This window comes from Hydrogenophaga palleronii, assembly GCF_031457455.1.
Lineage (GTDB): Bacteria > Pseudomonadota > Gammaproteobacteria > Burkholderiales > Burkholderiaceae_C > Hydrogenophaga > Hydrogenophaga palleronii_A.
Genome location: NZ_JAVDWU010000010.1, coordinates 112,268 through 222,650, shown reverse-complemented (window position 1 = coordinate 222,650; position 110,383 = coordinate 112,268). Strand labels below are relative to the sequence as shown.

Below are 110,383 nucleotides of genomic sequence, written 5' to 3'. Positions count from 1 at the left end.
CAACGCGACCGATCTGGATGCCTACCGCAACTCGCTGGCCGAGCTTGACGAGGTGCAGCGCGGCGCCTTCCAGCTCATTGCCAGCGTGGACCCGCAGCGCATTGTTTCGGTGGAAGCCGTGCGCACCCGCATTGCCGACCGGGTCGCCGAAATGAACGAGTGGGTGGCCGCCGTCGGAGAAGGCCAGCGGGTGCGCGCACGTACGCTGGCCAGCAGCGATCGCGGGCGCGCCGACCTCGCCGAACTGCGGCAGGATTTTGATGCGGTGCTCGAACGCGCAGAAGCGGTGCAGAACACCGCCCGCGCCTCGCTCTTCGACGCCATTCTGCTCAACCGACTCGCCTTGCATCTGGCGGTGGTGGTCTCGTTGGTGGCACTGGGCCTGTTCCTGCGTCAGCTGCGCGAGATCGACGAGCAGAAGGCCCGCGAAAGCGAATACCTGGCCCACCAGATCGCACTGCGCACCGCCGAGCTGCGCGAACTGGCCGGCTACCTGGTCAACACACGTGAAGACGAAAGAAGTCGCTTGGCGCGTGAGCTGCACGACGAGATGGGCGGTCTGCTCACCGCCATGAAGCTTGAACTCGCGCGCCTGCGACGGGTGCCCGACGTGCCCGCCGTGGCCCTGGAACGGGCCAGCGGCATTGAACAGAGGCTCAATGAGAGCATTGCGGTGAAGCGGCGCATCGTCGAGAACCTGAGGCCGTCATCCCTGGACCAGCTGGGCCTGGTGGCGGCGCTGGAGGTGCTGTGCGAGGACGCAGCGACTTCACTGAACATTCCCGTGGACCACACCCTGTCGGCAGTGTCGCTGGACAAGGAGTCCGAGCTCACCGTGTACCGGCTGGTGCAGGAATCGCTGACCAACATCAGCAAGTACGCCCGCGCCCGCCATGTGTGGGTGACGCTGGAGCAACGCGACAACCGGGCGGTGGTGACGGTGCGCGACGACGGCAAGGGCTTCGAGGTGAACGACGTGGGTGCCGGCCACCACGGCCTCACCGGCATGCGGGTGCGCGTGGAGGCGCATGCAGGGCGGCTCACCATTGCCAGCAGCCCTGGGCAGGGCACGCGCATCAGCGCCGAACTGCCGCTGCGGACAAAACCGGCGGCGCCTCAGCACACGACCCCCGTCACCGCCTGAACCCCAGTGGTTCACCTCCGATCGCCACATGGCGGCGATCAACCCGTTGCGTGGCGGTCAACGGCTTTTGAAAGCGCCTGGTCGATGTCCCAGAGGATGTCGTCGATGTGCTCCAGCCCCACCGAGATGCGAACCATGTCGGGCAGCACACCGGCGGCGATCTGCTGCTCGGCATCGAGCTGGCGGTGGGTGGTGCTGGCGGGGTGGCTGATCAGGGTGCGCGTGTCGCCAATGTTGACCAGGTGGCTCATGAACTGGGCGCTTTCAATGAAGCGCACACCGGCCTCCATGCCACCCTGTCCACCCGCCTTCACCCCAAAGGCCAGCAGCCCGGAGGCACCGCGCATCTGGCGTTTCATCAGTTCGTGCTGCGGGTGGTCGGGCAGACCGGGATAGTTGACCCAGCTCACGCGCGGATCGTCCTGCAGGTAGCGGGCCACGGCCAGTGCGTTGCTGCAGTGGCGCTCCATGCGCAGCGGCAAGGTTTCCACGCCCTGCAGGATCTGCCAGGCGCTGGTGGGTGCCAGCGCCGCGCCGAACACGCGCAGGCCTTCCATGCGGCAGCGCATGGTGAAACCGAAGTTGCCAAAGGTCTCGTAGAACTTCACGCCGTGGTAGCCGGGCGAGGGCTCGGTCATGCCTGGAAACTTGCCGTTGTCCCATGGGAAGTTGCCGCCTTCGACCACCACGCCCCCCAGCGTGGTTCCGTGACCCGCCAGGTACTTGGTGGCGCTGTGGATGACGATGTCGGCGCCCAGGGCCACCGGGTTGCACAGGAAGGGGCTGGGCACGGTGTTGTCCACGATCAGCGGCAGGCCGTGGGCGTGGGCCACCTCGGCGATGGCGGCGATGTCGAGCACCACCATGCTGGGATTGCCCAGGGTTTCGGCGTAGATGGCGCGCGTGTTCGGTTCGATGGCGGCGGCGAAAGCGTCGGGACTCGTGGCGTCCACGAAGGTGGTGGTGATGCCGAACTTGCGCAGGTTCACCGCCAGCATGGTCACACTGCCGCCGTACAGCGCACCGGCCGCCACCACATGGTCTCCCGCCTGCAGCAAGGTGGTGAGGGCCAGCGTTTCGGCCGCCATGCCGCTGGCACAGGCCACGGCAGCACGCGCACCCTCCAGTGCAGCCACGCGCTCTTCCAGCGCGGCCACGGTGGGGTTGGAGAGGCGCGAATACACATTGCCAAAGGTTTGCAAATTGAACAGGCTGGCGGCGTGGTCAGCGCTGTCGAACACGAAGCTAGTGGTCTGGTAGATGGGCAGGGCGCGGGCGCCAGTGGCCGCGTCGGGAATCTGCCCGGCGTGAATGGCCAGGGTTTCTGGCTGGAAGTTGCGGTCGGCCATAGCGCTCACCCCTGCTTCGGCCGCTGAGCCGAGATGACCTTGGTGTTCACGCCCGCCCAGTTGAGGCCGCCGAACAGGCGCGCGTGTTCGATCTTCACGCAGCGGTCCCAGATGGAATCCATGCCCGCTTTGGTGGCGATGCGGTCGGCCTCTTCACTTCTCAGGCCCAACTGCTGCCACAGGCTTTTTGCGCCAATGGCCACCGCGCTCTTCGCAATGGGTGGAATCTCCCCCTCCTTGCGGAACACGTCGACCATGTCCACCGGGAACGGAATGTCCTCCAGCCGCGCATAGCTTTTTTCGCCCAGGATCTCGGGGTACTTCGGGTTCACCGGCACGATGCGGTAGCCGTGATCCTGCATGTATTTGGCGGCGAAGAAGCTCGGCCGGTGCCATTCGGCCGAAAGACCGACCACGGCGATGGTGCGGTCACGTTGAAGGATGCGGCGCAGGGTGGGAATATCGTCTTGCATGATGCCGACACAATAACGCCATGGCGAGCGAACGCAAGGCACTGCCTGTCATCGACAAGACCCGGTGCACCGGTTGCGGCTGGTGTGTGGCTGCGTGCCCGCCTCACGTGCTGTCGCTAGAGGTTGAGAAATGGAAGAAGTTTTCTCACCTGCACGACGAGGCCGGCTGCACGGGCTGCGCCAGGTGCGCGGTGAAGTGCCCGTTCGAAGCGATCACGATGGCGCGAGCAACCCTTCAAGTCTGATGCGGTGTCCAGGCCACCCGCCAGCGGTGTGCGCCTTCGCGCGTGACATCGGCCACCACCGGCAGAAAGCGCTGGATCACGTCGAGGTTGGTGCGCGTGTGCTCCGTGATCTCGCTGCAGCTGTAAGCCGCCGCCTGACCGCCCTGGTGGACTGCCAGCGCCCAGGGCAGCGCCAACTGGTCGGCCAGGTAAGGGCCGGCCGCTGCCGTGCTGTCCTGGTAGGCCTTGACCTGCCGCAGCAGCCGGCTGGCCACCTGCTCCGAACTCACCGACTTCTCACCGAAGCTGGTGAACACCTCGGTCACGTGTTCAAACGCCAGCGTCGCAATCAGCGCATTGCCTGGGCCTTCGTTCTGCCGCACGTTGGGCACACGCAACTGACCCTCGTCCCAGCCTAGGGCATCCTTGAGCAAAGACAACTCGCGCTCGGCCACGCGGCGCGGCACCGCCGCCACCAGCGACTCCGCAAACGCTTCACCCACCGCACCGCGATCCAGCAAATCGAAGGGGCGCAGACCTCCCACAGCAGGCTCGATCAGGGCCAGCATCTCACCGCCACCGGCAGGGTAGAACCCATGGCGGCGCAGCGTCACCTCCACCTTCACGCCCAGGCGCGCGAGCTGCGGCAGAAACGCCCGCTCGACGAAATGGAAGGTGGGCGCCAGCGGGTTGTGCGTGCCGCCCGAAAGCTTGAGCTGGCTCGGCGCGGGGGCCAGCATGAGCGCAGGCAGCACCGTCTGCAAAACCAGCAGGCAGCTGCCGGCCGAGCCGATGGCAAACGCGTGTTCGCCCGGGCGCAGCGCCCCCGGCTCGAACACCAGCGTCTGCGAGCCCAGTTCGGCCCCGCTCACCTGCGCTCCACTCATCGCCTGGGCCGCCAGCACGCAAGCCAGGTGCTGGCGCATCAGGCCTGGCTTGGGGCGCCTGGCGCGGATGTGCTCGATGCGCACCGGCTGGCCGGTGATCATCGAGAGCGACAGGCTGGTGCGCAGGATCTGGCCACCGCCTTCGCCGGTGGAACCGTCGATGGTCAACATGCCTGTGCCTCCTGCGCCTGTCGGTCATGCTGCAACACCGTATCGAACAGCATGGCATCCAGCGGCGCGTGACCGGCAGAGGGCACCGCCTGCACGGGCTCGGCCGCGTTGCGCGCCAGCTCGGCCTCAATGAAAGCGTGGATGCCCGGCCAGCGTGGGCTGGTCGCGGCCTCGCCGGCGCGCATCTTGACCTCCAGCAGCGCATTGATCTCGTCGATCAGCGCGGCATCGGCGGTGGCGTGCAAGGTGCGCTGCGCCAGTTCGGCGAAGCGCATGGGCGGCACGCCGGGCTGCTCGCGGATCCAGCGCGCAGCCAGCAGCGGGCGCAGCACGTACAGGTATTTCTTGTAGTGCACGGTGTCGGCCTGCAGGTGTTCGCGAAAGTTCTTCTTCGCCATCGAGGCGTAGTGGTGCCAGCCCTTGGCGTTCGAGAACACCTGCTCGGCCAGCGCACGAAAGCGGTCCATCGTCTCGGCCTCTTCGCGGTAGACGATGGGCGAACGCAGCCACTCCAGCAACGTGGGGTTGGACTCGCGCATCAGGCCCAGCGCCTTGCGCAGGTCCCAGCCGTTGATGTCCAGGGGTGTGGCCCCCACGCTCGGCACTGGCGTGTGCTCGCTGCCCCCCGAGGGGGCGCTCGCTTGCTCGGGGCGGCCCAGCGCGGCGCTCGATCCACTGATCGGCAGCTCGATCACGTCGCGCCCCGGCGCCACCGTGAGGTACCACGGCAGGCGGTTCACGTAGATGAAGCGCACGTCGTAGTCACTGTCGGGCGAGGCAAATCCCCAGCCCCGGCTGCCGGATTCGCAGGCGAACAGGATGGTGACCTCGTGCTGAGCCTCGATGGCATGCAGATGGGCCATGACCTGTTCGCGCATGGCGGGGTCTATGGGGTGGGCGGAGTGGAGGAACTCTGCTCGGCTATCTCGCAAAACTTGGATAGTCATTCCAGACTCTTTGTTTGTTCTTGGGCGGTAGGACTGTCGTTGGAACCTGATCGGCCTTGTCGCAATGACAGCCTTTCGTCGACTTCATTGAGCAGCGCTTCGTATGCAACAAGCAGCTTCCTTGCAACTTGCAACTGCTTTGCGTTTTCTGCGAGTGCCTCTGAAGAAGACAAGGGTGGGAGCTCACCGTAACCGTACGAAACTGACCGGTGTGATCGATCTTCAAGCGCGTCGTAGCGCCCATCTGGACGCTTGACCATTTTTGAAGCGAAACCAGGTCGTCGAGTGACCGTGGGAACGATCCCAAGATCAAAGTGAGGTGCAAAGGAGTGACTCGCCCTGTTCCGAAAGTCCATGGTCTTCGTTTGGTAGTCCGCGTCATTCAACGAATCTAGCTGTTCAAGCAAGACCAACGCCGAGCCCCACCCTTCGGAAAGATCCTGAATGCGCCTGCGTATTTCTCCTCGACTTTCAAAGAAGTCATATGGAGTCGGGTGACCTTTTTCGATTCGCTTGTAGACGTTCTTGTCGGTAGACAACTCGTCCCGATACCCAGGCTTATGTGTCAAGTTGGCGTGATGAAAAACCGTCGTCAGCGCCTCAAGGGATCGATCAACAAAGCCACTCGGTTGCATCATGCAAAAGAAGGCAACGTCCCCGAGAAATTCAATTCTCAGACTCCATTGATCCTGCTCGCAATAGTGAGGGAGGACTTGATTCCATGCTTGCCAAGCCCTCAGTCGGCCAAGCCACGCATTGAAGTTATTGATCAGGCAACGAAGGTCACTTTCGACTTGGTTCCAGATGAGAGGTAAACGGAATTCCGACTCCCGGGAAGCATCACATGCCGCGTATGAGTACAGCCGCAAGTCCGGCGACAGACCGTCTTCCAGTTTTTCTCTGATTTCTCCGAACTGCTTGTAAGCCAGTTTTAGGCGCGCTTGTTCCATCTCTCATCCCTTCACACACAACACCTGCTTGAGCACATACACCACCTCCACCAGGTCCTTCTGCGCTTCCATCACCGCGTCGATGTCCTTGTAGGCCATCGGGATCTCGTCGATCACGGCTTCGTCCTTGCGGCATTCCACGCCTTCGGTGGCCTTGATCTGGTCCGCGACCGTGAACATCTTCTTGGCCTTGGTGCGGCTCATCACGCGGCCCGCGCCGTGGCTGCAGCTCTCGAAGCTCTCGGGGTTTCCGAGGCCGCGCACGATGTAGCTGCGCGCGCCCATGCTCCCCGGGATGATCCCGAGCTCGCCCTTCTTCGCGCTCACCGCGCCCTTGCGCGTAACAAACACCTCTTCACCAAAGTGCGTTTCCTTCTGCACGTAGTTGTGGTGGCAGTTCACGGCTTCCACGTGCGCCTCGAAGGGTTTGGTGATGATCTGGCGCACGGTGGCGACCAGGTTTTTCATCATCACTTCGCGGTTCAGGCGCGCGAACTTCTGCGCCCAGCCCACACCGCGCACGTAGTCACCGAAGTACTGCGAACCTTCTTCGAAGTACGCCAGGTCCTGGTCGGGCAGGTGGCGGTTGTTGCGCTCTGCGTCTTTCTTCGCCAGCTCAATGAAGGTGGTGCCGATGGCATTGCCCACACCACGCGAACCCGAGTGCAGCATGAACCACACGGCGCCGCCTTCGTCGAGGCAGACCTCGATGAAGTGGTTACCGGTCCCCAGCGTTCCCAGGTGCTTGTGGTTGTTGGTGTTCTTCAGGCGCGGGTACTTCTCGCAGATGGCGTCGAACTCACCCACCAGCGTGGACCAGGCCTGGTCCACCAGGTTCGGCGGGTTTTCCCAGCTACCTTTGTCGCGGCCGCGTTGCTTGAATGGCGTCATGCCATGCGGCACCGCTTTCTCGATGGCCGAGCGCAGCGGCCCCAGGTTGTCGGGCAGGTCTTCGGCACGCAGTGTGGTCTTGCAGGCCATCATTCCGCAGCCAATATCCACCCCCACCGCGGCGGGGATGATGGCCTTGAAGGTCGAGACCACCGAACCCACGGTGGCGCCAATACCCAGGTGCACGTCGGGCATGGCCGCTATGTGTTTGAACACGATGGGCAGGCGCGCGGCGTTGGCAAGTTGCTTCTTCGCTTCGTCTTCGACGGGCACGCCCTTGGTCCACATCTTGATGGGCACGCCGCCTTCGGGTTGTTCGGTGTTGTAGTTGTTCACGTTGTTCCTCACTTCTTGATCAAAAGGCATGTCCCGTGGCGACAAGGGTTGGTGAAACGTTTTTCGTGCTCTACCAGACTGAGCTACGGCCCCCCAGATATGGAGCCGACGGGATTCGAACCCGCGACCACGAGGTTAATAGCCTGTAGTTCCACCGGCATTCGCCGCGAGACATCCAAAACAAAACAGCGCGACAAGGGGCGACAAGACATAGCCATGCCGGTTTCCCGGTTGAGGATTCGAACCCCCGGCGTACCGATGTAGTCCTGTCGGCATTCGCGCAAAAAATCATCCTTTCGACAGCCCCCGCGTGGCGACAAACAAGTGGTGAGACGAGACAGTTTGGATGTAGTCCCACCGGCATTCGCCACGCGACGACGCTTCAATTCTTTTGGTTGGTCGGTGCCGCAGGCGACCAGATTCACAAGCGCGGTCTGCGGGTTCTCCGCTGCGGGCTTGCGGGCCCGCGCGACCTGATGGTGCTGTACGCCTGTGGGCATTCGCCTGCGACACCTTCCACCTCTTCTATCAACTCACCGCTGGGCCAGCGAGACCTTCTCGATCTCGTCCACCCAGTGGTCTGCGCTGGCATTGCCATTGGCAAACTGCGCCAGCATCGTGAACACCGCGTCCGAGAAGCCACCGACATTCAGGATGTCGGTGCGCTCCACGGCCTGCGTGGTGCCACCCGGCTGGATGTCGATGCACACCAGCCGCGCCTGCGGGCAACGCTGCTTGAGCTTTTCCCACTCGACCAGCGTCTGCGTCGCGCCACCGCGCCGCGCATCGACCCACGACTCGTTGTCCGAGACGAGGACCACCAGTTCCACCTTCGCACGCTCCTTGTTCGGCAAGGCCAGCGGTGCGCTGCAGTTGGTCCCACCACCACCGATGGCGGCCAGCGCCTGGGCGTTGGTCATCACCGAGTCGCGGGGGTTCAGCGTGAGCTTCACCACATCGCGTTCGAACGGCAGCACACGGGCCTGCGGGTTCTTAGCGCAAACCGCCGCCGCCACGAGCGCTGCCACATCGATGCATCGCACCGACGAAGTGGCTCCCGCACGGTGGCCGGTCACGGGCGAACCCATGGAGCCCGACACGTCAGGACACACCACCACCTGGCCTTCGAACGCGGGCACGTTCACCAGCGCGGCTTCCATCGCGTCCTGCAGTGCCTCGCGCACCGCTGCCGGCACGTCCTCACCACAGGCCTTGAAGGCCGCCATGAGCTGGTACGGGAACACCCGCGCCTTGGCCACCGCCACCGGGTCGCGCAGCTTGGCCGCGACCGCTTCGGTCATGCCGGGCTGCTCGAACACGCCGTGCCGTGCAAAGGTGTTCAGGTTCTGACGCACCATCTGCCACGAACCGGCGCGGCCGATCTGCGCCCACTGTGCGGCCTGCAGCTCCAGCGCGGTCAGCATCTGGAACGGAACGTCCGGCACCTCGGTCGCCCGACCTTCGGCCAACTCGCGCTTGAATCGCTCGAAGGCTTGCGTGGTGGGCGGCAGCGCGGCTTCGTCGAACGGCTTTCCGATCAGCCAGGCGAACCAGGCGTCGCGCCAGGCCTCGGTGGGCTTGGGGTGCACCATCTTCACCACGTCGGCCAGCGAGGGCGTGTTGCCCACGGCGGCGTTCAGCAGCTGCTTTTCGCTCGCGTTGAGCAGCCATTGCTGCACCAGCTTCTTGGGCCGCGACCCCAGGGACTTGCGACCCAGGGCGCCGCTGCGCAGCATCTGCACGAAACCGCGCAGCGTCTTGCCGTTGTCCACCACGCGGCCGAACATCTGCGACAGCAGGGACACATCGCGCACCGCCAGCATGGAAGCCAGCAGCACGGGCATGTCCTTCATGAAGGCTGCCTGGCGGGCGTACACGGCGGTTTGCGCCACGAACGTGGGCTCCACTTGTGCAGCCAGTGCTTTCACGGCATCGAGCTGCGACTGGGCGTCGGCATAGAAGGTCTGGCTCAGGCAACCGGTGGCTGCGATCTGCGCCAGCTGGTGTTTGGGGCTCAGGGCGTAGGCGGGTGCGCCTGCCTGGTTCTGAGCCGTGGCCTGGGGCAGCAGCTGGACCTTGAGCGTTTGAAAGAGTTCGGTGTTGACCATGTGATTCTCCGTTTGCATTCAACTTGTGTGGCTTCTTCATTGCAACGGGTGTGCCAGGTCCTGGATCGACGGGAGAATTTCTTTCAGATCGTTGATTTGATTGGGTAAATTTTTCGATGTGACGTCTTGGCGTCGATGATGGTTGGTGGAAGATCCACATCAAACTAGAATCATGGCTAGCTATTTATCTCATCGGCCATGCCAAATAAAACCGTCGTCATCGGATTCCTGGGCACCCAGCTCGACAGCGGGCGCGGCGCAGGTCGCTGGGAAAAGTGGCGCCCCACGGTCTCTCTGGTGCAGCACGAAGACATGCAGGTGCACCGACTGGAGCTGCTCTACACGCGGCCGCACGAGGCGCTGGCCCAGTTGATCCGGCAAGACATCGAAACCGCCTCACCAGAAACGGCGGTGAACCTCGTGCTGCTGGCCATGGCCGACCCCTGGGACTTCGGTGAGGTCTACGGTGTGCTCTACGACTGGGTAAAACAGTACCCCTTCCAGCCAGAGAAGGAGCGCTACTGGACCCACATCACCACCGGCACGCACGTGGCGCAGATCTGCATGTTCCTGCTGACCGAGTCGAGGCTGATCCCCGGTGTGCTGCTGCAGACCTCGCCACCCAAAAAACAGACCCGCGCCAACCCGGGCAGCTATGCGCTGATCGACCTGGACCTCTCGCGCTACGACGGCCTGGCCCAGCGGTTTGACCAGGCGCAGCGGGACGCGCTTGAGTTCCTCAAGAGCGGCATTGCCACGCGCAACGCCCACTTCAACGCGCTGATCGAAGAGATCGAGCGCGTGGCCTTGCGCTCCAAGGCCCCCATCTTGCTCACCGGGCCCACGGGCGCGGGCAAGTCGCACCTGGCGCGGCGCATGTTCGAGCTGAAGAAATCGCGCCACCTGGTGAGCGGCGGTTTTGTGGAGGTGAACTGCGCCACGCTGCAGGGTGAGGGCGCGGCGTCCACCTTGTTTGGTCACAAGAAGGGCGCTTTCACTGGCGCCGCGAGCGACCGCGCCGGCCTGCTGCGCACGGCGCACGAGGGCGTGCTGTTTCTGGACGAGATTGGCGAGCTGGGCCTGGACGAACAGGCCATGCTGCTCAAGGCAGTGGAAGAAAAACGCTTCTACCCCGTGGGCAGCGACCGCGAGGTGAGCAGCGATTTCCAGCTGATCGCAGGCACCAACCGCGACCTGCGGGTGGACGTGCTGGAAGGGCGGTTTCGCGAGGACCTCTACGCGCGCATCAACCTCTGGTCGTACACGCTGCCTGGACTCGCGCAGCGACCGGAAGACATCGAGCCCAATGTGGACCATCTGGTGACGCGCTGCGCCACTGAGCTGGGCCGCGCGGTGCGCTTCAACGCAGAGGCCAAGTCGCTGTACCTGCGCTTTGCGCAGTCGCCCGAGGCCTTGTGGAGCGGCAACTTCCGCGACCTGGCCGCGAGCGTGACGCGGCTGTGCACACTGGCTGAGGGCGGGCGCATTGCAGCCCCCCTGGTGGAGGCCGAGCTGCAGCGCCTGCGCTGGTTGTGGCAGATGAACCAGGCGCCGGGCGACGTGGCCCGCCTGGCCGATGATGCGGTCGAACTCGCCGATCTGATGCCCGCGCAGACCCTGGACCAACTCGATCTGTTCGACCGGCTGCAACTCTGTGCGGTGGTGCGCGTGTGCCGTGCCTCGCGCACGCTGTCGGAGGCCGGCCGCACGCTCTTTGACCACTCGCGCACCCAGCGCACGGTCGTCAACGACGCCGACCGGCTGCGCAAGTATCTGCAGAAACATGGTCTGCGGTGGGACGACGTGTCTCGCTGATTTACCGCGCCGCGCATATACCCGATCCCGCCGAAGCGCGCTGAGCGCGCTACGCTTGGGGCCACGCCGTTCCGTTTTCTGAGCGGCAGCCGGCAGCCTTTGCTGCACTGCGGCAAGATCGCCCGTCCGCCCATGCTGTGTGGGCGCCATCCCATCGGAGAGAACACCCATGAGCGATCTGTCGCAACCCACCCACGCCCCCGTCCTGCTCGACAAGCTGCAATGGCGCTATGCCACCAAGAAAATGGACGCCACCAAGGCCGTGCCGCAAGACAAGGTGGACCGCATCATCGAGGCCGCGCGCCTGGCGCCCACCTCCAGCGGTCTGCAGCCCTTTGAGATCATCGTCGTCACCAGCAAGGCCGTGCGCGAGCAGATCCAGCCCATCGCCTGGAACCAGGCGCAGATCACCGACGGTTCGCACCTGCTGGTGTTCGCCGCCTGGGACAACTACACGCCCGAGCGCATCAACCACATGTTCGACCTGACGAACGAGAAGCGCGGTTTCATTAACGAAGGCTGGGAAAACTACCGCCAGATGCTGCTCAAGGCCTACCCGCAGCGCGACGCCGAGGTCAACTTCGAGCACGCCGCCCGCCAGGCCTACATCGGCCTGGGTGCAGCGTTGATTGCCGCCGCCTTTGAAGAAGTGGATGCCACGCCCATGGAAGGCTTCGAGCCAGCCAAACTCGACGAGATCCTGCAACTGCGAGAACGCGGCCTGCGCAGCGTGGCCATCGTGCCGTTGGGCTATCGCGCCGAAGAAGGCGACTGGCTGGTGAACCTGAAGAAGGTGCGTCGCCCGCTGGAGCAGTTCGCGACCGAGGTGAAGTGATCAGCCTGGTCTGATTTGCGTCAGGGCCGGCGTGGGGCGGTCCACTACCATCGGAGCCTTCGATCCCCTTTCCGGCTCCGACGCGCAACATGCCCCACACCACCCCCGCCTGCCCGCAATGCGGCCTTGAAAACACCTACCCCGACGGCGACAACTTCGTCTGCCCGGACTGCGCATTCGAGTGGTCGCAGGCGGCCGCGGGTGCTGAAGACGAGGCCCCTGGCGACGGCGCCGTGAAAGACGCCAACGGCAATCCGCTGGCCGACGGCGACTCGGTGATCCTGGTCAAGGACCTGAAGATCAAGGGGTCGTCCACCTTGCTCAAGAAGGGCAGCAAGATCAAGGGGATCCGGCTGGTGGATGGCAACGACGGTCACAACGTGGACTGCAAGACCGATCTGGGTCCCATGCTGCTGAAGTCGGCGTTCCTGAAAAAGGCGTGAACCCGGCCATGACCCGCATTGCCGTCATCGACTTCGAAACCACCGGCATCTCGCCCAGCATGGGCGATCGCGCCACGGAGGTGGCGATCGTGCTCACCGAGGGCGGGCGGGTGGTGGACCGTTTTCAGAGCCTGATGAACGCGGGCGTGCGCATCCCGGCCTTCATCACCCAACTCACCGGCATCACCAACGCCATGATCGCCGAGGCCCCGCCTGCCGAGGCGGTGATGGCAGACGCCGCGCGCTTCGTGGGCGACACGCCCCTGGTGGCGCACAACGCCGGCTTCGATCAGCGCTACTGGCGCGCCGAACTGGCGCGCGCCGGCGTGCCGGCGCCACACCCGTTTGCCTGCACCGTGCTGCTCTCACGCCGGCTGTACCCGGAGGTGCCCAGCCACAAGCTGGGCACGCTGGTGGACTGGTTCCAGCTGCCACGCACGGGCCGAGCACACCGGGCGCTGGCCGACGCAGAGATGGCGACGGAGTTGCTCGCACGCATCCAGCACGACCTTCGCGCAAGACACGGTGTGGCCGACCCAGATCACGGCTTCCTGATGAAGCTGCAGCGCTGCGCCAAGAAAGCCCTGTCCAAACTGCTCGGACCGGGCGCCCTGGTTCACAACGGTTCTCCATCAAGTCAGAGCGCAGTGCCCCATTCCAGAGATACCGTGGAACCGGCTTCGCCGGGCCACAGGTATCGCCCCCTTTGAGGGGGTGGCGCGTAGCGACGCGGGGGTGTTTTAGTTCGCCACGGTGAAGCGCTGCTTCACGTGTTGCGGGGTTTCCAGCTCGTCCACGATGGCCACGGCCAGATCGGCCACCGAAATCTGCCCCGGGGCGTCGCCATTCATCAGTGGTGCCTCCGTGCCCAGGCGGTACTGGCCGGTGCGCTCGCCGGGCTGCAGCATGATGGGCGGCGACAGGAAGGTCCAGTCCAGCGCGCTTTCTTCGCGAATGAAGTTCAGCGCGTCGCGGGCGGCCAGGGCACCCGCCTTCCATTCCTCGGGAAACTGCGGCGTGTCCACCAGTTGAACGCCAGGTGCCACGAACAAGCTGCCCGCCCCGCCCACCACCAGCAAGCGGCGCACGCCCGACTGGCTCACGCCGGCGTGGATGGCACGTGTGCCTTTGAGGAACTCGCTGTAGATCTCGGGGTTGCCCCAGCCCGGGTTGTAGGCGCTGACGACCGCATCCTGGCCTGCCACGGCGGCTTGCACCTGGGCGGCGTCCTGTGCATCGCCTTTCACGACGGTAAGGCCGGCCTGTGGCGCGATCTTGGCGGGGTCGCGCGCCAGCACGGTGACCTGGTGGTTGCGTTGCAGCAGTTCGGCGAGCACGGCCGATCCGACAAAGCCGGTGGCGCCGATAAGGGTGACTTTCATGGTGTTTCCTGTGTGGGTGTTGACGATAGGTTGAATGGTATGGGCTTGCAAATAGGCCCGGTAGATGGCCAAATTGGCGTTTTCTTTTAAGCTGTACTTCACAATGGACGATCTCAAACGCATGGCGGTGTTTGCCACCGTGGTGCAGCACCGCTCCATGAGCGGCGCCGCCCGTGCGCTGGGCATGAGCCCTTCGGCGGTGAGCCAGCAGGTGCGGCAGCTGGAGCGCGAAGGCGGCGTGACCCTGCTGCACCGCTCCACCCGCAAACTCGCGCTGACCGAGGCGGGCGAACGTGTGCACCTGCACTGTGCGGCCATGGTGCAAGCCGCCGCACAGGCCCGCGCCGAACTGGTGGCGACCCGGGATGCGCCCAGCGGCGTGTTGCGCATGTCCACCACGGTGGGTTTTGCGCGCCATGTGGAGCCCGCCCTGGGTGACTTGCTGGCGCGCCACCCCGCCTTGCGGCTGCGCGTGCTGGTGGACGACGCCAGCATCGACCTGATCAACGCCCGGGTGGACCTGGCGATCCGCTTCGGCTCGCTGGCCGACTCCAACTGGGCGGCGCGCCGGCTGGGTTCTTTGCAGTGGTGGTTGTGCGCCGCGCCCGGCTGGCTGGAACGGCACGGTGCGCCGGTGTTGATCGACACCCTGCCTTCGCTGCAATGGCTGGGCTTTGCCAACGACAGTGGTGCCCTTCGACTGGACATGCGCGGCCCCCATGGCGAACAGCGCGCCATGCGGCTGGAGCCGCGCATTTCCAGTAACAACCAGCTCTCGATCCAGCAGATGTGTGTGGGTGGACTGGGTGTGGCCATGCTGGGCAGCATCGACGCGCACGACGACGTGGCCGCCGGCCGGCTGGTGCGCCTGCTGCCCGAATGGCAATCACCCACACTCGACATCTGGGCCGTGACACCGCAGCGCGATGCCCAGCCTGCCAAGGTGCGCCTGGCGATTGACGCGCTGCACCGCTATCTGCGGGAGCAGCCTGGTGTGTTCGATTGAGCGGCCTGCCTGACCCGTGCAGCGTTCGTCGACCGGTGCTTCTGCAAGCGCCTGCCCTTCGCCCTAACCCTCGCCCCAGAGGGGCAAGGGAGTGAAGTCCTGAAACATTCGACTGCGACAATCGCGGCACCATGACCCAGCACGTCCATCCCACCACCGCCCTGTCCACACACGACACCACCCGCATCGATGACCTGCGCATCGGCGCGGTGCGCCCCCTGATCACGCCCGCGCTGCTGCAGGAGTGGCTGCCCGCGCCAGACGAGGCGCAGGCACTGGTGGAAAGCAGCCGCAAGGCCATCTCGCAGGTGCTGCACGGGCGCGACGACCGCCTGATCGTGGTGGTGGGGCCTTGCTCCATCCACGACCACGACCAGGCCATGGCCTACGCGCGCCTGCTCAAGACACAGGCCGACGCGCTCGCTGGCGAGCTGCTGATCGTCATGCGCGTGTACTTTGAAAAGCCACGCACCACGGTGGGCTGGAAGGGCTACATCAACGACCCGCACCTGGACGGCAGTTTCGCCATCAACGAGGGCCTGGAAATGGCTCGCCAGTTGCTGCTCGATGTGCTGGCGCTGGGCCTGCCCGTGGGCACCGAATTCCTGGATCTGTTGAGCCCGCAGTTCATCAGCGACCTGGTGAGCTGGGGCGCCATCGGCGCGCGCACCACCGAGAGCCAAAGCCACCGCCAGCTCGCCAGCGGCCTGAGCTGCCCGGTGGGCTTCAAGAACGGCACCGACGGCGGCGTCAAGGTGGCCAGCGATGCGATTCTGGCCGCGCAGGCCCCCCATGCCTTCATGGGCATGACCAAGATGGGGCAGGCCGCCATCTTTGAGACACGCGGCAACGCCGATTGCCACGTCATCCTGCGCGGCGGCAAAGCACCGAACTACAGTGCAGACGATGTGAACGCCACCTGCGCCGTGCTCAAGGCCGCCGGCCTGCGCGAGCAAGTGATGATCGACGTGTCGCACGCCAACAGCAGCAAGCAGCACCGCAGGCAGATCGAGGTAGCGACCGACGTGGCGCGGCAGATCGCCGCCGGCGACCACCGCATCACTGGGCTGATGATCGAGAGCCATCTGCACGAAGGGCGGCAGGACATCGTGCCCGGTCAGGCGCTCCTGGAGGGTGTGAGCGTGACCGACGCCTGCATCGGCTTTGATCAGACGGTGCCGGTGCTGATAGAGCTTGCCAAGGCGGTGCGCGCGCGCAGGAGAGAGTGATGCCGCTGGGAGCCTGCGCGTCGCCTTGGGCGCCTGGTGTACCGTTCCTCACATTGACCGCCGTCAAGCATGCGACCATGGCCAGTTCCATCGTTTTGAACAACCGACATGCGACTGCCCTGGCAAACGGACACCCCACCCACGCTGAACCTGGCCCTGCAAGGCGGCGGCGCCCATGGCGCGCTCACCTGGGGCGTGCTCGACGCCTTGCTGGAGGACGGGCGACTTCGATTTGATGGGGTGAGCGGCACCAGCGCCGGGGCGATGAACGCGGTGGTGATGGCCCAGGGATTGATGAGCGGCGGCAATGAAGGGGCGAGGGAGGCCCTGCGCAGCTTCTGGACCGCCGTGGCCAACAGCCTGCCCTTCGAAGGCGCCGTGCCCACGGCAGACGGCCTGGGCTTTCGGCTCGCGCCCGCCATGCGGCTAATGCTGCAGTGGACGCACTACCTGTCCCCGGAACAGCTCAACCCCTTCGACCACAACCCGCTGCGCGATGTGCTCAAGGCCCAGATCGATTTTGATCAGCTGCGCACCCGATCGCCGGTGAAGCTGTTCATCGCGGCCACCGAAGCCAACTCCGGCCAGCTGCGCCTGTTCCAGAACCCGGAAATCGGCCTGGACGCGCTGCTGGCCTCGGCCTGCCTGCCACGCCTGCACCGCAGCGTGCTGATCGACGGCCAGCCGCATTGGGACGGCGGCTACGCGGCCAACCCCGCCGTCTATCCGCTGCTGCTCGACTGCCAGGCGCGTGACACGCTGATGGTGTTGCTGACGCCGCTGACGTGGGGCGAAACACCAAAATCGGCAAAGGACATCGACCAGCGCACCATGGAACTGGCCTTCAACGCCACGTTTTTGCGCGAGATGCGCCTGATTGCCCAACTGCGATCGCGGGCCATGGATACCCCCCGGTGGCGCCGGGGAGCGCTGGAAAGCCGCCTGGCGCAAGCCAGGTTCCACGCCATCGAGCCTGGCGATGTGATGCGCGAACTGGGGTCTGAGACCAAGGCGGCGGCAGGGCAGCGCTTTTTCGAGATGCTGTTCACCCTTGGTCGGGAACACGGACAGCGCTGGCTGCTGGAACATTTTTCCGACGTGGGTGAACGCAGTTCGGCCGATCTGAAGCTTTTGTTTGGCTGAGCAACCCTTCGCCGCTGCGAGCAAGGGCGTCGTCCAGCCGACGCGCGGCGGTGTCAAATCCGACAGGCTCTGTACGCTAAAGGATTTCCCGATGGATAAAGTCGTGGATTTGAGGCGTACTTCAGGTGCGACACACACCACACCACACAGGAGCAACTCATGTCGGCATTCAACCTCAAGGGACGAACGGCATTGGTCACGGGCGGCGCTCGCGGCCTGGGCGCGGCCATGGCTCAGGGCCTGGTGCAGGCGGGGGCCTCGGTGATGATCGGCGATGTGCGGGTGGATGAAGGCCGGCAGATCGCGCGCGAACTCGGGGCGGTCGGGGGCAAAGTGGCGTTCATCGAGCTGGACGTGACCGATGAGGCCCAGTGGCTCGTGGCCGCTGACGCCATGCTGGGCGAGTTCGGGGGGTTTGACATCCTGATCAACAACGCCGGCATCGAAGAAACCGCCTTGCTGGTCGACCTGGACACCGACGCCTTGCACCGCATGCTGGACGTGAACATCGTGGGCACCGCCCTGGGCCTCAAGCATGCGTTTCGTGTGATGCGCCCGGGGGGCGAAGCCGGTAAAGGGGGCGTGGTGGTGAACATCGCCTCCGTAGCGGCCACCATCGCGTTTCCCGCGATTGCCGGTTACTCGGCCACCAAATCGGCGGTGGACCGCCTTACGCGCGTGGCGGCCATGGAGTCGGGCAAGCTGGGCTATGGGGTGCGGGTGAACGCCATCTATCCGGGCCTGGTGCCCACCGACATGGGCATGAAGCTCGCCAGCGACGTGGTGGCGGCCGGCCTGTTTGCCTCACCCGAGGCAGCGGTGGCAGCCATCGTCGATCAGACGCCGCTGGGGCGCCTGGGCACGGCGGAAGAAATGGCCGATGCCGTGGCCTTCCTGTGTTCGGACGCGGCCAGGTTCATCACCGGCGTGGGCTTGCCGGTGGATGGGGGCATGGGTATGTGAGGCCCCCGGGGAGCGTGGCCGGGCGAGCGCCCGGGCCTGCTCAACCGTCCAGGTTCAACGCGGCTTGCGCGGCACCATCGGGCCGCGGCCTTCGATGTGGCGGAAGTTGATGCGTCCCTTGGTGAGGTCGTAGGGCGAGAGTTCCAGAGAAACCCGGTCACCCGCCAGGATGCGGATGTGGTTCTTCTTCATCTTGCCAGCCGAATAGGCGATCAACTGGTGCCCATTGTCCAGCGTCACGCGAAACCGCGTGTCTGGCAGCACTTCGTTGACGATGCCCATCATGTCAATCAGTTCTTCTTTGGCCATGGTGATTTCCTTTTCCTGAAGTATCGGTCAGTTCGGTCGCACCGACTGTCGTGCGGTGTCGTGCACCCAGTCAATGCCTTGCGCAATGGCGTAGTCGGCCGCCGCGTCGTGTGTGGGAAATGCGCTGTCAAAGCGCATGAGGCGGGCAGTGGATGCGCTGCCGCTGCCGCTGGCGATGGACACCTGTGCGGCAAACAATCCGCCCGGCAGTAGACGGGGGCAGGCCGCGATGCGGTACTTGCCCAGGGTGAGTGGCGAGAGTCTCGTCGTTGTAATCGTTGTCGTATGAATCATCAAAAAGCACTGAAGGGCTGGGTTCGCAGCAACCGCCACAAAACCGCATACGCCCACAAAAAACACATTGGCAGCCCCTGGCGCCGGGGTGCCCTACTGAATCATCTGGATTTGACAGGGTGTTGACACACCCCGCCAGAACCAGCGCTCGAGCCTCGGCAGGGGCATCGGCAACAGGAGGGAGGTATTGCCACGGCGCCGGGCTTGCAAGGGCACGGGGCTGGCATGGCTCGCCATGGAGGGGCTTGACTGGCAAACCCTCTGCCGGGGTTCATGCATCAGGCCAGCAAGGCCCGACGCGGCCAGTCGCTCAAGGCGAACCAGCTAATGTAACACCGATGCGAAAAACGTGCCAGCATCCATGCGCCGTGCTCAGAGCGACCCATCAACGGACTGCAGGCAGCGGGCAGGCATGGTGCAAACTTTGCCGCCCGAATTTCCGACGGTTTGCCACTGACGAAGGCCCGTTCTCGAGCACAACCGCCGGTCGGCATTCGGTTTTCCCGGCTTTCGCCACCTCCTGGCATGCAGATTGCCCCTCTCGGGCCTGCGTCTGGTGACGCGCCAGGAGGTCCGCATGTTGAGTGAAGCACCCTGTCTGCGCCGTCTTGTCCCCTTGCCTCGCCCTGCCACCGGCCCTCGCGTATGAGCAGTCGTCCCTCTCGCTCCCCGGAGCCCGATGGCCCCCCTGTTTTCCGGCGCGCGGTGCGTGTGGGGTGGCTGGAAGCCATTGGTGTTCCGGTTCTGGCTTTGTTGCCCGTCCTGGCGCTCTTCGATCAGTTGGGGCCTTCCACGGCACGTGCCACGGCCACCAGCGAGACCGGTCCCGGCCGGGTTGAGCTGTCGGTCGAACACCCTCGGACGGTTCGACACCGGGGGCAGACCGAGCTGGTGGTGGGTGTGCACAACGCAGGCACACAGGTGCTTGAAGGCCTCAGGATCGGCATCGACGAGACCTACCTCGGCCGCTTCGCGCGGGTGGACATGCTGCCATCGGCGCAGTCCGACGCGTCCGGCCATGTCGAGGTGGCGCTGCCCCCACTGCGTGCAGGCGAACGAACCACGGTGCGGATGCGACTGGAGGCCGGGAGCTGGGGCGGGTTCGGCGGCACCGTGCAAGTGGCGGATGCTGAACGCATCGTGCTGGTGGGGCTGGACATCTCCACCTGGGTGCTGCCCTGAAGGCGAAGGCTGGCACATGGACACCGTGCTTCGCATCGCTGTCATCTATCTGTTTGTGCTGGTGGGGCTGCGGGTCCTCGGCAAGCGCGAGTTCGGTCAGCTGTCGCCGCTCGAACTGGTGTCCCTGCTGATGATTCCCGAGATCGTGGCACAGGCCGCCGTGGGCAGCGACTATTCCCTGACCACCGCGCTCACCGCAGCGGCCACCCTGTTTGTGCTGGTTTTTGTCACGTCGATGCTGGCGCAGCGGTTTGAGGTTTTTGAAACCCTGGTCTCGGGCAGGCCGACCGTGCTGGTGCACAACGGCCGGTTCATTGAAGCCGCTATGAACCACACCCGGGTGACGCCTGCGGAAGTCTTCAGCGAAATGCACAAGGCGGGCATGGAGGTGCTCTCGGAAGTGAAATGGGCCATCCTGGAACCCGACGGCAGCATCGCGGTGATTGCACATGACCCGCCTTCGGACAAACCGGGCCATCCACCGCCAGAGAAGAAGCTCGCTTTGTGAGCTGCTCCGCTGCCCTGCCTTGAAAACGCCGAAGCTCGTCTATGTCCATGCCGACCAGCGCGGCTGGCGCCGTGTGCGGCGTGGACGTGGTTTTTCGTATGTGACCCCCTCAGGAGCCCCGGTGCGCGACGCGAACGCGCTGCAGCGCATACGCCAACTGGCCATACCGCCGGCCTACACCGACGTCTGGATCTGCCCAAACGCGCACGGCCACCTGCAAGCCACCGGCCGGGACGCGCGCGGGCGCAAACAGTACCGCTACCACCCGGCGTGGCAGGCGCAACAGGACCAGCACAAGTTCGATCGCATGCACGACTTCGGCAAAGCCCTGTCGCGCATCCGGCGGGCGGTGGCGCGACACCTGCGCGGCGGCGAGCTGGGCATGGACACCGTGGTGGCCACCATCGTGCGCCTGCTGGACCGCACTGCCATGCGCGTGGGCAACGAGGCCTACATGGCCGACAACGGTTCGTTCGGCCTGACCACCTTGCGCAACCGGCACGTGCATGCGAGGGCGGGCGAGTTACTGATCGCGTTCCGGGGCAAGAGCGGCATTGAGCAGAAGGCGCGGCTAAAAGACCCGCAGGCCGCTCGCATCGTGCGGCGTTGCCAGGAACTGCCGGGGCAACACCTGTTCCAGTACATCGATGAAACCGGCCAGCGCCACGCCGTGCGTTCCACCCATGTGAACACCTACCTTCGTCGGGTCAGCGGGCACGACTTCACCGCCAAGGATTTCCGCACCTGGAACGCCAGCGTGCAGGCCCTGGAACTGCTGATGGACCTGTGTCCGCAGCCACCCGCCGACCCCCGTGGGGCCAAGGCTCACTGGAATGAGGTGGTGCGCCAGGTGGCGCGACAGATCGGCAACACGCAGACCGTGTGCCGCAAGTTCTATATCCATCCGGCGGTGCAGCAATGCCTGGAGAAGGGCGCGGCCGACTGGCCCGCGCCCGCTCGCACGCCTCCTTTGCATGGGCTGCGCAATGCCGAACGCGCCCTGCTCAGGCTGCTGGGACGGCCAGGGAGAGGCCAAGCTTCGTGAGGCCTGTGGCAGCGGCTGCCCGATGCGGCGGCCGCGCAGCGTCACCAGGGAAGGTTCGGCTCAGACGTCGCGCCCGCGGCTGCTGCGCCAGATGGCCCGAATCAGCCACAGTCCGCACACCACGGCACCGGCGAAGCCCAGAAAGCCGAACGCCGGCAGGCCAAACAAGGTGGGGCCGCCTTGCACCGTCATGACGATGGACGAGCCGATCACCAGCGAAGCGACGACCAGGGCCATGGCGAGCCGGTTGGCTGCGCGGTCGATCTGGTCGCCCACGCGCTTGAGGTGGGCGAGTTCGATGCCCACCTGCACCTTGCCCCGGCGGGCGTTGCGCAACAGCCGCGACACGTCATGCGGCAACTGTTCGGCCACCGCCAGGGTGCGCCGCAGGGTGTGCCAGGCGCGGGTGGCCATGGCTTTCGGTTCGTAGCGGGCCTTCACCACTTGCTTGAGCAGGGGCAGGGCTTCGGTGGTCATGTGAAAGCCCGGGTCCAGGTTGCGGCCCATGCCTTCGAGCGTGATGAAGGCCTTGATGAGCAGTGCCATGTCGCTCGGCAAACCCAGATGGTGTTCGCGCAGCAGGGCGGTCACGTCGGCCAGCATCTGGCCCAGGTTCAGCTGCGCCAGGGGAATGCCGTGGTATTGGTCCACAAAGGCTTCGATCTCGGTTTCCAGCAAGGCCAGTTGCACGACGTGGTCGTCGCCGGTCCAGTCCAGCAGCACGTCAGCCACGGTCTGGGCGTTGCGCTCGACCAGGCCCAGCAACAAGGCAAGCAGTTCCTCGCGGCGGCGATGCGACAGGCGCCCGATCATGCCGAAGTCGATGAAGGCGATGCGGTTGTCGGGCAGGTAGAACACGTTGCCCGGGTGGGGATCGGCATGGAAGAGGCCGTCTTCCACAATCATCTTGAGTACGGCCTGACTGCCCCTGCTCGCCAGCAGCTGGCGGTTCAGGCCCTCGGATTCCAGGCGATGGAGGTCGTGGCCCGGCACACCGTCGATGTAGTCCTGCACATTGACCCGCTCACTGGTGTGCGCCCAGTGCACGCGCGGCACCACGATCCACGGCTGATCAACGAAATTGGCGGCCACGCGTTCGGCGTTCCGGCATTCGCTGGCCAGATCAAGTTCTGCCTTGAGCGAGCGCGCCAGTTCGCGCACCAGTTGCCGGGGCCGGTAGGGCTTGAGGTAGGGCAGCTCGGTTTCGGCCACCGTGGCCATGCGCCCCAGCAGGCGCAGGTCGGCTTCAATGATGGTGGCGATGCCCGGGCGACGGATCTTCACGATCACTTCGGTGCCGTCGTGGAGCTGCGCGCGGTGGACCTGTGCGATGGACGCCGCGGCCAGCGGCTCCGGATCGAAGCGGACAAACACGGTTTCGGGATCGCCACCCAGGTCTTCGGCCAGCTGCGGGCGCAGCGTTTCCAGCGGCACGGCAGGCACATGGCTGTGCAACTTCTCGAACTCGGCGATCCATTCGGGCCCGAACAGATCGGCCCGGCCCGCCAGCACCTGACCGAGTTTCACGAAGGCCGGGCCCAGCTCTTCCAGCGCCAGGCGCACTTGCACCGGTGGTTCCAGCCGGGCGAGATCGGCGGCGTGTTCCCAATGCAGCACATGTCCGGCTTTTTCCAGGCTGTCGGCAAGACCCAGCCGGCGCACACTGTCGCCAAACCCGTGGCGAATGAGCACCCCCAGGATGGCGTTGAGACGCCCCATGTCGCGGGCAGCGCCCAGGGTTTCGATCAGCATGAGTGGATGATATGACCCCCCGCCGCGCTGCGCGCGTCCCCCCTTGAAAAGGGGGGCGACACCTTGGACCGGCGGAGCCGGATCTTCGGTGTCCCTGGAAGGGCTTCCCCTCTGGCGCAGGGAATGGACGCCTTCACCGCTTTGGTGGCAGCACCACAGTCGGGCATTGGCCTTTACCCAACCCTCGCGCTGAAGCGGCTACTTCCGATCGGGCAGCTCGATCTTCACTTCCAGCACGTCCAGGTTGTCCTGGCGGTCGAGCTGAACCTTGATGTCGTCCGGGTTGATCTTGATGTACTTGCCGATCACGGCGACCAGTTCGCGTTGCAGCGCGGGCAGGTAGTCGGGCTCGGAGGCGTTGCGGCCGCTGCGCTCGTGCGCCAGGATGATCTGAAGGCGCTCTTTGGCAACGCTGGCGGTCTTCTTTTTTTCACCCAGAAAGAAGGAGAGAAACGACATGTCTTACTTTCCTCCGAACAGGCGCTTGAAGAAGCCGGACTTTTCGGCCTCGATGAAGCGCAAGGGCTTCTCGGCGCCCAGAAAACGGTCGATCACATCGCTGTAGGCCTCGGCCACATCGGTGCCCTTGAGGTGGATGGCCGGCATGCCCTGGTTGGACGCGGTGAGCACGTTTTCGCTTTCGGGGATCACGCCGATCAGGGGAATGCGCAGGATGTCCTGGATGTCTTCGAGCGAGAGCATCTGCCCTTCGGCCACGCGGCCGGGGTTGTAGCGCGTGATCAGCAGGTGTTCCTTGATCGGGTCCTTGCCGTCGATGGCGCGCTGCGTCTTGCTGCCCAGCATGCCCAGGATACGGTCGGAGTCGCGCACGCTGGAGACCTCGGGGTTGGTCACGATGAGCGCTTCGTCGGCGTAGTGCATGGCCATGAGCGCGCCCGTCTCGATGCCGGCGGGCGAGTCGCAGACGATGTATTCAAAGCCCATTTCGGACAGGTCGGTCAGCACCTTGTGCACACCTTCCTGGCTCAGCGCGTCCTTGTCGCGGGTCTGGCTGGCGGCCAACACGAACAGGTTGTCGCACTGTTTGTCCTTGATGAGCGCCTGGTTCAGGTTGGCTTCGCCCTGGATCACGTTGATCAGGTCGTAGACCACGCGCCGCTCACAACCCATGATGAGATCGAGGTTGCGCAGGCCGACATCGAAGTCGATCACGGCGGTTTTGTGGCCACGCAGGGCAAGGCCGGAAGCGAAGCTGGCGCTGGTGGTGGTCTTGCCCACACCGCCTTTGCCGGAAGTGACGACAACGATTTTGGTCATGGTGAAAGGTCTTTCTGGATCAGGATGGGTAAGCGGCGGGGCAGGTGGCCTCACAGCGACATGGGGTCGATCACAAGCTTGTCGCCTTCGGGGCCTGGCACCAGGCGGACCTGGGCGGCCTTGCCCTGGATGCTCTGCGGCAGCGGGACCTCGCTGGTGCGGTAGATGCCGGCGATCGAGATGAGTTCGGGTGCCATGGACAGCGCAAAGATGCGCGCGTCGCCATTGCCGCGGGCACCGGCGATGGCCTTGCCGCGCAGCGGCGCGTACACGTGGATGTGGCCGTCGGCGATGACCTCGGCACCGGGGTTGACCATGGCCATGACGACCAGATCGCGCCCGCGGGCGTAAACCTGCTGGCCGGAGCGCAAGGGCTTGTCGATCACCAGCGCGCCGGGGGCAGGCTGCGGCTGGGCCGCGGGTTCTGCCACCGGCTGCGGAGCAATGGGTTCGGGTGACTGAGCCGGTGCGGCGCGCTGCAGGGTGGCGTCAGGGGCGGGTGTGAGACCGGCGTCCACCGCCTGGGCCATCTGGGTATCGTCGCCGCCGCGCACCGCGATCGGGTTGAGCCGGTAACTGCGCAACAAGGCCAGCAGGGCGGCGAAGTCGGTGCCGGCACCGGGTTCGGCCTGCTGGAGCGGGCCGAGGTCGATCACCATGGGGTCGTGATCGAAAAAATCAGGCATGTCGCCGAAGCGCTGGGCGAATTCGGCACTGAGCCGGGTCAGATCGGCGGATTTGAGCAGCAATGCCACCAGGGGCAGATTGGCGCTCTTGATCTCGAAGCTGGTGGGCGCGTTGGCAGCGAGGGCAACGGACATGAGGCAAGGGGTCTCGGGAAGCCGACAGGGCCGGGGCTGGGGCAGCCGGCGAATGCGGCTGAACAGCCGCCCATCTTAGCAGCCGGGCCAGGCGGCAGAACCTCGATGCCGTGACCGGTTGTGACAGCTTTCAGTGAGCGCTGGGTTCACCAGAAGAAACACCGTCGGGGTGTTCTTCTTGCCCCGGTTGTCGCTGGCCAGCAGCACCTGCCCGTGGCCCAGGTAGGCCATGCCTTCAAAGTTCTCGGCCCCGCCGGCCTGATCGAGGTGCAACAAGGTCTGCATGGGACACGGTGACGGGCCTGTGCAGGTTTCAAGCTTGACGCTTCTCAGCGTGTTGATCAATCGTTTACCGCTACCCGATCGCTCCAGCACCAGAAGCTGACCATCGTCCAGCACATCCATGGCTTTGAGGTGGGATTTCGCCGGGTCCAGTGCCTGGATGTGCCAGCGGCGATCGACCGTCTGAATGCGGTGACCTGCCGGGCGTTTTTCGCTGCGAAGCGGACGCTCGGGCGCCACCAGCACACCGTGAACCGGGTGGATCGCCACCGCTTCCAGCATGCTGTTGTCGTCTGCGTACCGTTTTGCGTCGGCCAGGTCGGTCATCAGCGGGAGTTCACCCAGCACCTCTCCTGAAGGATCCACACGCAGCACCCGGGGCGTGCCTTCGGTGGCCACAAGCAACTCCATTCGGTGGGACCCCTGGGCGGGATCTCCCATGATTCGCCGCAAGGCAAGACCTTCCGCGTCGAACCCCGACCGTTGCCCCAGGCTTCCTGCTGATGACTTGATCATCACCGCCGCCACCGGCACGACAGCGCGCAATTCGCCGTTTTCAATGCGCAGCCGCAAGCGAAACAGCTTGCCTCTGTCAGAAACCGCATAAAGCCATTGTTCCTCGGCATCCCAAGCCAGTCCGGAGATCTCCGAAAACGCGATGCCCTCCACGCGGGTGTCGGCTGCCAGCGACACCATGCTGTGGGAACGACCACCGCTGGGGACTTCCGCCCCCGAGGGTGTCACTGCCATGACGGCACCGGCCGCACCCAGGGCAGCGAACAGCATCCAGAGTTTCACCAGCATTCCCGGTTCTGGTGCTGGCCAGTTTTTAACAAAGCTGTGCATAAGTTTCTAATAATTCATATGTTATCCACAGACTGTGATCACTTTCCGAACTTGTCCCTGCTGCCGGTTTTCAGGACAAGGGCGGTTCACACATGGTTGTGCGCTCGCCAAGTGCTTGTCAGACATGCAAAAAATGCGCTTTTCCACAAAAAAGGCCGCCTTCTACTACTGCTACTAATTTGAATTAAAGCTATAGAAGAATAAGAAGGCACAAGCAAGCCAGTCATTTTGGTCCCTGCCGAGTCCGAATCTGCCCCCGGGGAAAACCGAGGCTAAGCAGGTCACAGTGGGTGGCTGACGATCATGAAATCGGGGTCTTCCCCGAAGCGCTTGACAGCAAAACCCAGGCTTTTCATGAGCTTGAGCATGCTGGGGTTATTGACCAGAACCAGTCCTTCGATCTCGGTCAGCCCCTTTTCACGCGCCGCTTCCATGATGCTGAGCATCAGCCGCGAGCCCAGACCCTTGCCGTTGAAGTCGTCGGCCACCACCAGCGAGAACTCGGCGCTGGCCTTGTCCGGGTTGGTGATGTAGCGCGACACGCCCACGATGCGCTCGATTTCCTGCGAGTCGCCGTTGGCGCCTGGCTTGGTTTCGCGGTGGATGGCCACCAGGGCCATTTCCCGGTCGTAGTCGATCAGGGTCAGGCGCGAAAGCATGCTGGGCGGCAGCTCACGCAGCGCCGACACGAAGCGGAAGTACCGGCTTTCCGGTGAAAGGCTTTGCACCAGGTCTTGAAGCATCTGGGCGTCGTCGGGGTGGATGGGGCGAATGGTGTATTCGCCGCCGCCGCGCATGGGCCACACCTGCTCGAAGCGGGCCGGGTAGGGCAGGATGGCCAGGTGGCTGTGGTGGCGGGCAGTCGCAGGCGTGTTGGTGACCACGATGCGGGCATCCACCGCCACCGCGCCACCAGAGTCGACGATGATGGGGTTGATGTCCATCTCGCGCAGTTGCGGCAGTTCGCACACCATTTCAGACACCCGCAGCAGCACGTGTTCCAGTGCGTTGCGATCGACCGCGCTGGCACCGCGCCATTCGTCCAGGGTTTGATTGACGCGTGAACGTTGGATGAGCCGGCGCGCCAGGAACTGGTTGAGGGGGGGCAGTTCCATGGCACGGTCGTTGATCAGTTCGATCATGGTGCCGCCGGCGCCGAAGGCGATCACCGGGCCGAATGGGTCGTCAGTGACCAGGCCGATGTAGAGTTCGCGCCCGCGGTGGTTGCGTGCCATTTTCTGGATCGTCACGCCATTGATGCGCGCACCGGGCTGCAGCTTGGCCACGGTCTGCATCATGGTGAGGAACACATCGCGCACGCCCACGGCGTTCATGACGTTGAGCGCCACGCCGCTCACGTCGGATTTGTGGGTCACGTCGGGCGAATCGATCTTCAGTGCCACCGGGTAGCCCAGCTGGGTGGCGATCATCATGGCTTCTACGGGCGTGCGCGCCAAGATGGTCTGGGTGACCGGGATGTGGAAGGCCGACAGCAAGGCCTTGGATTCCATCTCGGTGAGCACCTGGCGGCGCTCAGCCAGCACGTTTTCGATCAGCAGCCGGGCGCCTTCGATGTCGGGTTGGGCCAAGGTGGACAGGGGCGGCGGTGTCTGCTGCAGCAGTTGCTGGTTTTCGTAGAAGCTGGCGATGTTGCCGAAAGCGCCCACCGCGGCTTCCGGGGTGCGAAAGGAGGGAATCGAGGCACCCGCCAGTACCTCGCGCGCCTCGCCCACCGACGCGTCGCCCATCCAGCAGCACAGCAGGGGCTTGCCCAGGCGATCCTTCAGGTCGGACATGGCGCGGGCCACATCCGCGGCGTTCACGCCCGCCTTGGGCGAATGCACCACCAGCACGCCGTCCACTGCGCGGTCTTTGCCGGCAGCTTCTATGGCCGCGCGGTAGTGGGCAGGTGTGGCTTCCTCGGAAAGGTCGATCAGGTCGGTCAGCGAGGCCAGGGGCGCCAGCTGGGTTTGAAGTGCCTGGGCGCTTTCGCTTGAGAGCACGCCGAGTTCGAGTTCGATCTCGCTGACCCAGTCGGCCGCCAAAACGCCGGGGCCACCACCATTGGTGACGATAGCCAGGCGTTTGCCCACCGGGCGGTAGCGCGAGGCCAGGCATTTCGCTGCGGAAAACAACTCCACAAACGAGCGCACACGCACCGCGCCGGCCCGGCGCAAGGCGGCGTCGAACACGTCGTCGCTGCCCACGATGGCGCCGCTGTGGGTCTGGGCGGCCTGATTGCCGGCGGACTTGCGGCCCGCCTTGAGCACCACCACCGGTTTGGCGTTGGCCGCTGCGCGCAAGGCGCTCATGAAGCGTCGCGCACTGGAGATGCCTTCCAGGTACACCACGATGCTGTGGGTGTGTGGGTCGGACGCCAGATAGTCCAGCACCTGTGCCATGTCCACACAGGTGTTGGGGCCGAGCGAGACCACGGTGGAAAAGCCGACGCTGTTCTGGCTGGCCCAGTCGAGGATGGAGGCGGTGAGCGCACCCGACTGCGACACCAGGGCCAGCGAGCCCGCCGCCGCCAGTGGCCCGACCACGCTGGCGTTGAGCATGCGCGCTGGACGCTGGAAGCCCAGGCTGTTGGGTCCGAGCAGGTGCATGCCATGGCGCTGGGCGGTGCGGTGCATGGTGGTGGCCACATCGGCCGGTGTACCGCTGCCGATCACCAGCGCGGCACGGCACTTGATGCGCCCTGCCACTTCCAGCGCTTCGAGCGCTTCGGCGTGCGGCAGGCAGATGATCGCGAGATCGGCCCTGGTCTGAGCCAGGTCGGCCAGGGTACCGGTGGTGTGCACGTCCAGGAACACCAGGGTGCCGGCAAAGCGCTGGGCGCGCAGCGCGTCCATGAGCTGTCTGCCCTGTGGTACGGGCTGGCCGGTTTCGGAAGCGGCGCCGGTGAACACCGCAATGGTGTCCGGCTGGAACAAAGGGGTGAGGTAGTGTTTGTCCATGGTGGCTCGATGTTTGGGCACGGTCGGCTGAAGAAGCCGTGATCGGGAAGGTTCTCGACCTGGGGCAGACTGCGGGCGCAGTGTGGCGTTCTGCCAGGCCGTGTGGGACGCTTGTGAGGCACATGATGCCCGCACGCTGTGCAGATAGGCAACCCGGCTGGAACGAGCTTGTGCGAACCTGTGGGACGGCTCTCCGGCGTCTGAGAAGGCTCAGGCCAGGCCGGTCAGGCTGCCCGCCACGGCCTTCTTGAACGGCGTGACGTGTTCACCCAGGCGCACCAGGGCATGGCGCAGCAAACGCGCGGGAGGTTGCTCCTTGATGTAGAGCGTGGCCAGGGCGTGTGTGGCCAGGAAAAGGCCGCGGCTGGCCCGGCGGTGGGCCTGCTGGTAGGCCTGCAGCAAGGGAGAAGCGGCAATGTCCTTGCCCTGCTGGTGTGCCGCCGCGATGGCGTTTGACAGCACGTCCACACTACGCAGCCCCAGGTTGAAGCCGTGGGCCGTGACAGGGTGCATGCCGACCGCGGCATCGCCCACCAGCGCAAAGCGCTCTGCCACAAAGCGGCGGGCCCACACACCCACCAGCGGGTAGGCGTGGCGGGTGCTGGCGGCCTGCATGGTGCCCAGGTGGTGATCACAGCGCTGCGTCATGGCCTGACCCCAGGCCTCTTCGTCAAGCGCCATGAGCGGCTGCAGTTCGTGGTCGGCCAGGGTCAGCACCACCGAGGAGCGGTGCCTGTGGGTGGCCGGGCAGGGGTTCATCGGCAGCAAGGCGATCGTCTGGCCCTGGTCGAACCATTCCACGGCCGTGTCGTGGTGGGGTTTGTCGTGGGTCATGCAGCTCACGACCATGCTGCGCCCGTAGTCGTGCAGGTCGGCGTTGATGCCCATGTGGCGGCGCGTGGTCGAATGCCGGCTGTCTGCGGCCACCACCAGGCGGGCGGTGAGTTGTTGTCCGCTGTCCAGCGTGACACGGGCGCCCTGGCTGTCGGTGTACAGCTGGGCAACGCCTTCGCCGCAGCGCAGTTCCGGGGCTTCGCCCGGGTCCGAGGTGTTGAAGTTCGCTGCCCAGGCCGCACGGCGAATGTGGTGGTTGCCGACCAGGTGGCCCAACTCGGGTTTGGGGCTCAGGCTGTGGCTGATCGCCATGCGGGATTGACCGGGGCCCTGCGGGCCGTTCATCACCAGGGCCAGTTTGATGGCGGCAATGCACTCGTCACCCAGGTGCGACCAGATGCCGAGGTGCTGCAGCAGCATCGTGCTGTGGTGGGTCAGGGCGATTTCCCGGCCATCGAAGCCGGGTTGCTGCAGGGCGCTTCTGGGTTGCTTTTCAACAAGGCAGATGCGCAGGCCGGTGTCACGCAACGCACGGGCCAGGCACAGACCAGCCGGGCCTGCACCCACGATGATGAGGTCAAAATCCATGTCGGTGCAGCATAGGGGGCAGTACGGTGTGAGGGCTTGATTCACATCAAGCACCGGTCAAGCGCCTCAGAGCCAGACGAAAAAAAGCCCCGGCGGACCGGGGCTTGGGTGGGAAATGCCAGATCAGCTCTGGGGCGTGGCCGGCGTCTGCATGCCCATGCCACGATGGCCTTTGCCGCCATGGTGATGCTTGTGACCACCCTTGTGATGACCACCTTTCATCCCGGCGCGGTGGAAGGAGCCCATGCGCTGACTGTCAAAGACCTTCTGCTGTTCGGCGTTGAGATTGGCGTAGAAGCTCTTGATGGCCTCAAAACGCTGGTTCATGGCCGCTTCGCGCTCGGCCATGCGGGCCTGCATCTTGTCGAGGCGTTCGGGCGTGGTCAGTTCGGACCAGTTGGTGCGTTCGCGCTGGCCCCGTTGGCCATGCGAGCCCTTGGCTGCGTCCATGCGCGCCACAAAGGCGTTCCATGCGGGTTCTTGTTCTGCGCTGAGGTTCAGATCGGCCTTGAGCTTGGCCTGGCGTTCGGCCATGCGGGCCTGCATGCGTTCCATGCGTTCGGCGCGGTCCATGCGATTCGCATGCCGTTCCTGGCGCGGTTTGGCACTGTCGGTTGCGGCGGCCTCCGCGTTCTGGGTGGCCTGGGCGGCCTGCGCCAGCTGGATCACTTCGGGTGCCATGTGGGTGCGCTGGGCGAGGTGCTGGGCATGCAGATCGCTGTTCATGGCACCGGGGTTGCTGGCGATGGCGGTGGCCGACACGCCGACGAAGGCGGTGGCAAGGGCAGCGATGACAAGGGTGCGTTGGGGAAACAGTTTCATGGTCACTCCTGGTGGTTGAAGGTCTACCGCAACGTCGACAGGGGGTCGGGCTGTGGAATGGCTTCAGTGTGGCCGGGCCATGTTTCTGCTTTGTGCGGCAGGGTCGCAGAAATGTAAAGTTATGTGCCGGTTTTTGTCGGAGCGCCTGTCCGGGCATGCACACCAAACGGGGAGATGTGGCGCAACGAGCGCGTCATCTCCGAGACTTGCGGCGAGCGAGATGTTCCCAACAAGGGGCGACAAGGGTCCGGCTTCGCCGGCCCGAGCCGCCGTCCCCCCTCCAAGCCGAAGGCGCAAGAGAGGGGGGAAGCCGCGTCAGCGGCGCAGGGGGGTGCTCCCAATCTCGAGGTCATCCAGAATGGGGCAATCGGGTCGCTCATCGCCTGGACACTGGTGCAGGAGGTGGGAGAGTGTGCGCTGCATGGCCTGAAGCGCTTCGATGCGTTCTTCGAGTTCGCCCAGGTGTTTGCGGGCCACCTGTTTGACGCTGGCGCTGCTGCGCTGGCGGTCGTGCCAGAGACTGACCAGTTCGGCGATGGCGTCGAGGCCAAAGCCCATGTCGCGTGAGCGGCGGATGAAGCACAGCGTGTGCACGTCGTTTTCGCTGTACTGGCGGTAATTGCTGCCGGTGCGCGCCACCTCGCCCAGCAGACCCAGCGATTCGTAGTGGCGCAGCATCTTGGGTGAAATGCCGCTGAGCTGTGCGGCCTGACCGATGCTCACTGGCCAGCCCGGCCCGGCAGGGGTCTGGCTGGCCTGCCGCATCCGCAGCGATGGCCGGGACTGGGTGTGAGCGTCGGCTGCGGCTTTCATGCGGTGACGGTGTAGCCTTCTTCACGGATCACGTCGGCAATGGCTTGCGGGGGCTGCTCCGAGGAGACTTCGACCTTGTTGGCGGCGCGGTCGATGCGCACCTCTGCGGTGGGATCGAGGGTCTTGATGGCAGTGGTGACCGCTTTTTCACAATGGCCGCAGGTCATGCCCTGCACGTTGAAGGTCTGGTTCATGGTGTTCTCTGGAATGGCCGTCCGGCGACTTGCTCGGACACAGCGTAGTTTCAGCCTTGACATGATGTCAAGGTCAAGCCCTCCGTTTTGTCACAGATGGCAACAAGCCTTGGCTTGACCTTCCCATGGGGGTAAAGCTTATGCTCGCCGCATGGAATCTGTGATCGATCTGGGCATTGGTGGCATGACCTGCGCGTCCTGCGTGTCGCGCGTGGAGCGCGTGCTCAAGAAGCAACAAGGCGTGACGGGTGCCACCGTCAACTTGGCCACCGAGTCGGCCCGCGTCACGCTCGAAGGCGAAACCGACTGGAAGACCCTGGCGCTGATCAAGCGTGCGGTGCGCGATGCGGGCTACGAGGCGCGAAGCCCCGATGCTGCTGATGAAGCGCCCCCCACCGGCCCCCTGGGCATTGCGCGAGACGCCTGGCCGGTGATCCTGGCCGTGCTGCTCTCCGCGCCGCTGGCCTTGCCCATGGTGGGCGACCTGTTTGGCAAGCACTGGATGCTGCCGGCCTGGATCCAGTTCCTGCTGGCCACGCCGGTGCAGTTCGTGCTGGGCGCGCGTTTCTACCGGGCAGGCTGGCATGCCCTCAAGGCCTACACCGGCAACATGGAACTGCTGGTGGCCATTGGCACCACGGCGGGTTGGGCGCTGTCCACCTGGCTGTGGTGGCGCGCCGAGCCTGGCGAAATGGTGCATCTGTACTACGAGGGTGCGGCGGTGGTGATCACGCTGGTGTTGCTGGGCAAGTGGCTGGAAGCCCGCGCCAAGCGCCAGACCACCAGCGCCATTCGCGCGCTGCACGCGTTGCGCCCGGAAAAGGCCCATCTGCTGCCCGACGACATCAAGCGCACCGAAGCGGTGGACGTGCCGGTGGAAGAGCTGTTGCCTGGCGACCGGGTGCGTGTGTTGCCTGGTGAGCGCTTTGCCGCCGACGGCACGGTGATGCTGGGCCAGACCCAGGCCGATGAATCGATGCTGACCGGCGAGGCCATGCCGGTGCCCAAGCAGCCGGGCGACTTCGTGACCGGTGGCGCCATCAACGGCGAAGGTGCGGTGGAAGTGGAGGTGCGCGCCATCGGGGCGCAGAGCGTGTTGTCGCAGATCATCGCCATGGTGCAGGACGCGCAGGCCACCAAGGCACCTGTGCAGCGACTGGTGGACCAGGTGGCGGCGGTGTTCGTGCCGGTGGTGCTGGTGATTGCCCTGGTCACGCTGGTGGTGTGGCTGCAGCTCGATGTGCCGATGGAAGTGGCGGTGCGCAATGCGGTGTCGGTGCTGGTGATTGCCTGCCCTTGTGCGCTCGGGCTGGCCACGCCCACGGCCATCATGGCCGGCACCGGTGTGGCGGCCCGGCATGGCATTCTGATCAAGGACGTGCAGGCGCTGGAGATCGCGCACCGGGTGGACACGGTGGCCTTTGACAAGACGGGCACGCTCACCGAAGGTCACCCGCGCCTGCGCCTGATCGAGGCCGCGGCCGGCGTGGACGAGGTGGCCGTTCTGCAGGCGGCGGCGTCGCTGCAGGCGCAAAGCGCGCATCCACTGGCCCGCGCGGTGATGGAGGCGGCACAGGCGCGTGGATTGGTGATCGTTGAAAACGCCGCAGAAGACGTGCAGTCGGTGACCGGGCGCGGCACGCAGGGCAAGGTGCAGGGTGCGCTGCTGGCCTTGGGCAGCCTGCGCTGGATGGCCGAGCTGGGCGCGGCCATGGGCGGGCTGGCGGCGCGCGCGCAGGTGCTGCAGAGCGAGGGTGCCACGGTGTCGGTGCTGGCTGCCGCCAACGCGGAGGGCGCCTGGGCGCCACTGGCCTTGCTGGCTTTTGCCGATGAGCCCAAGCCCGGTGCATTGCCTGCGCTGGCGACGTTGCGCGAACATGGCTTGCGACTGGTGATGATCTCGGGCGACAACCGGGGCGCTGCACTGGCCGTGGCACGCAGATTGGGTCTCAGGGACGATGAAGTGATGGCCGAGGTGTTGCCCGGCGACAAGGCGGCGGCGGTACAGCGTCTCAAGCAGGGCACGTCGCTGGCGCCGCCCAGCGTGTCGATGGCCGAACAGGAAGGCCTGGCACCGGAGGCCTGGACCACCAAGGGCGAGTTCAACCCGGTGGCCGAGCGCGAGGCGAAGTCGGGCGCTGCCCGCGACCACATCGGCGCCCACACCGTGGCCATGGTGGGCGATGGCGTCAACGACGCGCCGGCCCTGGCCGCGGCCGACGTGGGCCTGGCCATGAGCCATGCGCAGGGCGGTGGCTCGGACGTGGCCATGCACGCGGCCGGCATCACGCTGATGCGGGGTGATGTGGCGCTGGTGGCGGCGGCGCTGGACATTTCACGCCGCACGGTGCGCAAGATCCGCCAGAACCTGTTCTGGGCCTTTGTCTACAACGCTGCAGGGATTCCGCTGGCGGCGCTGGGCTACCTGAGCCCGGTGATGGCGGGCGCGGCCATGGCGCTGAGTTCGGTGAGCGTGGTGGGCAACGCGCTGTTGCTCAAGCGCTGGAAACCGCCCGCCAAGCGCTGAAAGACCCTGCAGCGCGGTGACGCTGCCCGGGTTGCTTGATGTGCATCAAGGTGTGCGGCAGGCGTTTGCGGGATGCTAAGGGCATTCGCCTCAATGCCGTTGCACGGCCGAAGGCAGGCGCACTGACCCGCACGGAGACAAGCCCATGAAACACGAAGCCCTGCGCGTGATACGCGACGAACACGCCACGCTGGCGGCGATGCTGCAGTCCCTCATGCAGATGGTCAAACGCGGGCCCGACCCCGATGGTAAAGACCAGCACGAGCTGTATTTCGATGTGTTGCGTGCCATGCTGTTCTACATCGATGAATTTCCCGAGAAGCTGCACCACCCCAAGGAGTCGAACCTCCTGTTCCCGCGCGTGGCGCGCGCGGCACCCCAGGTGATGGCCACCATCGACCAGCTGGAACGCGACCACATGACCGGCGAGGCGCGGGTGCGCGAACTCATGCACCTGCTCATGGCCTGGGAATACCTGGGCGAGACGCGGCGCCAGGCCTTTGAAGACGAAGTGACCCGGTACGTGGACTTCTATCTGCGGCACATGCACCTCGAGGAAGCCGAGGTGCTGCCTGCCGCTGAAAAGCACCTCACCGATGCCGACTGGCATGCCCTCAACGCGGCGTTTGCCACCAACCTGGATCCGCTGAACACCCGCATCCCGCGCGATCCGCAGTTTGATCGCCTGTTCACCCGGATCGTGATGCGTGCGCCTGCGCCGGTCGGCCTGGGTGAGAGCTGACTGGTGTTTCCCGACACGTCCCTGCTTCGAGGGGCGTGCCGTTGCTCAGTTCACGGCGTTCGCCTGAACCCAGTTCTGGTTGTTGCCGTTGTTGCAGGTCCAGGTGATCAGCTCCAGGTCCTGGGCTGTTGAGCCACCCGGCACGTCGAGGCAGGCGCCTGAGGCGCGGTTGCGCAAGGTCGATCCTGACAAGGTCCACTGTGTGGTGGTGCCCGCGTTGCACGACAACTGCACCACCGGGCCGCCCGACGCCGTGGTGTTGGCCTGGGCGATGCACAGGCCGCTGTGCTTGGCGACGAACTGCAGGTGGCCGTCGATGTTGTTGACGGCGAACAGTTCGTTGGCCGCCGTGCCACAGGGCCACTGGATGACACTGGCGCCGCTGGCGGTCGATACGCCGCGGACATTGACACACAGGTTGCTCTGGCTGGAGCGCAGGCGCAGCATCGCACTGTTGGCGTCGAGCGAGCGCACGTAGTCGGTCAGCGCCGTCCGGTCCTGTGTGGACAGGCTCTGCGCGTTGCCGTGGTCGGCGTTGAACAGGTCTAGCAGCGAGGCCGTCTGGCCGTTGTGCAGGTAGGGCCCTGCGGACCAGCTGCCGAACAGCGTGGGCGTGTCGAAGCCCACGCCGGCCAGCGGCTGGCCGTTGCCCAGGCCCGATGAGGCCTGGATGGAGCCCACGTCATGCCGAAGCCCGTCGCGCAAGGTGACACCGGCATGGCAGCTCGCACACTGGGCGTTCTGAAACACCTGCCGCCCCACCAGGGCGCTGGCCGACAGGCTGCCGTCGGCATTGCGCGCCGGGCTGCGTGCGTAGCGGGAGAGCGACTGCAGGTAGGCGGCCAGGTCGTCCAGTGCCGCGCTGCGGCCGGCCTTGGGCGTGCCCAGGGGGTTGGACGTGGCGGTGAAGTCGGCATTGCTCATGAAGCCGGTACCACCGAAGGCGCCGCGGATGTCGTTCTCGAAGTCCTGGATCTCGTCGAAGTTGGCGCTCCAGTGCACGTTGCCGTGGCCCATGCCCTGGCGGCCCTGCAGGCTGATGGTGCGCCGCAGGCCTTCGCCGCGCTGAAGAAAGTCCCACACCATGCCGTCGTCGCCGCCATCGGCGTGGCAGCTCGCGCACGACATGTAGTTGTCGCGGCTCATGCGGCGGTCGGCGGCGTTGTAGAACAGCTGCTTGCCACGCAGGGCGGCGGGTGTGAGGGTTTCCTGCGCCACCGTGGCCACGGTTTGCACCAGCGTGGCCGCACCGCTCTGACCGGAGAGCACCGCCGTCACGTCGTGCACCGACACCGAGCGCGCCAGGAAGTTGTTGGTGAACAGGCGCTTGCGTGCGGCATCCAGGTACAGACCATGCGGCGCCAGCCCCACGTCGGCGATCTCGCCACGGATGGCGCGGCTGTAGGCGTCGACGATGGCGATGCGGTTGCCCTCCATCTGCGCCACGAACAGGTAGTCGCCGTTCGGCGCGAACAGCGCCGCGCGCGCCGGGGCCCGGTCGTCGAAGTCGAGCTGCTCGGCGAACACCTCGCTGGCCGACGGCAGGTTCACCTGCGACAGGATGGATCGCACGGTGCGGTCGTGCAGCAGGTCCTGGCCGTCGCGGTGGCGGCCGCGCACGATGTTGTCCTTTTTCGACGGCAGCACCGCGCGCAGGCCGTCGGGCGAGATCACCACCTGGTGCAGGTAGTTGGGCACACCGCGCGAGCGGCTTTCGTCGTCCACTGTGGTGGTGTCCACCTGCAGCGCGATGGCCGTGGCTCCGGTGAAGTTGACCAGATTCACCTTGTGCAGTTGCCCGCCGGTCATCATGGACTTGAAGCGGGTGACGTAGGCGTCCTGCGAGTTGGCGCTGACTGCAATGCCACGCACCGCGCCGGCGAGGGCAACCGTTCCGGTGGTGGCGCCGGTGGTGGGGTTGAACCGCACGAGTGTGGACTTGTGTTCCAGCGTGAGCAGGCCCTGCGTGAGGTCCGGCGAAAACACCACGCCGTAAGGGCCGCTGCCGTAGGCCAGCGACACCGTCGTCGAGACGCTGCCGTCGGCCGGGTTCAGTGCCACCAGCCGGTCTTCGTCCTGGACGGTCACCCACAGGCGCCCGTCTGGTCCCAGGGCCAGGGTGCGGGGCTCGCGACCCACGCGGACCTCCCAGCGCTTGACCAGGCTTTGCGCGTCCAGCGCGGTGACGGTGCCGCTGTCGGGGTTGAGGCTGTAGACGCTGCTGCCGTCGCCGGTGATGTTGGTGGTGTGGGTGGGTGACTGGGCCGTCACGGGCCGGATCACGGTCACCGGGTAGGTGTAGTAGTTTTCCAGGCCGTCGGCGTTGCGCACGGTGAGCGTGACCGTGTAGTGCCCCGGTGCCGTGTAGGTGTAGGACGCGCCAGGGTTCCCGGTGAATGCGGTGCGCGTGCCGTCGCCGAAGTTCCAGCTGTACTGGGCGCTGCCACCCAGCACCGACGGGTTGAACGACAGCGAGCCCCCCACCAGTTGAGGACCCTGCGCCAGGCCCGGGTCGCCCACCACCGGCAGGGCGCGCAGCTGTGCCACGTTGCTGTCACTGAGCACGCGCTGGTAGACCCGCACATCGGCCAGTGTGCCCTTGAAGAAGTCGGCGTTGCCCTGGATCTGGCCCAGCAGCTGGAAGCGGTTGCGCAGGCCCAGCGCGCCGGTGCGCCCGGTCGATGAGGTTTTCACGCCGTCCACGTATATGGCCTGCGCGCCGGAGGCGGCATCGCGCGTCATTACCACGTGGTGCCACTGGCCGTCGTTGACAGGCGACGTCGATTTCGTGCCCGGGTTGCCGGTGCCAGGGTCGCCCACTGAGAGGCTGAGGCGCCCGGTGTTGTCGATCCAGCCCCAGAACACGTCGTCGGCTCCGCCCGCCTGGTCGCGCCCGAAGATGCCTGGCGCCTGCCACGCATTGGCACTGCCGATCTGGGTGGTTTTCATGTAGAAGCTCACCGATGCCGTGCCCGCCAACACCGATGCCACGCTGTCGTCGCCCAGTGCCACGCCGCCACTGCGTTGTGCGAAGTTCAGGCCGATGCTCTCAAACGTGTCGCTGCCGCTGGCGGTGCCATTGTTCTGGCCCACGCGATCGTCCAGTGTGCGGGCCAGGCTCCAGTGGTGGGCCAGGCCGATGTTCACGGCGTTGCCGGTGGTGAAGGTGCTGCGGTATTCGCTGGCGATGCCGTTGCCGGCGTAGTCCTTCACGCCGCCGGCCGGCAGCACCACCTCGTAGGTGGTGTTGGGTTGCAGCGCTTGGTTGGGCGAGAAATTGATGATGCCGAGCTGTGCGCTGTAGACACCGGCCAGGGCGCTGCCGCCCACCGGCCGGACGATGAACGAGGTCGCGTTCACGCTTTCCGGCAGCACGCTGTCGGACAAGCCCAGTCCGACGCGCGAGCTCAGCGCCTGCGCCAGTGCGCCGTTGGCCGGCGACACCTGGCGCACCACCGGCGGGGTGGTGTCGGGCGCCCTGTCGTGCACCATGAAGGCACTTCCCGAACCGTGGTCGTTGCCAACGAACACCAGGTTGCCGAAGGGCGCCACCTGGCCGTGGTCGGAACCCGCTTCCAGGCTGGAGCCGGGCGCGAACAGGCCGCCCTGGCCCACTTCCACGTGTTGCATGGGGTTGCCCACGTCCACCTTGTGCACGCGGTACTGCGCGCCCTGGAACACATAGTGGTCCTGTGTGCCGCAATAGAGCTGTTCGTTCACCACCAGGCGGTTGTCTTCCGGCACGAAGCGGCTGCGGTCGGCCAGGTTGAAGGCCGTCATGCGGGCGCCGTTGCCGCGCACCGAGGCGTAGAGGGTACGCCCGTCGAAACAGGTGGCGTAGTAGAAGGGGTGCGAGTTCAGCGTGTCCAGCACCTTGGGGTTGAGCGGGTCCGAGATGTCCAGGCTCGCGAAACCGTCGCTGTTGTCCATGGACGTGAGCACCATGTGGTTGCCCATGGTGAAGATGGGGCCGACGCGGAAGCCACCCAGCTCGCCGGTGGGCACGGGGTTGGGCTTGCCGGCTCCCCGGTTCGCCAGTGCCGCCGTGGCGGGGTCGGTGGCATCGACGATGTAGACCCCGTGGTTGGCCGAGGCCACGTACAGGTAGGGCGCCTGCCACCACAACTGCCAGCTCACGTTGGCGTAGTCGCCGCCGTTCACGGTGGGAAACGCCACCTTGCGCACCTGCTGCGCGTTGTGCACGTCGGTGAAGTCCCAGAACTCCACGCCGCGGGTCGTGGCCACGGCGATGTATTGCCTGCCATTGATGGTGGAGGCACCCAGGGCATGCGCCTCGCGGAACTCCGAGGTTCGCCCTTCGGGTTCATAGATGCGCCGCACCAACTGGATGGACCGGGGATTTGACACGTCGTAGACCAGAAAGCCGCCGGGACCCAGGCCGCTGTCGGGCGTGAACACGGTCAGGAAATAGCCGTTGTGCATGATGCCCACGTTCAGGCCAAAGGCCTTGCGCCCGGGGTAGGTGGCCGGCGTGCCTTGTTCGTCGCGCCGTATCCAGGAAATGGGCGTGAACAGCTCGGCCTGTGAGTAGCTGAGGTTGCCCAGGCCGGGGCCTTGCACCGGCAATGACTGCATCTGCACAGCCATGGCTCGCGCCACCCCGTCGGGTCCCTGCAGCTGCTGCGACTGAAGGAGTGTCTGGGACGGTGTCTGTGTCTGCTGTAGCGTCTGCGCCTTCATCTCCGCCGGCATCGCGGCGGTATCGGTGGTCAGCCCCTGGGCCTCACCTGTGGTGGAGCCGCCGCCGCAGGCAGTCAGCGCGGCGGCGGCAAGAAGGACCAGCAGCCCCTGAGCGGAACGCGGGGCATGGCGCCGCACCAGGGCGGCCAGTTTGATCACAAGCATTTGCATGGCATCACCTCAAGAATGGGGGAACGTTGAGGACGGCTGGGGCCGTGGCGGGCGGAATGGGACCGGCTGGCTGAGAACCGGTGCGGCTCAGACAGGGTTCAGGCGGTGGCGGTCTCGTAAAGATCCCAGGCCGCCTGGGCGCTCGCACCGCGGTGGATCATGGCCATCAGTGCCTGCACCACCGCCGCGGGGTTGCGGTGCTGGTAGACGTTGCGGCCATAGACCATGCCGTTGGCGCCCTGGTCCAGCAGCACGCGTGAGCGCTCAAAGACCTGCTTCAGGTCCTCCTTGCCACCGCCGCGCACCAGCACCGGGCAGCGCGCGGCCTGCACCACGCGGTGGAAGTCGGTGGGGTCGGCGGTGGGGTCGGCCTTGACGATGTCGGCCCCCATCTCGCGCGCCAGGCGCACCAGCGTGACGATCTTCTCGGCGTCGCCATCGACCATGTAGCCGCCGCGCGCGCTGTTGGGCGCCATCACCAGCGGCTCGATCATCAGCGGCATCGCGTAGCGGTCGCAGTCGGCGCGCACGCGGGCGATGTTCTGAACGCACTGGCGGAACAGGTCGGGCTCGCCCGGCAGCATGAAGAGGTTGACCACCACGCAGGCGGCGTCCATCTGCACGGCCGGCAACACCGGGTCGTGTTCGTTCTGCAGCACGGCCCACATCACGCGGTGCACCTCGGCGTTGTAGGGGTTGCCCATGTCCAGCCGCATCACCAGCGCGGGCTTGCTGCGCTCCGGCCGGTGCTGCAGCAGGTCGGCCTGGCCCAGGTTCAGCTGGATGGCATCGGGCCCGGCGGCCACGAGTTGTTCCATCACGCGCGGCATGTCCTCCAGGCCCGACAGAAAGCTGGGCTCGTTGCACACCCCGTGGTCCACGGCGATGTCCAGGCAGCGCCCGTTCTGCAGCAGGCGGTTGAGCCTCGCTTGTTTTTTCTCCAGCATGTGTGTCTCCTTGTTCGGGTTCGTTTCGGTTGTTCAAGGACGGCCTCACCCCTGCACCGGCCTGGATGGCCGGCGCATGAACGGGTCGTGTCGTTGGGGAAAGGGCGGGGTCAGCCCATCAGCGCACCCAGGTGGCGGTCTGCAGCGGCATCAATGTGCTGCAGCCCTGCCGGGTCCAGCACCACCGCGCCGGCGCGGGCGTTTTCGATCGCCTGTTTCGGCGTTCTCGCCCCGCACAGCGCCACGGTGACCTTGCCGGCCGCCGTGGTCCAGGCGATCATCAGTTGCGCAAAGGAACATTGCAGCCGGGCGCGCACCGGCTCGATGTCTGCAAAGAAGGCATTGAGCTTTTCGCGGTTGGTGACAGAGAAGCGCGGGTTGTCCTTGCGCTGGTCGTCACCCGCAAACTGGCGGGCGGCGTCCATCGGCCCGGCCAGCAGGCCCAGCGCCAGCGAGGAATAGCCCAGCACCGCCACACCATGCTGCTGGCACAGGGGCACCAGGGTCGACTCGATGGCGCGGTCGATCAGGCTGTAGCGCTCCTGTATCGCGTCCACAGGGCCGTGCCGCAGGTATTCGCGCAGCGTCGGTGCGTCCACATTGCTCACCCCGATGGCCCGGATCTTCCCCTGCTTCTTCAGGGTCAACAGTGCGTCCATGGTTTCTGCCACGGGCGTGGTGGCGTCCTGCCAGTGCGTGATGTAGAGGTCGATGTGGTCGGTGCCCAGCCGCTGCAGACTCTGCTCCACCTCAAAGGCAATGGCATCGCGCCCCAGGTAGCGGTGCACGGCCTGGCCGTCTTCGTCGAAGAAGTGCGTGCCCTTCTTCGTGTGCCACACCAGGCCACATTTGGTGGCGATCACCGCGTCCTGCCGGCGCCCGGCCAGTGCCTTGCCCACCAGTTCCTCGGACCGCCCCAGGCCGTAGGCCGGCGCGGTGTCGATCAGGCGCACGCCCGCGTCCAGCGAGGCGCGGATGGCCTCTACTGCAGCGGCGTCGTCGCCGCCACCCCACATCCAGCCACCCATGGCCCAGGTGCCCAGGCCGATGGCCTCGCACTCGATGCCGGATGCTCCCAGTGTCACTGTCTTCATCGTTTCGCTTTCCTTACGTTCATGAAATGGTCCACCGTCACCGCACCGAGCAGGATCAGGCCCTTGATCACGTCCTGCCAGTAGGGTGAGACATCGAGCAGGATCAGCGAGCTGGTCACCACCGACAGCAATGCCAGCCCCAGCACCGCGCCCAGCACCGTGCCCGAGCCGCCCTTGAGACTGGCCCCGCCGATCACCACGGCGGCGATCACGTTGAGTTCCATGCCCACGCCGAAGGTGGGTGTGGCCGCGCCAAAGCGCGCCGTGTAGATCACGCCCGCCACGCCGGCCATGGCCGAGCACAACACCGTGACCCAGAACTTCACATGCCCGGTGCGGATGCCCGAGTACAGCGCCGCCTTTTCGTTGCTGCCGGTGTAGAACACCTTGCGCAGCAGGGTGGCGCGGCGCAGCGCAAAGTCGCTGATGAGCACGATGAAGCCGAAGATCAGGATCACCACCGGTATGCCGCCCAGCGTGCCCTGGCCGATGTACTTGAACTCCGGCGGCAGCGTGAACAGCGACTGTGGCGTGCCCTGCGTGAGGGCCAGGCACAACCCGCGCACGATCACCATGAAGGCCAGCGAGGCAATGAAATGGCTCAGTCCGATGCCGGTGACGCAGCCACCGATCATGGCGCCGATGAGGGCGCAGCAGAAGATGGCGATCAGGCTGGCGCTCCACGGATCGAAGCCCATCAGAAAGAGCTTGCCGGTGACCACCATCGCGAAGCACACCACCGATCCCACCGAGAGGTCGATGCCACCCACGATGAGCAGCACGGTCATGCCCACCACGACGATGCCTTCGATCGAGAAGGACAGCAGCATGGCCCGGAAGTTGTCCCAGGTGAAGAAGTGCGGCGAGGCAAAGCTCATCACCACGCACAACAGCGCGATGATCAGCAGCAGGCCGGCTTCGCGCAGACTGCCCAGGCGCAGGCGACCCCGGGCAGGGTCCGCGGCCGAGGCGGTGGTGGCGACAGGTGCCGCCAGGGCCACGGCGCTGGCGGATTCGGGTTTGCTCAACATCAATGCATCTCCTCTATGGTGAGACCGGAGGCCAGGCGCAGCAGCCCCTCCTCGGTCATCTCTTCGCCCGCGACCTCGCCAGCCAGCCGTCCTTCGTGAATCACCAGTGCTCGGTCACACAGGCCGATGATCTCCGGCAGCTCCGACGAAATGACGATCACGCCCACGCCCTGGTCGGCCAGGTTGCGCAGGATGTGGTGGATCTCTGATTTGGCGCCCACGTCCACGCCGCGTGTGGGCTCGTCCATCAACAGCACCCGCGGGTGGGTGGCCAGCAGTTTGGCAATGGCCACCTTTTGCTGGTTGCCGCCAGACAGGCTGGCCGCTTCGCAGTCGACACCGGCGGACTTCAGGTTGAGCTGCGCGCCCAGTTCCCTGGCGAGCTGCGTCTCGGCCACGCTGCGGATCAGGCCCCAGCGGGAACTGACCCTGCCAGGTGCCATTGACGAGATGTTCTGTGCCACCGACATCTCCAGGAACACGCCGGCGGCCTTGCGGTCTTCGCTCAGGTAGGCGATGCCGTGCGCCAGCGCGTCGGCGTACTTGGTGATGCGCAGGGTTTCGCCCTGGAGCCGCACCGAACCGCGTCGCGCACGCCGTAGCCCACAAAGGGTTTCGGCCAGTTCGCTGCGCCCCGCGCCCATCAGGCCGGCAATGCCCAGCACCTCGCCGCGGCGCAGCGCAAAAGAGATGCCATGCACGCTCTCGCCATCGGCCAGATCGTTGACCTCCAGCAGCGGCTGATCGGCGTGGCGGGTGGCCAGTTCGTCGCGCTTGGGGGGGTAGTAGTTGCCCAGGTCGCGGCCCACCATCGCGCGCACCAGCGCATCGGGGCTGAGCGCGGCGAGCTCGCCACAGTGCACGTCGCGGCCATCGCGCAGCACCGTGACACGGTCGCCGTGCGCGAAGATCTCGGCCATGCGGTGGCTGATGTAGACGATGCCGATGCCCTGGGCCTTGAGGTCGTGCAGCACCCGGAACAGCGCGACCGACTCCACTTCCGTCAGCGCCGCTGTGGGTTCGTCCAGGATCAGCACCTTGCAGTCCAGCGTCAGCGCCTTGGCGATCTCCACCAGCTGCTGGCTGCAGATCGGCAGCTCGTCCACGCGGCGGCGCGGATCCATGTCCTGCCCCAGCCGTGCCAGCACGCGCGCGGCGCGCTCGTTGAGGTCGCCGTAGTCCATCCACGTGCGCCGGCTCGCGTTGACCTGTGACATGAAGATGTTCTCGGCCACCGTCGCATCGCCGCACAGCGCGATTTCCTGGTGCACCAGGCCGATGCCCAGGCGCATGGCATGCGCCGGGCCGTCGATGTTCACACGCTCACCGTCCAGGAAGATCTCGCCGGCATCGGGCGGATGGATGCCGGCGATGATCTTCATCAGCGTCGACTTGCCGGCGCCGTTTTCGCCGCACAGGGCGTGGATCTCGCCCCGGCGCAGCGAAAACTGCACGCCGGCGAGCGCACGCGACGCGCCAAAGTGCTTTTCGATGCCACGCAACTGAAGCAACGGCGCGTCTGCACTCATTTCTGCCCCCCACGAGCGGTGCTCATTCGTTGATGCCCTTTGTGCCTCGGCGCGTCAGGTACTTGTCCCAGTAGAAGTCGTCGGCATTGGCCTTGCTCACCACCGACAGGCCATTGTCCAGGAAGGGCACGGCCATGGGGTTGGTGCCGTTGCGCTTGGCGTCGTTCATCGGATCGATGAGGCTGGGGTTCTTGGCCAGGAACAGCATCATCATGCCCATGAAGCCCTGCACACCCTGGTTGGGATTGATCGCGCCGAACACATCACCCGACTTGATCATGTCCAGGATCTTGGCGTTCACGTCGCAGCACATCACGCGGATGTCCTTTTTCGTCTCCACCTTGGCTTGCGCGGCGCCCAGCGCCGAGTTGGCTTCGGGCATGAACACCGCCCCGAGGTTGGGGTTGGCTTGCGAGATGCTCAACATGGCCTGGTAGGCCTTGTTCGGGTCCTGGTTGCTGGCGGCGCGGCCGGCCAGTTTCATGCCGGGGTGCTTGGTCTTCATGCGCTCGATGAAGGCCGCGATGCGGCGGTCGTGGTTGTCCTGGCCCGGGTTCTCCAGCACGGCGTATTCGCCCTTGCCGTTCAGTGACGCCGCGATCGCATCGGCCGCCTGCCGGCCTTCGCGGTCGTTGTCCGAGGTGACGAAGGACACGCGTTTGGAATTCGGCGAGTCGGCTGCAAAGGTCACCACCGGAATGCCCATCGCCGCGGCGCGGTTGATCGGCTCGATGAAGGGGTCGGGGTTCATCGGGTGCAGCAGGATGCCTGCGGGGCGGCGGGCCAGTTCCTGTTCGAAGGACGCGAGCTGCTTGTTTACGTCGTATTCGGGCGTGCCGCTGTAGCGGGTCTTCACCCCCAGCGAACGGCCCAGGCTCTTCATCATTTCGTACACCGGGAACCAGTACTCCACGCCCGACACCATCACGTTCATCACGTAGACGTCGTTGGGATTGCCACGCAAGCCCGTGGCCGCCGCCGTCTGTGCCAACGCGCTGCCCATCCCGCCCACCATGCCCGCGCCGGCAACGGCTGCGGTCTTCAAGAAATCACGCCTCATATCTGTCTCCTGTTTACGTTGATCTCGTGGGCTGAACAGCCCCCGACCGGTCGTTTGTCAGAACCACCTAACGCGTTTAGTTGTCATGACAACGATGGAGTATACTGAGGCTGATTCCGGCGCAACCTAGGGAAAACACTGGTGCATCACGGGAAACAACACGACACGATGTCATAACATGAACGCAGACATTTACATCGGTATCGACATGGGCTCCACCGGCCTGAAGGCGGTGGCTTTCGAGGCAGGAAACGGGGCCACCCTGGGCACCGCGGGCGACGCCTTGCCGCACCAGCGCCTGAGCGGCGGTGGTTGCGAACTGGCCGCCGAGGCCATCCGCGACGCGCTTTTCCAGGCTCTGCGCAGCGTGACGCAGCAACTGGGCCCCCGCGTGGCGCAGGTGCGTGCGCTGGCCTGCACCGGCCACGGGGCGGGTTTGTATGCCATGGATGCACACGGCAAGTTGCTGCGCGGTGCGGCGGTGGCCTCCACCGACCAGCGCGCCGCTGGCCGGGCCCGCGCGCTGGCGCAAAGCCACGGTGCCGCGCTGTTCAACGAGGTGGGCTGCCAGCCCTGGTCGGGCCAGCCCACGATGGTGCTGGCCGAGCTGCTGGCCCAGGGCGCCGTGGCGCGCGGCGACATCCGCCACCTGGTGTTTGCCAAGGACTACCTCAGCTACCTGCTCACCGGCGAACTCGCGTCCGACGCCAGCGATGCGAGCACCGCCGGGCTGCTCTCGCTGGCCACGGGCGACTGGTCTTCGCTGGCCTTCGAAGCCGCTGGCCTGAGCGGCCTGGGCGCGGCGCTGCCTTCCCTGGTGCCCAGTGGCACCGTGATCGGCCGGCTGTTGCCCGGTGCCGCCATCGAATGTGGTCTGCCCGCCGGCCTGCCCGTCGCGGCTGGCGCCATCGACCTGCTGGCCTCGCTGGTGGCCGTGGGCGCACCGCAGCGCGGTCAGGCCGTGGCCGTGCTGGGCACCTGGTGTGTCAACGCGGTGGTGGCCCCGGTGCGCGAGCCCCTGCCCGCCGTGGGCGCCGTCGTGCATTTTGGTGTGGCCGATCAGCGGCTCTACCTGGAAAACACACCTTCGTCGATGGCCAACGTGGCCTGGCTGGCGCGCACGATGCAGTTTCCCAGCGCCGCCGCGGTGGTTGAGTGCGCGATGACGGTGCCGCTGGGTGCCGCTGGCCTGCGCTTTGCGCCCTTCATCAACGGGGGTGGCGCACCGCCCAACGCCAGTGCCGGTTTCATCGGCCTGGCCGGCCACCACGACTGCGCCCACATGGCGCGTGCCGTGGTGGATGCCGTGGCCTGGCTGCATGCCCAGCACCTGAGCCGGCTGGCCAGCTTCGGCCTGGGTGCGCCCGGGCGTGTGGCTGCACTGGGCGGCGGCGCGCGCGATGCGCGGCTGGTGCAGCTGATCGCCTCCTTTCTGGGCCACCCGGTGGACCGCTGCGGCGACGATGAAACCGGTGCCCGCGGCGCAGCCCTGTATGCCGCGCTGTCGCAAGGCGCAGGGCTCGACGCCTTGCCCGCGGCCTGCACGCCGGTTGAGCCCGCCCGTGGCGATGACGCACAGGCCCATGCGCAGTTCCGTGCCGAGTTCGCCGAACTCATCGACCGGCTCGCGCCTGCTTTCGCCCACCTTGCGGGGGCCAGTGCACCATGACCCCGACGCCAGCTCCGAACCCCGTCTCACCTCATCCCTTCGTGCGCCCGGCGCAGGTCGCCGGCCGGCACTTCTCCACCATCATCGTCGGCGGCGGCATCAACGGCGTGGGCGTGTTCCGCGACCTGTGTCTGCAAGGCGTGGACTGTCTGCTGGTGGACAAGGCCGACTTTGCGGCCGGTGCCAGCAGTGCACCTTCGCGCATGATCCACGGGGGGTTGCGCTATCTGGAGCACGGCTCGTTCGCGCTGGTCGCGGAGGCCACGCGCGAACGCAACCGGCTGCTGCGCAACGCACCGCACCTGGTGCGCCCGCTCAAGACCGTGGTGCCCTTGTCGAACGCCTTCGGTGGCCTGCTCAGCGGCGCGCTGCGTTTTCTGGGCCTGTCACCAGCGCCCCAGGCGCGCGGCCTGCTGGTGGTGGCCCTGGGCCTGCGGCTTTACGACCTGCTGGGCCGGCGCCAGCGCGTGATGCCCAACCACCGCATCGCGCGCGTGCCACCCCGCGACGGCAGCCTGTTCCGTGACGGCGTGCGCTGGACGGCCACGTTCTTCGATGCCTGGATCAGCCACCCCGAATGGCTGGTGCTGGAACTGCTGGCCGACGCCGGCCGCGACCAGCCCGATTCGGCCGCCGTCAACCATTGCAAGGTGGTGGGCTGTGAAGACAACCGCCTCATGCTGCGCGACGAACTCAGCGGCGAGACCGTGCAGGTCACGGCCGATTGCATCGTCAACGCCACCGGCGCCTGGCTCGACCGCAGCGCCAGTGCACTGCAAGGCGACGCCTCGCGCGTGATGGGCACCAAGGGCTCGCACCTGGTGCTCGACCACCCTGTGCTGCACCGCCTGCTGGATGGCCGAATGGCCTACTTCGAGGCGGCCGATGGCCGCGTGTGCATCGTCTACCCCTTTCTGGGCCGCGTGCTCGTGGGCTCCACCGACATCCCCGTGGACGACCCCGACCAGGCCAGCACCGACCCGGCCGAGGTCCACTACCTGATGGGTGTGCTGCGTGAGGTCTTCCCGCGCCTGAGCTTCGATGCCCGCCACGTGCTCTACACCTACGTGGGTGTGCGCCCGTTGGCGCGCTCGGACGCCGACAAACCCGGCGGCATCTCGCGCGACCACAGTGTGGTGATCGATGCGCCCAACGCCCAACGCAGCATCCCCATGGTGGGCTTGGTGGGTGGCAAATGGACCACCTTCCGCTCGTTGGCCGAGCTGGCCACCGACGAGGTGCTGCGCCTCATCGCCCGCCCGCGCCGGCACAGCACCGCGCAACGGCCCATTGGCGGTGGGGCGGACTTGCCGGACGAGGCTTCCGGCATGAACGCCTTCCTCGCCCGTGTCGAGACCGCCGGCCGCGTGAGCCGGCCGCGCGCCCTGGCCCTGGTCGACCGCTACGGCAGCCGTGCCCTGGCCCTGGCCGAGCGCTTTGCCGCCGAGGGCGATGCTCCTCTGCAGCACGCGCCCGACCACTCGGTGGCTGAAGTGCACTTCCTGTGCCAAGACACCGCCGTGGCGCACCTGGACGACCTGGTGATCCGCCGCACCGTGCTGGCCATCAGCGGCAAGCTCACCGAGGGCTTGCTGGTCGAACTGGCCGATCTCGCGGCCGCCGCTCTGGGCTGGAACCCGGAGCGGCGCCTGGCCGAGCTCGACACCTGCACCCGGCTGCTGCGCGAACATCACGGCGTGTCGCTGGCGCCAGCGGACTCAACCTCGCGTCGCGCCCTGCCGGCTTTCGATGCATCATTGCCCACCGACTCCTTACCCGACGCGATTGCCACGTGAGCTCCACACTGCCCCTTTCCACTTCACCGCTGCCCGTCCTCGATCGCAATGCCAGCGTCCCGCTGTGGATGCAGTTTCGCGACATGCTGCGAAGCCGCATCCTCGGCGGGGAGTTTGAGTCCGACGCCAAACTCCCCACCGAAGCCGAGTTCGGCGAGCAGTTCGGCATCTCGCGCATCGTGGTGCGCGAGGCCCTGGCCGATCTGGTGCGCAGCGGCCTCATCTACAAGATCCGCGGCCAGGGGGCCTTTGTCTCGACCCGCGAACGCGACGAAGACTTCGTCTCCACGGTGCTGGGGTTCTCAGACGAGATGGAGCGCAAGGGCCTCACCGTGCGCACCAAGGTGCTGTCGCAGGAACTGCGCACCCCCACCGCCCACGAAGCCCACGCGCTGGAGCTCAAGGAGGGCGACAACGTGGTGGCGTTGCGACGCTTGCGCAGCGTCGACAACGAACTGCGCCTGCTGGTGGAAACCGCCGTGCCGGCCGACCTGGCCCCGGGGCTGCACCGCGCCCGGCTGGAAAACCACTCGCTCTACGACTTCCTGAAGCGCCAGTACGGCCTGCGCGTGGTGCGCGCCGAACGCTGGATCGATGCCGTCATCCCCGACGCCGACACCCAGGCGCTGCTGGGCATCACCGCCGAGGAACCCCTGCTGCGCATCGAGTCCATTGCCTACGGTGCCAACGGCCGCCCGGTGGAGCATTACCGGGCGCTGCACCGCTGCCAGTCGAGCCGGCTGCATGTGAAGACGACCACCTGAGGGGAGGGCCGGGGCGCCTGGTGGAGGGAAGGCCGTCCGGGCGGGTGGACAGTTCGGCGCTGTTTCAATTGGACCTTCTCGGGCCGGTGCTTAAGCGGTATCGTCCGGGTCCCTTCCCGCTGGGCGCACGCAGCGCCTGGCGTCGCCCTCATTCCCTACCGAAAAGCCCCTCATGGCCCTGGGACAGTTCGCCTACGCCAACAACAGCAACCGCTTTCTGGCCGCGCCCCCGCTGGCCGATCACCCGTTTGCGGTGGCCGGCATCCCTTTTGATGGGGTGGTGACCAACCGGCCCGGCGCGCGGTTTGGTCCGCAGGCCATTCGCAGCGCCAGCCTGATGCTGTGTGACGGCATCCACCCGGTGTTTGACGTGTCGCCACTGGACCATGTGGGCGATGCCCTGGACATGCGCTTGCCGAATGCGTCGCCGTTGCCTGAGGTGCGGCGCCACATCGAAGCGCAGGCGGTGGCGCTGATGGCGAAGCACCACTGCGTGTTTCTGGGTGGCGATCACTCCGTGACCTTGTCGCTGCTGCGTGCTGCGCAGGCGCAGTACGGCGACGGCAAGCCGCTGGCCTGTGTGCACTTCGACGCCCATTGCGACACCTGGACCGACCATTTCGGCGAGCCTTCGGGCCATGGCACCTGGACGTATGAGGCGCTGCAGGAAGGCCTGATCAGCCCCGTACACACAGTGCAGATCGGCATCCGGTCCAGCGGGGAGCGCGCCGCGCGCGAGTACGTGGCCGACCAGGGCGGGCAAATCTTCACCGCGAGGACCTTGCGCGGGCTGGATGGTGCCGGGCTGCGCCCTGCGATTGACGCCATTCGCGCACGCATCGGCCAGCGACCGTGTTACCTCACGCTGGACATCGACGTGCTGGACCCGGCGTTTGCGCCCGGCACCGGAACGCCTGAGCCGGGTGGCCTGACCAGTTCGCAGGTGCTGACGTTTCTGGAGTCGCTGGCCGACCTGAACTGGGTGGGCATGGACTGTGTGGAGGTGGCACCCGCTTATGACCATGCCGAACTGACGAGCAACGCCGCCGCCAGTTTTGTCTGGACGTACCTGAGCGGCCAGGTGGCCAAACGGATGGACCACTTGCCGACAAACGAGGGTTGAGCATGTTCCAGCGTTCGATCGCAGACTCCGACACCCAGCTCAACCAGAGGAGCTACTACGAAGCCAGCGTGCAGCGGCCTGCGCTAGCGCCTTCGCTCCAGGGGTCGATAGAAGCCGACGTGCTGGTGGTGGGTGCGGGCTTTGCCGGCCTGTCTGCGGCGCTGGAGATGGCACAGCGCGGCCTGAGCGTGGTCGTGCTGGAGGCCGACCGCGTGGGCAGTGGTGCCAGTGGACGCAACGGCGGCCAGGCCATCGTGGGCTACGCCAGTGGGCAGGCGCCGTTTGAAGAACAACTGGGTGCGGCCGATGCGCAGCGGGCCTGGGACATGTCGGTGGAGGCGATCGACTTGATCGAGCAGCGCATCGCCGCGCACCAGATCGATTGCGACTGGGTCAAGGGCTATGTGTACGTGGCCGACAGCGCGCGCAAGGCGCGGGCGCTGCGAGAAGAGATCGACGGCCTGCAGGCGCGCGGCGTGGCCTGCGACTGGGTCGAAGGCGCGGACGTGCGCCGCCATATTGACAGCCCGCGCTACGTGGCCGCCGCGTACGAGGACCGTTCCGGTCACCTGCATCCACTCAAGTACGCATTGGGCCTGGCTCGCGCCGCGCAGGCCGCAGGCGTGCGCATTTTTGAGCGCTCACCGGTGACCGGCCTGCAGCGCGGCCGCCAGCTGGTGGCCACCACCGCCAAAGGGCAGGTCAAGGCGCGGTTTGGCGTGTTGGCGGGCAACTGCATGCTGCCGGAGTTCGGGCCCGAGGTCGCGCCGGAGATTGCGCCACGCATCATGCCGGTGGGCACCTACATCGTCAGCACGCCGCCACTGGACCCGGCGCTGTGCCAGCGTCTGATTCCGTCCAACGCGGCCGTGTGCGACAACAACTTCGTGCTTGACTACTTCCGTTTCAGTGCCGATCACCGCATGCTCTTTGGTGGCCGCGTGAGCTACACCACGCGAACGCCCAACAACCTGGAAGCGACCATGCGCGAACGCATGGGCCAGGTGTTTCCGGACCTGCGCGGCGCGCCGATCGAGCATGTGTGGGGCGGGTTTGTCGACATCAGCATGAACCGCGCGCCGGACTTTGGCCGGCTGGGCGACAACCTGTATTACCTGCAGGGCTTCAGCGGCCACGGCGTGGCGCTCACCGGGTTGGCGGGGCAACTGGTGGCCGATGCGGTGGCCGGCCAGGCCGGGCGCTTCGATGTGTTCGCAAGGCTGCAGCACCACCGTTTTCCGGGCGGATCACTGCTGCGCACGCCCAGCCTGGCGCTGGGCATGTGGTGGCATCGCATGCGCGATGCTATGTGAGGCCCCCCCGCAGCGCTTCGCGCTACCCCCCAGGGGGCGGCACTGGCCGTCCGGCAAAGCCGGCCCGGCGGTGCCCCTGGATGGGGCTTCTTCATTCGGGGGGGTCGCACGCCGGAGCCATGGGGAGCGGAGACTCCTTGCGTTCGATTCAGTGGAAGCCGTTGAACCTGATGTCGTCGTAGACGAAGCTCACTGCCTTGGTTCGCCCTGGTCGTTCACGGTGATGGTGCGGCCCGGTTCTTCGGCCATCTGCACCTGATGTTGGCGTCCTCGAAATTCGTAAGACACGTCCCAGAATGCGGGCTGTGCGCCACCTGGCAGGTTCTCGCAGCGCTGCACATCTTGTGTGACGGGCTGGCCGTTGCGGCCGTACTGTGAACCCAGGGCGGCGCCCGCCACGACGCCACCCACGGTGGCAATGTCCTTGCCGCTTCCACCGCCTACCTGGTGACCCAGGATGCCGCCGATGAGCGCACCCGCGATCGCGGCCGGCACATTGGGCTCACCGCGCACTTGGGGCAGCCGTTCCTGTTCGACCCAGCAGCGTTGTCCCGACGTGGCCAGCACCGCCCGCGCCGAGGTCACGTCGGCTTCGAAGAAGCGCTCGCCCCGGCGACGGCGGCTGTCGTACACCGGCACGGGTTCGGGTGCGTAGCGGTTGTTGGCCACACGCGCATCCCACGCCACTACGCGCAGCGAAGTCACCTCGCCGCCCAGGCCCATGGCGTTCAGTGAAGGGTAGCGCCCGGGCTTGAGCACCACACAGCGCCCCCGGAACTGCGCGTTGTCGCAGATCTCCCAGCGTTCACCCAGCACCACGGCCGATTCGGCGCGGTCGTTGAAGCCGGTTCGCTTCATGTTGGGCACATTGGATTCGGTGCTGTAGGTGCGCCCGCGAAAATTCTCCCGTGCATAGAAGGTGAGCTGGGCGGGAACAGGTTCCGGTGCGTAGCGGTTGTCGGCGACGCGTTCGTTGTTGGGCAGCGCGCGAGCAGAGGCCACGCGGTCGTTCAGGCCCATGGCCGCCGGGGTGGGGTAGCGGCCCGGGCGCAGCACCATGCAGTTGCCACGGAAGCGCACCTCATCACAGACCTCCCAGCGCTTGCCCTGGGCCACCACCACCGATTGGGCTGGTTGGTCGAAGCCCTGGCGACGCAGGTTGCGCACCTGTTCGGAAGCGCTCAGTGAGCGGCCGGTGTAGGCCTCTTTCTCGTAGAAGGAAGCCTGTGCGGACGCCTGCGTGGTGAAGGCCGTTGAGGCCACAGCCAGCACGACAAGGACAAGGTGAAACGGGGCGGTTCGGGCGTTCATGTGGGGTCTCCAGAAGGGTGACCGAGCCTGCGGCCATGGTGTGCTTTTGTCTGTGCGACGTCGCACATTGGCCTGAGATGAAACACCCCGCGCCGCTTCGCGTCACCCCCAACGGGGGCGGCACTGGCCGTCCGGCAAAGCCGGCCCGGCGGTGCCCCTGGATGGGGCTGCTTCATGCGACACGGGTGGCGCTCCGACACCATGAAAAACGCAAACCAACCTCGTCCCGGTTTGACGATGGGCAGGGCCCGCGGCACCATGGGGCTTTGTTGCAGGGCATTGGCGCACCAGCAAGTGTGCTGCCCGACCGCCTCCCATCCATTTCCGTTTCAACCGCCATGACGCCGACCACCATTCCCCCCCATGCCCAGGTCGCCCTGCACGAGGGCCGCAAACTGGAGGCCGTGCGCCGCACCCGCGAGGCCACGGGCCTGGGCTTGCAGGAGGCCATGGCCGCTGTGGAGGCCTGGGAAGCCGAGCACCCCACGCCCGAGGCGCTCTACAGGCAGGACGCGCGCGAGCCTGGCGTGGCGCCCTCGCGCCTGGTCGCGTCGGTGGTGGCTGTGCTGGTGCTCGGGCTGGTGGCGTGGGTGTTCCTGGCCTGAGGGCGTTTCGCTCAGGCGGCCGCAGCGTCCAGTTCACGTTGCACGGCCGCGGCCAGCAGCGGGCCGCAACGGCGGATGTCGGCCAGCGGCGCGTAGCCGTAGCCGATCACCAGGCCTTTGAGGTCTGAGCGCTGCAGGCAGTAGGCCGAGAGCGCGCGCACGGTCAGGCCCTGCTGGGCAATGCGCTGCGCCAGGGCCTTGTCGTCGGTGTGCGCGGGCAGCCGCAGGCACAGATGCAGGCCTTGTTCGGCGCCGCTGATGCTGGGGCCGACGCGCGCGTCGGACAGCACGGGTTTGAGGGCTTCAAGCAGGCATTGGCGGCGTTCGGCGTAGTTCTGCCGGGCGCGGCGCAGGGCGCTGGCGAAGTGGCCCATTTCAATGAACTCAGCCAGCGCGGCCTGCACCGGCATCTGGCCCGGGCGGTTCAGGTCGTAGTGCGCCTGCTTGAACGCGTCCACCAGCGTCTTGGGCACCACCAGATAGCCCAGTTTCAGTCCGGGGTACATGACCTTGGAGAAGGTGCCCATGTAGAGCACGCGGCCGTCGGTGTCCAGGCCTTCCAGGCTGGAGATGGGCGGGCCGCTGAAGCGGTACTCGCTGTCGTAGTCGTCTTCCAGCACCCAGGCGCCGTGCCGCCGCGCATTGGCCAGCAGCTGATGCCGACGCGGCAACGACATCACGGCACCGGTGGGGTACTGGTGCGAAGGAGTCACATAGATCAGCTTGGGCGGGTAGGTGTCGTCGCCCATGTCCGGGCAGATGCCCTGGTCGTCCACCGGCACCGGGTGGATCGCCAGGCCGCTGGCCATGAAGGCCTTGGCCGCGCCCCAGTAGGCAGGGTCTTCCACCCACACGGTGTCGCCATGGTCGGCCAGCAGGCGTGCACAGAGTTCGAGTGACTGCTGCGTGCCGGTGGTCACGATGACCTGGTCGGCTTCCAGATGCACGCTGCGGAACACGCGCAGGTAGTCCGCAATGGCGCGGCGCAGCGGCGCGTAACCGCCGGAGGTGTTGTAGTCGAGCATGTCCGGGTAGGTCATGCGCCAGTGCTTGTTCTGCAGCCGCTGCCAGAGCGTGAGCGGGAAGGCGCTGAAGTCGGCAATGCCCGGGGTGAAGGGCTGCACTTCGAGGTCGGTGGCGCAGAAGCGGCTGGTCAGGGCCAGCCCCCTGGCCGACAGGCGCCCCGGCGGCACGGCACTGGCCCACCCGGCTGTGCGCTGGCCGTTGCGCCCGGGCGAGATGCGCGGCACGCTGTCATTCACATAGGTGCCACTGCCCACCCGGCTGGCCAGGTAGCCCTCCACGCTGAGCTGGTTGATGGCAGCCACCACCGTGTTGCGCGAGAGTTGCAGGTCCTGCGCCAGATCGCGGCTGGAAGGCAACCGCTCGCCCGCCCCCAGCTTGCCGTCGAGCATGGCGCGGCGCAGCGCCTCATAGAGCTGGCGGTGCAGCGGCAGCGCATCGTTGGCGCCCAGGCGGTTCATCTCACTGAGCAAAAATTCAGAAAGCATGCAGGTGGTATGTTCGATTTGCTATTCGGAGTCGAATGCCTGATCAAGGCCAAGGTGCACCGTGGAACCGGCTTTGCCGGGCCACCAGTGCGGTCCCCCCTTCCAAGGGGGGAAGACGCGTAAGCGGCGCAGGGGGGATTTCGAAAATGGCACCATGAGGTGGTGCCAACTGGCTCCGATTGTGATCCAATTTGGCCTTCAGAATCAAGCAGTGAGTTCACCCCAACCAAGCCGGAGCGCGCCGCGCCTCGCGAGAAGTGGAGTTTTCCAAGGGCTCCGAAGATCCGGCTCTGCCGGTCCAAGGAGCCGCCCCCTCCCGCCGCAGGCGAGAGAGGGGGGTGACGCGAAGCGGCGCGGGGGGTGGCTCCGAAGGAGCACTTAGTGAACACCAATTGCATGGTTTGGCTACCGGCCGACCACCGCCTCATGGGCGACCACGGGCACCAGATGCCGTTTCTGCTGCTGGGCGACAAATACGCCCGGGCGGTGAAAGAGGGCGCGCGGGCGCAGCCGGTGATGTTTCCGCTGGCCGATGTCGACCAGATTGGCGAGTTGCTGGCGCTGGTCGATGGCGTGATGCTCACCGGCTCGCCGTCGAACGTGCACCCTTCGCACTTTGAAGAGGACGTGGCCGACCCCAGCCTGCCGTTGGACCCGGCCCGCGACCTACTCACGCTGGCCCTGGTGCGGGCCTGTGTGCAGGAGGGCGTGCCCCTGCTGGGTGTGTGCCGGGGTTTCCAGGAAATCAACGTGGCGTTGGGGGGGACCTTGCACCAGCGCGTGCACGACGTGCCGGGCCTGATGGACCACCGCGAACCCAAGACCGCGCCGCCCGATGAACAGTACGCCCCTCGGCACGCCGTGCGCTTTGTGCCGGGCAGCCCGTTTGCGGAATGGGCCAGGGCGGAGGAAACCCAGGTGAATTCGCTGCACGGGCAAGGCATCAACCGGCTGGCCGCCGGCCTGGACGCCATGGCGCATGCGCCTGACGGACTGGTCGAGGCGTTTGCCGTTCGCGGCGCGCGCACTTTTGCGTATGCTGTGCAGTGGCATCCGGAATGGCGCTGCCGCGACACCCCGTTCTACGCCGCCATCTTTGAGGCCTTCGGGCGGGCTTGTCGCCAGCGCCACAGTTTGCGCCTGCAGGCGGCCGATCTGGCCCGGCACTGAAGTCACCGCAGCGCGGTTCGAGACAACCACAACAGAACACAACACACCATGGAAGAACGGCGCATGAATGCCCCCCAAAATTTCAATGATCTGGAGCAATGGCTCAACCGCAACCGCGTGACCGAAGTCGAATGTCTGGTGCCCGACCTGACCGGCGTGGCGCGCGGCAAGATCCTGCCGCGCGAGAAGTTCACCGAAGACCGTGGCATGCGCCTGCCGCACGCCATCGTGGCCATGAGCGTGACGGGTGAACAGCCGGCCAGCGGCGCGTACTTCGATGTGATCGAGCCCACCGACCGCGACATGCAGCTGCGGCCCGACCCGAGCACGGTGCGCATCGTGCCCTGGGCCAGCGACCCCACGGCCCAGGTGATCCACGACTGTTTCGACCATGCTGGCAAGCTGGTGCCTTATGCACCGCGCAGCGTGTTGCGCAAGATCTGCTCGCTGTACGAAGCCGAGGGCTGGGACCCGGTGATCGCCCCCGAACTCGAGTTCTACCTGACCGCGCGCAACACCGACCCCAACACCCTGCTGCGCCCGCCCGTGGGCCGCAGTGGCCGTGCCGAGACCTCGCGCCAGGCGTACAGCATCGACGCGGTGAACGAGTTCGATCCGCTGTTTGAAGAGATCTACGAATACTCCAACCTGATGGAGCTCAACGTGGACACGCTGATCCACGAAGTGGGCGCGGGGCAGATGGAGATCAACTTCTTCCACGCCCACCCGCTGGGGCTGGCCGACGAGGTGTTCTTTTTCAAGCGCACCGTGCGCGAGGCCGCGCTGCGCCACGACATGTACGCCACCTTCATGGCCAAGCCGATCGCTGGTGAGCCCGGCAGCGCGATGCACATCCACCAGAGCATCGTCGACAAGAACACCGGCAAGAACCTTTTCAGCAATGCGGACGGCAGCGCGTCGGAGGCCTTCTACCACTACATCGGTGGCCTGCAGCGCTACATTCCCGCGGCCATGGTGCTGGTGGCGCCCTATGTGAACAGCTACCGCCGCCTGAGCCGTCACACGGCTGCCCCCATCAACATCGAATGGGGCCACGACAACCGCACCGTGGGCATTCGTTCGCCGATTTCGTCTTCGGACGCGCGCCGGGTGGAGAACCGCGTGATCGGCGCCGACGCCAACCCCTATGTGGCCATGGCGATGACGCTGGCCTGCGGTTACCTGGGCATGAAGAACAAGATCAAGCCCAAGCCCGAAATGAAGGGCGACGCCTACCTGGCGCCGTATTCGCTGCCGCGCAGCCTGGGCGAAGCGCTGGACTGGTTGCGCCGCGAAACCGACCTGCACGACATCCTGGGCAAGGAGTTCGTGACTATCTACACCGAAATCAAGGAACTTGAGTTCGACGAGTTCATGAAGGTGATCTCGCCGTGGGAGCGGGAGCATCTGCTGTTGCACGTTTGACCCACCCCCGCGCCGCACCTGCGGTGCGTCACCCCCTCAAGGGGGCACACCCTGAGGCCCGGCAAAGCCGGTTCCTCGGGTGTCCTGGATAACTTCCTTTCTTTCGGAGCATGCCCATGAATCCCACCCTGATCGCCCCTCCTGCTTTGGTTCGCCGTGCCGAGCAGCACGACACCAAAGCCATTCAGGCGCTGGACAGTGCGCATTACCTGCACCCGTTCACGTCGCACGGTGACCTGGCCGGTGTGGGTGCGCGGGTGATCACGCGGGCCGACAACATCTACGTGTGGGATTCTGAAGGGGCGAAGATTCTGGACGCGATGAGCGGGCTGTGGTGTGTGAACGCGGGTTATGGCCGCAAGGAGCTGGCCGATGCGGCGTATCAGCAGATGATGACGCTGCCGTTCTACAACAGCTTTTTCAACACCACCAATGTGCCGGCGGTGCAGCTGGCGGCCAAGCTGGCTTCGCTGGCGCCGGTGGTGGGTGGTCGCAAGTTTGAGCATGTGTTCTTCTCCAGCAGCGGATCGGAAAGCAACGACACCAACGTGCGCATGGTGCGCCGTTACTGGGACCTGCTCGGCCAGCCCCAGCGCAAGGTGATCATCAGCCGGCACAACGCCTACCACGGCAGCACCATGGCGGGGGCATCGCTGGGTGGGATGAGCGGTATGCACGCCCAGGGTGACTTGCCGATTCCGAACATCACGCACATCGAGCAGCCGCACCATTGGGACAACGCCTTGCCGGGCGAAAGCCACGCCGATTTCGGCCGCCGTGCGGCGGGCTGGCTGGAAGAAAAAATTCTGGAGGTGGGCCCCGAGAAGGTGGCGGCCTTCATCGCCGAGCCGGTGCAGGGTGCCGGCGGCGTGATCATCCCACCCGAAACGTACTGGCCCGAGATCCAGCGCATCGTCGACCAATATGGGATCCTGCTGATCTCCGACGAAGTCATCTGCGCGTTCGGCCGCCTGGGCCATTGGTTCGCCTACCAGAAGTTCGGCTACCGGCCCGACCTGATCACTTTTGCCAAGGGCGTGACCAGCGGCTACATCCCGTTGGGCGGCGTGATGGTGGGCGACCGGGTGGCCAAGGTGCTGATCGAGCAGGGCGGTGAGTTCAACCATGGCTATACCTACAGTGGTCACCCGGTGGCTTGCGCGGTGGCGCTGGCCAACCTGGAGCTGATGGAGCGCGAGGACCTGCCGGGCCGCGTGAAGAACGACATCGGCCCCTACCTGGCCGAGCGCTTTGCCGAACTGAGCGACCACCCGCTGGTGGGCGCGGCCGAGACCTGCGGCTTTGTGGCGGGTCTGGTGCTGGTGAAGGACAAGGGCACGCGGGAAATGTTCGACCCCGCCCTCTCGGTTGGCATGATCTGCCGCGGGCACTGCTTCAGAAGCGGGCTGATCATGCGCGCCGTGGGTGATCGCATGATCATTGCGCCGCCGCTGGTGATGACGCGCGAGCAGATCGACGAAATGATGGGCCTGATTGTGAAGTGCCTGGATGCCACGCTGGATGATTTGCGCAATGCTGGGGAATTGGCGTGACACCCCCTGAACGAGATGACACCCTCTGCGCCGCTTCGCGTCTTCCCCCCCTCTCGCCTTCGGCGGGAGGGGGACGGCACCAGAGGCCCGGCGAAGCCGGTTCCTCGGTGCCCTTGGAACGAATCACTGCAAGCGACCGGGCTCGCGCTCTGGCGGAAGAGGGTGATGAGCCGTCGAATTGATGGTTGGGCTCTAATTCTTTGATACAGTGCTTCGTGCCCCATGGTGGGGACAAAGCTGGTCTGCTAATTGCTTGATCAGGCGGGTGTGCCGGTCCCCGAAATGCCACCGTATTCCGGATTGCAGGTCCTTTTTTTCATTCACTTTTCTATCCCGTTTGGAGACGTTTCATGATGAAGAAACACGTATTGGCCCTGGCCATTACCGCGATCGTTCTGGCCGCCTGTGGCAAAAAGGAAGAGCCGGTCGCCACCCCGGCGGAGACCACACCACCTGTTGCCGCAGCGCCTGCAGCGCCGACCGGCCCGGTGCTGGACGAAGAGAAGGTGTTGAATATCTACAACTGGCCCGACTACATCACCGAGACCTTGGTTGCCGACTTCGAGAAGGAGTTCGGCATCAAGGTGAACTACGACACGTTTGAAAACAACGAAGCCCTGCACGCCAAACTGGTGGCCGGCAATTCGGGTTACGACATCGTGGTGCCCACTGCAGGCTTCGGCAAGAAGCAGATCGACGGCGGCCTGTACCAGCCGATCGACAAGAGCAAGATCAGCAACTACGCCAATCTGGACCCCGAGTTCATGGCCAAGATCGCCGGTGTGGACCCTGAGAACAAGCACTTCGTGCCCTGGGCCTGGGGCTTTACCACCGTGGGCATCAACAAGCAGAAGGTGGAAAAGGCGCTCGGAGACATGCCCATGCCTGAAAACGCCTGGGAACTCGTGTTCAACCCCCAGTACTCCAGCAAGCTGAAGTCTTGCGGCATCGCCTTCCTGGATTCGCCCAGCGAAATCCTGCCCGTGGCGCTGCACTACGTGGGCAAGCCGCCTTACAGCGAGAATCCTGAGGACTTCAAGGCGGCCGGTGAAATGCTGGCCAAGGTGCGCAAGGACGTCCGCCTGTTCTCCAGCACCATGATCGACGACATCGCCGGCGGCAAGGCTTGTGCCTTCGTGGGTTGGTCCGGCGACATCAACATCGCTGCCGACCGCGTGAAGGAAACCGGTGGCACCGACGAGATCGTGCCCCTGCTGCCCACCGGCGGTGGTCTGGTGTTCATTGACACCATGGCCATTCCGAAGGACGCCAAGCGCGTGAACAACGCCCACGCCTTCATCGACTTCTACCTGCGTGCCGAGAACGGCGCGGCCATGGCCAACGAGATGAACTACCCCACCGGCAACAAGGCCGCGCTGCCCATGATCAAGGACGAGGTCAAGGAGAACAAGACCATCTTCCTGAGCGATGAGGACACCGCACGTCTGATCCCCACCGGCGGCTTCTCCAACGACATCGCCGGCACGCTCAACGACACCTACAACGCATTCAAGCGCGGCAAATAATCGGTTTTTTACCGAGCACAAGGGCTGTTCTTCCGCTGGGTTGAACAGCCCTTTTCTTTTTCTGACCCCAAGAAACGGAATTCAACAATGGCAGATGCTGCGGGCTTTCTGGTGACTGAAAAACTCGTCAAGCGTTTTGACGACGCGGTGGCGGTGGACGAGGTGTCGCTCTCCATCGGCAAGGGTGAGATCTTTGCCTTGCTGGGCAGTTCGGGCTGTGGCAAGTCCACCCTGTTGCGCATGCTCGCAGGCTTCGAGAAGCCCACCTCGGGCCGCATCCTGCTCGGCGGGCAGGACGTGGCGGCCATGCCGCCCTATGACCGACCGGTGAACATGATGTTCCAGTCGTACGCGCTGTTTCCGCACCTCAACATCTGGGAGAACGTGGCCTTTGGCCTCAAGCGTGAAGGCCTGCCCAAGGCCGAGATCCAGCAGCGCACCGACGAGATGCTGGCCCTGGTGCAGCTCACCCCGTTTGCCAAGCGCAAGCCGCACCAGCTCTCCGGTGGCCAGCAGCAGCGCGTGGCACTGGCGCGCAGCCTGGCGAAGAAACCCAAGCTGCTGCTGCTGGACGAACCGCTGGGCGCGCTGGACAAGAAGCTGCGCGAGCAGACCCAGTTCGAGCTGGTCAACATCATCGAGAGCGTGGGCGTGACCGTGGTGATGGTCACGCACGACCAGGAAGAGGCCATGACCATGGCCAGCCGCATCGCCATCATGAGCAAGGGGCGGGTGCTCCAGGTGGGCTCGCCCGAAGAGATTTACGAGCACCCGGCCAACCGCTTCGTCGCCGATTTCATCGGCAACGTGAACCTGTTCGAGGGCAAGCTGGTGGTCGACGAGATCGACCACTGCGCGGTCGAGACGAAGCTCGGTCTGGTGCACGTGGGCCACAGCGTGCCCGGAACCCTGGATATGCCGGTGGCGGTGGCCGTGCGCCCCGAGAAGCTCGAGATCAGCAAGACGGCACCCGTTGACGCGGGCCCCAACCTGTTCAAGGGCAAGGTCAAGGAAATCGCCTACTTCGGCTCCTACAACACCTACATCGTGCAGGCGGGTGACGGCTCGCGTCTGAAGATCACGGAGGCCAACACCTCCAGGCAGGACCTGTCGGACATCACCTGGGAAGACGAGGTGTACTTCTGGTGGGGGGATCGGGCCGGGGTTGTACTAAGAGACTGACACCTGTCAGTCTCCCCCCGCGCCGCTTCGCGTCACCCCCCGGAGGGGGGCAACGCTGGCGGCCCGGCAAAGCCGGTTCCGCGGCGTTCTGGTTTTTAGGTCACTGCGCTCGATAGGTTGTAGTTCTCTGGAGGTTTCTGATGGGCATTTCATCACTCCCTGTTCCCGGCAAGCGCTTCGTGATTGGCGTGCCCTATGCATGGCTGATCGTCTTTTTCTTCCTGCCGTTCCTGATCCTGCTCTACATCAGCTTTGTGGACATGGGTGGCGACATCCATCCGTTCAAGCCGATCTGGGACGCGACCAGCGGAGTGCTCAAGCTCAAGTATGAGAACTACCTGTCCATCTTCCGCACGGAAGAGGGCGCGCCGCTGTTCCGCACGCTGTATGTGGACGCCTACCTGCGCTCGATCTGGTACGCGCTGGTCACGGCGGTGCTGTGTCTGGTGATCGGCTACCCGTTTGCCTACTTCATCGCCCGCTCGCCAGCCAGCATCCGCCCGGCGTTGCTGCTGATGGTGATGCTGCCGTTCTGGACGTCGTTCTTGCTGCGCGTGTATGCGTGGAAGGGCATCCTCACCGACCAGGGGGTGCTCAACCGCTTCATGATGTCGATCGGCCTCATCGATGAGCCGATCCAGATGCTCTACACCAATGTGTCGATGCTGATCGGCATGACCTATGTGTACCTGCCTTTCATGGTGCTGCCGCTGTACGCCAACCTGGTGAAGATGGATTTCCGTCTGCTGGAGGCGGCCTACGACTTGGGCACGACGCCATTCAAGGCCTTCTGGTTGGTGACGGTGCCGTTGTCCAAGGCCGGCATCGTGGCCGGCTTCATGCTGGTCTTCATTCCGTGCGTGGGTGAGTTCGTGATTCCCTCGCTGCTGGGTGGACCGGAGAACGTGATGATCGGCCGCGTGGTGTGGGACGAGATGTTCACCGCCAACGACTGGCCCAAGGCCACGGCGCTGGCCGTGGTGATGATTGCGCTGATCGTGGTGCCGCTGGCGCTGTATTACCACTACTCTGGCGAACGCAGCGAAGGAGGCAAAGCATGAAACAGCTTCTGGAAAAACACTTCGGCAAATTCTGGTTGGCGGTGGTGTTCGCCTTCCTCTACCTGCCGCTGATGTTCATGATCGTGTTCAGCTTCAACAGCACCCGGCAGGACGCGCGTTTCACCGGGTTTTCGTTGCGCTGGTACGAGGCGCTCACACGCGACACCAAGATTGTTGAAGGCTTCTGGCTGTCGCTCAAGGTGGCGACCGTGACCGGCTTGCTCTCTGCGGTGCTGGCCACATTCGCGGCGTTCGTGCTGGTGCGTTACCGGCGTTTCCTGGGGCGCACCATTTTTTCGGGCATGGTCAATGCGCCGCTGGTGATGCCTGAGGTGGTGATCGGCCTGTCGCTGCTGTTGCTGGCGGTGGGCGCGCAGAACGCTTTCGGCTGGCCGCAGCGCGGTATGCTCACCATCATCCTGGGTCACACGCTGCTGGGCATGGCGTATGGCATGGTGGTGATCCAGAGCCGCCTGATGGAGATGAACCGCAGCATCGAAGAAGCCGCGATGGACCTGGGCGCACGGCCCATGCAGGTGTTTTTCCTGGTCACGCTGCCCAACATCTTCCAGGCCATTCTGGCGGCCTTCCTGCTGGCCTTCACGCTGTCGTTCGACGACGTGGTGATCGCCGAATTCCTCTCCGGCCCCGGCGTGAATACCTTGCCGCAGGTGATCTTCGGCTACGCCCGCCGCGGCATCAACCCGACCATCTACGCGGCGGCCACGCTGCTGATCACCACCGTCACCATCGTGATCGTGTCGTACGCGGTGTGGGTGGCGCGCAGCACGAGGCGGCGTGAGCGCGAGATCGCAGCGGCGTTGAAGAGCTGACACCCCCCTGCGCCGCTGACACGGCGTCCCCCCTCTCTTGCGCCTTCGGCTTGGAGGGGGGACGGCAACTCGGGCCGGCGGAGTCGGACCCTTGCTGCCCATGGATTTGAGACACTTCGCGCTTACGCAACGTCAGGCTCACAGCGACCTCACCGTGCGCTGTGCCAATCTTGAATATTGGGTGACCATGACAGGCTCCACCACCTCCTTCAGATTCGACGGCCGCTCAGTTGCGCGCGTCCCGGTATGAACCCAACAAGCCATGCGGCGGCCGCGCTGAAGACGTCGCGCCGGGTGTCGTTCGAGAGCGAAAGCCATTCACCGATGTCCGTCGACTCATTGGCTCGCAACGGGTTCGTCAGCGTGCCCGACGTGTTGCCCGCGTTTGCCTGCGATGCATTGGATTTCGAGAGTGCGGGCCTGGGCGCATCGGGTGGCACCCGTTGCCTGTTGTCGATGGCCTGGTGTGCAGCGCTGGCCAGCCGCATCCGCGAGCACGCTGATCTGAGGCGACTTGTTCCACCGGGGCACGTGGCGGTGCAGTGCACGTACTTCGAGAAGTCGAGCGCGCGCAACTGGCTGGTGCCGCTGCATCAGGATCTCAGCATCCCGGTGGTTGAGCGGGTCGGAGGGGCCGGTTTGTCGGGTTGGTCCGAAAAGGAAGGGGCGGTGTTCGTTCAGGCCCCGGTTGAGGTTCTGGAGCAACTGGTGGCCGTTCGACTGCACCTTGACCGCTGTGGGTCCAGCGACGGTCCGTTGCGGGTGGTGTCGGGCTCCCACTCACATGGTGTGCTGGCGCCAGCTGCTGCGGTCGCCGTCCGTGATGCTGCGGGGGAGTGTCTCTGCGAGGCCGAGGTCGGCACGGCTTTGGTGATGCGCCCCCTGTTGCTGCACGCCTCGTCCAAGTCGTTGGGCACAGGGCGTCGTCGCGTGCTGCACTTTCTCTTTGGCCCGCGTTCGCTGCCTCACGGCCTGTGTTGGCAGACGATGGTGTAGAGACCGGAAACCCGGTCAGGCCGCCGCAACGGTCCCTCCATTCGCGCCTGTTGACGACGCCTCACGACTGAATGCAGGTGTTTCGTCGCAAGTCGCTGGCGCCCGATCAGGGCCGGCGACACAGTCATGCCGAATTCAGCATTCGCACGACCCGCACTGGAGCACCCATGACTCTCACACCGATCATCGCCATCCATCTCAGCGCCGCGCTGGGCGCTTTGATGATCGGTCCGGTGGCGCTGTGGGCGCGGCGGGGGCATGCAACCGAGACTGCCCAGACCCAACGCCCGATCCTGCACCGCGCTGCTGGCTATGCGTGGGTGACGCTGATTCTGGTGACGGCCATCACCGCGATGTTCATCCGTGATTTCAAGTTGCCCAACATCGCCGGGTACACCCCGATCCATCTGTTGGTGCCGGTCACTTTTGGCACGCTGTTCTGGGCCTTCCGCGCCCTGTGGCGCGGCAACATCCGGCGCCACCGCATTGCCATGATCACGCTCTATGTCAGTACCTGCCTTGTGGCCGGGGCGTTCACTTTGTTGCCCAACCGCCTGCTAGGCAAACTGGTTTGGGGTGAGTGGCTGGGCTGGCTTTGAGACCGTTTTGGCTTGCAAAGCGCGACCCGCGCAGCGGTGGATCCCGGGGGCCGCGGGCCAGCCGCCGGGCCGCCCCCAAGGCAGGCCCAGCCCCCTCGGGGGGCAGCGACCCGCGCAGCGGCGGAGCGTGGGGGCCATCCGACCGCAGCGCAGGGTCGCCCCCAGCAGGGTCAGCCCCCTCGGGGGGCAGCGACCCGCGCAGCGGCGGAGCGTGGGGGCCATCCGACCGCAGCGCAGGGCCGCCCCCAGCAAGGTCAGCCCCCTCGGGGGGCAGCGACCCGCGCAGCGGCGGAGCGTGGGGGCCATCAGGCAATCTGGGCCAGCAGCGACTGCAGTTTGGCGACCCTGGAAGGGGCCAACGCTTGGCAGGCCCAGGCCACGCGGCCTTGCAGATGGGCGCGTTGTTGGGCGTCCACTTGGGCCACGCGGGCTGCGCGGTGCAGTTCGGCGCGCAACAGGTCGTAGTCCTGGCGCGCGATGTTGGGTTGCACGTTGACCACCAGGCCGGTGATCCGCTGCTGCTGGTGAGACAAGGCGCGTCGCAGTTTGACGGGATGCAGGGCGAACCCCTCGTCGGCGGCGATGGCGTCGACCCAGGCATGAAGTTGGCGAAAGCGCTGGGCCAGCGGCGCCGGGCCAGAGAAGACCAGATCGTCGGCATAGCGCGAGTAGCGGGCGCCAAAGCGGTGGGCCAGGCCTTCCAATCGAAGGTCCAGACCAAAGGCGCAGAGGTTGGCGAGCGCCGGCGAGGTGGGCGCGCCCTGTGGCAGGTGGGGCGAGGCGAGCCGTTTGGCTGCGTGGACGTCCAGCGCCTTGGCCTCGCGCAGGCGCTCACGCACCGCCGCGGGTGTGCGGGTGGTGCACAGCTGCGTCAACATCTGGGCCACGCCTTCGGGGTAGCCCCAGCAGCGCCAGAAAGCCCGAATGCGTGCCGCGCCAATGCTGGGGAAGAAGTCGCGCAGATCGAAGGAGATCACGCAGGGCTGGGCGGCATGGATCTGCGCGTGCGTGTGCACGCTGCGGCCGCGCACAAAGCCGTGGGCCGCTTCGTGCACGGGCAGGCGTGCCAGCACACGGTCGAGCAGCAGGCGCTGCACCTGCTTGAGTTCGGCCTTGGGGGCTTCCAGCAGGCGCAGCCCGCCGCTGCGTTTGGGCAGCAGGCGGTGGTGGTAATGGTTGGCCACGGTGGCGTGGGGGCGCTGGCTGCCCTCGCGCCAGTGCTGCGACGGGTGTGCCAGCCAATGCAGGCGCTCGGTGGTGATGCCCAGCCACAGGGCCCAGTCCGATGCGGTGGGCAGGTCAGGGCGCTCGATGTGCTGCAGACCCCAGGGCAGGGCGGCCATGCGCGCCGGTCGCAGCAGCCAGTGGCGCACGGTCCAATCCCCCACTGACATGGGTTCAGGGTAGGTGGTGGTGTCGTCGACGGTTTCATCGTCTTCGTCAAGAGCGTGATCGTCGGATGCCCATTCGGGACGCTGCACCAACATCTGCACCAGGCTGTCGACCGTGTCGATCAGCCCCTGCCGTGCCCAGCGCGTGGCAACGGCTTGTGCCATCGACACCAGCCATTCCGGTGTCGCGCTCTCGCAGCCCAGGCAGACCCTGGCACGCGCCAGCAAGGCATCGGGCGTGCGGGCGCCCGGTTGCTCGTGGTCGGCCAGAAAGGCATGGGCCAGCCCGGTGGCCAGCCAGCGGCGGTGGTGGGCGGTGGTCATCGGTTGGGCGCAGCAGGCAAAAAGGGTGGCCCCGGTGCCTCAACCAGCAGGTCCGGCGCTATCCGCGCTGCGCCAGCGGCGCAGGTCGGGATCGCGCGTCGTGTGTCCAGGAAACCATCGTCGCCGTGGGGATACCCCACAGCCCGAAAACGACCAGCGTCTTCGAGAGATCTTGAAGCCCTGGGGCCGCAGGCATTGTGTCAGATGCATCTTTGTGCGCCAGTGGATGCCTGCCGTTGAGCGCAAGTGGATGCTGCATGCGCGGTGATAACGGCGTAGCATGGTTCCACTTTTGTTTCGTCTTGAACGCCTTCCCATGACCGATACCAGCTCACTCACTTTCGACGGCCGCGCCCTCATCAACGGCGAACGCGTGGCCGCGCGCGACGGCCAGACCTTTGATTGCCTCTCGCCCGTGGACGGCCGCCTGCTCACCCAGGTGGCGCGCTGTGGCGAGGCCGACATCGACGCCGCCGTGGCCGCAGGCCGTGCGGCCTTTGAAGACCGCCGCTGGTGCGGCATGGCGCCGGCGCAGCGCAAGCGCGTGATGATCAAGTTTGCCGAGCAGCTGATCGCCCATGCCGACGAACTGGCCCTGACCGAAACGCTGGACATGGGCAAGCCGGTGAAGTACGCGCGCAGCGTGGACGTGAACAGCGCGGCCAACTGCATTCGCTGGTACGGCGAAGCGGTGGACAAGGTGTACGACGAGATCGCGCCCACGGCCAGCACGGCGCTGGCGCTGATCACGCGCGAACCCGTGGGTGTGGTGGGCGTGATCGTGCCCTGGAACTACCCCATGATCATGGCGGCTTGGAAGATCGCGCCCGCTCTGGCGGCCGGCAATTCGGTGGTGTTGAAGCCTTCCGAGAAAAGCCCTCTCACCGCGCTGCGACTGGCCGAACTGGCACTGGCCGCCGGCATTCCGCCCGGTGTTTTCAACGTGGTGCCAGGTTACGGCCCTGAGACCGGCAGCCCGCTGGCGCTGCACATGGACGTGGACTGCATCGCCTTCACCGGCAGCACGCGCGTGGGCAAGCAGATCCACGTGATGGCCGGGCAGAGCAACTTGAAGCGCGCCTGGACCGAGCTGGGTGGCAAGTCGCCCAACATCGTGTTCGCCGACTGCCCGGATCTGGACAAGGCGGTGGAGGCGGCGGTGGGCAGCATCTTCTTCAACCAGGGCGAGAGCTGCAACGCGCCTTCGCGCCTGTTCGTGGAAGCGTCCATCAAGGAAGCCTTTCTGGAAAAGGCCCTGAAGCTGGTGCCGCAGTACCAGCCCGGCAACCCGCTGGACAAGGGCACGGTGATGGGCGCCATCGTCGACAAGGTGCAGATGGATACGGTGCTGCGCTACATCGAGAGCGGCAAGTCCGAAGGCGCGAAACTGCTGGCCGGTGGCGAAGCGGCGATGCCGGTGGCCGGTGGCAACTACGTGCTGCCCACCATTTTTGACGGCGTGACCAACAGCATGACGATTGCGCGCGAAGAGATTTTTGGCCCGGTGCTTTCCGTGCTGAGCTTCACAGACACGGCCGACGTGGTGCAGCAGGCCAACAGCAACATTTATGGCTTGCAGGCTGCCGTGTGGACGCGCGACATCAACAAAGCCCACGGCGTGGCGCGCGCGCTGCGTGCCGGCACGGTGCATGTGAATTCGTACGACGAAGACGACATCACGGTGCCGTTCGGTGGCTTCAAGCAGAGCGGTGTGGGGCGTGACAAGTCGCTGCATGCGTTTGACAAGTACACGGAAACCAAAACCACCTGGATAAGAATCGACTCGCCGGTGTAACCGGCGCCCCCCGCGCCGCTTCGCGTCACCCCCCGGAGGGGGGCGGCACTGGCGGCCTGGCAAAGCCAGTTCCGCGGTGCCCTGGAAAAAATGCACCTCGCGCCGCCCAGTCTGCATTGAAGGAGATCTTCCCATGAACGCCCCACAGAAATCCGAGCAGTTGAACGCACCACACACCAACGCCGCTTGGCACCAGCGACGGCTCGACGCCACGCCGCGTGGTGTGGGTGTGTTCGGTGACTTCTTCATCGACAAGGCGAAGAACGCCGAGCTCTGGGACATCGAGGGCCGGCGCTTCATCGACTTCGCCGGCGGCATTGCGGTGCTCAACACCGGCCACGTGCACCCCAAGGTGCAGGCCGCGATTGCGGCGCAGTTGCAGCGCTTCACCCACAGCTGCTACCAGGTGGTGCCTTACACGGAGTACGTGGCACTGGCCGAGCGCATCAATGCCATGGTGCCGATTGACGGGCCGGTGAAGACGGCGTTTTTTTCGACCGGCGCGGAAGCTATTGAAAACGCGATGAAGATCGCGCGCTCGGCCACCGGGCGCAGCGGCGTCATTGCCTTTGGCGGTGCGTTCCACGGGCGCAGCATGTTCTCCGTGGCCATGACCGGCAAGGTGCAGCCTTACAAGGCTGGCTTTGGCCCGTTCCCGCCTGAGATTTACCATGTGCCGTTTCCTGCCAATGGTGCGTCACTGGAAGAATCCCAACGCGCCATGGAGCAGCTGTTCAAGTGCGACATTGAGCCTTCGCGGGTGGCGGCCATCGTGTTTGAACCAGTGCAAGGCGAGGGCGGCTTCAACCCGATTCAGCCAGCGGCGGTGAAGTGGCTGCGCGAGCTGTGCGACCAGCACGGCATCCTGCTGGTGGCCGACGAGGTGCAGACCGGCTTTGCGCGAACCGGCAAGATGTTTGCCATGGAGCACTACGGCGTGAGCCCGGACCTCATGACGCTGGCCAAGAGCATGGCGGGGGGCACCACCTTGTCGGCCGTGTGTGGCAAGGCGGCCATCATGGACGGCCCCGCGCCCGGTGGCCTGGGTGGCACCTACGCCGGCAACCCGCTGGCGATTGCCGCCTCGCATGCGGTGATCGATGTGATGCAGGAAGAGAAGCTGCCCGAGCGCGCGCAACTGCTGGGCGACAAACTGATCGCCCACCTGAACGCCAAGAAAAAGACCCATGCCCGCATGGGCGATGTGCGCGGCCTGGGCGCTATGGTGGCCTGCGAGTTCATCGATCCCAAGTCCGGCGCGCCAGACGCCGATCTGACCAAGCGCGTGCAGATGGCGGCCCTCAAACGCGGTCTGCTGCTGCTCACCTGTGGTGTCTACGGCAACGTGATCCGCTTCCTGTTCCCACTCACCATTGAAGACGCGGTGTTTGCCGAGGCGATGGACGTGCTGGACGCGGCGCTCGCCGAGTGTCTGGGCTGAGCTTCAAAATCCTGGAGTCGTCGCGCTTCGGCTGTGTTCACGATTCACTTCTGCAGGGGGCCTCTCCTGCTTCGCCTGCAGCAACTGTTCGGTGGCCCTCAGTGACGCGATGGCCGGCGTGTCCAGGGCCTGTTCCAGCGGGAAGGTTTCCAGGCGCAAGTTCTCGTGCTGCAGGTCCCCCGGTGCATCCATCGTTGCTGAGCAGAAACTGGCGCGGGGCGCCCCAGCGTGCCTCATGGCGTGCAGCGGTGTGCAGACACGCCGCTGCCACCTGGAGACTTCGGTCGGGGTCCAGACCCTGTGCCTTGAGTGCCGGCGCCAGCTCGACATAGGCTTGGCGCAGCCAGCGCATGTGCTGCTCGCTGAGAAGCGGCATCGCACCTTGCTCAGGCGGCGAAGCCTCCGGGTTCCGATGGAGGTCGGCGGGTTCCCGTGTGACATGCTCATGGCGGTTGACCCCAGGCGGGTTTTCGTGTGTGGAGAGGGTGGCCGGCCTCGGTGTCTGCCGGGTCTCTCCCGCCACGCGCGAATCGGCATCGAACGCTGCGCTGAAGTCGACGCGCCTGCCCGCATGCGGACCGCTGTCCATGGGCACGGCTTGGCCAACCAGCGTGAAGGCGCCATCGGCGTGCGGCACGATCACGATGTCCGGCGACTGAACCCGGTCCCAGTCGATGTGCTGCTGCAGGGTGCGCCCGTCTCGGGTGTTGAGCACCGCCCAGGCTTCGGCGTAGTACTCGTTGTAGGTGATGTTGGGTGCGGTGGAGGGGCTGAGTTGACCGTAGTACGCCGCCCCTTGTTGCGCTGCCTGCGCATCGAAGGCCTGCCATTGGGCGGCTGGATCACTCATGCGGCGGGTGGCGATGTCGGCGCTTTTGCTGAGTGAGGCGGCCGTTGCTTCGAGTGAGTCTTGAATGGTTCTGCCAGACCACATAGGACCGCTCATCTGGCTGGCGACGATGTACTCTGCAGCGAGGGCTACACCTTCTCCGGCAAGACCCAGGGCCCGTGCGTCATCGGGCGAGCGCGGGTGGTGCCCATGGTCTTGAAGGACGGCGTGACCACCTTCATGTCCCAACAGGGAGACAAACCGTTTGAGTTCTGTAACCCCGATCGGGCGGCCCTCGTCGTTGACTGCAGGAAACAGAGCGCTGCCGATGTAAATGTCACCCGTTTCCGTTTGGTAGTAGGCAGCGCGAGTGGTGAGGGCGTCCACGTGTATCTGGTTTCCACGTGCATGTAATTGCGTCAGCATGTCCACCAGGAAGGGCGACGCGTGGGCCTGTTCCAGGATGGCGGGGAATGACGGTTGTTGCCGGAATTGAGATGAAAACACCGACTCCGGGATCGAAGGTGGGCTTGTGTTTGGCATGAGTGAACGCGAGCGCTTTCAGCTCTCACAAACCTGGGCGCCGGTCCTGTCTGCCGTTGACGGCTTCAACGCTGCCGTCCCCATTGATATCGGCACTGAATTTGGACGTGGAAGTGTCGGTCGTCCATTCCCAGAACAGGTCGTGATTGCCCAGCGGATGCGTGGTCTCGCCGCGCTTGCGAACAGGTTGCGGGGAAATCAACAATCCACGAGGGCCGGGCTCTGGATAGCGGGGAGGTGGGGTCAGCTGTGCGACGACGAAATCCACCTTTTTATGCGGCTCACCCAGGGCTTCGACTAGGTCTTCGGCTCTGAGCCCTGTCAGGCCGCGATAGTCGGGGCCTTCGAGGCTGAAACTAAACCCCTTGCCCGTCAACTGCCGGGCCAGGCTCAGTCTGCCCGCTTCAAAAACCAGCTGTTCGCGCTGCACCCCCTGCTTGAGCGGGCTGGGGGTGGAGCTTCGTTGGTGGGTGCCAAACCACGCTTGCAGAGAGGCGTCCTGAAAGAAGTCGGTCTGCAGCATGCGCTCCGTCTTCAGTGCTTCTATGAGCTGCCCAACGATGTGCTTCTGGGGGGAAGTGGTCTGGTTCATGCTATTCCATGAAGAATCTGGGGTGGGCGGTGTGGAGGCGGCATGGGGCGCAGGAAGCGCAGCGCAGGCAAGCAGCAGGAGGCTGGCGCATGCTGGCGCTGCGAAGCCAAGGATTCGATGGTTTATTGTCATGAAACCGCCCTGAATGAATACGGAAGTATTTAGTTTATCCGCAGCCATTCGTGTCGCTGCTCCACTCCGCACCCGGTTTGGCCCGGCATACCATCGACAAGCATCTGCAAGGGACATCCCCCCTTCAGGGGCCCTCTGCAACAGGAGACCACATGAGCGAACACAGTCTGGACCATGCCATGCGTACCCTGGTGGATCAGGGAGTGCACACGGTGATGACCACCTTCACCGACCTGCACGGTGCGCCCAAGGGCAAGCTGATACCGCTGGAAGGCCTGCCCGACGCGGTGACGGTGGGCGCGGGCTTCTCCGGCCCCAGCATCTGGGGCACCGGCTTGCCGCGCATGGGGCCCCGCAGCGAATACATGGGTCGCGTGCGGCCTGACACATTGCGCCTGCTGCCTTGGTTGCCCGGTGTGGCCCATGCGGTGTGCGACGGGTTTGCCGGCGGCCAGCCGCTGGACACCTGTTCGCGCCAGGTGCTCAAGCGCCAGGTGCAACGGCTGAATGAGCGCGGGTGGACCTTGTGGGTGGGCATCGAGCCCGAGTTCTTTCTGCTCAAGCGGGGTGCCGACGGGCAATGGGTGGTGGGCGACGAGCTGGACCGACTGGCCAAGCCCTCTTACGACCTCGACGCCATCACCCGCAACTTTGGCTTCCTGGACAGCATGCGCCAGCACCTGATCGCGCTCGGTTTCGATCTGCAGCAGATGGACCACGAAGACGCCAACGGTCAGTACGAGATCAACTACCGCTTCGACGAGGCCCTGGCCGCCGCCGACCGCTACCAGCTCTTCAAGCTGACCGCGCAGGCGGTGGCGCATCAGCATGGCCTGCACTTTTCCACCCAGCCCAAGCCGTTGGCCCATGCGCCGGGCAGCGGCCTGCATTTCCACCTGAGCCTCACCAACACCGACGGCCAGGCGCTGATGGCAGACCCCGCCGGTCCCATGGGCCTGAGCGAGACCGGCCAGCGCTTCGCCGCCGGCCTGCTGCACCACGCCGACGCGCTGGCCGCGATTTGTGCGCCCCTGGTCAACAGCTACCAGCGCCTGGCCGTGAGCGAGAGTGCGTCCGGCACCACCTGGTCGCCGGTGTGGAAGGCCGCTGGCGACAACAACCGCACCTGCCTGGTCCGCACCGTGGCCGGCCGCATCGAATGGCGCCTGCCCGATGCGTCGTGCAATGTGTACGCGGCGCTGGCCGCCACGCTGGCGGCCGGCCTGGCCGGTATCGATGGCGCGCTGCCGCCGCCGACACCTTGCGACGATGACCTGTACCTGCGCCACGCACTCGGAGAATCCATGCCGCCGCGGCTGCCGGCCAACCTGGGCGCCGCGCTCGATGCGCTGCAGGCCGACGCGGCTTTGCGCGCTGCGGTGGGGGAGAATTTCTGTGAGCAGTTCCTGCAGATCAAGCGGGCTGAGTGGAAGGCTGGCGACACCACCAATTCGAAGGGCTGAGCTTGCAGCGCCGCCTTCGGCGCGAGGTGACCGGCTCCCCCCACCGCTGGCCCCACCCCAACGCTTCCCCAGCGAGGGAGGGAGTGAACACCGGGGCGCTCATCCGCTTTTCTGGATAATCGCGAACCTTGAGCACGACAGCCCCCACCAAGACCTGGACCAAAACCGCCGAACGGCCCCTGCGCAGCGTCGCCAAATCGCTGGGGGTCTACCTGTTCGCGCATTTTGTGGGTGTGCCCGTGCCCTGGCGTGCCGTGCGCCAGACCGATGGCAAGGCCCTGCTGGCCCATGAGCACGAGCGCCTGCTGGCGCTGGCGGCGGCCGGTGAGCATGTGCCACCCGTGGTGGCCTTTGATGGCGATACCATGGTCACCGGCGACGTGGGTACCACCTTGGAACACCTGCTGCACCGCATCCCTGAAGCCGATCGCCTGCCGCTGATGTGCGCGGCCAGTGCCGATCTGGCGGGCTTTCATGCGCGCGGTCACTGGCACGGCGGCGCGCAGGCGCGCAACCTCACCTGGGATGGCCGGCGTTTTGCGCGCATCGATTTCGAAGAGCGCCTGTACCCGGGCCTGCCACTGGAAACCGTGCAGCGCTACGACGCCTTGCAACTGGTGTTTTCTCTGGCCCGCTTTCTGGAGCCGTTGGGACCGAACGCTGTGCGGGCGGTACTGGACGCGTACCGCGACGCCTGGACCGAGGCCTGCCCGGCAGCCACCGAGAGCCACAGTCTGCAGGCCTTCCTCCGGCCGCTGCTGCCCCGCCTGCGCCGCGCCGATAAGCTGGCCTCCTGGTCCACCCGCCTGGACGGATCACGCGAACTCATTCGCCTGCGCACCGTGCTGGAAGGCATGACATCGTTCGTGGAAAACACGCCGCGCTGAGGCTTCTCCCGCGGGCAAAGTGCCTCCGGCGCGAATGCCTCAATCGAGGGGAAGCCGCGTCAGCGGCGCAGGGGGGTGCTCAAGTGCAATACCCTGGATCGAGCTTTTCCACCTTGCGCAGCAACGCCGGCCAGGCGAGTTGCGCCCCTTGCCCGGCGGTGGCCACGCGCATCACGTCGGCCATGCCGTTCAGAATCTTCGGGTCCACCTGGGTGAGTTCGCTGCCGCTGGCCAGTGCGTCGATCTGAATGCGACAGGTGTTCTCGAAGGTGTACATGGACAGGAAAGCGTCGGCGATGGTGCGGCCAACGGTGAGCAGGCCGTGGTTGCGCAGCACCAGGTAGTTGGCCTGGCCCAGATCGGCCTGCAGGCGTGGCTTCTCTTCGGGGCGGAAGGCCACCCCTTCATAGTCGTGGTACGCCAGTGAAGACAGCACGAAGGTGCTCTGCTGGCTGATGGGCAGGATGCCGGCCTTTTGTGCACTCACGCCCACGCCCGCGCGCGTGTGGGTGTGCAGCACGCAGCCGGCTTCGGGCCGGGCTTCGTGCACTGCGCTGTGGATCACGAAGCCGGCGGGGTTCACCGGAAATGGTGAGTCGTGCAGCTTGTTGCAGGCCATGTCGACCTTGACCAGGCTGCTGGCGGTGATCTCGTCGAACATCAGACCGTAGGGGTTGATGAGAAACTGGTGCTCGCCGCCGGTCACGCTCTCGGGCAGCTTGGCGCTGATGTGCGTGAACACCAGGTCGCTCCAGCCATAGGCGGCCACCAGGCGGTAGCAGGCGGCCAGGTCGCAGCGCAGCGCCCATTCTTCGGCGCTGACGACTTCCTTCAGGGATGTGATGTGCATGGTGGGCCTTCGTGAGTGACGGTGGAAGGGGGCTCAGCGCCGGAATCGACCGTTGCTGTCCACGATGGTGATCTCGGCCCAGGCGCTGCCGTGGTGGCGGTCCGGGCCGAAATTCAGGATATTGCCACCGAGCGACCAGTTGCGGATGCCCTGGATGGCCTGGATGATGCCGTCCGGCGTGATTCTTGGACCCGCCCGGCGCAGCGCCTCCAGCAGGAACTGTGCGCCCAGGTAGCCGCCGTAGCTGCTGTAGTCCACCGGTACCTTGGCGGCTTCGGCCAGTTCGTTGAATTCGCGTGCCATGGCGTCGACCTTGCGCCAGGGTGAGGGCACGATCTGCGTCATGGCCAGGCCGCGGGCTTCTGCGCCGAGAGGCGCCACCGAACTTGCCGCCACCGACAGGGTGTACACCGGCACGTTCAGACTGGTTCGCGCCGCGCGCACGAAGCCCGCCACCGAAGGCCCCACGGCGATCATCAGCACCGCCTTCGGCTTGGCTGCGGCCAGCGCCTTGGCGGCGTCGGCAGCGTTGCTGCCGTCCACCGCCAGTGGCGCCCGCGCCACCAGGTTCACGCCCAGCTCTTTGGCAGCGGTCTCGACCACCGGCATCATCAGCTCGCCGAAGGCGTTGTCCTGGTAGGCCACGCCCACGGTGTCCATGTGGATGGTGGCCAGGGTGCGCAGGGAGTGCTCGACCTCGTCCTTGAAGCTGGCCTGCGAGGTGAAGAAGCTGGGGTGCGGCCGCAGCCGCAGCACGTGCGCACCGGTCCAGCTGCCCACCAGGGGCATGCGGGTCTGGGCCAGATAGGGCAACACGGCGGCCACACCAGCGGTGCTGCCCAGGCCGGTGAGCGCCACCACCTTGTCGCGCTCCACCAGCAGTTTGACGTTCTCCACCATGCGCGCGGTGTCGTAGCCGTCGTCCAGCAGCACCAGTTCAACTGGGCGACCGCCAATGCCGCCACGCTGGTTCACGGTGTCAAGGGCCAGTTTCTGCCCGGCCAGCGGTCCCTGGAAGGCGCCGGCCACGGGTCCGCTCAAGGGGGCGCTCTGCCCGATGCGGATGGGACCACTCTGGCTGTGCGCGAGCCTGGGCAGACCGAAGGCCGCCAGTGCGGCGCCTGCGCCGAGCAACTGGCGCCGGTCGATGAACATCGGCGAGCGGACCCGCCGGGTGTGGGAGGACGTGTTTGCCATCGGGTTGTCTCCTGCTGTGGCCAGAATCTTTGTTCCGGGACGCATGGTGGCCTCGCGTCTCTGGTTCCACAGTCGCGCCGATGACATGGCGCGCCCCGGTGCCGTGCGCTTTCGCACGCTGGGGCCCACCGTTGCACAGGTGGGCCGATCAACGGTTGCCCGGGCCTATTTCTTCATGGAGCAGGTGTTGAAGCCCAGCAAGGCATAAGGAGGGCACCAGCCCATCAGCCCCGTGAGCAGCGGCACCACGCCCACATAGGCCCACAGGCCCAGAGTGCCGGTGGCCGCTGCGGCGATCAGGGCCAGGCCAATGGCGATGCGCAAGATGCGGTCGATGCCGCCCACGTTTTTGGTCATGTCATGCTCCGTTGCTTGAGGTGCACTCCAGCGCTGCCGGAATGGCCCACACGGCGTGTGGTGGATGGCATTGAACCGCCGATCACGCTTCGGGTCTGTGACCGAGGTCACCAAACGTGTTGGCAGGGTCTGCGACGCTCAGCGCGGTTGCAGGGCCGCGAGTTCGCGCAGGGCGGCGCTGTCGCGCACGGTGATGCATTCGCGCGAAAGCTCGACCAGCCCCTCGCGCTCAAAGCGGTGCAGCAAGCGGGTGACGATCTCGCGCACCGTGCCCAGTTCGTCGGCGAGCGCCTGGTGGGTGATGTGGCGTTGCGGGCCGTGGCCGAGCAGGGCGGCGGCGAGGCGGCTGTCCAATCGCTGGAAGGCCACGGCTTCAATCAGGGCGGTGAGGTCGGTCATGCGCTGGGCGAACAGGCCCAGCACGTAGCGGCGAAATTCCGGATGGGCCATGCCGGTCTGGAAGTCGTCCGGCGGCAGCAGCGCCAGGGCGGTCTCCATGGTGGTCACGCCACGGGCGCTGAGCGGCTGCCCCGCGAACAGGCCGGCCGAAGACACCAGGCACATCTCGCCAGGCTGTACCCGGTAGAGCTCCAGTTCGCGCCCGTTGGCGGCGCTGCGCGAGACCCGCACCTCACCCTCGATCACCAGTGGGAAGCCCTGACAGGCATCGTTCTCGCGGAACAGTACCGCGCCGGCCGGGCAGCGCATCAGGGGCAGGGTGGGCAGCAGACCGGTCAGTGCACCCATCGCGGGGTAGAGCGACAGCAACTGGGCGGCAGGCAGTGCAGACATGCGGCCCATTGTAGGAGCGTGACGAGGCGGTGACGCCGGTGTCGGGATACGAATTGAATAGCTTAGTTCATTCGATTTTTTTGAATAGAGGGTTCAAGCCCTTTCACCGTTCGTGGGCTTTGCCCTCTCTACACTGCCGCCATGTCATCGACCGCCTCCACCCGCTACCACCCTTTGTCCGTGGCCCTGCACTGGCTGCTCGCCTTGGCGTTGGTGGGCCTGTTTGCGCTGGGCCTGTACATGGAGGGATTGTCGTTTTCACCCCAGAAGCTGAAGTTCTACAGCTGGCACAAATGGTTCGGGATGTTGGTGCTCACTCTCTCTTTCGTCCGCCTGATGTGGCGCCTGATCCAACGACCACCTGCCCTGCCCAGGGTGATCGAACACGCCATGCCGGTCTGGCAGCGCTGGGCACACCACGCCACCCATGGGGGCCTGTACCTTCTTTTCTTCGCGGTGCCCTTGCTGGGCTGGGCCTTCAGTTCGGCCGCAGGTTTCCCCATCGTGGTGTTCGGCGTGCTACCCCTGCCGGACTTCGTTCCGGTGAGCCCGGAACTTGCAGACCTGCTCAAACCGCTGCACAAGTACGCCGCCTTCGCGATGGCCGCCCTGGTGGGGCTGCACGTGGCAGGTGCGCTCAAGCACCATTTCATCGACCGTGACGGCCTGCTGGGCCGCATGGCCTGGGGCCAGCGCTGAGCGGCCACCGGCCATTTCACTCCCTTCCCGAAAGACCATCCATGCGTTTGCCCATCCGTGCCCTGTTCATTGCCTCCCTGGCCGCTGCCAGCCTGTTGCCGCTGGCCGCCCAGGCCCAGCAGCAGCTGGTGCCCGCCCAGAGCGAGATCCAGTTCGTGAGTCGCCAGATGGGCGTGCCGGTGGAAGGCAAGTTCAAGACTTTCAATGCCCAGGTCGCCTTCGACCCGGCCAAGCTGGCCACCAGCAGCATCGTCTTCACGGTGGACACCGGCAGTGCCGACATCAGCCGCGAAGCCAACGCCGAGCTGCCCAAGGACACCTGGTTCAATGTCGCCGCCTTCCCCAAGGCCACCTTCACCTCCAGCAGCATCAAGCGCATCGACGCCACGAAATACGAAGTCGCCGGCAAGCTGTCCATCAAGGGCGTGAGCAGCGACGTCGTTGTGCCGGTCACGCTGGCACAGAACGGCGCCACCACCACCGCTTCGGGTGCGTTCCCGATCAAACGCCTGACCTTCCGCATTGGCGAGAAGGAGTGGGCAGACACCTCGATGGTGGCTGATGAGGTGCAAGTGAAGTTCAAGCTGGCGCTGACCGGCATGCCCAAGCTTTGATCTTTTTTTTTCCGTGTTTCTCAATACAACCCCAACCCAGGAGTTCTTTTTCATGCGCAAATCCCTGACCTTGCTGGCTGCGGCCGCCACCCTGTCCACCGGTGCCTTCGCCGCTGACTACGCCATCGATCCCACCCACACCTTTGCCACCTTTGAAATTGGCCACTTCGGCGCCAGCGTGAACCGCGGCCGTTTTGACAAGAAGGAAGGCACGGTGCAGTTCGACCGCGCAGCCAAGACCGGCAAGGTCGACATCAGCTTCGACGTGGCTTCGGTGAACACCGGCACCGCCGCGTTCGACAAGCACATGACCAGTGCCGACATCCTCAATGCCGCTGCGCATCCCAAGGCGCGTTTTGTGTCCGACAAGTTCAGTTTCAACGGCGACAAGGTCAGCGAAGTCAGCGGTCAGCTCACCCTTTTGGGCAAGACGCAGCCAGTGACCCTGAAGGCCAACGCCTTCAACTGCTATGACAGCCCCATGCTCAAGCGTGAAGTGTGCGGCGGCGATTTCGAGACCACCATTGACCGCACCGCCTTTGGCGTGAACTACGGTGTGGACTGGGGTTTCCCGAAGAACGTTCGCTTGGTTTTGCAGGTCGAAGCCGTGAAGCAGTGATCTCCCCCCTGCGCTTCATTCGGAGCATCCCCCTGCGCCGCTGATGCGGCTTCCCCCCTCCGTAGCGCGCCTTCGGCGCTTCGAGGGGGGACGGCATCTTGGGCCGGCGGAGCCGGACCCTTGCTGCCTCTGGATCGAGGCACTTCGCTCAGGAGGGTGTCTTTTCTCCCTCGCCCCTCTGGGGTGAGGGGCTCCTGGAAAGAGGTGGCTTCTGTTTTATGAAGATGCCGCAGCCATAGGATGATCCTTTCCCCCATCAGGCCCGCCCCGTGCGGGCTTTTTGCATGGTGCTGGTACAAACGCATTCATGACCGACCACATCGATCCCTTGACCTGGGAAATCCGCACCGTGAACGTACCGGGTGAGGACGCGCTTTGGAGCGAGGCTGCTGGCCCTGTTGATGGCTTGCCGGTGTTGCTGATCATGGGGGCGATGAACCCGGGGCTGGTTTGGCCGCCGGGGTTTGTGCGGGCGTTGGTGGAGGGTGGTTGCCGGGTGGTGCGGTATGACCATCGGGACACGGGGCGTTCGTTTGTCAGTGACACGGCCCAGCCGCCTTACACGCTGGACGAGTTGACCCGTGATGCCCTGCATGTGCTCGACGCCTGGGGCCTGCCGCGCGTGGCGGTAGTGGGCTGGTCGATGGGTGGGTACATTGCCCAGCAGATGGCGCGCGATGTGCCGCAGCGGGTGAGTCATCTTGTGCTGCTGGGCAGCACGGCCGACCACCGACCCTACATGGCGGGTGTGATGGGGCGCCCGGCGTCTGAGAGTGAATTGCCCGGGCCGGCGCCGGGGTTTGTCGAGCGCTTGTGGGCCTTGTCTGCCCAGGCCGGCCAGCAATCGGCGGAAGCAAGTGCCGTTGAAGGCTGGGCGCTTTTCCATGGCGGTTCCTGGCCTTTCCCGCGCGAGCGGCTTCAGGCACAGATGCGCCAGGCCCTGGCCAACGGGCATCGGCCAGCCGCCGCGTTGCGTCATGCGCAGGCCGTCAGCCTGTCGCCGCCGCGCACCGCATGGTTGCCGAACCTGCGTATACCCACCCTGGTGCTACACGGGGCACACGACCCCTGCTTGCCGCTGGCCCATGGCGAGGCGCTGGCCCGGCTCATTCCCGGTGCGCGCCTGCAGGTGCTGGACATGGGGCACCTCCTGCCCGATGCGCTGGAGGCCGCTGCTGCGCACACGGTACTTGAGTTCATTCGACCCGAGAAGGTTGTGTAGCCAACTCCAGCTGCTTCAAAAAACGCAGGGCATGGGTGCGGTCGTGGCCGCACATCTCGCGGCTGGGCGGCAAAGAGGCGCATACGGCCGGCCGTTCCGGCAGGCCGAAGAGGCGGCAGCTCAATGATTCGTCCAGATGCGGGCAGGGCATGCCCGCCGGTTTGCCGTCTGGCAGACCGGGCAGGGGGCTGGAGATGGAAGGCGCGATGCAGCAGGCTGCGCAGCCCGGGCGGCATTCCAATCGTCTCAGTCCTGAAAGCGTTGCGTCGCCCACAAGACCTGCTGGATCACGCCATGCACCGCGTTGCGGTGGGCCTCGGTGGCCAGCGCGCCGTCCGGGTCAAAAGCTTCGCCTGCGCGGGGCATGGCGTATTGGCGCGGGGCCACCCAGCACTGCAGGTTCAGCAGGAGCGGGTTCAGGTGGCTGAGGCTGCGCACGCCGCCCAGCGCCCCGGGTGAGGTGGCCAGCAGGCCCACCACCTTGCCCTCAAAAGGCTTGGTGCCGCTCGACCAGTTCGGGTCGCCCTTGATGGGGCTGGAGACCCAGTCGATGGTGTTTTTCAGCAGGGCGGTGTAGCTGCCGTTGTATTCGGGCGAGCAGATGATCCAGGCGGGATGGGCATGAAAGATCTCCTTGAGCCGAACCACATCGCGCGGCGTCCCCTTGGCTTCCAGGTCGGCGTTGTACAGGGGCACGTCAAAGTCGGCCAGTTCCAGGCGGGTCACCTGTGCGCCTTCGGCCGTGGCCATTTGCGTGACCGCACCGGCGAGGCGGCGGTTCCAGGATTGGGCGCGGGTGCTGCCCGCGAAGACGAGGAGGGGGATGGAGGTGCTCATGCCTTGATTCTGGCACCGACGGATCGCAGGTTTCCTGCGTTGTCTGGGGACCCGTGACCCTTCACATCTCGCAGGCAGTGCACGCCCGGGAGGATGGTGGGACAATTGCAGGTTGCCTGCCTCTCGCGGTGGGTTGCGGTGGTTTCACGTGAAACACTGCCCTTTTTGCATTGCGGGCCGCCGCTGCGAGCGGCGCCCTGGAGCACCAGCCATGTTGTACCCACAAGAATTTGACGTCATCGTTGTTGGCGGCGGCCACGCCGGCACGGAGGCCGCGCTGGCCGCTGCGCGCATGGGCTGCACCACGCTGCTGCTCACGCACAACATCGAAACCCTGGGCCAGATGAGCTGCAATCCCAGCATCGGCGGCATTGGCAAGGGCCATCTGGTGAAAGAGGTGGACGCACTGGGCGGCGCGATGGCGCTGGCCACGGACGAGGGTGGCATCCAGTTCCGCATTCTCAACAGCAGCAAGGGCCCGGCCGTGCGTGCCACCCGCGCTCAGGCCGACCGCATTCTGTACAAGGCCGCCATCCGCCGCATTCTGGAGAACCAGCCGAATCTGTGGCTGTTCCAGCAGGCGGTGGACGACCTGATGGTGGACGGCGACCGGGTGGTGGGCGCCGTTACGCAGGTGGGCATCCGCTTCCGCAGCCGCACGGTGGTGTTGACGGCGGGCACTTTTCTTGACGGAAAAATCCACGTAGGGTTGAACAACTACAGCGCAGGCCGGGCAGGCGACCCGCCGGCGGTGAGTCTGTCGGCACGGCTGAAGGAGTTGAAGCTGCCGCAGGCACGGTTGAAGACGGGCACCCCGCCGCGCCTGGATGGGCGCAGCATCGACTACAGCAAGTGCCAGGAGCAGCCCGGCGACGGCGTGCCCGGCGGCATGAACGCCGAGCGCCCGGTGCCCGTGTTCAGCTTCATGGGCAACACGGCCATGCACCCGCAGCAGGTGCCTTGCTGGATCACGCACACCAATGAGCGCACGCACGACATCATCCGCTCCGGGTTTGACCGCAGCCCCATGTTCACCGGCAAGATCGAGGGCGTGGGCCCGCGCTATTGCCCCAGCGTGGAAGACAAGATCAACCGCTTCGCCGACAAGGACAGCCACCAGATCTTCCTGGAGCCCGAAGGGCTGACCACGCACGAGGTCTACCCCAACGGGATTTCCACCAGCTTGCCGTTTGACATCCAGTACGCCCTGGTGCGCAGCATGGCAGGTTTGGAGAATGCACACATCCTGCGGCCGGGCTACGCCATCGAATACGACTATTTTGACCCGCGCTCGCTCAAGAGCAGCTTCGAGACGAAGCAGATCCAGGGCCTGTTCTTTGCTGGCCAGATCAACGGCACCACCGGTTATGAAGAGGCCGCAGCGCAGGGTCTGTTCGCTGGGCTCAATGCCGCGCTGCAAGTGAAGGGCGAGGCTCCCTGGTTGCCCCGCCGTGACGAGGCTTACCTGGGGGTGCTGGTGGATGACCTCGTGACCCAGGGCGTGACCGAGCCCTACCGCATGTTCACCAGCCGGGCCGAGTTCCGGTTGCAGTTGCGTGAGGACAATGCCGACATGCGCCTGACGGAGGCGGGCCGGAGGCTGGGGCTGGTGGACGACGCCCGATGGGATGCCTTCAGCCGCAAGCGCGATGCGGTGGCGAAGGAAACTGAACGCCTGAAAACCACCTGGGTGAACCCCCGCAACCTTCCGGCGGCCGAGTCTGAGCGGGTGCTGGGCAAGGCCATCGAACACGAACACAACCTGTTCGACCTGTTGCGCAGACCGGGCGTGCCGTACGCTGCTTTGGTCGGGTTTGACGATGGTAGGTATGTGGCGCCGGATGTTTCACGTGAAACGCTGGGCGACTTGCTGGAGCCGGTGGTGGAGCAGGTGGAGATTGCCGCCAAGTACGCCGGCTACATCGACCGGCAGAAGAGCGAAGTGGAGCGCGCGTCGCACTACGAAGGGTTGAAGCTGCCCGCGGATCTGGACTATCTGCAGGTCAAGGCCTTGTCATTTGAAGCTCGGCAGAAGCTGGCTCAGCATCGCCCTGAAACTCTGGGACAGGCTTCGCGCATCTCCGGAATCACACCGGCCAGCATTTCGCTGCTGATGATCCACCTGAAGAAGGGCGGCTTCAAGGGGTTTGCCACGGTGGCGATCGAGGCCGAGGGGTCGGCATGAGTCAGGACATGGGGGTGGCCGGCGCTGGCCGGGAAGTGTTGGTGGGTGGGTTGCAGGAACTGGGGCTTCGTATGAGCGACCCCCAGATCGATGCCTTGATGACTTATCTCGATCTGCTGCAGAAGTGGAACAAGGTCTACAACCTCACGGCGGTGCGTGATCCGGCAGAGATGATGACGCACCACCTGCTCGACAGTCTGGCAGCGATCGAGCCGCTGGTGCGGCAGGTGGGAGAGCGCACGGTCCAGCTGCTTGATGTGGGTTCGGGCGGCGGTTTGCCAGGGGTGGTGATTGCCGTGGCCTGCCCCTGGATCAACGTGACCTGCGTTGACACCGTGGCCAAGAAGGCGGCCTTCATCCAGCAGGTCGCCGCCACCTTGAAGCTGCCCAATCTCCGAGGCCTGCATGCCCGGGTGGAGAGTCTGAACGCCTTGTCAGGGCAGGGCTTTGATGTGGTGTGCTCGCGTGCCTTCGCATCACTGGTCGATTTCGTGAACTGGTCGCGGGGCAGTCTTTACCCCGGGGCGGTGTGGATGGCCATGAAGGGCAAACATCCGAAGGAAGAGCTCGCGACCCTGGCTGCCGAGGCCCCAGGCGTTGAGGTGTTTCACGTGGAACAGCTTCGGGTGCCCGGCCTAGAGGCCGAACGCTGCATTGTCTGGATGCGGCCGGCCACCCACGCTGTGGCCTGACGGTCACAGCCGGCGCCCTCGCACACCCTTCACGTAAACTCAACCCTTCATTTGAGAGGGTCACACCATGTTGGGCATTGCGGATTACGGCGCGTTTGTCGTCGCCATCGTCGTGTTTCTGGCCATTCCCGGCCCGGGCAATCTGGCCCTCATCACCTCCACGGGCAAGGGGGGCGTGCGCGGAGGCCTGGCGGCAACCCTTGGCGTCATAGCAGGCGATCAGGTGTTGATGTGGATGGCGGTGGCGGGCGTGGCTGCGTTGCTGAGCTCCTATCCCGCAGCGTTCAGCGCCGTGCAGTGGTTGGGTGCCGCTTACCTCGCCTGGCTTGGCTTCAAGATGCTGACGGCCAAACCTGGCGACGCGCCTGTGCTCAACATACGCCCGCGCCAGTACTTCCAGCAGGGCTTGACCATCACCTTGCTCAATCCCAAGGCCATCGTGTTCTACATGGCCTTCTTCCCGCTGTTTGTGGACCCGGCGAAGCACCAGGGCCTGATCACCTTTGGCGCCATGGCGGCTACCGTGGCCGTGCTGACCTTCCTCTACGGCCTGACCGCCGTGCTGCTCACCCACCTCTTGGCCGAGCGCATGAGAGCCAAGCCGGTGATCGGCCGCACCCTGGAGAAGCTTGCGGGCGTCTTTCTGATCGGTTTCGGCATCAAGCTGGCCATTTCAAAATGAGGACGCTGCCCTTGTACACGAGAGGTCCTTCTGCTTCCTACCCGGGCGCGCACGCTCGCCGTTCTGGCTCAGGGGGGAAAGTCTGATGGCCAAGATTTTTTGTGTCGCCAACCAAAAGGGTGGGGTGGGAAAAACCACCACGACGGTGAATCTCGCTGCCGGTCTGGCCAAGATCGGTCAGCGCGTGCTCATGGTGGATCTGGACCCGCAGGGCAACGCCACCATGGGCTCGGGGGTGGACAAACGCAGCATGGCGCTGTCCGTGTACGACGTGCTGCTGGAGTCGGCCAGTGTGACCGAGGCGGCCACCTATTCAGAGAAGTGTGGCTACCACGTGCTGGGCGCCAACCGCGAGCTGGCGGGTGCCGAGGTGGAGCTGGTGGATGTGGAGCGACGCGAGCGCCGACTCAAGCAGGCGCTGGCGGCGGTGGATGGCGAGTACGACTTCGTGCTGATCGACTGCCCGCCCAGTCTGAGCATGCTCACCCTCAATGGCCTGTGTTCGGCTCACGGCGTGATCGTGCCCATGCAGTGCGAATACTTCGCGCTCGAAGGTCTGACCGATCTGGTCAACACCATCAAGCAGGTGCACGCCAACCTCAACAAGGATCTGCAGATCATTGGGCTGCTGCGTGTGATGTACGACCCTCGCATCACCCTGCAATCGCAGGTGAGCGATCAGCTCAAGGCGCACTTTGGCGAAAAGGTGTTTGACACCGTGATCCCCCGCAACGTGCGCCTGGCCGAGGCGCCCAGTTATGGGCTCCCCGGCGTGGTGTTCGACCCCGCAGCGCGCGGAAGCCAGGCATTCATCGGTTTTGCCGGCGAAATGGTCGAGCGTATTCAGAAAATGTGAGGGCAGGGTGTTTCACGTGAAACCTCAAAACATCTTGATTCTCCCGGGCTGGCAGAACAGCGACCCGGACCACTGGCAGAGCCGATGGGAAGCCTTGTACGGCTACCGGCGCGTCGACCAGCACGACTGGATGACACCCAAGCGCGGTGACTGGATCGCGCGGCTTGAAGACGTGATCCTGGGGTGTGATGGCCCGGTGGTGCTGGTCGCGCACAGTCTGGGTTGCATCCTCACCGCAGCCTGGGCTGCAGCGTCGCGCAGCACTGGCCGCGTACAAGGCGCGCTGCTGGTGGCGCCAGGCGACCCGGAGCGCGAAGAACTGCGCGCCCATCTGCCCGGCTGGTCCCCCATCGTGCGCCAGCGCCTGCCGTTCCCTGCGGTGCTGGTGGGTAGCCGCAACGATCCGTATTGCGACTTCGCCAAGGCCAGAGGCCTGGCCGAAAGCTGGGGTTCGCGCTTCGTCGACCACGGTGAGCGGGGTCACATCAATACCGAATCCGCAGTGGGTGACTGGCCGGAAGGGCACGTTATGCTCATGCGCCTCTTGACTGAAAGTGCTTGGCCATGAACGAGGAGGTTTCAATAGTCAACCTGATCGAGGCATCGCATGCATTGCCTGCCGCTTGGCGGTCTTCGCTGGTGGGCCAAGCTGCGGGTGCGAACATCAAGGTGCTGCGCATGGACGCGACCACCTACCCGAACGAGTCGCATGACTTTGACGAAGCCCTGCTGGTGCTGGATGGTCAGATGAATTTGTGTATTCAGGGGAAACAGGTTGAAGTGTCGGCCGGCGAGGTGTTCATCGTGCCAGCGGGTGTGCCTCATGCGGTGGCGGCCGGCAGCCATGGCACCCTCGTGATCATCGATCGATAGCCCGCCCATCAGTCGTGGTGTCTGCAACCCCAAATTTAACCGTATAGAACATGGTCACCAAGAAACCCAAAGGCCTGGGCCGCGGCCTCGAAGCCCTGCTGGGCCCCAAAGTGGCGGAAGCCGCATCGCCCGACGCGCAGGAAAATGAGCGCAATGCCACACCCACCACGCTGGCGTTGACCGAGCTGGTCCCAGGCGTGTACCAGCCGCGCACCCGCATGGATGAGGGCGCGCTCTACGAACTGGCCGAGTCCATCAAGGCCCAGGGCATCATGCAGCCCATCCTGGTGCGCAAGCTGATCAACGGTGCCAACGCCGGCAAGTACGAGATCATCGCGGGCGAACGGCGCTTCCGCGCTTCGCGCCTGGCCGGGCTGGACAGCGTGCCGGTGCTGGTACGCGATGTGCCCGACGAGGCCGCAGCCGCCATGGCCTTGATCGAGAACATCCAGCGTGAGGATCTGAATCCGCTGGAAGAAGCCCAGGGTTTACAACGCTTGGTGAAGGAGTTTGGACTCACTCACGAACAAGCGGCTCAGGCGGTGGGCCGCTCGCGCAGCGCCGCGAGCAACCTGCTGCGCCTGCTGCAGCTGGCCGAGCCCGTGCAGACCATGCTCATGGCCGGCGACCTCGACATGGGCCACGCCCGCGCGCTGCTCGCGCTGGACAAAGCCTCCCAGATCACGGCGGGCAACCAGATCGCAGCCAGGAAAATGTCGGTGCGCGAGGCAGAAAGCCTGGTCAAGAAGCTCGGCGCCGAATTCGCGCTGGCACCGCAGAAGCTCAAGAAAGACAAGTCACGCGACATCAAGCGCGTCGAAGAAGAGCTGTCAGACTTGCTGACCGCCGACGTGGAGGTGCGCGTGAAAAAACGCGTCAAGCGCCACGGCCGCGTGGAAGAAATGGGCGAGCTGGCGATCCAGTTCGGATCGCTCGATGAGCTCAATGGCCTGATCGAGAAGCTCAGGAACTCCCCCCTGCGCTGCTGACGCAGCTTCCCCCCTCCGTCGCGCGCCTTCGGCGCTTCGAGGGGGGACGGCATCTTGGGCCGGCGGAGCCGTCCCGCGCTGCCCTTGGAATGAAGGCATTTCGCGCCGAAGGGGCTTCTGCACTTCCGCTGCCCTCTGGTGAAGGCAGTTCGATTTCAAATGGCACTGCCCCATAAAAAAGGCCTCTCGAGAGAGGCCTTTTTGCATTCTGAAGCGACGCCACGCCAGCTTCCAGCAGATGCCGAGGGTCCGGCTTCGCCGGCCCTAGGGCATCGTCCCCCCTCCAAGCCGAAGGCGCAAGAGAGGGGGGAAGCCGCGTCAGCGGCGCAGGGGGAGTTCCTTACTGCCCGACCTTCAGCTGACCACCCCGGCCCAGGCCGCCCTTGACTTCCTGTGCCTTGTAATTGCGCAGCGAGATCACCATGCTGTTGTAGGCGTCGGTGAAAGCCGCCACGGTGGCCTTGCCCGCAGGGGTGCGCGAAAAACCACTCAGTGCGCCGCCGGCGCTCGGGCCAAAGGCGCCGAGTGCCGCGCCGTAGTTGGTGGCGGTGGCATTGCCTTCAGAGATGGCGATCTGCACGCCCGAGCGGATGTCCAGCAGCGTCATGGTCACGACCGATGCCTTGCTTTCCAGACCACCGGCGATGACGCCGAGGTTGCGGTTGCGACCACCCAGCAAGCCACCCAGGGCGCCGGCCAGTTGACCGGTGGACTCGTTGTCAATGATGACGGCGGGTTCCAGGTAGTAGTCGGCCGCCACGCGCTGGCCTTTTTGCTGATTGGAGCCAGCGCGGAACTCACCGGAGTTGCGCTGACGGTCGGTGATGGCGGTGAGGCGGCTGTCGGTCCGTGCGTTGCCCACGGCAGTGATCACGAAACAGTTCGACTGTTGCACAGCCAGGCGGATCAGCGGTTCGATGGTGGTGACCTGGGTCTCACGGCCGAAGCTGCCGTACCACTCTTTGCCGCGGCCGTCATCCACGGCCAGCGTGCCCAGCGGTGCGTCACAGCGCTGCAGGTTGGAGTTCGCGTTCACGCTGGTGGCGCCGCCGGCTGCTCCGGTGGTTGCGGTCGCTGCGCCGCCACCGCCGGTGCTGACGTGGCCGCCGCCCGGCGTCACACAGCCGGCCAGTGCCAGAGAGGCTGTCAATGCAGCCCAGCGGAAAGAGGTATGGAGTTTGGACATGAACTTGCCTTCAGTTGCTTGGTGAGAAATCGAATCGGGCGAACAAGGAAAAAGGCTGTCTGTGGCAAAACGACAGCAGATGGAGGACGCTCAGCGCAGGTACCAGCCGCGTGAGCCCCAGACCCAGTAATACGGGTAACCGCTGTACCAGGCACCCCACGACTTGCGGTGGGCTTCGCGAACGCGGAAGGCGGCTTGTTCATCCTTCTTGGCGGCCTGCGCATCGGGCAACAGCGCCCTGGCGCCTTTGTGGCCGTTGGCGGCGGCGCGGGTCAGCCACGCTTCGGCTTCTTGAGGGTCGGAGCCCATTTCTTCGAAGCCCATGAGGTAGAGCCGGCCCAGGGCAAACTGGGCTTCCGTGTGACCACCGTCACCCGCTTTGCGCATCCACTGCATGGCCTGGTAGGAGTTGCGTTCGACACCATCGCCGCGAAGCAGGCGCAGGCCCAGGTCGTAGGCGGCTTTGGGGTTGTTCTCGGCCAGATCGGTCAGCGCCTGCAGGCGGCGCTCGGCTTCAGGGTCCACCGGCGTGCCCTGGAACGTGGCGGAGTCGCGCGAGCGGTCAGAGCAGCCGCTGCTGTCGCAGATGCGCACCGTGTCCTGACGCGGGGCGGTCTGTTCTTCGGGTGTCTGCTTTTGCGTGGCACAGCCGGCCAGCGAAAGCGTCGCCAAAATAAAGATGATGTAAGCGGTGCGCATGAAACCTCCTGTAGCTTTTTGTAGTCAGAAACGCCAAAAAGTATACATGGGGCCCGTACAAATTGACACAGGGTAACACCACAGATGTCATCTGATCGAGGGAGCAGGGCCGGCCGATGCCCGGCGCACAGCGCCCCCTCACCACCCTTCAGAGCGAGAAGATCTTGCCCGGATTCATGATGTTGTCCGGGTCCAGTGCGCGCTTGATGGTGCGCATCATGTTCACCGCACCGGTGCCGGCCTCGGTGAGCAGAAAGTCCATCTTGTGCAGGCCCACGCCATGTTCGCCGGTGCAGGTGCCCTCCAGGCTGAGTGCGCGCGCCACCAGTTTGTGGTTGAGCTCTTCGGCCAGCGTGTGTTCTTCGGGCTTGGTGGGGTCGATCAGGTAGCCGAAGTGGAAGTTGCCGTCGCCCACGTGGCCCACCAGAAAGTAGGGCAGGCCGGCGGCATCGGCCTCGCTCACGGAGTCGAGCAGGCAGTCGGCCAGGCGGCTGATGGGCACGCAGGTGTCGGTGCTGATGGCGCGGCAGCCCGGTTTGCTCTGGATGGCCGCAAAGTAGGCGTTGTGCCGCGCGGTCCACAGGCGGGTACGCTCCTCGGGCGTGTCGGCCCATTCAAAGGCGTTGCCGCCGAAATCGGTGGCGATCTCCTGCACGGTTTCGGCCTGCTCCTTCACGCTCGCGGGCGAGCCGTGGAACTCCATGAGCAGCATGTTTTCTTCGCGCAGGCCCAGCTTGCTGTGTGTGTTGACCATGCGCACCGTGTTGTGGTCGATCAACTCACAGCGCGCGATCGGCACACCCAGCTGGATCACCTGAATGACGGTGCGCACAGCCGCTTCAATGCTGGGGAACGAACACGTGGCGGCCGAGATGGCTTCGGGCAGGGGGTAGAGTTTGAGCGTGACCTCGGTGATCACGCCCAACGTGCCTTCGCTGCCCACCATCAGGCGCGTGAGGTCGTAACCGGCCGAGGATTTTTTGGCGCGCGTGCCGGTGCGGATCACCTCGCCCTGCGCCGTCACCACCTCCAGGGCCAGCACGTTCTCGCGCATGGTGCCGTAGCGCACGGCGTTGGTGCCGCTGGCGCGGGTGGCCGTCATGCCGCCAATGGAAGCATCGGCCCCCGGGTCGATCGGGAAGAACAGCCCCTCGCTTTTCACCGCCTCGTTCACGGCCTTGCGCGTCACACCAGGCTGCACCGTCACGGTGAGGTCTTCGGCATTGATGGCCAGCACCTCGTTCATGCGGCTCACGTCGATGCTGATGCCGCCTTGCACGGCCAGCAAATGGCCTTCCAGCGAGGAGCCCACGCCAAACGGAATCACCGGTACCTTGTACTTCGCGGCCAGCTTGACCGCATCGGCCACGTCCTGCGTGCTCTGGGCAAACACCACGGCCGCAGGCGGCGGCACTTCGTACACCGACTCGTCGCGCCCATGCTGTTCACGCACCACCAGGGCGGTGGAGCATTGGGCGCCAAAGCGCTGCTGCAGCTCGGCAATTAGTTCGTCAGGGGTGGCGCGCTGGTGCACATCAGGCGCCAGATGGCTGAGGGCGGTGGGGGCGTTCATGGCAGTCTCCGAAATCTGATGGGGCAGCCAGCCAGTTTACGCCGTACAGGTACGGCTGGGGAGGTTGAGGCCTTCAGGCGGTGCCTGATCAGGTACGACCTGTGCGGGAGCCAGCGGTGGTGGGGTTCGTTGGCACTGACCGCGTGTTCGCGGGCAAGACGGAAGCCGTGGCGGCGCTCTGGATGGGCGTCGATGCCCCCGATGCGCGGTGGGCAGGCGTGGCCTGCAGGGCAGACATGCCGGCCAGTCCCAGCGTGCAGGCGGCGATGAGCTGCACGCTACGGGCTTCGAAGTCGGCAAGGCGTTGGCGGGAACGGGCCATGAATGCGGTCTCCTGTCGGTTGAATGGTTGCCATTGGGAATGCTCCGGGCGAATCAGGCCAGCGCTTTTTCCACTTGTTGCATCGTGTACATCGGGCAGAAGGTATTCACAATTGTCAGCAGGGCGCTACGGGAACCTCCTCGGAGGGCGCGCGCCGGCTTCCCGCACAATCGCTGGTGAGACAAACCAACCGGAACCATCCATGGGCAAACGACTGACGCAGATTGCCACCCGCACCGGTGACGCCGGTACCACTGGCCTGGGCGACAACACCCGCGTTTCCAAGAACAGCCTGCGTGTGCATGCCATGGGCGATGTGGACGAACTGAACTCGCACATTGGCGTGCTGCTGTGCGAGGACATGGCCGATGATGTGCGCGCCGTGCTGGTGGAGATCCAGCACCAGCTCTTCAACCTGGGCGGCGAACTGTCCATCCCCGGGTTCGAGCTGCTCAAACCTGAGGCGGTACTGGCGCTTGACGACGCTCTGGCCACCTACAACGATCAGTTGCCGCGCTTGCAGGAGTTCATCTTGCCGGCGGGCACGCGCGCGGCCAGCCAGGCCCATGTGTGCCGCACCGTGGCGCGGCGTGCCGAACGCGCGGTGGTGGCGCTGGGGAATGAAGAAGCCCTGAAGGACACACCACGCCAGTACCTGAATCGCCTTTCGGATCTGATGTTCGTGCTGGCACGCGTGCTCAATCGCATGAACGGCGGTGACGACGTGTACTGGAAGAGTGAGCGCCTGGCCCAGCAGGGAACCGAGTGATGTCGGGCCGCGAATGGTGCCAGGCGCTGACAGGGGCGCTGGCCGCCCTCGCCGGTGTGCTGCCCCTGGGCGCCCAAGCACAACCCGACGTGGGCAAGGTGGTGCTGGTGTGCGAGGCGGTCTATTTGCCGGCGCGCAGCGTGTGGGTGCGCTCCGTCGGCATTGAATACGACCAGAAGCGCGTGCTGTCGGTGGCGATCGACGGTGTGCCGGTGTATTCGTTCAATGTGCGGGACACGCTCATCCTCACGGCGCTGGACAACGAGCGCATCCAGATCGACACGGCCACCCGGAGCTGGACCAGTGATTTTCGTGGCATGGCTTCGTCTCAAGGGCGGTGTGAACGGGCGCGTTGATCACCGACGGGGCATTTTTCGGGAACATCGACGCATCGGCGCCAGGCACGCCTACTGCAGCGGATAGCTGGCACTGGCTGCGCCCAGTTGGGCCGGCGTGAGTTGCACGCGCGCCTTTGTGCCGTCGATGTAGTTCACTGTGATCAGGAAGCTCGTGGCCTTGGATTGCAGCACCGCGCTGACAGGGACTTCGTACGCGTTCTCGACATTGGTGGCGTCAAAGACGAAGCTGCCGCGGGCCGAACTGCCGGTGTCCTGATAGTCAATGGAGGCCACGCCGGTGGTCGGGTTGTGCACCCGCACCCGCGACCACCAGGGGTTGCTGCCGTCCTTGACGTTCAATGTGGGTGGGCCGTCGGACACTTCGGGGTGGCCGCTGCACGACACGAAGCGCCATTGCCCGGCGTAACGCCCGAATCCGTCGGACATGACCGCGTCGGGAGCGCGTCCACCCAGGTCAATGCCGCAATTGCCGTCCGGGCATTTGTCCACGATGCGCACTGTGACGGGCTTGAGGCCCTGCGAGGTCAGCACGGTCACTTCCGCACACTGGCCGCAGACCTTGCCACGCTGCCATTGGCCTTGCCCATCGCCAGCCCCGACGTGGACGTTGATGGCGGCGTAGGACTGGATGTTTGTTGATCCATAGCCGCAGGCACCGCCGCGGCTCGCGCTGGTGCTGTACATGGTGACATTGCCGTGGCCGCCTGCGCTGGACAAGGTGGGCGGCGCAGGCGTTGCAGCGTTGCATGAGCCCGTGCACTGACTGGGCAATGCACTGCCGTCGTCAGCGCCGGTGCCCGTGCTGGCGGTGCTGTCGCTGCTTCCGCCGCAAGCGGTCACCACAAAGATCAAGGCGAAGCACAGCGCGAGAACGCGGGATTTCAGGCCCGGCGCCGGTGTGTCAGGAAAGGACAGATGCATGTGATGCCCCCCCAAGGCTAAACGACAAAACCAGAAGTCAACCGCCACCGATCTGCCGGGACGGGCGCCGCCAGCGGCGGAATCCGGTTTATAGCAGGCGCGTTCTTCACCGCCCGATGCGCTGCCGAGGGCGGTGCGGGAGAGCAGCAAATGCCCTTCCGGCGCGGAATGTCCCATCCAGAGATACCGCGGAACCGGCTCTGCCGGGCCACTGGTATCGCCCCCTCGAAGGGGGTGACGCGCCGTCGGCGCGGCGCGGGGGTGGTCAACAGTTTCTGCGAGGGGGGTTATCCCAATACCGCCATCGTGATGCGCGACACACAGGTGAGTTCGCCCGCGTCATTGCGCATGTCGATCTGCCAGACCTGGGTGGTGCGGCCGATGTGCACCGGCCGCGTGATGCCGGTGACCCAGCCGCTGGTCGCGCCCTTGATGTGGTTGGCGTTGATGTCCAGACCCACCGCGCGGTGGCCTTCCGGGCAGCTGTAGGCTGCGCCACACGAACCCAGGGTTTCGGCCAGCACCACGCTCACGCCGCCATGCAGCAGACCGTAAGGCTGTTTGGTGCGTGTGTCCACCGGCACGCGTGCGCGAATGAAGTCGTCGCCCACCTCCAGGAACTGGATGCCCAAGTGTTGCACGGCGGTGTCGATGTGAAGGGAGGTGAGTTCTTCGACGGAAATGGGTTTTTTCCAGATGGTCATGGGCGTTCAGCGTGGCAGATGGGGAAGTCGATGATCGCCCAACTGTAGCGAACGCGCATGACCCTGCCCAGCCCTGGGTGTCACCCATGCGGGCCGACGCATGGGGGCTGGTCAGCCTTTGCGTCGCAAAGGCACCACGGTGCCGGTGTGCGGCGGCAGCGCCCAATGTGACGGCAGCGCATGGAGCACGGCCCGCGCGTCCAACGAGCGGATGGGCACCGCGTTGTCCATGGGAATGCGGTCGTGCGCCTGCAAAGCCATGTAGCGCAGCGCGCTCACTCGCAGGAACGACGAGAAGTTGCCCACCTCGCCGCGCGCGGCCACCAGCTCGTCATAGAGCTTTTCAATCAGCTGCACCACCGTCATGCCATCGCGCTCGCCAATTTCAGAGAGCACATCCCAGTACAGGTTCTCCAGCCGGATACTGGTGACTACCCCGTGCAGCCGCACCGAGCGTGTGCGGCTGGCATAGCTGTCGGGGTCGGCACTGATGAAGACTTCACACATGGTGGGGCTCCTGCATTGGCGAACGAAGCCGCATTGTCGGCGGCTTCAGGTGTGCGTGGAACATCTCAATGTGTGATGGTGGTGCCCAGCAGTTTCAGAAACTGTGCGATCCACGCCGGGTGCGCCGGCCATGCAGGCGCGGTGACGAAGGGGCCGTCGGTCACGGCCTGGTCGACCTCGATGTTGGCGTAGGTGGCACCCGCCAGCTCCACCTCCACCTGGCAGGCCGGATAGGCCGAGATGGTGCGGCCCTTGATGTCGCCCGTGGCGGCCAGCAATTGCGCGCCATGGCACACAGCTGCCACCGGCTTGCCGCTGCTGGTGAAGTGCTTCACCATCTTCATCACACTGGCGTGCATGCGCAGGTACTCGGGGCCGCGTCCGCCGGGGATCACCAGGCCGTCGTAGCTCTCGGGCTTCACGTCGGCAAGGGTGGCGTTGAGCGTGAAACGATGACCGGGCTTTTCGCTGTAGGTCTGCGCGCCATCAAAGTCGTGGATGGCGGTGTGGATGAAGTCGCCCGCCTTCTTGTCGGGCGCCACGGCATGCACCGTGTGGCCCACCGCCTGCAGCGCCTGAAACGGCACCATGGTTTCGTAGTCTTCGCAGTAATCGCCACAAATCATCAACAGCTTCTTGCCCATGTGAGTCTCCTGGTGGGGTGGAACATGGGGCATTGTTGATGGCGGTGGCGCAGGCGGGGTAACAGCCGAATACTGCGGACATGGGGGTTTGCCCTGAGGCTTTACCGCCCCAGGGAGTCTTCAACGCCTGCGACTCAACAACCAGTACAGAAAGATCGCACCAAAGGTCGCGGTGCCGATGCCACCCAGGCCGAACTGACCGAACTTCAGTGTGTACTCGCCGGTGCCCAGAATGATCGGAATCGCGGCGACCAGCAGGTTGCGGTTGTCGGAAAAATCCACCTTGTTGTCGACCCAGATCTTGGCGCCGGCGACGGCGATCAGGCCGAACACGACGATGGAAACCCCGCCCATCACGGCCAGTGGAATCGCCTGGATCAGCGCGCCGAACTTGGGGCTGAAGCCCAGCACGATGGCGATGCAGGCGGCCACCACGAACATGGCGGTGGAGTAGATCTTGGTAGCGGCCATCACGCCGATGTTTTCCGCGTAGGTGGTCACGCCTGTGCCACCTGATGCACCGCTGACCATGGTGGCCACGCCGTCGCCGATGAAGGCCTTGCCCAGGTAGGGGTTGAGGTCGCGCCCGGTCATGGCGCTCACGGCCTTGATGTGGCCCAGGTTTTCGGCCACCAGAATCAGGGCCACCGGCGCGATCAGAAGGATGGCTTGTGCCTGGAACACGGGCGCGGCGAAGGTGGGCAGACCGAACCAGGGCGCGTTGGCAATGCCCGACACGTCGATGGGCTTGCCCAGGCCCAGGCCATTGGTGAGCACCGCGTAGATCAGGCTGGCCGCGATCAGGCCTACCAGGATCAGCAGGCGCTGCGTCATGCCGCGCGTGTACACGGCGACCAGGCCCACGCTGATGAACGTCACCGCCTGCATCCAGGCATCAAAACCCGTGGGTGCCATGTTCTTGATGGGAATGGCCGCCAGGTTCAGGCCGATCACGGCCACCACCGTGCCGGTGACAACGGGTGGCATCAGGCGTTCGATCCAATGCACCGCTGCCCCTTCTTCCACTTCGTCCACCTCCATGCCGGCCATGGGTGTGCTTTTTGTGTGCTTCACATTGGTGGCGTGCACGATGAAGCCGATGACCGTGTAGACCAGGCCGCAGATGACGATGCCGCCCAGCGCCACGCCCAGATTGGCGTTGGGGCCGGGGCCGGCATAACCGCTGGCAGCGATCACCACACCGATGAACGCAAAGCTGGAGCCCAGGTAGCTGGGCACCTTGCCGCCGGTGATGAAGAAGAAGATGAGCGTGCCGATGCCGCTCATGAGGATGGCCACGTTCGGATCGAAGCCCATGAGCAGGGGCGCCAGCACCGTGGCACCGAACATGGCGATCACGTGTTGCACGCCCATGACCGTGGTTTGTGGCCAGGGCAGGCGTTCGTCCGGCGCGATGACGCCGCCGGCGTTGAGTGTGCGCGCGGGCTTTTCGGTCCACTGGAACAGGGCCATGGGAATCTCCGTTGGTGAGGTGGCGGCGATTCTGCCCGTTTCTCGCCAGTTCCTTTCGACGGACCTACCGGTGGTGATTGGCCCCGGGGCTTCAGGCCACCCGGAAAAAGCGCACTTCCACCCGGTCAGGGAATCGGGCCCCGGTGCCGACGAACAGGCTTTCCGTCATCCAGGCCAGCGCCGGGTGCGACACTTCGAAGGTGGGCGCACAGCGGAAGTAGATCGCCGCCGGGTCCACCGGCTCGCCGCGCACCAGCTTCGCAATGTCCTCGGGCGAGCCCCGGCGCAGCGCGCGGTTCTGCACGAACACGTGTGCGCCGGCCCACGCTTCGTCGTCCAGCTGCAGCAGGTAGCGCGCGTCCAGATCCGCACTCGTGGCACTCACCACCAGCTGAAAGTCCGCTCCACCCGCCATCACACGGCCGTTGATGCGCCCGCTCACAGTACCGCCGGTGATGGGGATGATGCGGCGCTTGCCCCGGCTGTTGAGGCCGATGACTTCGCCGGCTTCGATGGGCGTGGCGACGTGGACGGTGAGGTCCATCACCGGTTCAAGGAGAGGGATGGGCAAGGTCATGGTTGTGCGTGCGGGAGTGGGCGGGAGTGGGTCAACCCTGGCGGGCGGGCAGGATTTCGCCACTGCATTGTCCGAAGCCGATGCGCGCGGCGCCCGGCTTCTCGCACCAGCCGCGCAGGATCACGTTGTCGCCGTCTTCCAGGAAGCGGCGGCGTTCGCCGGTTCCGGGCAGTTCGATGTCGCGTGTGCCGCCCAGGCTGAGTTCGACGATGGCGCCAGCCTCTGCAGGGGTGGGGCCGGAGATGGTGCCGGTGCCCAGCAGGTCGCCGCTTTGCAGGTTGCAGCCGCCCACGGTGTGCTGCGTCACCATCTGGCCGATGGTCCAGTACTGGTGTCGGAAGCCGGTGGCCGAGAGGCGGTCCGGGGCCGCGCCTTTGGCTCGGTGCTGCGCGGTTTCCAGCAGGACTTCCAGCTGGATGTCCACACCACCGTGTGCGCGGTTGGATGGCGCATCCAGGTAGGGCAGGGGCTGGGGCTCGTTGGCCGGGTGCGCGAAGGGCACGCGGTATGGTGCCAGGGCCTCCAGTGTGACGATCCAGGGCGACACGCTGGTGCAGAAGTTCTTGCCCAGGAACGGGCCCAGCGGCGCCATTTCCCAGAACTGGTGGTCGCGCGCGGACCAGTCGTTGAGCAGGCAGATGCCGAAGATGTGGGCTTCGGCCTGCTCCAGCGGCACGGTTTCGCCCATGGCATTGCCAGGGCCGATGTAGAAGCCCAGTTCCAGCTCGAAGTCCAGCCGCGCACAGGGGCCGTACACGGGTGCTGCAGCACCAGGCAGCATGGCCTGCCCCATGGGGCGGTGAAACGGTGTGCCGCTGATCACCACGCTGGAGGCGCGGCCGTGATAAGCGATGGGCAGCCACTGGAAGTTGGGCGTGAGCGGGTCGTCCGGGCGGATCACGCGACCCACGTTGCGCGCGTGGTGAATGGAAGTGTAGAAGTCGGTGTAGTTGCCGATGCGGCTGGGCACGGTGTGTTCGGCTTCCAGCTGCGGCACCAGGCTGTTGCGCAGGGCTTGCACCGCCTCGCCACTGGCGTCTTCGCGCAGCAGGTCGAACAGGGCGTGGCGCAGTGCGCGCCAGGCCACCGGGCCCATGGCCATGAAGTCATTGAGGGAGCTGCCTGCACAGGTGCGCAGCGCCAGCGCGGGCAGGCCCTGCAGGGCATCTGTCTGGGACAGGGCCGCCAGGTCGATGATCTGGTCGCCAATGGCGACGCCGCCGCGAAAGGCCTCGTTGCTGCCGGCCTTGCGGAACCCACCGAACGGCAGGTTCTGGATGGGGAAGTCACAGCCGGCTTCGTTGGCCGAGGCCAGCCAGCTGCGGGTGCGGGGATCGTGCGTGTGGTTCAGTTCCATGAGGTTTCCTGTACGTGAGCGCGAAGCGGCGGAGCGGGGCCTACACAGTGGCTTGCAGGGCGTCGTCAAAGATGGCGACCGCGCGCGTCCAGCCCGCCGAGGCGCCCCGGATCTTGTGCGGGAAGCAGCTGATGAAAAAACCGTCCGCGGGCAGCGCTTCCAAGTTGTGCAGCTTTTCGATGTGGCAGTAGCCAATGTCGCGCCCGGCCTTGTGGCCTTCCCAGATCAGCGAGGCGTCCTTGGTTTCGCCGTATTTCTGCGCGGTGTGCACGAAGGGGGCGTCCCAGCTCCAGGCGTCGGTGCCGGTCAGGCGCACGCCGCGTTCCAGCAGGTACATGGTGGCCTCGTAGCCCATGCCGCAACCGGCCGAGACATAGTCGTTGTGGCCGTAGCGCGATCCGGCACGGGTGTTGACCACCACGATTTCCAGCGGCTTGATCGTGTGGTTGATGCGTTGGAGTTCGGCTTCCACATCGGCGGCAGTCACCACATAGCCGTCGGCGAAATGGCGGAAGTCCAGTTTCACGCCGGGCTGGAAGCACCACTCCAGCGGCACGTCGTGGATGGCGATGGCGGGCTTCTTCTCGCCCAGCGCCTTGTCCATGGTGGAGTGGAAGTGGTAGGGCGCGTCCAGGTGGGTGCCGTTGTGGGTGGAGAGCTGCACCAGCTCCACCGCCCAGCCTTCGCCATCGGGCAGGTCTTCCTTCTTCAGGCCGGGGAAAAACGGCTCGATCTGCTCGAAGGTGTGATCGTGCGTGAAGTACTGGATCTTGGGCGCGAAGGCCGGCGGGTCGCTGAGCACGTCGTTTTCCAGAAAGATGGACAGGTCGACAAATGTGCGTGGCATGGTTCGCTCCTTGGTGTGGTTGTCAGTGTGAGGTGGTCGGTGTGAGGTGTCAAAGGTCTCGCGAGCCTGCGCCAGGGGCAGGTGACCGGGTCATTCGATCAACACCAGGCTGAGTGATGGAAAGGCCATGAGCAGCAGCAGCACCGCCACCATGATGAGCGTGAACGGCCCGGTGCCGCGGAAGATGTCGCCCAGGGTGATGCGCGGGTCGTTCAGCGCGCTCTTCACCACATAGGCCGACAGGCCGAACGGCGGCGTGAGCAGGCCGATTTCCACCGCCACCACGGTGACCACGCCAAACCAGATCAGGTTCATGCCGAACTGCTCGGCGATGGGCAGCATCAGCGGCAGCACGATCAGCAGAATGGACGAAGAGTCGATGACGGTGCCCAGCAGGATCACGATGGCCACATACACCAGCAGGAAGGCGAAGGGCCCGAAGCCGGCCTGGCCGATCAGCTCCATCAGGAACTGCGGCATGCCCGACATGGCCAGCATGCGCGTGTAGATGCTGGCGCAGATGATGAGAAAGCTCACCGCCACGGTCACGTGCCCGGTCTCGGTCAGCACTTCCCAGAAGGTGCGCGCACTCAGCTTGCGCCGCAGCACCGCGATCAGCAGCGCCAGGGCGGCGCCCACGGCCCCGGCCTCGGTGGCGGTGAACAGCCCGCCGTAGAGGCCGCCCAGCACACCGCCGATCATCACCACGATGGGCACCAGCTTGAGCAACATGGTGGCGGCGCTCATGTCGGGGCCGTCGGGCACTGGCATTTCGCCGCCGGCGTAGACCATGTCTGGCTTGAAGTACGCGGCGAGCACGATACCGACCGTGAAAGCGCCGGCCAGCAGCAGGCCAGGCACGATGCCGGCGGTGAACAGCTCGCCCACCGATTGGTTGGCCAGGAAGCCATAGAGGATCATCAGCAGGCTCGGCGGGATCAGCATGCCCAGCACGGACGAGCCCGCCACCACACCCACGGCAAACCGAGGCTGGTAGCCAAAGCGCATCATCTGCGGCACCGCCACGCGGGTGAACACGGCGGCCGAAGCGATGGAGATGCCGGTGATGGCGGCGAACACCGCGTTGGACGCCACCGTGGCCACGCCCAGGCCGCCACGCAGGCGGCGGAACAGCTGGTTCGCGACCTCGAACGCGTCCTTGCCGATGTCGGCCTTGGCCACCAGGAATCCGGTGAGCACGAACAGCGGGACCACACCGAAGATGTGGCTGGCGATGGCGTCGCTGGAGGCTTGAGCCAGCAGGTTGGCGGCCACGCCCACGTCGTCGCGGATGATCCAGACGCCGACAAAGGACACCAGGCCCAGCACCACGGCCACGTGCAGACCACCCCAGATCAGCAACAGCATCAGACCCAGCGACAGCAGGGCAACGGCGGTGGCGCTCATGGGGTGAAACTCCGTGCTGCGCTCATTCCACTTTCCCTCCGTGCTGCGCACTGCGGGGCTGAGCACCTTCGGAACGGCCGTGCGGCGCTCATGAACGCACCCCACTCGCCGATTGCGCCAGGGAACGCGCGCGTCGCAGGTCCATGCTGGCCAGCAGCACGAAGGTCAGCGCTGTGACGCTCAGGCCCACCAGCATCATCAGCCGCACCGGCCACACCGGCGCGGTGAAGTCGCCCAGCGCGCCCACGTATTCGCGAATGCGGATGGACTCCACCAGCGATGGCCAGGCTGCCCAGAGGATGATGCCCATGAGCACCGCGCCCAGCCCGTGGTATATCGCCTGCAGCACGGCGGCGAGCACCGGGCGGTTGCGCTTGAGCCGGTCCAGCAGCATGTCGGCCCGGGTGAAGCGGCCGCTGCGCAGCGTGTCGGCCAACTGCAGGAACACGATGCCCACAATCGACAGCGACACCAACTCGGTCACGCCGCGCACCGGTGCGTCAAAACCGGTGCGGCCGACGATGTCGGTGTTGATCAGCAGCATCAGCCCGATGATGATCAGCGTGCCCAGGGCATTGAGCCCCTGCGTGAGCCGGTGCAGGCCGAAAGGCAGCGATTGGTTGTAGGCGTCCTGGGGCGCTGCGTCCACGCGGGACACAGCGCCGCCGTCGCCCGGCGTGGGTTGGCTCATGGGTGCTCCGTGCCAGGCTTACTTGACCGACCAGTCGCGCGGCAGGTCGGCGCCGCTCTTCTTCAGCCCGTCCATATAGGCCTTGAGCACTTCCTGCCCGGGCGCGCCCTTGGCCTGCAGGTCGGCCGCCCAGGTCTGCGCCACGTTGGGAATGGTCTCGGCCCAGCGCTTGCGTTCGGTCGCGGGCAGTTCGCTGATGGTGGCGCCGGCCTCGCCCATCTTCTGCAGCAGCGCGTTCGCGGTGGCGTTCTGAGCCTCGGCGAAGCGCTTGTCGTATTCCATGCCCACTTCGCGGAACACCTGCTGCACGGCGGGCGGCAGGCTGTCGAACCGGCGCTTGTTCATCACTACGGCGCCGGCGTACATGGAGCCGAAGTTCACCTTGGTGACGTGTGGTGCCACCTCGTGCAGCTTGGCACCCCAGGCGCCGGTGCTGAAGGTGATGGCGCCGTTGGACACGCCGGACTTGATGTCCTCGTAGTAGGTGGGCAGCGAGCCGGCCACGGCCACCGCGCCGGTGTTCTTGATCCAGTTGGCCGAAGGGCCGGGGGCGCTGATCTTCTTGCCTTTGAGGTCGTCGATCGACTTGACCGGGAAGTTGGTCCAGAGGTGGTAGGTGTCCAGTGCCGTGCCGCCCAGGTACACCAGGCCGTTCTTCGTCCAGGCATCGCCCATGGCAGGAATGTTCTTCTGCATGTCGCTCACGATGGAACCCACCGCACCCAGGTTCTCGGTGCCGAAGGGCGTCACATAGCTCACGTTCTGCATCGGGAACTTGGCCGCTTCAAACAGCGTGCCCACGAAGCCGAAGTCGGCCACACCGTCGGAGATGCCCTTGGACTCGCTGCCGATCTTGATCAGCGTGCCACCCCATGCCTTGGTCCATTCCACCTTGTGGGTATTGCCGGCCGCGGCCAGGCGTTTGTCCACTTCAGGGATGTAGAACTCGTCCAGCAACTTGACCCACAGGAACACCGGCGGGTGCCCCCCGGCGGCGGTCAGCTTGATGACCTGCTGCGCCTGCGCGCTGGTGGAAAGGCCCCCCAGCGTGAGGGCCGATGCCAGCAAAGTGGTCTGGAAGATGCGACGGTTCATGGTTGTCTCCTGTGGGTGGATGAAGCAGCTGGCGCTCGTGGGCGCGGGGTCCGGGAAACGGGCAGCAAGGCGCCGAGGCCTGCGGTGATGAAATCGACCAGCAGGTCGCCAGCGGCAGGGTCGATCGACTGCGCGCGACCACGCGAGAGCACGGGCATGCGGTGGTCGCTGATGTGGTGCAGCAGTGCGCCCAGCGCGAACTGGTAGGCCCAGGCCACCAGGGTGCGGTCGCAGCCCGGGCGCGTGGTGTGCAGGGCGTCGATGAAGCGGTGCGCCAGCGGGTCGAAGAACTCGTCCAGCACGCGCTGGGTTTCGGGCGTTCTGCGCGAGAGTTCGCGCCCTACGAGCTGCGCGTAATACTCGCCTTCTGCACTGGCACGCTGGGCCAGCACCGGGCGCACGAAAGCTTCCACCACCTGGCGCAAGCGATCGCCTTTTTTGGGTGACTGGAGGACGTCATCGAGCTGTGTCAGCCGCTGATCGGCGGTGGTCTGCCAGTGCACGAAGATGGCGTGAAACAGCTCGTGCTTGGGTCCGTAGTAGTAACCCACCAGCGCCAGTGGCACACCGGCTTCCTCGGCAATCTCCCGGATGGTCACGCCGTGGTAGCCGCGCTGCGCGAACAGCTTCTCGGCGGCCAACAGGATGGCCATCTGGCGGTCGGGCCGGGCAGCAGCGGCTTCTGAGCGGCGGGTGCCGGAGCGGGGCGGGCGGGGGCTGGGCATGCCGGTATTGAACAGATGTACAAAATGATTGAACATCCGTACAAACCCTAGCGCATGGGTTGTCGCCTTGGCGCCGTGTCCGGGTTGTGGGCGGCGCCCGTGCACTGCTACCCTTGTGACCCACTCCACAGGAAGCGGCATGAGCGAGACAAAAAATTCCCTTTCGGCACCAGCGCCGTACATCCCCCAGATCCGCCTCTATCAAGATTGGCTCGCCGAGCACCGAGGCCTGCGTTTCAGTGACTACGATGCGCTGTGGCGCTGGTCCACCACCGATCTGGAAGCCTTCTGGCAGAGCATCTGGGACTACTTCGACATGCAGTCGCCCACGCCGCACACCGCGGTGCTGGCGAAGAACGTGATGCCGGGCGCGCAGTGGTTCCCCGGTGCGCAGGTGAACTACGCACAGCAGGCGCTGCGGCATGTGAAGGCAGCGCACGATGCCGGCTTCCCGGCCGTGATCAGCCGCAACGAGAGGGGCCGGCAGGTGGAGCTGAGCTGGACCGAACTGCAGCGGCAGGTGGCCTCGCTGGCGCTGCACCTGCAGGCGCAGGGCGTGAAGCCGGGTGACAAGGTAGCGGCTTACCTGCCCAATGTGCCGGAGGCCATGGTGGCGTTTCTGGCCACGGTGAGCATTGGCGCGGTGTGGAGCATCTGTGCGCCGGACATGGGCACGAACGCCGTGCTCGACCGCTTCAGCCAGATCGAACCGGTGGTGCTGATCGCGTGTGACGGCGTGACCTACGGGCACAAGGACTTTGACCGGCTAGGGGTGGTGGCCGAGTTGCGCGCTGCGCTGCCCACGGTGCGCCACGTGCTGCTGCACACCAATTTGGCCGAAGACCCGGCCTCGCGCGAACAAGCCCTGCAGGCTGTGGCACCGTGCACCGCGTGGACAGACGTCGTGGCACAGGACGACAACGCTACCGCCGCCTTCGAACCCATGTGGCTGCCCTTCGACCACCCACTGTGGATCGTCTACAGCAGCGGCACCACCGGACTGCCCAAGCCCATCGTGCACGGCCATGGCGGCACGCTCATCGTGGCCCTGGCGCTGAAGATCCTGCACAACGACGTGGGTTGCAGCTACCACCCCAACAGCTGGGGCGAGCGCTACCACTGGTACAGCTCCACCGGCTGGGTGATGTGGAACGCACAGGTCAGCGGCCTGCTGGGCGGTACCACCTGCGTCATCTTCGACGGCAACCCGGGCGGTTCAAAGGACAAACCCGACTGGACCACGCTGTGGCGCTTTGCTTCCGAACTGGGTGTGACCTTCTTTGGCGCAGGGGCAGCGTTTTTTGCGAACTGCTTGAAGGCGGGGGTGGATCTCTCTGCCTGTGGGGATCTGACAAAAGTGAGGGCGCTCGGCAGTACCGGGTCGCCGTTGTCGGAAGAGGCGCAGAACTGGGGGACGGAGCAGTTTCGGCGCCTCAGGGTTGTGGCCGGAGCGAACGACGATTCGCCGCCGGGCCGCCCCAAGGCGAATCAGCCCCCTCGGGGGGCAGCGACCCGCGCAGCGGCGGAGCGTGGGGGCGATATCTGGTGGTGCAACATCTCCGGTGGCACCGACTTTGCCGGGGCCTTCATCGGCGGCAACCGCGAACTGCCCCAAACCCCCGGCCGCATGCAGTGCCGGCTCGTGGGTTGCGCAGTCGAAGCCTGGAACGAGCAAGGCCAGCCGGTGATCGACGAGGTGGGTGAGCTGGTGTGCGCGCAGCCCATTCCATCGATGCCGTTGTACTTCGTGGGCGACACCGACAACCGACGGCTCCTCGGCAGCTACTTCGACATGTACCCCGAAGGCCATGGCCGTAAACCTGGCGGCGGTGATCTTGAAAAGGAAGCCGGCGCGGTCTGGCGCCATGGCGACTGGCTGCGCATCCACCCCGACGGCTCATGTGTGATCTACGGCCGCTCGGACGCGACCATCAACCGCCATGGCTTGCGCATGGGCACCAGCGAGCTATACAGCGCAGTGGAGGCCCTGCCCGAGGTGCTCGACAGCATGGTGGTGGACCTGGAGTACCTGGGCCGTGAGAGCTACATGCCGCTGTTCGTGGTGCTGCGCCCGGGAGTGGCACTGGATGCAGCCATGAAAACCCACATCGTGGACGCGATCAAGACCGCGCTGTCACCGCGCTTCGTGCCCAACGACGTGTTCCAGGTCGACGAGATCCCGCGCACGCTCTCGGGCAAGAAGCAGGAGCTGCCGATCAAGAAGCTGCTGCTGGGCCAGCCGCTGGAGAAAGTGATCAACAAGGAAGCCATGGCCAACCCCGGTTGCCTGGACTGGTACGTGCGCTTTGCTGTCAAGCGCGCTGCCGGCTGAGGGGAGGGAGCGGGCGCTGCCGCAGTCGCACGGGTGACCGAAAAAGCCCCTACATCGGGTTGCCCTCCTTCCCTCTGAGCAGGTGAGGGGCTAACTTGCGGAGTTCGGGCCGCACGTCCTGCCCAGCCCGAACCGATAAGCCCCACAGGAGACACCATGACCCAACCCACGCCCTCCCTGAACCGCCGCCAGGTGCTGGCCGCTGCCGCTGGCGGTGCTGCCGTTGTCGGCGCGCCGGCCCTGTTCTCTGGCAGCGCTTTGGCGCAAGACAAATTTCCTTCCCGCGCCATCACCTTGATCGCACCCTGGCCCGCCGGCGGCAGCAGCGACGGCGTGATGCGGGCCATCGCCGAGAGCGGCAGCCGGGCGCTGGGCGTGCCGGTGGTGGTGGAGAACAAGCCCGGTGTGGGCGGCACGCTGGGTGCCAGCGCCATGGTCGGCGCCAAGCCCGATGGCTACACGCTCACCCAGCTCCCGCTGGGCATCTACCGTCTGCCGCACATGCAGAACATGCCCTTCCACCCGGTGAAAGACATTACCCACGTCGTCTGCCTGGTGGGCTACACCTTCGCCATTGCCTGCACGCCCGACTCGCCCTTCCAGACCATCCAGGAAATGGTGGCCTACGCCAAGGCCAACCCAGGCAAGCTGGAATACGGCCACACCGGCACGGGCACCACGCCGCACTTGGCGGTGGAAGAGTTCGCCGAGAAGGCCGGCATCAAGCTCAACCCCATTCCCTACAAAGGTTCGGCCGAACTCGTGCCCGCCATCCTGGGGGGGCATATCCGGGTGATGAGCGGCACGCTGGATGTGGCCCCGCACGTACAGAATGGCAAGCTGCGTCTGCTGGCGACGCTGGGCAGTCAGCGCTCCAAAGCCTTCCCCAATGTGCCCACTGTGAAGGAAAGCGGCTGGGACACCATCAGCGAGTCGCCCTTCGGCATCGGCGGGCCCGCCGGCATGGACCCGGCCGTGGTCAAGGTGCTGCACGATGGTTTCCGCAAGACGCTCGAAGACCCTGCGCTGATCGGCGCGTTGGACAAGTTCTACATGCCCGCCATCTACATGAACACCGCCGACTACACGGCCTATGCCGAGCGCACCTTCGCGGCGGAAAAGGCCACGGTCGAGCGGCTGGGGCTGGCGAAGAAGAGCTGAGCGCGCCCTCGCTTACAGGACAGGGGCACCTTCGGGAGCCCCTTTTGCTGTGCCCTCGGCGGGTTCACTGTTGTTCCGTGCCTGCATGGCACACACACGCCTCCCCATGCGCGGCAGACACCAGTTCGTGCAGGATGCCGCAAGGCTGGCCATCGGCGGCACCTCCGCAACGCGAGCGCAGCTGCAGCAGTTGCCGTTCCAGCGCCCGCATGCTCTTCAGGCGTGCCCGCACACGGGCCAGCTGATCATCCACCAGGTGGTTCACGTCGTCGCAATGTTCATCCGGGTCGTCCACAAAGCCGAGCAGCCGCTTCACATCGGCCAGCGGCATGTCCAGCGCGCGGCAGTGGCGGATGAAGGACAGGCGCTCCAGGTGTGCGCCCTCGTAGTCGCGGTAGCCGTTGTCGCGCCGTGCCGGCGCGGGCAGCAGGCCCTGTTTTTCGTAGTAGCGGATGGTCTCCACATCCACGCCCGTGGCACTGGCCAGTTCCTTGATCTGCATGCTGCGCGGCTCCCGGCTTGAAAAGATTGAAAGCGGTGTTGACACTGTAGCGGCTACAGGGTTTCCAATGCAATGACCGAAAGGAAAAACCATGTCTGCCCATTGCTGCGAACACGATACCCCCAAGCCCGAAACCGTCCTCAATCTGCCTCGCTACCGCAAGATCCTCTGGATCGCGCTGCTGGTCAACGCCGGCATGTTCCTGGTCGAGATCGGCGCAGGCCTGCAGGCCGGCTCGCTGGCGCTGCTGGCCGACGCGGTGGACTTCGCAGGCGACGCGCTGAACTATGGCGTGTCGTTGGCGGTGCTGGCCTCGGCGCTGGCCTGGCGCGCCAGAGCGGCCATGCTCAAGGCGGCCAGCATGATGGGCTTTGGCCTGTATGTGCTGGGTGCGGCGCTCTGGTCCCTCTGGCACGGCGAGGTGCCGCAGGCATTCACCATGGGCGTGGTGGCGGTGCTGGCGCTGCTGGTCAATCTGGGCGTGGCATGGATGCTCTACGCGTTTCGCGAGGGCGATGCCAACATGCGCAGCGTCTGGCTGTGTTCGCGCAACGACGCTATCGGCAACGTGGCCGTGCTGCTGGCCGCACTGGGCGTCTTTGGCACGG

At 65.5% G+C, this 110,383-nt stretch carries 104 protein-coding genes (2 of these 104 cut by a window edge); 50 read left to right on the top strand and 54 right to left on the bottom strand.

From position 1 onward, the window contains the following. Positions 1–1,144 carry the 3' portion of a sensor histidine kinase gene (locus J2W49_RS21045; RefSeq protein WP_310320815.1) on the top strand. The gene continues 224 nt to the left of window position 1, outside the view, so 1,144 of the gene's 1,368 nt are visible here — the last part of the coding sequence; the start codon falls outside the window, past its left edge; the stop codon is at positions 1,142–1,144. 38 nt (positions 1,145–1,182) lie between these two features. Here the strand turns inward: J2W49_RS21045 and J2W49_RS21040 are convergent, their stop codons facing one another. Next, complete coding sequence (locus tag J2W49_RS21040) at positions 1,183–2,493, bottom strand: O-acetylhomoserine aminocarboxypropyltransferase/cysteine synthase family protein (protein WP_310320814.1); 1,311 nt, start codon at positions 2,491–2,493, stop codon at positions 1,183–1,185. A gap of 5 nt (positions 2,494–2,498) precedes the next feature. After that, positions 2,499–2,966, bottom strand: a complete 468-nt coding sequence (locus tag J2W49_RS21035) for a CoA-binding protein (protein ID WP_310320813.1) — start codon at positions 2,964–2,966, stop codon at positions 2,499–2,501. A 20-nt stretch (positions 2,967–2,986) separates the two neighbouring features. On the opposite strand from J2W49_RS21035, the gene J2W49_RS21030 reads away from it, so the two are divergent. Next, positions 2,987–3,211: a 4Fe-4S binding protein gene (locus J2W49_RS21030; protein ID WP_310320812.1), complete on the top strand. Its 225-nt coding sequence runs from the start codon at positions 2,987–2,989 to the stop codon at positions 3,209–3,211. Here the strand turns inward: J2W49_RS21030 and rtcA are convergent. The 5 genes from rtcA to J2W49_RS21005 all read right to left on the bottom strand — a co-directional run bounded on the left by rtcA (position 3,202) and on the right by J2W49_RS21005 (position 9,480). Further along, positions 3,202–4,248 carry an RNA 3'-terminal phosphate cyclase gene (gene rtcA, locus J2W49_RS21025; RefSeq protein ID WP_310320811.1) on the bottom strand — a complete coding sequence of 349 codons (1,047 nt, stop codon included), beginning with the start codon at positions 4,246–4,248 and terminating at the stop codon, positions 3,202–3,204. The genes J2W49_RS21030 and rtcA overlap by 10 nt on opposite strands. Further along, a complete protein-coding gene (locus tag J2W49_RS21020; protein ID WP_310320810.1) occupies positions 4,242–5,126 on the bottom strand; it encodes a nucleotidyltransferase domain-containing protein in 885 nt (294 codons plus the stop codon). The genes rtcA and J2W49_RS21020 overlap by 7 nt, the downstream gene beginning before the upstream one ends. 65 nt (positions 5,127–5,191) lie before the next feature. After that, positions 5,192–6,145, bottom strand: coding sequence for a hypothetical protein (locus J2W49_RS21015; protein ID WP_310320809.1), 954 nt, complete (start codon positions 6,143–6,145; stop codon positions 5,192–5,194). A gap of 3 nt (positions 6,146–6,148) precedes the next feature. Further along, positions 6,149–7,402, bottom strand: coding sequence for an RtcB family protein (locus J2W49_RS21010; protein ID WP_405001058.1), 1,254 nt, complete (start codon positions 7,400–7,402; stop codon positions 6,149–6,151). Positions 7,403–7,905: 503 nt separating this feature from the next. Beyond that, positions 7,906–9,480, bottom strand: coding sequence for a vWA domain-containing protein (locus tag J2W49_RS21005; RefSeq protein WP_310320808.1), 1,575 nt, complete (start codon positions 9,478–9,480; stop codon positions 7,906–7,908). 198 nt (positions 9,481–9,678) lie between these two features. Here J2W49_RS21005 and rtcR point away from each other — a divergent pair, with 198 nt between their 5' ends. The 4 genes from rtcR to J2W49_RS20985 all read left to right on the top strand — a co-directional run bounded on the left by rtcR (position 9,679) and on the right by J2W49_RS20985 (position 13,283). Continuing rightward, positions 9,679–11,295, top strand: coding sequence for an RNA repair transcriptional activator RtcR (gene rtcR, locus J2W49_RS21000; RefSeq protein WP_310320807.1), 1,617 nt, complete (start codon positions 9,679–9,681; stop codon positions 11,293–11,295). Positions 11,296–11,464: 169 nt separating this feature from the next. Further along, on the top strand, positions 11,465–12,130 hold the full coding sequence (locus J2W49_RS20995; RefSeq protein WP_310320806.1) for an NAD(P)H-dependent oxidoreductase: 666 nt from the start codon (positions 11,465–11,467) through the stop codon (positions 12,128–12,130). Between the two features lie 89 nt (positions 12,131–12,219). Next, positions 12,220–12,573, top strand: a complete 354-nt coding sequence (locus J2W49_RS20990; RefSeq protein WP_310320805.1) for a zinc ribbon domain-containing protein YjdM — start codon at positions 12,220–12,222, stop codon at positions 12,571–12,573. An 8-nt stretch (positions 12,574–12,581) separates the two neighbouring features. Then, complete coding sequence (locus J2W49_RS20985) at positions 12,582–13,283, top strand: 3'-5' exonuclease (RefSeq protein ID WP_310320804.1); 702 nt, start codon at positions 12,582–12,584, stop codon at positions 13,281–13,283. A 30-nt stretch (positions 13,284–13,313) separates the two neighbouring features. Here J2W49_RS20985 and J2W49_RS20980 read toward each other — a convergent pair whose 3' ends face one another. Then, entirely contained in the window at positions 13,314–13,955 is a 642-nt protein-coding gene (locus J2W49_RS20980) for an NAD(P)-dependent oxidoreductase (RefSeq protein WP_310320803.1), read from the bottom strand. 103 nt (positions 13,956–14,058) lie between these two features. Here J2W49_RS20980 and J2W49_RS20975 point away from each other — a divergent pair, with 103 nt between their 5' ends. The 4 genes from J2W49_RS20975 to J2W49_RS20960 all read left to right on the top strand — a co-directional run bounded on the left by J2W49_RS20975 (position 14,059) and on the right by J2W49_RS20960 (position 18,296). Further along, complete coding sequence (locus J2W49_RS20975) at positions 14,059–14,961, top strand: LysR family transcriptional regulator (RefSeq protein ID WP_310320802.1); 903 nt, start codon at positions 14,059–14,061, stop codon at positions 14,959–14,961. Positions 14,962–15,092: 131 nt separating this feature from the next. Then, on the top strand, positions 15,093–16,190 hold the full coding sequence (locus J2W49_RS20970; RefSeq protein ID WP_310320801.1) for a 3-deoxy-7-phosphoheptulonate synthase: 1,098 nt from the start codon (positions 15,093–15,095) through the stop codon (positions 16,188–16,190). A gap of 108 nt (positions 16,191–16,298) precedes the next feature. After that, positions 16,299–17,333 carry a patatin-like phospholipase family protein gene (locus J2W49_RS20965; protein WP_310320800.1) on the top strand — a complete coding sequence of 345 codons (1,035 nt, stop codon included), beginning with the start codon at positions 16,299–16,301 and terminating at the stop codon, positions 17,331–17,333. A 159-nt stretch (positions 17,334–17,492) separates the two neighbouring features. Further along, the gene (locus tag J2W49_RS20960) at positions 17,493–18,296 is read left to right on the top strand and encodes an SDR family NAD(P)-dependent oxidoreductase (RefSeq protein WP_310320799.1); all 804 of its coding nucleotides are present in this window, start codon (positions 17,493–17,495) and stop codon (positions 18,294–18,296) included. Positions 18,297–18,350: 54 nt separating this feature from the next. On the opposite strand, the gene infA is transcribed toward J2W49_RS20960, so the two are convergent. Both infA and J2W49_RS20950 read right to left on the bottom strand, forming a co-directional pair. Then, entirely contained in the window at positions 18,351–18,605 is a 255-nt protein-coding gene (gene infA / locus J2W49_RS20955) for a translation initiation factor IF-1 (RefSeq protein ID WP_056265133.1), read from the bottom strand. A 27-nt stretch (positions 18,606–18,632) separates the two neighbouring features. After that, on the bottom strand, positions 18,633–18,899 hold the full coding sequence (locus J2W49_RS20950; RefSeq protein WP_310320789.1) for a hypothetical protein: 267 nt from the start codon (positions 18,897–18,899) through the stop codon (positions 18,633–18,635). Positions 18,900–19,544: 645 nt separating this feature from the next. Here J2W49_RS20950 and J2W49_RS20945 point away from each other — a divergent pair. Genes J2W49_RS20945 through J2W49_RS20935 form a run of 3 tightly spaced genes read left to right on the top strand, consistent with a single transcriptional unit; the run spans position 19,545 to position 21,634 of the window. Continuing rightward, positions 19,545–20,081 carry a hypothetical protein gene (locus J2W49_RS20945; RefSeq protein ID WP_310320787.1) on the top strand — a complete coding sequence of 179 codons (537 nt, stop codon included), beginning with the start codon at positions 19,545–19,547 and terminating at the stop codon, positions 20,079–20,081. Positions 20,082–20,097: 16 nt separating this feature from the next. After that, a complete protein-coding gene (locus J2W49_RS20940) occupies positions 20,098–20,589 on the top strand; it encodes a DUF421 domain-containing protein (protein WP_310320785.1) in 492 nt (163 codons plus the stop codon). A 19-nt stretch (positions 20,590–20,608) separates the two neighbouring features. Next, on the top strand, positions 20,609–21,634 hold the full coding sequence (locus J2W49_RS20935) for a DNA topoisomerase IB (RefSeq protein ID WP_310320782.1): 1,026 nt from the start codon (positions 20,609–20,611) through the stop codon (positions 21,632–21,634). Between the two features lie 60 nt (positions 21,635–21,694). On the opposite strand, the gene J2W49_RS20930 is transcribed toward J2W49_RS20935, so the two are convergent. The 10 genes from J2W49_RS20930 to J2W49_RS20885 all read right to left on the bottom strand — a co-directional run bounded on the left by J2W49_RS20930 (position 21,695) and on the right by J2W49_RS20885 (position 32,824). Further along, positions 21,695–23,386, bottom strand: a complete 1,692-nt coding sequence (locus J2W49_RS20930; protein ID WP_310320781.1) for an ABC1 kinase family protein — start codon at positions 23,384–23,386, stop codon at positions 21,695–21,697. Positions 23,387–23,584: 198 nt separating this feature from the next. Beyond that, positions 23,585–23,845 carry a cell division topological specificity factor MinE gene (gene minE, locus J2W49_RS20925; RefSeq protein WP_310320778.1) on the bottom strand — a complete coding sequence of 87 codons (261 nt, stop codon included), beginning with the start codon at positions 23,843–23,845 and terminating at the stop codon, positions 23,585–23,587. A gap of 3 nt (positions 23,846–23,848) precedes the next feature. After that, entirely contained in the window at positions 23,849–24,664 is an 816-nt protein-coding gene (gene minD, locus J2W49_RS20920; protein WP_310320776.1) for a septum site-determining protein MinD, read from the bottom strand. Between the two features lie 50 nt (positions 24,665–24,714). After that, complete coding sequence (gene minC, locus J2W49_RS20915) at positions 24,715–25,485, bottom strand: septum site-determining protein MinC (RefSeq protein ID WP_310320774.1); 771 nt, start codon at positions 25,483–25,485, stop codon at positions 24,715–24,717. Positions 25,486–25,560: 75 nt separating this feature from the next. Beyond that, positions 25,561–26,571 (bottom strand): esterase-like activity of phytase family protein, encoded by a 1,011-nt coding sequence (locus tag J2W49_RS20910; protein ID WP_310320772.1) that lies wholly within the window; start codon positions 26,569–26,571, stop codon positions 25,561–25,563. 323 nt (positions 26,572–26,894) lie between these two features. Then, positions 26,895–29,573, bottom strand: a complete 2,679-nt coding sequence (locus J2W49_RS20905; RefSeq protein WP_310320770.1) for a bifunctional acetate--CoA ligase family protein/GNAT family N-acetyltransferase — start codon at positions 29,571–29,573, stop codon at positions 26,895–26,897. Positions 29,574–29,783: 210 nt separating this feature from the next. After that, on the bottom strand, positions 29,784–30,995 hold the full coding sequence (gene ubiM, locus J2W49_RS20900; protein WP_310320768.1) for a 5-demethoxyubiquinol-8 5-hydroxylase UbiM: 1,212 nt from the start codon (positions 30,993–30,995) through the stop codon (positions 29,784–29,786). A 123-nt stretch (positions 30,996–31,118) separates the two neighbouring features. After that, positions 31,119–31,817, bottom strand: coding sequence for a Spy/CpxP family protein refolding chaperone (locus tag J2W49_RS20895; protein ID WP_310320766.1), 699 nt, complete (start codon positions 31,815–31,817; stop codon positions 31,119–31,121). Between the two features lie 315 nt (positions 31,818–32,132). Further along, positions 32,133–32,582: a Cu(I)-responsive transcriptional regulator gene (gene cueR, locus J2W49_RS20890; RefSeq protein WP_310320881.1), complete on the bottom strand. Its 450-nt coding sequence runs from the start codon at positions 32,580–32,582 to the stop codon at positions 32,133–32,135. Positions 32,583–32,626: 44 nt separating this feature from the next. Further along, positions 32,627–32,824 carry a heavy-metal-associated domain-containing protein gene (locus J2W49_RS20885; RefSeq protein ID WP_310320764.1) on the bottom strand — a complete coding sequence of 66 codons (198 nt, stop codon included), beginning with the start codon at positions 32,822–32,824 and terminating at the stop codon, positions 32,627–32,629. Positions 32,825–32,975: 151 nt separating this feature from the next. Between J2W49_RS20885 and J2W49_RS20880 the strand changes: the two genes are divergently transcribed. Both J2W49_RS20880 and J2W49_RS20875 read left to right on the top strand, forming a co-directional pair. Next, complete coding sequence (locus J2W49_RS20880; RefSeq protein ID WP_310320762.1) at positions 32,976–35,351, top strand: heavy metal translocating P-type ATPase; 2,376 nt, start codon at positions 32,976–32,978, stop codon at positions 35,349–35,351. 145 nt (positions 35,352–35,496) lie between these two features. Then, entirely contained in the window at positions 35,497–36,093 is a 597-nt protein-coding gene (locus tag J2W49_RS20875; protein WP_310320760.1) for a hemerythrin domain-containing protein, read from the top strand. Between the two features lie 45 nt (positions 36,094–36,138). On the opposite strand, the gene J2W49_RS20870 is transcribed toward J2W49_RS20875, so the two are convergent. From J2W49_RS20870 to J2W49_RS20845, 6 genes are all read right to left on the bottom strand, one after another. Further along, on the bottom strand, positions 36,139–40,965 hold the full coding sequence (locus J2W49_RS20870) for a LamG-like jellyroll fold domain-containing protein (protein ID WP_310320758.1): 4,827 nt from the start codon (positions 40,963–40,965) through the stop codon (positions 36,139–36,141). 98 nt (positions 40,966–41,063) lie between these two features. Next, a complete protein-coding gene (locus J2W49_RS20865; protein WP_310320756.1) occupies positions 41,064–41,912 on the bottom strand; it encodes a class I fructose-bisphosphate aldolase in 849 nt (282 codons plus the stop codon). Between the two features lie 110 nt (positions 41,913–42,022). Further along, positions 42,023–43,006, bottom strand: a complete 984-nt coding sequence (locus tag J2W49_RS20860) for an aldo/keto reductase (protein ID WP_310320754.1) — start codon at positions 43,004–43,006, stop codon at positions 42,023–42,025. Continuing rightward, on the bottom strand, positions 43,003–44,037 hold the full coding sequence (locus J2W49_RS20855) for an ABC transporter permease (protein ID WP_310320752.1): 1,035 nt from the start codon (positions 44,035–44,037) through the stop codon (positions 43,003–43,005). The genes J2W49_RS20860 and J2W49_RS20855 overlap by 4 nt, the downstream gene beginning before the upstream one ends. Beyond that, positions 44,037–45,566, bottom strand: coding sequence for a sugar ABC transporter ATP-binding protein (locus J2W49_RS20850; RefSeq protein WP_310320751.1), 1,530 nt, complete (start codon positions 45,564–45,566; stop codon positions 44,037–44,039). The genes J2W49_RS20855 and J2W49_RS20850 overlap by 1 nt, the downstream gene beginning before the upstream one ends. A gap of 22 nt (positions 45,567–45,588) precedes the next feature. Then, on the bottom strand, positions 45,589–46,626 hold the full coding sequence (locus J2W49_RS20845; protein ID WP_310320749.1) for a substrate-binding domain-containing protein: 1,038 nt from the start codon (positions 46,624–46,626) through the stop codon (positions 45,589–45,591). Positions 46,627–46,804: 178 nt separating this feature from the next. On the opposite strand from J2W49_RS20845, the gene J2W49_RS20840 reads away from it, so the two are divergent. The 5 genes from J2W49_RS20840 (at position 46,805) to J2W49_RS20820 (ending at position 53,291) form a co-directional block, all read left to right on the top strand. After that, the gene (locus J2W49_RS20840; protein ID WP_310320747.1) at positions 46,805–48,295 is read left to right on the top strand and encodes an FGGY family carbohydrate kinase; all 1,491 of its coding nucleotides are present in this window, start codon (positions 46,805–46,807) and stop codon (positions 48,293–48,295) included. Continuing rightward, positions 48,292–50,091, top strand: coding sequence for a glycerol-3-phosphate dehydrogenase/oxidase (locus J2W49_RS20835; RefSeq protein ID WP_310320745.1), 1,800 nt, complete (start codon positions 48,292–48,294; stop codon positions 50,089–50,091). Before J2W49_RS20840 ends, J2W49_RS20835 begins: the two co-directional genes overlap by 4 nt. A 68-nt stretch (positions 50,092–50,159) precedes the next feature. After that, the gene (locus tag J2W49_RS20830) at positions 50,160–50,855 is read left to right on the top strand and encodes a GntR family transcriptional regulator (protein WP_310320879.1); all 696 of its coding nucleotides are present in this window, start codon (positions 50,160–50,162) and stop codon (positions 50,853–50,855) included. Between the two features lie 172 nt (positions 50,856–51,027). Continuing rightward, the gene (gene speB / locus J2W49_RS20825; RefSeq protein WP_310320743.1) at positions 51,028–51,978 is read left to right on the top strand and encodes an agmatinase; all 951 of its coding nucleotides are present in this window, start codon (positions 51,028–51,030) and stop codon (positions 51,976–51,978) included. A 2-nt stretch (positions 51,979–51,980) separates the two neighbouring features. After that, on the top strand, positions 51,981–53,291 hold the full coding sequence (locus J2W49_RS20820; protein WP_310320741.1) for an NAD(P)/FAD-dependent oxidoreductase: 1,311 nt from the start codon (positions 51,981–51,983) through the stop codon (positions 53,289–53,291). 189 nt (positions 53,292–53,480) lie between these two features. Here J2W49_RS20820 and J2W49_RS20815 read toward each other — a convergent pair whose 3' ends face one another. Next, positions 53,481–54,602, bottom strand: a complete 1,122-nt coding sequence (locus J2W49_RS20815; protein ID WP_310320739.1) for a beta/gamma crystallin-related protein — start codon at positions 54,600–54,602, stop codon at positions 53,481–53,483. A 338-nt stretch (positions 54,603–54,940) separates the two neighbouring features. Between J2W49_RS20815 and J2W49_RS20810 the strand changes: the two genes are divergently transcribed. Next, positions 54,941–55,207, top strand: coding sequence for a hypothetical protein (locus J2W49_RS20810; protein ID WP_310320737.1), 267 nt, complete (start codon positions 54,941–54,943; stop codon positions 55,205–55,207). 11 nt (positions 55,208–55,218) lie between these two features. Here the strand turns inward: J2W49_RS20810 and pdxR are convergent, their stop codons facing one another. Next, positions 55,219–56,718: a MocR-like pyridoxine biosynthesis transcription factor PdxR gene (pdxR, locus tag J2W49_RS20805; RefSeq protein ID WP_310320736.1), complete on the bottom strand. Its 1,500-nt coding sequence runs from the start codon at positions 56,716–56,718 to the stop codon at positions 55,219–55,221. 396 nt (positions 56,719–57,114) lie between these two features. Here pdxR and J2W49_RS20800 point away from each other — a divergent pair, with 396 nt between their 5' ends. The 9 genes from J2W49_RS20800 (at position 57,115) to J2W49_RS20760 (ending at position 67,063) form a co-directional block, all read left to right on the top strand. Continuing rightward, the gene (locus J2W49_RS20800) at positions 57,115–57,888 is read left to right on the top strand and encodes a gamma-glutamyl-gamma-aminobutyrate hydrolase family protein (RefSeq protein ID WP_405001063.1); all 774 of its coding nucleotides are present in this window, start codon (positions 57,115–57,117) and stop codon (positions 57,886–57,888) included. A 63-nt stretch (positions 57,889–57,951) separates the two neighbouring features. Continuing rightward, the gene (locus J2W49_RS20795) at positions 57,952–59,313 is read left to right on the top strand and encodes a glutamine synthetase family protein (RefSeq protein ID WP_310320732.1); all 1,362 of its coding nucleotides are present in this window, start codon (positions 57,952–57,954) and stop codon (positions 59,311–59,313) included. Positions 59,314–59,429: 116 nt separating this feature from the next. After that, complete coding sequence (locus J2W49_RS20790; protein WP_310320730.1) at positions 59,430–60,866, top strand: aspartate aminotransferase family protein; 1,437 nt, start codon at positions 59,430–59,432, stop codon at positions 60,864–60,866. Between the two features lie 353 nt (positions 60,867–61,219). After that, positions 61,220–62,392 (top strand): extracellular solute-binding protein, encoded by a 1,173-nt coding sequence (locus J2W49_RS20785; protein ID WP_310320877.1) that lies wholly within the window; start codon positions 61,220–61,222, stop codon positions 62,390–62,392. An 87-nt stretch (positions 62,393–62,479) separates the two neighbouring features. Next, positions 62,480–63,574 (top strand): ABC transporter ATP-binding protein, encoded by a 1,095-nt coding sequence (locus J2W49_RS20780; RefSeq protein ID WP_310320728.1) that lies wholly within the window; start codon positions 62,480–62,482, stop codon positions 63,572–63,574. A gap of 140 nt (positions 63,575–63,714) precedes the next feature. Continuing rightward, positions 63,715–64,635, top strand: a complete 921-nt coding sequence (locus J2W49_RS20775) for an ABC transporter permease (protein ID WP_310320726.1) — start codon at positions 63,715–63,717, stop codon at positions 64,633–64,635. Then, positions 64,632–65,468 carry an ABC transporter permease gene (locus J2W49_RS20770; RefSeq protein ID WP_310320724.1) on the top strand — a complete coding sequence of 279 codons (837 nt, stop codon included), beginning with the start codon at positions 64,632–64,634 and terminating at the stop codon, positions 65,466–65,468. Before J2W49_RS20775 ends, J2W49_RS20770 begins: the two co-directional genes overlap by 4 nt. Before the next feature lie 324 nt (positions 65,469–65,792). Beyond that, on the top strand, positions 65,793–66,464 hold the full coding sequence (locus J2W49_RS20765; RefSeq protein ID WP_310320722.1) for a phytanoyl-CoA dioxygenase family protein: 672 nt from the start codon (positions 65,793–65,795) through the stop codon (positions 66,462–66,464). Between the two features lie 167 nt (positions 66,465–66,631). Then, positions 66,632–67,063, top strand: a complete 432-nt coding sequence (locus J2W49_RS20760; RefSeq protein WP_310320720.1) for a DUF2306 domain-containing protein — start codon at positions 66,632–66,634, stop codon at positions 67,061–67,063. A 305-nt stretch (positions 67,064–67,368) separates the two neighbouring features. On the opposite strand, the gene J2W49_RS20755 is transcribed toward J2W49_RS20760, so the two are convergent. Further along, the gene (locus J2W49_RS20755; RefSeq protein ID WP_310320718.1) at positions 67,369–68,778 is read right to left on the bottom strand and encodes a reverse transcriptase family protein; all 1,410 of its coding nucleotides are present in this window, start codon (positions 68,776–68,778) and stop codon (positions 67,369–67,371) included. Positions 68,779–69,094: 316 nt separating this feature from the next. Here J2W49_RS20755 and J2W49_RS20750 point away from each other — a divergent pair, with 316 nt between their 5' ends. Then, positions 69,095–70,573 carry an aldehyde dehydrogenase gene (locus J2W49_RS20750; protein WP_310320716.1) on the top strand — a complete coding sequence of 493 codons (1,479 nt, stop codon included), beginning with the start codon at positions 69,095–69,097 and terminating at the stop codon, positions 70,571–70,573. Positions 70,574–70,706: 133 nt separating this feature from the next. Then, on the top strand, positions 70,707–72,014 hold the full coding sequence (gene gabT, locus J2W49_RS20745) for a 4-aminobutyrate--2-oxoglutarate transaminase (RefSeq protein WP_310320714.1): 1,308 nt from the start codon (positions 70,707–70,709) through the stop codon (positions 72,012–72,014). 37 nt (positions 72,015–72,051) lie between these two features. Here gabT and J2W49_RS20740 read toward each other — a convergent pair whose 3' ends face one another. After that, positions 72,052–73,386: a hypothetical protein gene (locus J2W49_RS20740; RefSeq protein ID WP_310320713.1), complete on the bottom strand. Its 1,335-nt coding sequence runs from the start codon at positions 73,384–73,386 to the stop codon at positions 72,052–72,054. A 25-nt stretch (positions 73,387–73,411) separates the two neighbouring features. Continuing rightward, a complete protein-coding gene (locus J2W49_RS20735; RefSeq protein WP_310320710.1) occupies positions 73,412–73,978 on the bottom strand; it encodes a hypothetical protein in 567 nt (188 codons plus the stop codon). A gap of 284 nt (positions 73,979–74,262) precedes the next feature. Here J2W49_RS20735 and J2W49_RS20730 point away from each other — a divergent pair, with 284 nt between their 5' ends. Beyond that, complete coding sequence (locus J2W49_RS20730; protein ID WP_310320708.1) at positions 74,263–75,573, top strand: type III glutamate--ammonia ligase; 1,311 nt, start codon at positions 74,263–74,265, stop codon at positions 75,571–75,573. 128 nt (positions 75,574–75,701) lie between these two features. After that, positions 75,702–76,460, top strand: coding sequence for a BUD32 family EKC/KEOPS complex subunit (locus J2W49_RS20725; protein ID WP_310320706.1), 759 nt, complete (start codon positions 75,702–75,704; stop codon positions 76,458–76,460). Positions 76,461–76,539: 79 nt separating this feature from the next. Here J2W49_RS20725 and J2W49_RS20720 read toward each other — a convergent pair whose 3' ends face one another. From J2W49_RS20720 to J2W49_RS20705, 4 genes are all read right to left on the bottom strand, one after another. Further along, entirely contained in the window at positions 76,540–77,310 is a 771-nt protein-coding gene (locus J2W49_RS20720) for a class II aldolase/adducin family protein (protein WP_310320704.1), read from the bottom strand. A 33-nt stretch (positions 77,311–77,343) separates the two neighbouring features. Further along, a complete protein-coding gene (locus J2W49_RS20715) occupies positions 77,344–78,507 on the bottom strand; it encodes an ABC transporter substrate-binding protein (protein ID WP_310320702.1) in 1,164 nt (387 codons plus the stop codon). 165 nt (positions 78,508–78,672) lie between these two features. Continuing rightward, positions 78,673–78,864, bottom strand: a complete 192-nt coding sequence (locus J2W49_RS20710; RefSeq protein WP_310320700.1) for a YgaP family membrane protein — start codon at positions 78,862–78,864, stop codon at positions 78,673–78,675. 138 nt (positions 78,865–79,002) lie between these two features. After that, complete coding sequence (locus J2W49_RS20705) at positions 79,003–79,656, bottom strand: Crp/Fnr family transcriptional regulator (RefSeq protein ID WP_310320698.1); 654 nt, start codon at positions 79,654–79,656, stop codon at positions 79,003–79,005. Positions 79,657–79,797: 141 nt separating this feature from the next. On the opposite strand from J2W49_RS20705, the gene J2W49_RS20700 reads away from it, so the two are divergent. The 4 genes from J2W49_RS20700 to J2W49_RS20685 all read left to right on the top strand — a co-directional run bounded on the left by J2W49_RS20700 (position 79,798) and on the right by J2W49_RS20685 (position 82,810). Beyond that, a complete protein-coding gene (locus tag J2W49_RS20700; protein ID WP_405001057.1) occupies positions 79,798–80,355 on the top strand; it encodes a cytochrome b in 558 nt (185 codons plus the stop codon). A 41-nt stretch (positions 80,356–80,396) separates the two neighbouring features. Next, a complete protein-coding gene (locus J2W49_RS20695) occupies positions 80,397–80,969 on the top strand; it encodes a YceI family protein (RefSeq protein WP_310320696.1) in 573 nt (190 codons plus the stop codon). 52 nt (positions 80,970–81,021) lie between these two features. Then, on the top strand, positions 81,022–81,588 hold the full coding sequence (locus J2W49_RS20690) for a YceI family protein (protein ID WP_310320694.1): 567 nt from the start codon (positions 81,022–81,024) through the stop codon (positions 81,586–81,588). A 307-nt stretch (positions 81,589–81,895) separates the two neighbouring features. Further along, a complete protein-coding gene (locus tag J2W49_RS20685) occupies positions 81,896–82,810 on the top strand; it encodes an alpha/beta fold hydrolase (RefSeq protein WP_310320692.1) in 915 nt (304 codons plus the stop codon). Here J2W49_RS20685 and J2W49_RS20680 read toward each other — a convergent pair. Then, a complete protein-coding gene (locus J2W49_RS20680) occupies positions 82,785–83,051 on the bottom strand; it encodes a YkgJ family cysteine cluster protein (RefSeq protein ID WP_310320689.1) in 267 nt (88 codons plus the stop codon). The two genes, J2W49_RS20685 and J2W49_RS20680, sit on opposite strands and share 26 nt — an antisense overlap. 5 nt (positions 83,052–83,056) lie before the next feature. After that, positions 83,057–83,647, bottom strand: coding sequence for an NADPH-dependent FMN reductase (locus J2W49_RS20675; protein WP_310320687.1), 591 nt, complete (start codon positions 83,645–83,647; stop codon positions 83,057–83,059). A 211-nt stretch (positions 83,648–83,858) separates the two neighbouring features. On the opposite strand from J2W49_RS20675, the gene mnmG reads away from it, so the two are divergent. From mnmG to J2W49_RS20640, 7 genes are all read left to right on the top strand, one after another. Then, positions 83,859–85,832, top strand: a complete 1,974-nt coding sequence (gene mnmG, locus J2W49_RS20670; RefSeq protein ID WP_310320685.1) for a tRNA uridine-5-carboxymethylaminomethyl(34) synthesis enzyme MnmG — start codon at positions 83,859–83,861, stop codon at positions 85,830–85,832. After that, complete coding sequence (gene rsmG / locus J2W49_RS20665; protein ID WP_310320683.1) at positions 85,829–86,524, top strand: 16S rRNA (guanine(527)-N(7))-methyltransferase RsmG; 696 nt, start codon at positions 85,829–85,831, stop codon at positions 86,522–86,524. Before mnmG ends, rsmG begins: the two co-directional genes overlap by 4 nt. A 67-nt stretch (positions 86,525–86,591) precedes the next feature. Further along, positions 86,592–87,206 (top strand): LysE family transporter, encoded by a 615-nt coding sequence (locus tag J2W49_RS20660; RefSeq protein ID WP_310320680.1) that lies wholly within the window; start codon positions 86,592–86,594, stop codon positions 87,204–87,206. Between the two features lie 85 nt (positions 87,207–87,291). Continuing rightward, entirely contained in the window at positions 87,292–88,062 is a 771-nt protein-coding gene (locus tag J2W49_RS20655) for a ParA family protein (protein WP_310320678.1), read from the top strand. Between the two features lie 16 nt (positions 88,063–88,078). Continuing rightward, positions 88,079–88,630: an RBBP9/YdeN family alpha/beta hydrolase gene (locus tag J2W49_RS20650; RefSeq protein ID WP_310320676.1), complete on the top strand. Its 552-nt coding sequence runs from the start codon at positions 88,079–88,081 to the stop codon at positions 88,628–88,630. After that, complete coding sequence (locus tag J2W49_RS20645; RefSeq protein WP_310320674.1) at positions 88,627–88,935, top strand: cupin domain-containing protein; 309 nt, start codon at positions 88,627–88,629, stop codon at positions 88,933–88,935. Before J2W49_RS20650 ends, J2W49_RS20645 begins: the two co-directional genes overlap by 4 nt. 50 nt (positions 88,936–88,985) lie before the next feature. Further along, a complete protein-coding gene (locus J2W49_RS20640) occupies positions 88,986–89,924 on the top strand; it encodes a ParB/RepB/Spo0J family partition protein (protein ID WP_310320672.1) in 939 nt (312 codons plus the stop codon). A 340-nt stretch (positions 89,925–90,264) separates the two neighbouring features. Here the strand turns inward: J2W49_RS20640 and J2W49_RS20635 are convergent, their stop codons facing one another. From J2W49_RS20635 to J2W49_RS20620, 4 genes are all read right to left on the bottom strand, one after another. Next, positions 90,265–91,110 (bottom strand): hypothetical protein, encoded by an 846-nt coding sequence (locus tag J2W49_RS20635; RefSeq protein WP_310320669.1) that lies wholly within the window; start codon positions 91,108–91,110, stop codon positions 90,265–90,267. 90 nt (positions 91,111–91,200) lie between these two features. Next, positions 91,201–91,809 (bottom strand): tetratricopeptide repeat protein, encoded by a 609-nt coding sequence (locus J2W49_RS20630; RefSeq protein WP_310320667.1) that lies wholly within the window; start codon positions 91,807–91,809, stop codon positions 91,201–91,203. Positions 91,810–91,957: 148 nt separating this feature from the next. Next, a complete protein-coding gene (locus J2W49_RS20625; RefSeq protein ID WP_310320665.1) occupies positions 91,958–93,382 on the bottom strand; it encodes an FAD-binding oxidoreductase in 1,425 nt (474 codons plus the stop codon). 88 nt (positions 93,383–93,470) lie between these two features. Then, entirely contained in the window at positions 93,471–93,704 is a 234-nt protein-coding gene (locus J2W49_RS20620; RefSeq protein ID WP_310320663.1) for a hypothetical protein, read from the bottom strand. A gap of 202 nt (positions 93,705–93,906) precedes the next feature. On the opposite strand from J2W49_RS20620, the gene J2W49_RS20615 reads away from it, so the two are divergent. Together J2W49_RS20615 and J2W49_RS20610 are read left to right on the top strand one after the other, a co-directional pair. Further along, positions 93,907–94,473: a cob(I)yrinic acid a,c-diamide adenosyltransferase gene (locus J2W49_RS20615; RefSeq protein WP_310320661.1), complete on the top strand. Its 567-nt coding sequence runs from the start codon at positions 93,907–93,909 to the stop codon at positions 94,471–94,473. Continuing rightward, positions 94,473–94,829: a hypothetical protein gene (locus J2W49_RS20610; RefSeq protein ID WP_310320658.1), complete on the top strand. Its 357-nt coding sequence runs from the start codon at positions 94,473–94,475 to the stop codon at positions 94,827–94,829. The genes J2W49_RS20615 and J2W49_RS20610 overlap by 1 nt, the downstream gene beginning before the upstream one ends. 51 nt (positions 94,830–94,880) lie before the next feature. Here the strand turns inward: J2W49_RS20610 and J2W49_RS20605 are convergent, their stop codons facing one another. From J2W49_RS20605 to J2W49_RS20550, 12 genes are all read right to left on the bottom strand, one after another. Beyond that, positions 94,881–95,753 carry an expansin-like protein gene (locus tag J2W49_RS20605; RefSeq protein ID WP_310320656.1) on the bottom strand — a complete coding sequence of 291 codons (873 nt, stop codon included), beginning with the start codon at positions 95,751–95,753 and terminating at the stop codon, positions 94,881–94,883. Between the two features lie 287 nt (positions 95,754–96,040). Continuing rightward, positions 96,041–96,457 carry a hotdog fold thioesterase gene (locus tag J2W49_RS20600; RefSeq protein ID WP_310320654.1) on the bottom strand — a complete coding sequence of 139 codons (417 nt, stop codon included), beginning with the start codon at positions 96,455–96,457 and terminating at the stop codon, positions 96,041–96,043. A 111-nt stretch (positions 96,458–96,568) separates the two neighbouring features. Continuing rightward, positions 96,569–96,964, bottom strand: coding sequence for a ribbon-helix-helix domain-containing protein (locus J2W49_RS20595; protein ID WP_310320652.1), 396 nt, complete (start codon positions 96,962–96,964; stop codon positions 96,569–96,571). A gap of 65 nt (positions 96,965–97,029) precedes the next feature. Next, entirely contained in the window at positions 97,030–97,608 is a 579-nt protein-coding gene (locus tag J2W49_RS20590; RefSeq protein WP_310320650.1) for a DJ-1/PfpI family protein, read from the bottom strand. 120 nt (positions 97,609–97,728) lie between these two features. After that, entirely contained in the window at positions 97,729–99,081 is a 1,353-nt protein-coding gene (locus J2W49_RS20585) for a solute carrier family 23 protein (RefSeq protein WP_310320648.1), read from the bottom strand. A gap of 91 nt (positions 99,082–99,172) precedes the next feature. Continuing rightward, positions 99,173–99,658 carry a DUF3237 domain-containing protein gene (locus J2W49_RS20580; RefSeq protein WP_310320646.1) on the bottom strand — a complete coding sequence of 162 codons (486 nt, stop codon included), beginning with the start codon at positions 99,656–99,658 and terminating at the stop codon, positions 99,173–99,175. A 31-nt stretch (positions 99,659–99,689) separates the two neighbouring features. After that, positions 99,690–101,015, bottom strand: coding sequence for a fumarylacetoacetase (gene fahA, locus J2W49_RS20575; protein WP_310320644.1), 1,326 nt, complete (start codon positions 101,013–101,015; stop codon positions 99,690–99,692). Positions 101,016–101,055: 40 nt separating this feature from the next. Beyond that, entirely contained in the window at positions 101,056–101,862 is an 807-nt protein-coding gene (locus tag J2W49_RS20570) for a cyclase family protein (RefSeq protein ID WP_310320642.1), read from the bottom strand. 90 nt (positions 101,863–101,952) lie between these two features. After that, positions 101,953–103,269, bottom strand: coding sequence for a TRAP transporter large permease (locus J2W49_RS20565; RefSeq protein WP_310320640.1), 1,317 nt, complete (start codon positions 103,267–103,269; stop codon positions 101,953–101,955). A gap of 88 nt (positions 103,270–103,357) precedes the next feature. Beyond that, on the bottom strand, positions 103,358–103,960 hold the full coding sequence (locus J2W49_RS20560) for a TRAP transporter small permease subunit (RefSeq protein WP_310320638.1): 603 nt from the start codon (positions 103,958–103,960) through the stop codon (positions 103,358–103,360). An 18-nt stretch (positions 103,961–103,978) separates the two neighbouring features. Continuing rightward, positions 103,979–105,055: a C4-dicarboxylate TRAP transporter substrate-binding protein gene (locus tag J2W49_RS20555; protein ID WP_310320636.1), complete on the bottom strand. Its 1,077-nt coding sequence runs from the start codon at positions 105,053–105,055 to the stop codon at positions 103,979–103,981. After that, positions 105,052–105,780, bottom strand: a complete 729-nt coding sequence (locus J2W49_RS20550) for a TetR/AcrR family transcriptional regulator (RefSeq protein WP_310320634.1) — start codon at positions 105,778–105,780, stop codon at positions 105,052–105,054. The genes J2W49_RS20555 and J2W49_RS20550 overlap by 4 nt, the downstream gene beginning before the upstream one ends. Positions 105,781–105,919: 139 nt before the next feature. On the opposite strand from J2W49_RS20550, the gene J2W49_RS20545 reads away from it, so the two are divergent. Both J2W49_RS20545 and J2W49_RS20540 read left to right on the top strand, forming a co-directional pair. After that, entirely contained in the window at positions 105,920–108,112 is a 2,193-nt protein-coding gene (locus tag J2W49_RS20545; protein ID WP_310320632.1) for an acetoacetate--CoA ligase, read from the top strand. Positions 108,113–108,268: 156 nt separating this feature from the next. Beyond that, positions 108,269–109,273, top strand: a complete 1,005-nt coding sequence (locus J2W49_RS20540; RefSeq protein WP_310320630.1) for a tripartite tricarboxylate transporter substrate binding protein — start codon at positions 108,269–108,271, stop codon at positions 109,271–109,273. 64 nt (positions 109,274–109,337) lie between these two features. On the opposite strand, the gene cadR is transcribed toward J2W49_RS20540, so the two are convergent. After that, complete coding sequence (cadR, locus tag J2W49_RS20535; protein ID WP_310320628.1) at positions 109,338–109,775, bottom strand: Cd(II)/Pb(II)-responsive transcriptional regulator; 438 nt, start codon at positions 109,773–109,775, stop codon at positions 109,338–109,340. Between the two features lie 91 nt (positions 109,776–109,866). On the opposite strand from cadR, the gene J2W49_RS20530 reads away from it, so the two are divergent. Beyond that, a protein-coding gene (locus tag J2W49_RS20530; RefSeq protein WP_310320626.1) for a cation efflux transmembrane domain-containing protein crosses the window boundary here: on the top strand, positions 109,867–110,383 show its 5' portion. It continues 140 nt past the right edge of the window; 517 of the gene's 657 nt are visible here — the first part of the coding sequence; its start codon is at positions 109,867–109,869; its stop codon lies off the right edge, out of view.

What these genes read in the sequence shown, in the direction of transcription:
- J2W49_RS20730 (WP_310320708.1), top strand. Translation starts at nt 74,263, where the DNA reads ATGAGCGAACACAGTCTGGACCATGCCATGCGTACCCTGGTGGATCAG.
- J2W49_RS20960 (WP_310320799.1), top strand. Translation starts at nt 17,493, where the DNA reads ATGTCGGCATTCAACCTCAAGGGACGAACGGCATTGGTCACGGGCGGC.
- J2W49_RS20895 (WP_310320766.1), bottom strand. Translation starts at nt 31,817, where the DNA reads ATGAAACTGTTTCCCCAACGCACCCTTGTCATCGCTGCCCTTGCCACC.
- J2W49_RS20780 (WP_310320728.1), top strand. Translation starts at nt 62,480, where the DNA reads ATGGCAGATGCTGCGGGCTTTCTGGTGACTGAAAAACTCGTCAAGCGT.
- J2W49_RS20735 (WP_310320710.1), bottom strand. Translation starts at nt 73,978, where the DNA reads ATGAACCAGACCACTTCCCCCCAGAAGCACATCGTTGGGCAGCTCATA.
- J2W49_RS20905 (WP_310320770.1), bottom strand. Translation starts at nt 29,573, where the DNA reads ATGGACAAACACTACCTCACCCCTTTGTTCCAGCCGGACACCATTGCG.
- J2W49_RS20540 (WP_310320630.1), top strand. Translation starts at nt 108,269, where the DNA reads ATGACCCAACCCACGCCCTCCCTGAACCGCCGCCAGGTGCTGGCCGCT.
- cadR (WP_310320628.1), bottom strand. Translation starts at nt 109,775, where the DNA reads ATGCAGATCAAGGAACTGGCCAGTGCCACGGGCGTGGATGTGGAGACC.
- J2W49_RS20600 (WP_310320654.1), bottom strand. Translation starts at nt 96,457, where the DNA reads ATGACCATCTGGAAAAAACCCATTTCCGTCGAAGAACTCACCTCCCTT.
- J2W49_RS20785 (WP_310320877.1), top strand. Translation starts at nt 61,220, where the DNA reads ATGAAGAAACACGTATTGGCCCTGGCCATTACCGCGATCGTTCTGGCC.
- J2W49_RS20560 (WP_310320638.1), bottom strand. Translation starts at nt 103,960, where the DNA reads ATGAGCCAACCCACGCCGGGCGACGGCGGCGCTGTGTCCCGCGTGGAC.
- minE (WP_310320778.1), bottom strand. Translation starts at nt 23,845, where the DNA reads ATGTCGTTTCTCTCCTTCTTTCTGGGTGAAAAAAAGAAGACCGCCAGC.
- J2W49_RS20720 (WP_310320704.1), bottom strand. Translation starts at nt 77,310, where the DNA reads ATGCACATCACATCCCTGAAGGAAGTCGTCAGCGCCGAAGAATGGGCG.
- J2W49_RS20570 (WP_310320642.1), bottom strand. Translation starts at nt 101,862, where the DNA reads ATGCCACGCACATTTGTCGACCTGTCCATCTTTCTGGAAAACGACGTG.
- J2W49_RS20810 (WP_310320737.1), top strand. Translation starts at nt 54,941, where the DNA reads ATGACGCCGACCACCATTCCCCCCCATGCCCAGGTCGCCCTGCACGAG.
- J2W49_RS20835 (WP_310320745.1), top strand. Translation starts at nt 48,292, where the DNA reads ATGACCCCGACGCCAGCTCCGAACCCCGTCTCACCTCATCCCTTCGTG.
- J2W49_RS20760 (WP_310320720.1), top strand. Translation starts at nt 66,632, where the DNA reads ATGACTCTCACACCGATCATCGCCATCCATCTCAGCGCCGCGCTGGGC.
- J2W49_RS20940 (WP_310320785.1), top strand. Translation starts at nt 20,098, where the DNA reads ATGGACACCGTGCTTCGCATCGCTGTCATCTATCTGTTTGTGCTGGTG.
- J2W49_RS20990 (WP_310320805.1), top strand. Translation starts at nt 12,220, where the DNA reads ATGCCCCACACCACCCCCGCCTGCCCGCAATGCGGCCTTGAAAACACC.
- speB (WP_310320743.1), top strand. Translation starts at nt 51,028, where the DNA reads ATGGCCCTGGGACAGTTCGCCTACGCCAACAACAGCAACCGCTTTCTG.
- pdxR (WP_310320736.1), bottom strand. Translation starts at nt 56,718, where the DNA reads ATGCTTTCTGAATTTTTGCTCAGTGAGATGAACCGCCTGGGCGCCAAC.
- minC (WP_310320774.1), bottom strand. Translation starts at nt 25,485, where the DNA reads ATGTCCGTTGCCCTCGCTGCCAACGCGCCCACCAGCTTCGAGATCAAG.
- J2W49_RS21040 (WP_310320814.1), bottom strand. Translation starts at nt 2,493, where the DNA reads ATGGCCGACCGCAACTTCCAGCCAGAAACCCTGGCCATTCACGCCGGG.
- J2W49_RS20695 (WP_310320696.1), top strand. Translation starts at nt 80,397, where the DNA reads ATGCGTTTGCCCATCCGTGCCCTGTTCATTGCCTCCCTGGCCGCTGCC.
- J2W49_RS20610 (WP_310320658.1), top strand. Translation starts at nt 94,473, where the DNA reads ATGTCGGGCCGCGAATGGTGCCAGGCGCTGACAGGGGCGCTGGCCGCC.
- J2W49_RS20715 (WP_310320702.1), bottom strand. Translation starts at nt 78,507, where the DNA reads ATGGCAAACACGTCCTCCCACACCCGGCGGGTCCGCTCGCCGATGTTC.
- J2W49_RS20615 (WP_310320661.1), top strand. Translation starts at nt 93,907, where the DNA reads ATGGGCAAACGACTGACGCAGATTGCCACCCGCACCGGTGACGCCGGT.
- rtcR (WP_310320807.1), top strand. Translation starts at nt 9,679, where the DNA reads ATGCCAAATAAAACCGTCGTCATCGGATTCCTGGGCACCCAGCTCGAC.
- J2W49_RS20985 (WP_310320804.1), top strand. Translation starts at nt 12,582, where the DNA reads ATGACCCGCATTGCCGTCATCGACTTCGAAACCACCGGCATCTCGCCC.
- minD (WP_310320776.1), bottom strand. Translation starts at nt 24,664, where the DNA reads ATGACCAAAATCGTTGTCGTCACTTCCGGCAAAGGCGGTGTGGGCAAG.
- J2W49_RS20950 (WP_310320789.1), bottom strand. Translation starts at nt 18,899, where the DNA reads ATGATTCATACGACAACGATTACAACGACGAGACTCTCGCCACTCACC.
- J2W49_RS20605 (WP_310320656.1), bottom strand. Translation starts at nt 95,753, where the DNA reads ATGCATCTGTCCTTTCCTGACACACCGGCGCCGGGCCTGAAATCCCGC.
- J2W49_RS21020 (WP_310320810.1), bottom strand. Translation starts at nt 5,126, where the DNA reads ATGCGCGAACAGGTCATGGCCCATCTGCATGCCATCGAGGCTCAGCAC.
- J2W49_RS20820 (WP_310320741.1), top strand. Translation starts at nt 51,981, where the DNA reads ATGTTCCAGCGTTCGATCGCAGACTCCGACACCCAGCTCAACCAGAGG.
- J2W49_RS20640 (WP_310320672.1), top strand. Translation starts at nt 88,986, where the DNA reads ATGGTCACCAAGAAACCCAAAGGCCTGGGCCGCGGCCTCGAAGCCCTG.
- J2W49_RS20885 (WP_310320764.1), bottom strand. Translation starts at nt 32,824, where the DNA reads ATGAACCAGACCTTCAACGTGCAGGGCATGACCTGCGGCCATTGTGAA.
- J2W49_RS20675 (WP_310320687.1), bottom strand. Translation starts at nt 83,647, where the DNA reads ATGAGCACCTCCATCCCCCTCCTCGTCTTCGCGGGCAGCACCCGCGCC.
- J2W49_RS20550 (WP_310320634.1), bottom strand. Translation starts at nt 105,780, where the DNA reads ATGCCCAGCCCCCGCCCGCCCCGCTCCGGCACCCGCCGCTCAGAAGCC.
- J2W49_RS20865 (WP_310320756.1), bottom strand. Translation starts at nt 41,912, where the DNA reads ATGCTGGAGAAAAAACAAGCGAGGCTCAACCGCCTGCTGCAGAACGGG.
- rsmG (WP_310320683.1), top strand. Translation starts at nt 85,829, where the DNA reads ATGAGTCAGGACATGGGGGTGGCCGGCGCTGGCCGGGAAGTGTTGGTG.
- J2W49_RS20830 (WP_310320879.1), top strand. Translation starts at nt 50,160, where the DNA reads ATGCAGTTTCGCGACATGCTGCGAAGCCGCATCCTCGGCGGGGAGTTT.
- J2W49_RS20765 (WP_310320722.1), top strand. Translation starts at nt 65,793, where the DNA reads ATGTCCGTCGACTCATTGGCTCGCAACGGGTTCGTCAGCGTGCCCGAC.
- rtcA (WP_310320811.1), bottom strand. Translation starts at nt 4,248, where the DNA reads ATGTTGACCATCGACGGTTCCACCGGCGAAGGCGGTGGCCAGATCCTG.
- J2W49_RS20815 (WP_310320739.1), bottom strand. Translation starts at nt 54,602, where the DNA reads ATGAACGCCCGAACCGCCCCGTTTCACCTTGTCCTTGTCGTGCTGGCT.
- gabT (WP_310320714.1), top strand. Translation starts at nt 70,707, where the DNA reads ATGAACGCCCCACAGAAATCCGAGCAGTTGAACGCACCACACACCAAC.
- J2W49_RS20845 (WP_310320749.1), bottom strand. Translation starts at nt 46,626, where the DNA reads ATGAGGCGTGATTTCTTGAAGACCGCAGCCGTTGCCGGCGCGGGCATG.
- J2W49_RS20685 (WP_310320692.1), top strand. Translation starts at nt 81,896, where the DNA reads ATGACCGACCACATCGATCCCTTGACCTGGGAAATCCGCACCGTGAAC.
- J2W49_RS20645 (WP_310320674.1), top strand. Translation starts at nt 88,627, where the DNA reads ATGAACGAGGAGGTTTCAATAGTCAACCTGATCGAGGCATCGCATGCA.
- J2W49_RS20860 (WP_310320754.1), bottom strand. Translation starts at nt 43,006, where the DNA reads ATGAAGACAGTGACACTGGGAGCATCCGGCATCGAGTGCGAGGCCATC.
- J2W49_RS20660 (WP_310320680.1), top strand. Translation starts at nt 86,592, where the DNA reads ATGTTGGGCATTGCGGATTACGGCGCGTTTGTCGTCGCCATCGTCGTG.
- ubiM (WP_310320768.1), bottom strand. Translation starts at nt 30,995, where the DNA reads ATGGATTTTGACCTCATCATCGTGGGTGCAGGCCCGGCTGGTCTGTGC.
- J2W49_RS20875 (WP_310320760.1), top strand. Translation starts at nt 35,497, where the DNA reads ATGAAACACGAAGCCCTGCGCGTGATACGCGACGAACACGCCACGCTG.
- J2W49_RS21010 (WP_405001058.1), bottom strand. Translation starts at nt 7,402, where the DNA reads ATGCCTTTTGATCAAGAAGTGAGGAACAACGTGAACAACTACAACACC.
- J2W49_RS20965 (WP_310320800.1), top strand. Translation starts at nt 16,299, where the DNA reads ATGCGACTGCCCTGGCAAACGGACACCCCACCCACGCTGAACCTGGCC.
- J2W49_RS20620 (WP_310320663.1), bottom strand. Translation starts at nt 93,704, where the DNA reads ATGGCCCGTTCCCGCCAACGCCTTGCCGACTTCGAAGCCCGTAGCGTG.
- J2W49_RS20755 (WP_310320718.1), bottom strand. Translation starts at nt 68,778, where the DNA reads ATGACCACCGCCCACCACCGCCGCTGGCTGGCCACCGGGCTGGCCCAT.
- J2W49_RS20880 (WP_310320762.1), top strand. Translation starts at nt 32,976, where the DNA reads ATGGAATCTGTGATCGATCTGGGCATTGGTGGCATGACCTGCGCGTCC.
- J2W49_RS20980 (WP_310320803.1), bottom strand. Translation starts at nt 13,955, where the DNA reads ATGAAAGTCACCCTTATCGGCGCCACCGGCTTTGTCGGATCGGCCGTG.
- J2W49_RS20840 (WP_310320747.1), top strand. Translation starts at nt 46,805, where the DNA reads ATGAACGCAGACATTTACATCGGTATCGACATGGGCTCCACCGGCCTG.
- J2W49_RS20975 (WP_310320802.1), top strand. Translation starts at nt 14,059, where the DNA reads ATGGACGATCTCAAACGCATGGCGGTGTTTGCCACCGTGGTGCAGCAC.
- J2W49_RS20625 (WP_310320665.1), bottom strand. Translation starts at nt 93,382, where the DNA reads ATGAACGCCCCCACCGCCCTCAGCCATCTGGCGCCTGATGTGCACCAG.
- J2W49_RS20545 (WP_310320632.1), top strand. Translation starts at nt 105,920, where the DNA reads ATGAGCGAGACAAAAAATTCCCTTTCGGCACCAGCGCCGTACATCCCC.
- J2W49_RS20580 (WP_310320646.1), bottom strand. Translation starts at nt 99,658, where the DNA reads ATGACCTTGCCCATCCCTCTCCTTGAACCGGTGATGGACCTCACCGTC.
- fahA (WP_310320644.1), bottom strand. Translation starts at nt 101,015, where the DNA reads ATGGAACTGAACCACACGCACGATCCCCGCACCCGCAGCTGGCTGGCC.
- J2W49_RS20945 (WP_310320787.1), top strand. Translation starts at nt 19,545, where the DNA reads ATGAGCAGTCGTCCCTCTCGCTCCCCGGAGCCCGATGGCCCCCCTGTT.
- J2W49_RS20930 (WP_310320781.1), bottom strand. Translation starts at nt 23,386, where the DNA reads ATGCTGATCGAAACCCTGGGCGCTGCCCGCGACATGGGGCGTCTCAAC.
- J2W49_RS20970 (WP_310320801.1), top strand. Translation starts at nt 15,093, where the DNA reads ATGACCCAGCACGTCCATCCCACCACCGCCCTGTCCACACACGACACC.
- J2W49_RS20740 (WP_310320713.1), bottom strand. Translation starts at nt 73,386, where the DNA reads ATGCCAAACACAAGCCCACCTTCGATCCCGGAGTCGGTGTTTTCATCT.
- J2W49_RS21015 (WP_310320809.1), bottom strand. Translation starts at nt 6,145, where the DNA reads ATGGAACAAGCGCGCCTAAAACTGGCTTACAAGCAGTTCGGAGAAATC.
- J2W49_RS20850 (WP_310320751.1), bottom strand. Translation starts at nt 45,566, where the DNA reads ATGAGTGCAGACGCGCCGTTGCTTCAGTTGCGTGGCATCGAAAAGCAC.
- mnmG (WP_310320685.1), top strand. Translation starts at nt 83,859, where the DNA reads ATGTTGTACCCACAAGAATTTGACGTCATCGTTGTTGGCGGCGGCCAC.
- J2W49_RS20750 (WP_310320716.1), top strand. Translation starts at nt 69,095, where the DNA reads ATGACCGATACCAGCTCACTCACTTTCGACGGCCGCGCCCTCATCAAC.
- J2W49_RS20800 (WP_405001063.1), top strand. Translation starts at nt 57,115, where the DNA reads ATGGTTTGGCTACCGGCCGACCACCGCCTCATGGGCGACCACGGGCAC.
- J2W49_RS20790 (WP_310320730.1), top strand. Translation starts at nt 59,430, where the DNA reads ATGAATCCCACCCTGATCGCCCCTCCTGCTTTGGTTCGCCGTGCCGAG.
- J2W49_RS20795 (WP_310320732.1), top strand. Translation starts at nt 57,952, where the DNA reads ATGAATGCCCCCCAAAATTTCAATGATCTGGAGCAATGGCTCAACCGC.
- J2W49_RS20775 (WP_310320726.1), top strand. Translation starts at nt 63,715, where the DNA reads ATGGGCATTTCATCACTCCCTGTTCCCGGCAAGCGCTTCGTGATTGGC.
- cueR (WP_310320881.1), bottom strand. Translation starts at nt 32,582, where the DNA reads ATGCGGCAGGCCAGCCAGACCCCTGCCGGGCCGGGCTGGCCAGTGAGC.
- J2W49_RS21035 (WP_310320813.1), bottom strand. Translation starts at nt 2,966, where the DNA reads ATGCAAGACGATATTCCCACCCTGCGCCGCATCCTTCAACGTGACCGC.
- J2W49_RS20700 (WP_405001057.1), top strand. Translation starts at nt 79,798, where the DNA reads ATGTCATCGACCGCCTCCACCCGCTACCACCCTTTGTCCGTGGCCCTG.
- J2W49_RS20855 (WP_310320752.1), bottom strand. Translation starts at nt 44,037, where the DNA reads ATGTTGAGCAAACCCGAATCCGCCAGCGCCGTGGCCCTGGCGGCACCT.
- J2W49_RS20705 (WP_310320698.1), bottom strand. Translation starts at nt 79,656, where the DNA reads ATGTCTGCACTGCCTGCCGCCCAGTTGCTGTCGCTCTACCCCGCGATG.
- J2W49_RS20555 (WP_310320636.1), bottom strand. Translation starts at nt 105,055, where the DNA reads ATGAACCGTCGCATCTTCCAGACCACTTTGCTGGCATCGGCCCTCACG.
- J2W49_RS20655 (WP_310320678.1), top strand. Translation starts at nt 87,292, where the DNA reads ATGGCCAAGATTTTTTGTGTCGCCAACCAAAAGGGTGGGGTGGGAAAA.
- J2W49_RS20585 (WP_310320648.1), bottom strand. Translation starts at nt 99,081, where the DNA reads ATGGCCCTGTTCCAGTGGACCGAAAAGCCCGCGCGCACACTCAACGCC.
- J2W49_RS20630 (WP_310320667.1), bottom strand. Translation starts at nt 91,809, where the DNA reads ATGCGCACCGCTTACATCATCTTTATTTTGGCGACGCTTTCGCTGGCC.
- J2W49_RS20710 (WP_310320700.1), bottom strand. Translation starts at nt 78,864, where the DNA reads ATGACCAAAAACGTGGGCGGCATCGACCGCATCTTGCGCATCGCCATT.
- J2W49_RS20870 (WP_310320758.1), bottom strand. Translation starts at nt 40,965, where the DNA reads ATGCAAATGCTTGTGATCAAACTGGCCGCCCTGGTGCGGCGCCATGCC.
- J2W49_RS20770 (WP_310320724.1), top strand. Translation starts at nt 64,632, where the DNA reads ATGAAACAGCTTCTGGAAAAACACTTCGGCAAATTCTGGTTGGCGGTG.
- J2W49_RS20995 (WP_310320806.1), top strand. Translation starts at nt 11,465, where the DNA reads ATGAGCGATCTGTCGCAACCCACCCACGCCCCCGTCCTGCTCGACAAG.
- J2W49_RS20635 (WP_310320669.1), bottom strand. Translation starts at nt 91,110, where the DNA reads ATGTCCAAACTCCATACCTCTTTCCGCTGGGCTGCATTGACAGCCTCT.
- J2W49_RS20590 (WP_310320650.1), bottom strand. Translation starts at nt 97,608, where the DNA reads ATGGGCAAGAAGCTGTTGATGATTTGTGGCGATTACTGCGAAGACTAC.
- J2W49_RS20595 (WP_310320652.1), bottom strand. Translation starts at nt 96,964, where the DNA reads ATGTGTGAAGTCTTCATCAGTGCCGACCCCGACAGCTATGCCAGCCGC.
- J2W49_RS21005 (WP_310320808.1), bottom strand. Translation starts at nt 9,480, where the DNA reads ATGGTCAACACCGAACTCTTTCAAACGCTCAAGGTCCAGCTGCTGCCC.
- J2W49_RS20910 (WP_310320772.1), bottom strand. Translation starts at nt 26,571, where the DNA reads ATGCTGGTGAAACTCTGGATGCTGTTCGCTGCCCTGGGTGCGGCCGGT.
- infA (WP_056265133.1), bottom strand. Translation starts at nt 18,605, where the DNA reads ATGGCCAAAGAAGAACTGATTGACATGATGGGCATCGTCAACGAAGTG.
- J2W49_RS20565 (WP_310320640.1), bottom strand. Translation starts at nt 103,269, where the DNA reads ATGAGCGCCACCGCCGTTGCCCTGCTGTCGCTGGGTCTGATGCTGTTG.
- J2W49_RS20690 (WP_310320694.1), top strand. Translation starts at nt 81,022, where the DNA reads ATGCGCAAATCCCTGACCTTGCTGGCTGCGGCCGCCACCCTGTCCACC.
- J2W49_RS21030 (WP_310320812.1), top strand. Translation starts at nt 2,987, where the DNA reads ATGGCGAGCGAACGCAAGGCACTGCCTGTCATCGACAAGACCCGGTGC.